Origin of the sequence: Kribbella sp. VKM Ac-2566 (assembly GCF_004366005.1) — a bacterium.
In the GTDB taxonomy this organism is placed as follows: domain Bacteria; phylum Actinomycetota; class Actinomycetes; order Propionibacteriales; family Kribbellaceae; genus Kribbella; species Kribbella pratensis.
Map to the genome: position 1 here is coordinate 57095 of NZ_SODT01000015.1, position 109719 is coordinate 166813.

At 68.3% G+C, this 109719-nt stretch carries 127 protein-coding genes, 2 pseudogenes and 1 riboswitch (2 of these 130 only partly in view); of the genes and pseudogenes, 66 read left to right on the forward strand and 63 right to left on the reverse strand.

Going from position 1 to position 109719, the window contains the following annotated elements; genetic code table 11:
- On the reverse strand, positions 1 to 127 hold the beginning of the coding sequence (locus EV647_RS37275) for an NADPH-dependent FMN reductase (RefSeq protein ID WP_134011608.1). It extends 455 nt beyond the left edge of the window; the window shows 127 of its 582 coding nt (coding positions 1–127); it begins with the start codon at positions 125 to 127; its stop codon lies beyond the left edge, outside the window.
- Between the two features lie 97 nt (positions 128 to 224).
- On the opposite strand from EV647_RS37275, the gene EV647_RS37280 reads away from it, so the two are divergent.
- Positions 225 to 710: a MarR family winged helix-turn-helix transcriptional regulator gene (locus tag EV647_RS37280; RefSeq protein ID WP_134011611.1), complete on the forward strand. Its 486-nt coding sequence runs from the start codon at positions 225 to 227 to the stop codon at positions 708 to 710.
- Here the strand turns inward: EV647_RS37280 and EV647_RS37285 are convergent.
- On the reverse strand, positions 707 to 1339 hold the full coding sequence (locus tag EV647_RS37285; protein WP_134011613.1) for a MerR family transcriptional regulator: 633 nt from the start codon (positions 1337 to 1339) through the stop codon (positions 707 to 709). The two genes, EV647_RS37280 and EV647_RS37285, sit on opposite strands and share 4 nt — an antisense overlap.
- 82 nt (positions 1340 to 1421) lie before the next feature.
- Between EV647_RS37285 and EV647_RS37290 the strand changes: the two genes are divergently transcribed.
- Positions 1422 to 1919 (forward strand): hypothetical protein, encoded by a 498-nt coding sequence (locus EV647_RS37290; RefSeq protein WP_134011615.1) that lies wholly within the window; start codon positions 1422 to 1424, stop codon positions 1917 to 1919.
- Positions 1916 to 2317, forward strand: coding sequence for a hypothetical protein (locus EV647_RS37295; RefSeq protein ID WP_134011616.1), 402 nt, complete (start codon positions 1916 to 1918; stop codon positions 2315 to 2317). The genes EV647_RS37290 and EV647_RS37295 overlap by 4 nt, the downstream gene beginning before the upstream one ends.
- Here EV647_RS37295 and EV647_RS37300 read toward each other — a convergent pair.
- Entirely contained in the window at positions 2314 to 3291 is a 978-nt protein-coding gene (locus EV647_RS37300; protein WP_202876450.1) for a YafY family protein, read from the reverse strand. The genes EV647_RS37295 and EV647_RS37300 overlap by 4 nt on opposite strands.
- A 57-nt stretch (positions 3292 to 3348) precedes the next feature.
- Here EV647_RS37300 and EV647_RS37305 point away from each other — a divergent pair, with 57 nt between their 5' ends.
- Positions 3349 to 4614: an FAD-binding oxidoreductase gene (locus tag EV647_RS37305; protein ID WP_134011618.1), complete on the forward strand. Its 1266-nt coding sequence runs from the start codon at positions 3349 to 3351 to the stop codon at positions 4612 to 4614.
- Here EV647_RS37305 and EV647_RS37310 read toward each other — a convergent pair.
- From EV647_RS37310 to EV647_RS37325, 4 genes are read right to left on the reverse strand one after another with little or no spacing between them, the layout of a single operon-like run.
- A complete protein-coding gene (locus EV647_RS37310; protein WP_134011620.1) occupies positions 4562 to 5104 on the reverse strand; it encodes a GrpB family protein in 543 nt (180 codons plus the stop codon). The two genes, EV647_RS37305 and EV647_RS37310, sit on opposite strands and share 53 nt — an antisense overlap.
- Positions 5101 to 5496: a RidA family protein gene (locus tag EV647_RS37315; protein ID WP_134011622.1), complete on the reverse strand. Its 396-nt coding sequence runs from the start codon at positions 5494 to 5496 to the stop codon at positions 5101 to 5103. The genes EV647_RS37310 and EV647_RS37315 overlap by 4 nt, the downstream gene beginning before the upstream one ends.
- 21 nt (positions 5497 to 5517) lie before the next feature.
- Positions 5518 to 5949, reverse strand: coding sequence for a protein phosphatase (locus tag EV647_RS37320; protein WP_238177588.1), 432 nt, complete (start codon positions 5947 to 5949; stop codon positions 5518 to 5520).
- Positions 5950 to 5987: 38 nt separating this feature from the next.
- The gene (locus EV647_RS37325; RefSeq protein ID WP_134011624.1) at positions 5988 to 7067 is read right to left on the reverse strand and encodes an ABC transporter ATP-binding protein; all 1080 of its coding nucleotides are present in this window, start codon (positions 7065 to 7067) and stop codon (positions 5988 to 5990) included.
- A gap of 192 nt (positions 7068 to 7259) precedes the next feature.
- Here EV647_RS37325 and EV647_RS37330 point away from each other — a divergent pair, with 192 nt between their 5' ends.
- A complete protein-coding gene (locus tag EV647_RS37330) occupies positions 7260 to 7823 on the forward strand; it encodes a transcriptional regulator (RefSeq protein ID WP_134011626.1) in 564 nt (187 codons plus the stop codon).
- Entirely contained in the window at positions 7816 to 8646 is an 831-nt protein-coding gene (locus EV647_RS37335; protein WP_134011628.1) for an SRPBCC family protein, read from the forward strand. Before EV647_RS37330 ends, EV647_RS37335 begins: the two co-directional genes overlap by 8 nt.
- Here the strand turns inward: EV647_RS37335 and EV647_RS37340 are convergent.
- Positions 8643 to 9545, reverse strand: coding sequence for a LysR family transcriptional regulator (locus EV647_RS37340; protein WP_134011630.1), 903 nt, complete (start codon positions 9543 to 9545; stop codon positions 8643 to 8645). The genes EV647_RS37335 and EV647_RS37340 overlap by 4 nt on opposite strands.
- 82 nt (positions 9546 to 9627) lie before the next feature.
- On the opposite strand from EV647_RS37340, the gene EV647_RS37345 reads away from it, so the two are divergent.
- Together EV647_RS37345 and EV647_RS37350 are read left to right on the forward strand one after the other, a co-directional pair.
- Positions 9628 to 10851, forward strand: a complete 1224-nt coding sequence (locus EV647_RS37345) for an MFS transporter (RefSeq protein WP_134011632.1) — start codon at positions 9628 to 9630, stop codon at positions 10849 to 10851.
- 11 nt (positions 10852 to 10862) lie between these two features.
- Positions 10863 to 11675 (forward strand): phosphotransferase enzyme family protein, encoded by an 813-nt coding sequence (locus tag EV647_RS37350; RefSeq protein ID WP_134011634.1) that lies wholly within the window; start codon positions 10863 to 10865, stop codon positions 11673 to 11675.
- 9 nt (positions 11676 to 11684) lie between these two features.
- Here EV647_RS37350 and EV647_RS37355 read toward each other — a convergent pair whose 3' ends face one another.
- The gene (locus EV647_RS37355; RefSeq protein WP_134011636.1) at positions 11685 to 12137 is read right to left on the reverse strand and encodes a helix-turn-helix domain-containing protein; all 453 of its coding nucleotides are present in this window, start codon (positions 12135 to 12137) and stop codon (positions 11685 to 11687) included.
- A gap of 85 nt (positions 12138 to 12222) precedes the next feature.
- Between EV647_RS37355 and EV647_RS37360 the strand changes: the two genes are divergently transcribed.
- The 3 genes from EV647_RS37360 to EV647_RS37370 are packed head-to-tail and all read left to right on the forward strand — an operon-like array spanning position 12223 to position 13939.
- Positions 12223 to 12813 carry a dihydrofolate reductase family protein gene (locus EV647_RS37360; RefSeq protein WP_134011638.1) on the forward strand — a complete coding sequence of 197 codons (591 nt, stop codon included), beginning with the start codon at positions 12223 to 12225 and terminating at the stop codon, positions 12811 to 12813.
- Positions 12814 to 12849: 36 nt separating this feature from the next.
- A complete protein-coding gene (locus EV647_RS37365; protein ID WP_134011640.1) occupies positions 12850 to 13233 on the forward strand; it encodes a TIGR03618 family F420-dependent PPOX class oxidoreductase in 384 nt (127 codons plus the stop codon).
- A 16-nt stretch (positions 13234 to 13249) separates the two neighbouring features.
- On the forward strand, positions 13250 to 13939 hold the full coding sequence (locus EV647_RS37370; RefSeq protein ID WP_134011642.1) for a dienelactone hydrolase family protein: 690 nt from the start codon (positions 13250 to 13252) through the stop codon (positions 13937 to 13939).
- On the opposite strand, the gene EV647_RS37375 is transcribed toward EV647_RS37370, so the two are convergent.
- Positions 13917 to 14510, reverse strand: a complete 594-nt coding sequence (locus tag EV647_RS37375; protein ID WP_134011644.1) for a putative immunity protein — start codon at positions 14508 to 14510, stop codon at positions 13917 to 13919. The two genes, EV647_RS37370 and EV647_RS37375, sit on opposite strands and share 23 nt — an antisense overlap.
- A gap of 39 nt (positions 14511 to 14549) precedes the next feature.
- Positions 14550 to 15482 carry an AraC family transcriptional regulator gene (locus tag EV647_RS37380; RefSeq protein WP_134011647.1) on the reverse strand — a complete coding sequence of 311 codons (933 nt, stop codon included), beginning with the start codon at positions 15480 to 15482 and terminating at the stop codon, positions 14550 to 14552.
- A gap of 91 nt (positions 15483 to 15573) precedes the next feature.
- Here EV647_RS37380 and EV647_RS37385 point away from each other — a divergent pair, with 91 nt between their 5' ends.
- Positions 15574 to 16407 carry an NAD(P)H-binding protein gene (locus tag EV647_RS37385; protein WP_134011650.1) on the forward strand — a complete coding sequence of 278 codons (834 nt, stop codon included), beginning with the start codon at positions 15574 to 15576 and terminating at the stop codon, positions 16405 to 16407.
- 117 nt (positions 16408 to 16524) lie between these two features.
- Here the strand turns inward: EV647_RS37385 and EV647_RS37390 are convergent, their stop codons facing one another.
- The 3 genes from EV647_RS37390 to EV647_RS37400 all read right to left on the reverse strand — a co-directional run bounded on the left by EV647_RS37390 (position 16525) and on the right by EV647_RS37400 (position 19557).
- Positions 16525 to 17682: a hypothetical protein gene (locus tag EV647_RS37390; protein ID WP_134011653.1), complete on the reverse strand. Its 1158-nt coding sequence runs from the start codon at positions 17680 to 17682 to the stop codon at positions 16525 to 16527.
- 94 nt (positions 17683 to 17776) lie between these two features.
- Positions 17777 to 18589, reverse strand: a complete 813-nt coding sequence (locus EV647_RS37395; RefSeq protein ID WP_134011656.1) for an ABC transporter permease — start codon at positions 18587 to 18589, stop codon at positions 17777 to 17779.
- On the reverse strand, positions 18589 to 19557 hold the full coding sequence (locus tag EV647_RS37400) for an ATP-binding cassette domain-containing protein (protein WP_134011659.1): 969 nt from the start codon (positions 19555 to 19557) through the stop codon (positions 18589 to 18591). The genes EV647_RS37395 and EV647_RS37400 overlap by 1 nt, the downstream gene beginning before the upstream one ends.
- A gap of 87 nt (positions 19558 to 19644) precedes the next feature.
- Here EV647_RS37400 and EV647_RS37405 point away from each other — a divergent pair, with 87 nt between their 5' ends.
- Together EV647_RS37405 and EV647_RS37410 are read left to right on the forward strand one after the other, a co-directional pair.
- Positions 19645 to 20610, forward strand: coding sequence for a YafY family protein (locus tag EV647_RS37405; RefSeq protein ID WP_134011663.1), 966 nt, complete (start codon positions 19645 to 19647; stop codon positions 20608 to 20610).
- Positions 20607 to 21191 carry a YdeI family protein gene (locus EV647_RS37410; protein ID WP_134011666.1) on the forward strand — a complete coding sequence of 195 codons (585 nt, stop codon included), beginning with the start codon at positions 20607 to 20609 and terminating at the stop codon, positions 21189 to 21191. The genes EV647_RS37405 and EV647_RS37410 overlap by 4 nt, the downstream gene beginning before the upstream one ends.
- Here the strand turns inward: EV647_RS37410 and EV647_RS37415 are convergent.
- The 6 genes from EV647_RS37415 to EV647_RS37435 form a co-directional block, all read right to left on the reverse strand.
- Complete coding sequence (locus EV647_RS37415) at positions 21188 to 21523, reverse strand: hypothetical protein (RefSeq protein ID WP_134011669.1); 336 nt, start codon at positions 21521 to 21523, stop codon at positions 21188 to 21190. The two genes, EV647_RS37410 and EV647_RS37415, sit on opposite strands and share 4 nt — an antisense overlap.
- Before the next feature lie 66 nt (positions 21524 to 21589).
- The gene (locus EV647_RS37420; protein WP_134011672.1) at positions 21590 to 22399 is read right to left on the reverse strand and encodes a phytanoyl-CoA dioxygenase family protein; all 810 of its coding nucleotides are present in this window, start codon (positions 22397 to 22399) and stop codon (positions 21590 to 21592) included.
- A 351-nt stretch (positions 22400 to 22750) separates the two neighbouring features.
- Positions 22751 to 23239: a hypothetical protein gene (locus tag EV647_RS42310; RefSeq protein WP_238177589.1), complete on the reverse strand. Its 489-nt coding sequence runs from the start codon at positions 23237 to 23239 to the stop codon at positions 22751 to 22753.
- Positions 23240 to 24142, reverse strand: a complete 903-nt coding sequence (locus EV647_RS42315; RefSeq protein WP_238177590.1) for a UbiA prenyltransferase family protein — start codon at positions 24140 to 24142, stop codon at positions 23240 to 23242.
- Positions 24143 to 24199: 57 nt separating this feature from the next.
- Positions 24200 to 25036 carry a virginiamycin B lyase gene (locus EV647_RS37430; protein ID WP_134011675.1) on the reverse strand — a complete coding sequence of 279 codons (837 nt, stop codon included), beginning with the start codon at positions 25034 to 25036 and terminating at the stop codon, positions 24200 to 24202.
- Entirely contained in the window at positions 25023 to 26600 is a 1578-nt protein-coding gene (locus EV647_RS37435; RefSeq protein WP_134011678.1) for an ABC-F family ATP-binding cassette domain-containing protein, read from the reverse strand. Before EV647_RS37435 ends, EV647_RS37430 begins: the two co-directional genes overlap by 14 nt.
- Positions 26601 to 26703: 103 nt before the next feature.
- On the opposite strand from EV647_RS37435, the gene EV647_RS37440 reads away from it, so the two are divergent.
- Positions 26704 to 27282 (forward strand): TetR/AcrR family transcriptional regulator, encoded by a 579-nt coding sequence (locus EV647_RS37440; RefSeq protein WP_134011681.1) that lies wholly within the window; start codon positions 26704 to 26706, stop codon positions 27280 to 27282.
- A 63-nt stretch (positions 27283 to 27345) separates the two neighbouring features.
- Positions 27346 to 28062 (forward strand): VOC family protein, encoded by a 717-nt coding sequence (locus EV647_RS37445; protein ID WP_134011683.1) that lies wholly within the window; start codon positions 27346 to 27348, stop codon positions 28060 to 28062.
- Between the two features lie 19 nt (positions 28063 to 28081).
- Here EV647_RS37445 and EV647_RS37450 read toward each other — a convergent pair whose 3' ends face one another.
- Positions 28082 to 29599, reverse strand: coding sequence for an LCP family protein (locus tag EV647_RS37450; RefSeq protein ID WP_134011685.1), 1518 nt, complete (start codon positions 29597 to 29599; stop codon positions 28082 to 28084).
- 48 nt (positions 29600 to 29647) lie between these two features.
- Between EV647_RS37450 and EV647_RS37455 the strand changes: the two genes are divergently transcribed.
- On the forward strand, positions 29648 to 30133 hold the full coding sequence (locus EV647_RS37455) for a GNAT family N-acetyltransferase (protein ID WP_238177591.1): 486 nt from the start codon (positions 29648 to 29650) through the stop codon (positions 30131 to 30133).
- Here the strand turns inward: EV647_RS37455 and EV647_RS42320 are convergent.
- Positions 30084 to 32116, reverse strand: a pseudogene (locus EV647_RS42320) (protein-arginine deiminase family protein). The gene EV647_RS37455 and the pseudogene EV647_RS42320 sit on opposite strands and share 50 nt — an antisense overlap.
- On the opposite strand from EV647_RS42320, the gene EV647_RS37465 reads away from it, so the two are divergent.
- Complete coding sequence (locus EV647_RS37465; protein WP_134011691.1) at positions 32044 to 32841, forward strand: DUF3152 domain-containing protein; 798 nt, start codon at positions 32044 to 32046, stop codon at positions 32839 to 32841. The pseudogene EV647_RS42320 and the gene EV647_RS37465 overlap by 73 nt on opposite strands.
- On the opposite strand, the gene EV647_RS37470 is transcribed toward EV647_RS37465, so the two are convergent.
- Together EV647_RS37470 and EV647_RS37475 are read right to left on the reverse strand one after the other, a co-directional pair.
- Positions 32832 to 33197 carry a VOC family protein gene (locus EV647_RS37470; RefSeq protein WP_134011693.1) on the reverse strand — a complete coding sequence of 122 codons (366 nt, stop codon included), beginning with the start codon at positions 33195 to 33197 and terminating at the stop codon, positions 32832 to 32834. The genes EV647_RS37465 and EV647_RS37470 overlap by 10 nt on opposite strands.
- 68 nt (positions 33198 to 33265) lie before the next feature.
- Positions 33266 to 33901, reverse strand: coding sequence for a MarR family transcriptional regulator (locus EV647_RS37475; protein ID WP_238177592.1), 636 nt, complete (start codon positions 33899 to 33901; stop codon positions 33266 to 33268).
- Positions 33902 to 33996: 95 nt separating this feature from the next.
- On the opposite strand from EV647_RS37475, the gene EV647_RS37480 reads away from it, so the two are divergent.
- Together EV647_RS37480 and EV647_RS37485 are read left to right on the forward strand one after the other, a co-directional pair.
- The gene (locus EV647_RS37480; protein ID WP_134011695.1) at positions 33997 to 34752 is read left to right on the forward strand and encodes an SDR family NAD(P)-dependent oxidoreductase; all 756 of its coding nucleotides are present in this window, start codon (positions 33997 to 33999) and stop codon (positions 34750 to 34752) included.
- A 203-nt stretch (positions 34753 to 34955) separates the two neighbouring features.
- Positions 34956 to 35186 (forward strand): hypothetical protein, encoded by a 231-nt coding sequence (locus EV647_RS37485; protein WP_133784102.1) that lies wholly within the window; start codon positions 34956 to 34958, stop codon positions 35184 to 35186.
- Between the two features lie 241 nt (positions 35187 to 35427).
- On the opposite strand, the gene EV647_RS37490 is transcribed toward EV647_RS37485, so the two are convergent.
- Positions 35428 to 35784: a VOC family protein gene (locus tag EV647_RS37490; protein ID WP_238175365.1), complete on the reverse strand. Its 357-nt coding sequence runs from the start codon at positions 35782 to 35784 to the stop codon at positions 35428 to 35430.
- Positions 35785 to 35874: 90 nt separating this feature from the next.
- Between EV647_RS37490 and EV647_RS37495 the strand changes: the two genes are divergently transcribed.
- Positions 35875 to 36324, forward strand: a complete 450-nt coding sequence (locus EV647_RS37495; protein ID WP_131336435.1) for a YdeI/OmpD-associated family protein — start codon at positions 35875 to 35877, stop codon at positions 36322 to 36324.
- 175 nt (positions 36325 to 36499) lie between these two features.
- Here the strand turns inward: EV647_RS37495 and EV647_RS43770 are convergent.
- The 4 genes and pseudogenes from EV647_RS43770 to EV647_RS37510 all read right to left on the reverse strand — a co-directional run.
- Positions 36500 to 37207 (reverse strand): annotated as a pseudogene (locus EV647_RS43770) (M23 family metallopeptidase); the annotation flags it as partial.
- Entirely contained in the window at positions 37105 to 37680 is a 576-nt protein-coding gene (locus tag EV647_RS37505; protein WP_134011697.1) for a hypothetical protein, read from the reverse strand. The gene EV647_RS37505 and the pseudogene EV647_RS43770, both read right to left, overlap by 103 nt.
- Positions 37681 to 37867: 187 nt before the next feature.
- Entirely contained in the window at positions 37868 to 38008 is a 141-nt protein-coding gene (locus tag EV647_RS42325) for a hypothetical protein (protein ID WP_166680526.1), read from the reverse strand.
- 39 nt (positions 38009 to 38047) lie between these two features.
- A complete protein-coding gene (locus EV647_RS37510) occupies positions 38048 to 40294 on the reverse strand; it encodes an AAA family ATPase (protein ID WP_134011700.1) in 2247 nt (748 codons plus the stop codon).
- A gap of 115 nt (positions 40295 to 40409) precedes the next feature.
- Here EV647_RS37510 and EV647_RS37515 point away from each other — a divergent pair, with 115 nt between their 5' ends.
- The 4 genes from EV647_RS37515 to EV647_RS37530 are packed head-to-tail and all read left to right on the forward strand — an operon-like array spanning position 40410 to position 43558.
- On the forward strand, positions 40410 to 41555 hold the full coding sequence (locus tag EV647_RS37515; protein ID WP_134011702.1) for a M4 family metallopeptidase: 1146 nt from the start codon (positions 40410 to 40412) through the stop codon (positions 41553 to 41555).
- On the forward strand, positions 41552 to 41938 hold the full coding sequence (locus EV647_RS37520) for a hypothetical protein (protein WP_134011704.1): 387 nt from the start codon (positions 41552 to 41554) through the stop codon (positions 41936 to 41938). Before EV647_RS37515 ends, EV647_RS37520 begins: the two co-directional genes overlap by 4 nt.
- Before the next feature lie 45 nt (positions 41939 to 41983).
- Complete coding sequence (locus tag EV647_RS37525; RefSeq protein WP_134011706.1) at positions 41984 to 42508, forward strand: NADPH-dependent FMN reductase; 525 nt, start codon at positions 41984 to 41986, stop codon at positions 42506 to 42508.
- Between the two features lie 30 nt (positions 42509 to 42538).
- A complete protein-coding gene (locus EV647_RS37530; protein ID WP_238177593.1) occupies positions 42539 to 43558 on the forward strand; it encodes an LLM class flavin-dependent oxidoreductase in 1020 nt (339 codons plus the stop codon).
- A 61-nt stretch (positions 43559 to 43619) separates the two neighbouring features.
- Here the strand turns inward: EV647_RS37530 and EV647_RS37535 are convergent, their stop codons facing one another.
- Complete coding sequence (locus EV647_RS37535) at positions 43620 to 44090, reverse strand: Lrp/AsnC family transcriptional regulator (protein WP_238177594.1); 471 nt, start codon at positions 44088 to 44090, stop codon at positions 43620 to 43622.
- 227 nt (positions 44091 to 44317) lie between these two features.
- Here EV647_RS37535 and EV647_RS37540 point away from each other — a divergent pair, with 227 nt between their 5' ends.
- The 4 genes from EV647_RS37540 to EV647_RS37555 all read left to right on the forward strand — a co-directional run bounded on the left by EV647_RS37540 (position 44318) and on the right by EV647_RS37555 (position 47195).
- Positions 44318 to 45469: a PLP-dependent aspartate aminotransferase family protein gene (locus tag EV647_RS37540; RefSeq protein ID WP_134012488.1), complete on the forward strand. Its 1152-nt coding sequence runs from the start codon at positions 44318 to 44320 to the stop codon at positions 45467 to 45469.
- Positions 45470 to 45653: 184 nt separating this feature from the next.
- Positions 45654 to 46010 (forward strand): helix-turn-helix domain-containing protein, encoded by a 357-nt coding sequence (locus EV647_RS37545; RefSeq protein ID WP_134011711.1) that lies wholly within the window; start codon positions 45654 to 45656, stop codon positions 46008 to 46010.
- Positions 46011 to 46053: 43 nt separating this feature from the next.
- Entirely contained in the window at positions 46054 to 46806 is a 753-nt protein-coding gene (locus EV647_RS37550; protein ID WP_134011713.1) for a phosphotransferase, read from the forward strand.
- The gene (locus EV647_RS37555; RefSeq protein ID WP_134011715.1) at positions 46803 to 47195 is read left to right on the forward strand and encodes a GNAT family N-acetyltransferase; all 393 of its coding nucleotides are present in this window, start codon (positions 46803 to 46805) and stop codon (positions 47193 to 47195) included. The genes EV647_RS37550 and EV647_RS37555 overlap by 4 nt, the downstream gene beginning before the upstream one ends.
- On the opposite strand, the gene EV647_RS37560 is transcribed toward EV647_RS37555, so the two are convergent.
- Positions 47182 to 48057 (reverse strand): hypothetical protein, encoded by an 876-nt coding sequence (locus EV647_RS37560; protein ID WP_134011717.1) that lies wholly within the window; start codon positions 48055 to 48057, stop codon positions 47182 to 47184. The two genes, EV647_RS37555 and EV647_RS37560, sit on opposite strands and share 14 nt — an antisense overlap.
- Before the next feature lie 100 nt (positions 48058 to 48157).
- Between EV647_RS37560 and EV647_RS37565 the strand changes: the two genes are divergently transcribed.
- Together EV647_RS37565 and EV647_RS37570 are read left to right on the forward strand one after the other, a co-directional pair.
- A complete protein-coding gene (locus tag EV647_RS37565) occupies positions 48158 to 49363 on the forward strand; it encodes an MFS transporter (RefSeq protein ID WP_238177595.1) in 1206 nt (401 codons plus the stop codon).
- 35 nt (positions 49364 to 49398) lie between these two features.
- Positions 49399 to 50328 carry a DMT family transporter gene (locus tag EV647_RS37570; RefSeq protein WP_134011720.1) on the forward strand — a complete coding sequence of 310 codons (930 nt, stop codon included), beginning with the start codon at positions 49399 to 49401 and terminating at the stop codon, positions 50326 to 50328.
- On the opposite strand, the gene EV647_RS37575 is transcribed toward EV647_RS37570, so the two are convergent.
- Positions 50250 to 50942, reverse strand: a complete 693-nt coding sequence (locus tag EV647_RS37575) for a TetR/AcrR family transcriptional regulator (protein ID WP_134011722.1) — start codon at positions 50940 to 50942, stop codon at positions 50250 to 50252. The genes EV647_RS37570 and EV647_RS37575 overlap by 79 nt on opposite strands.
- Positions 50943 to 50988: 46 nt before the next feature.
- On the opposite strand from EV647_RS37575, the gene EV647_RS37580 reads away from it, so the two are divergent.
- Positions 50989 to 51900 carry an SDR family oxidoreductase gene (locus EV647_RS37580; protein WP_134011724.1) on the forward strand — a complete coding sequence of 304 codons (912 nt, stop codon included), beginning with the start codon at positions 50989 to 50991 and terminating at the stop codon, positions 51898 to 51900.
- On the opposite strand, the gene EV647_RS37585 is transcribed toward EV647_RS37580, so the two are convergent.
- A complete protein-coding gene (locus tag EV647_RS37585) occupies positions 51897 to 52655 on the reverse strand; it encodes an MBL fold metallo-hydrolase (RefSeq protein WP_238177626.1) in 759 nt (252 codons plus the stop codon). The two genes, EV647_RS37580 and EV647_RS37585, sit on opposite strands and share 4 nt — an antisense overlap.
- 168 nt (positions 52656 to 52823) lie before the next feature.
- Positions 52824 to 53420 (reverse strand): LysE/ArgO family amino acid transporter, encoded by a 597-nt coding sequence (locus EV647_RS37590; protein WP_134011728.1) that lies wholly within the window; start codon positions 53418 to 53420, stop codon positions 52824 to 52826.
- A gap of 73 nt (positions 53421 to 53493) precedes the next feature.
- On the opposite strand from EV647_RS37590, the gene EV647_RS37595 reads away from it, so the two are divergent.
- Positions 53494 to 54390 (forward strand): LysR family transcriptional regulator ArgP, encoded by an 897-nt coding sequence (locus EV647_RS37595; protein WP_134011730.1) that lies wholly within the window; start codon positions 53494 to 53496, stop codon positions 54388 to 54390.
- Here the strand turns inward: EV647_RS37595 and EV647_RS37600 are convergent.
- Together EV647_RS37600 and EV647_RS37605 are read right to left on the reverse strand one after the other, a co-directional pair.
- The gene (locus tag EV647_RS37600; RefSeq protein ID WP_134011732.1) at positions 54374 to 55228 is read right to left on the reverse strand and encodes a hypothetical protein; all 855 of its coding nucleotides are present in this window, start codon (positions 55226 to 55228) and stop codon (positions 54374 to 54376) included. The genes EV647_RS37595 and EV647_RS37600 overlap by 17 nt on opposite strands.
- Positions 55225 to 55731, reverse strand: a complete 507-nt coding sequence (locus EV647_RS37605) for a GNAT family N-acetyltransferase (RefSeq protein WP_134011734.1) — start codon at positions 55729 to 55731, stop codon at positions 55225 to 55227. Before EV647_RS37605 ends, EV647_RS37600 begins: the two co-directional genes overlap by 4 nt.
- Before the next feature lie 64 nt (positions 55732 to 55795).
- Here EV647_RS37605 and EV647_RS37610 point away from each other — a divergent pair, with 64 nt between their 5' ends.
- Positions 55796 to 56899 (forward strand): calcium:proton antiporter, encoded by a 1104-nt coding sequence (locus tag EV647_RS37610; protein ID WP_134011736.1) that lies wholly within the window; start codon positions 55796 to 55798, stop codon positions 56897 to 56899.
- Here EV647_RS37610 and EV647_RS37615 read toward each other — a convergent pair.
- From EV647_RS37615 to EV647_RS37625, 3 genes are all read right to left on the reverse strand, one after another.
- On the reverse strand, positions 56865 to 58307 hold the full coding sequence (locus tag EV647_RS37615) for an ankyrin repeat domain-containing protein (protein ID WP_134011738.1): 1443 nt from the start codon (positions 58305 to 58307) through the stop codon (positions 56865 to 56867). The two genes, EV647_RS37610 and EV647_RS37615, sit on opposite strands and share 35 nt — an antisense overlap.
- Positions 58308 to 58452: 145 nt before the next feature.
- On the reverse strand, positions 58453 to 58812 hold the full coding sequence (locus EV647_RS37620; RefSeq protein ID WP_134011741.1) for an SgcJ/EcaC family oxidoreductase: 360 nt from the start codon (positions 58810 to 58812) through the stop codon (positions 58453 to 58455).
- A complete protein-coding gene (locus EV647_RS37625; RefSeq protein WP_134011743.1) occupies positions 58809 to 59846 on the reverse strand; it encodes an amidohydrolase family protein in 1038 nt (345 codons plus the stop codon). The genes EV647_RS37620 and EV647_RS37625 overlap by 4 nt, the downstream gene beginning before the upstream one ends.
- A 126-nt stretch (positions 59847 to 59972) precedes the next feature.
- Here EV647_RS37625 and EV647_RS37630 point away from each other — a divergent pair, with 126 nt between their 5' ends.
- Genes EV647_RS37630 through EV647_RS37640 form a run of 3 tightly spaced genes read left to right on the forward strand, consistent with a single transcriptional unit; the run spans position 59973 to position 61462 of the window.
- A complete protein-coding gene (locus EV647_RS37630; protein ID WP_202876452.1) occupies positions 59973 to 60398 on the forward strand; it encodes a hypothetical protein in 426 nt (141 codons plus the stop codon).
- 13 nt (positions 60399 to 60411) lie between these two features.
- A complete protein-coding gene (locus tag EV647_RS37635) occupies positions 60412 to 60822 on the forward strand; it encodes a thiol-disulfide oxidoreductase DCC family protein (RefSeq protein WP_134011745.1) in 411 nt (136 codons plus the stop codon).
- Complete coding sequence (locus EV647_RS37640; RefSeq protein WP_134011747.1) at positions 60794 to 61462, forward strand: TetR family transcriptional regulator; 669 nt, start codon at positions 60794 to 60796, stop codon at positions 61460 to 61462. The genes EV647_RS37635 and EV647_RS37640 overlap by 29 nt, the downstream gene beginning before the upstream one ends.
- On the opposite strand, the gene EV647_RS37645 is transcribed toward EV647_RS37640, so the two are convergent.
- Positions 61463 to 61972 (reverse strand): DinB family protein, encoded by a 510-nt coding sequence (locus tag EV647_RS37645; RefSeq protein WP_370344705.1) that lies wholly within the window; start codon positions 61970 to 61972, stop codon positions 61463 to 61465.
- A 194-nt stretch (positions 61973 to 62166) separates the two neighbouring features.
- Here EV647_RS37645 and EV647_RS37650 point away from each other — a divergent pair, with 194 nt between their 5' ends.
- Both EV647_RS37650 and EV647_RS37655 read left to right on the forward strand, forming a co-directional pair.
- Positions 62167 to 63846: a DEAD/DEAH box helicase gene (locus EV647_RS37650; protein WP_238177596.1), complete on the forward strand. Its 1680-nt coding sequence runs from the start codon at positions 62167 to 62169 to the stop codon at positions 63844 to 63846.
- A 75-nt stretch (positions 63847 to 63921) separates the two neighbouring features.
- A complete protein-coding gene (locus EV647_RS37655) occupies positions 63922 to 65475 on the forward strand; it encodes an ATP-binding protein (protein WP_134011751.1) in 1554 nt (517 codons plus the stop codon).
- On the opposite strand, the gene EV647_RS37660 is transcribed toward EV647_RS37655, so the two are convergent.
- Entirely contained in the window at positions 65411 to 66895 is a 1485-nt protein-coding gene (locus EV647_RS37660; RefSeq protein ID WP_134011753.1) for a TRAP transporter substrate-binding protein, read from the reverse strand. The genes EV647_RS37655 and EV647_RS37660 overlap by 65 nt on opposite strands.
- A gap of 157 nt (positions 66896 to 67052) precedes the next feature.
- On the opposite strand from EV647_RS37660, the gene EV647_RS37665 reads away from it, so the two are divergent.
- The 5 genes from EV647_RS37665 (at position 67053) to EV647_RS37685 (ending at position 72174) form a co-directional block, all read left to right on the forward strand.
- A complete protein-coding gene (locus EV647_RS37665) occupies positions 67053 to 68771 on the forward strand; it encodes a sensor histidine kinase (RefSeq protein ID WP_166680528.1) in 1719 nt (572 codons plus the stop codon).
- Positions 68759 to 69403 carry a response regulator transcription factor gene (locus tag EV647_RS37670; RefSeq protein ID WP_134011757.1) on the forward strand — a complete coding sequence of 215 codons (645 nt, stop codon included), beginning with the start codon at positions 68759 to 68761 and terminating at the stop codon, positions 69401 to 69403. Before EV647_RS37665 ends, EV647_RS37670 begins: the two co-directional genes overlap by 13 nt.
- A 75-nt stretch (positions 69404 to 69478) precedes the next feature.
- A complete protein-coding gene (locus tag EV647_RS37675; RefSeq protein WP_134011759.1) occupies positions 69479 to 70390 on the forward strand; it encodes a phosphotriesterase in 912 nt (303 codons plus the stop codon).
- A gap of 15 nt (positions 70391 to 70405) precedes the next feature.
- Positions 70406 to 70771 carry a DUF1304 domain-containing protein gene (locus EV647_RS37680; RefSeq protein ID WP_134011761.1) on the forward strand — a complete coding sequence of 122 codons (366 nt, stop codon included), beginning with the start codon at positions 70406 to 70408 and terminating at the stop codon, positions 70769 to 70771.
- A 38-nt stretch (positions 70772 to 70809) separates the two neighbouring features.
- A complete protein-coding gene (locus EV647_RS37685) occupies positions 70810 to 72174 on the forward strand; it encodes an MFS transporter (RefSeq protein ID WP_134011763.1) in 1365 nt (454 codons plus the stop codon).
- 288 nt (positions 72175 to 72462) lie between these two features.
- Here the strand turns inward: EV647_RS37685 and EV647_RS37690 are convergent, their stop codons facing one another.
- Positions 72463 to 73104, reverse strand: a complete 642-nt coding sequence (locus tag EV647_RS37690; protein ID WP_134011765.1) for a LysE family translocator — start codon at positions 73102 to 73104, stop codon at positions 72463 to 72465.
- 415 nt (positions 73105 to 73519) lie between these two features.
- A riboswitch (cobalamin riboswitch) is annotated at positions 73520 to 73651 on the forward strand.
- A gap of 36 nt (positions 73652 to 73687) precedes the next feature.
- Between EV647_RS37690 and EV647_RS37695 the strand changes: the two genes are divergently transcribed.
- The 8 genes from EV647_RS37695 to EV647_RS37730 all read left to right on the forward strand — a co-directional run bounded on the left by EV647_RS37695 (position 73688) and on the right by EV647_RS37730 (position 78843).
- Positions 73688 to 73885: a CbtB domain-containing protein gene (locus EV647_RS37695; protein WP_134011767.1), complete on the forward strand. Its 198-nt coding sequence runs from the start codon at positions 73688 to 73690 to the stop codon at positions 73883 to 73885.
- 4 nt (positions 73886 to 73889) lie between these two features.
- A complete protein-coding gene (locus EV647_RS37700; protein WP_134011769.1) occupies positions 73890 to 74630 on the forward strand; it encodes a CbtA family protein in 741 nt (246 codons plus the stop codon).
- A complete protein-coding gene (locus tag EV647_RS37705; RefSeq protein WP_134011771.1) occupies positions 74627 to 75175 on the forward strand; it encodes a histidine phosphatase family protein in 549 nt (182 codons plus the stop codon). Before EV647_RS37700 ends, EV647_RS37705 begins: the two co-directional genes overlap by 4 nt.
- 63 nt (positions 75176 to 75238) lie before the next feature.
- Positions 75239 to 76348 (forward strand): alpha/beta hydrolase, encoded by a 1110-nt coding sequence (locus EV647_RS37710; RefSeq protein ID WP_134011773.1) that lies wholly within the window; start codon positions 75239 to 75241, stop codon positions 76346 to 76348.
- Positions 76345 to 76716: a hypothetical protein gene (locus tag EV647_RS37715; RefSeq protein WP_134011775.1), complete on the forward strand. Its 372-nt coding sequence runs from the start codon at positions 76345 to 76347 to the stop codon at positions 76714 to 76716. Before EV647_RS37710 ends, EV647_RS37715 begins: the two co-directional genes overlap by 4 nt.
- Before the next feature lie 55 nt (positions 76717 to 76771).
- Positions 76772 to 77158, forward strand: a complete 387-nt coding sequence (locus tag EV647_RS37720; RefSeq protein WP_238175359.1) for a hypothetical protein — start codon at positions 76772 to 76774, stop codon at positions 77156 to 77158.
- Between the two features lie 66 nt (positions 77159 to 77224).
- Positions 77225 to 78466, forward strand: coding sequence for an alpha/beta hydrolase (locus EV647_RS37725; protein WP_134011777.1), 1242 nt, complete (start codon positions 77225 to 77227; stop codon positions 78464 to 78466).
- Complete coding sequence (locus EV647_RS37730; RefSeq protein ID WP_238177597.1) at positions 78463 to 78843, forward strand: hypothetical protein; 381 nt, start codon at positions 78463 to 78465, stop codon at positions 78841 to 78843. The genes EV647_RS37725 and EV647_RS37730 overlap by 4 nt, the downstream gene beginning before the upstream one ends.
- 5 nt (positions 78844 to 78848) lie before the next feature.
- Here EV647_RS37730 and EV647_RS37735 read toward each other — a convergent pair whose 3' ends face one another.
- Genes EV647_RS37735 through EV647_RS37750 form a run of 4 tightly spaced genes read right to left on the reverse strand, consistent with a single transcriptional unit; the run spans position 78849 to position 81434 of the window.
- Positions 78849 to 79226 (reverse strand): VOC family protein, encoded by a 378-nt coding sequence (locus EV647_RS37735; protein WP_134011779.1) that lies wholly within the window; start codon positions 79224 to 79226, stop codon positions 78849 to 78851.
- A gap of 9 nt (positions 79227 to 79235) precedes the next feature.
- Positions 79236 to 79841, reverse strand: a complete 606-nt coding sequence (locus EV647_RS37740; protein WP_166679903.1) for a class I SAM-dependent methyltransferase — start codon at positions 79839 to 79841, stop codon at positions 79236 to 79238.
- Positions 79842 to 79870: 29 nt separating this feature from the next.
- Positions 79871 to 80719 carry a fumarylacetoacetate hydrolase family protein gene (locus tag EV647_RS37745; protein ID WP_134011783.1) on the reverse strand — a complete coding sequence of 283 codons (849 nt, stop codon included), beginning with the start codon at positions 80717 to 80719 and terminating at the stop codon, positions 79871 to 79873.
- 10 nt (positions 80720 to 80729) lie between these two features.
- Positions 80730 to 81434: a GntR family transcriptional regulator gene (locus EV647_RS37750; protein ID WP_134011785.1), complete on the reverse strand. Its 705-nt coding sequence runs from the start codon at positions 81432 to 81434 to the stop codon at positions 80730 to 80732.
- A 134-nt stretch (positions 81435 to 81568) separates the two neighbouring features.
- Between EV647_RS37750 and EV647_RS37755 the strand changes: the two genes are divergently transcribed.
- Genes EV647_RS37755 through EV647_RS37765 form a run of 3 tightly spaced genes read left to right on the forward strand, consistent with a single transcriptional unit; the run spans position 81569 to position 84528 of the window.
- Entirely contained in the window at positions 81569 to 82660 is a 1092-nt protein-coding gene (locus EV647_RS37755) for a mandelate racemase/muconate lactonizing enzyme family protein (RefSeq protein WP_238177598.1), read from the forward strand.
- 19 nt (positions 82661 to 82679) lie between these two features.
- Complete coding sequence (locus tag EV647_RS37760; RefSeq protein ID WP_134011787.1) at positions 82680 to 83519, forward strand: amidohydrolase; 840 nt, start codon at positions 82680 to 82682, stop codon at positions 83517 to 83519.
- 28 nt (positions 83520 to 83547) lie between these two features.
- Positions 83548 to 84528, forward strand: coding sequence for a phosphotransferase family protein (locus EV647_RS37765; RefSeq protein WP_134011789.1), 981 nt, complete (start codon positions 83548 to 83550; stop codon positions 84526 to 84528).
- Positions 84529 to 84537: 9 nt separating this feature from the next.
- Here the strand turns inward: EV647_RS37765 and EV647_RS37770 are convergent, their stop codons facing one another.
- From EV647_RS37770 to EV647_RS37795, 6 genes are all read right to left on the reverse strand, one after another.
- On the reverse strand, positions 84538 to 85743 hold the full coding sequence (locus EV647_RS37770; protein ID WP_202871014.1) for a Fic family protein: 1206 nt from the start codon (positions 85741 to 85743) through the stop codon (positions 84538 to 84540).
- Positions 85744 to 85775: 32 nt separating this feature from the next.
- Positions 85776 to 86867, reverse strand: coding sequence for a DNA polymerase IV (locus tag EV647_RS37775; protein ID WP_134011791.1), 1092 nt, complete (start codon positions 86865 to 86867; stop codon positions 85776 to 85778).
- Between the two features lie 18 nt (positions 86868 to 86885).
- Positions 86886 to 87707, reverse strand: a complete 822-nt coding sequence (locus EV647_RS37780) for an ABC transporter permease (protein WP_134011793.1) — start codon at positions 87705 to 87707, stop codon at positions 86886 to 86888.
- 115 nt (positions 87708 to 87822) lie between these two features.
- Positions 87823 to 88635, reverse strand: a complete 813-nt coding sequence (locus EV647_RS37785; protein ID WP_134011795.1) for an ABC-2 family transporter protein — start codon at positions 88633 to 88635, stop codon at positions 87823 to 87825.
- Positions 88632 to 89654 (reverse strand): ATP-binding cassette domain-containing protein, encoded by a 1023-nt coding sequence (locus EV647_RS37790; RefSeq protein WP_134011797.1) that lies wholly within the window; start codon positions 89652 to 89654, stop codon positions 88632 to 88634. The genes EV647_RS37785 and EV647_RS37790 overlap by 4 nt, the downstream gene beginning before the upstream one ends.
- Before the next feature lie 265 nt (positions 89655 to 89919).
- Positions 89920 to 90384 carry a GNAT family N-acetyltransferase gene (locus EV647_RS37795; protein WP_238175356.1) on the reverse strand — a complete coding sequence of 155 codons (465 nt, stop codon included), beginning with the start codon at positions 90382 to 90384 and terminating at the stop codon, positions 89920 to 89922.
- A 62-nt stretch (positions 90385 to 90446) separates the two neighbouring features.
- Here EV647_RS37795 and EV647_RS37800 point away from each other — a divergent pair, with 62 nt between their 5' ends.
- On the forward strand, positions 90447 to 90857 hold the full coding sequence (locus EV647_RS37800) for a PaaI family thioesterase (protein ID WP_134011801.1): 411 nt from the start codon (positions 90447 to 90449) through the stop codon (positions 90855 to 90857).
- Between the two features lie 12 nt (positions 90858 to 90869).
- Here the strand turns inward: EV647_RS37800 and EV647_RS37805 are convergent, their stop codons facing one another.
- Both EV647_RS37805 and EV647_RS37810 read right to left on the reverse strand, forming a co-directional pair.
- On the reverse strand, positions 90870 to 91190 hold the full coding sequence (locus tag EV647_RS37805) for a zf-TFIIB domain-containing protein (RefSeq protein ID WP_134011803.1): 321 nt from the start codon (positions 91188 to 91190) through the stop codon (positions 90870 to 90872).
- 63 nt (positions 91191 to 91253) lie between these two features.
- Positions 91254 to 93155, reverse strand: a complete 1902-nt coding sequence (locus EV647_RS37810; RefSeq protein ID WP_134011805.1) for a penicillin-binding transpeptidase domain-containing protein — start codon at positions 93153 to 93155, stop codon at positions 91254 to 91256.
- A 231-nt stretch (positions 93156 to 93386) separates the two neighbouring features.
- Between EV647_RS37810 and EV647_RS37815 the strand changes: the two genes are divergently transcribed.
- Positions 93387 to 93716 (forward strand): L-rhamnose mutarotase, encoded by a 330-nt coding sequence (locus EV647_RS37815; RefSeq protein ID WP_134011807.1) that lies wholly within the window; start codon positions 93387 to 93389, stop codon positions 93714 to 93716.
- Here EV647_RS37815 and EV647_RS37820 read toward each other — a convergent pair.
- The 3 genes from EV647_RS37820 to EV647_RS37830 form a co-directional block, all read right to left on the reverse strand.
- Entirely contained in the window at positions 93713 to 94408 is a 696-nt protein-coding gene (locus tag EV647_RS37820; RefSeq protein ID WP_134011809.1) for a pirin family protein, read from the reverse strand. The two genes, EV647_RS37815 and EV647_RS37820, sit on opposite strands and share 4 nt — an antisense overlap.
- Positions 94409 to 94413: 5 nt before the next feature.
- Positions 94414 to 94920: a DinB family protein gene (locus tag EV647_RS37825; protein ID WP_134011811.1), complete on the reverse strand. Its 507-nt coding sequence runs from the start codon at positions 94918 to 94920 to the stop codon at positions 94414 to 94416.
- A gap of 89 nt (positions 94921 to 95009) precedes the next feature.
- Positions 95010 to 96413, reverse strand: coding sequence for a S1C family serine protease (locus tag EV647_RS37830; RefSeq protein WP_134011813.1), 1404 nt, complete (start codon positions 96411 to 96413; stop codon positions 95010 to 95012).
- A gap of 700 nt (positions 96414 to 97113) precedes the next feature.
- Between EV647_RS37830 and EV647_RS37835 the strand changes: the two genes are divergently transcribed.
- On the forward strand, positions 97114 to 97440 hold the full coding sequence (locus EV647_RS37835) for a MerR family transcriptional regulator (protein ID WP_134011815.1): 327 nt from the start codon (positions 97114 to 97116) through the stop codon (positions 97438 to 97440).
- Positions 97441 to 97471: 31 nt separating this feature from the next.
- Here the strand turns inward: EV647_RS37835 and EV647_RS37840 are convergent, their stop codons facing one another.
- Positions 97472 to 99088: a cell wall metabolism sensor histidine kinase WalK gene (locus tag EV647_RS37840; RefSeq protein ID WP_202876453.1), complete on the reverse strand. Its 1617-nt coding sequence runs from the start codon at positions 99086 to 99088 to the stop codon at positions 97472 to 97474.
- Positions 99085 to 99777 carry a response regulator transcription factor gene (locus EV647_RS37845; RefSeq protein WP_133784226.1) on the reverse strand — a complete coding sequence of 231 codons (693 nt, stop codon included), beginning with the start codon at positions 99775 to 99777 and terminating at the stop codon, positions 99085 to 99087. Before EV647_RS37845 ends, EV647_RS37840 begins: the two co-directional genes overlap by 4 nt.
- A gap of 117 nt (positions 99778 to 99894) precedes the next feature.
- Here EV647_RS37845 and EV647_RS37850 point away from each other — a divergent pair, with 117 nt between their 5' ends.
- The gene (locus tag EV647_RS37850) at positions 99895 to 100884 is read left to right on the forward strand and encodes an acetamidase/formamidase family protein (RefSeq protein WP_134011817.1); all 990 of its coding nucleotides are present in this window, start codon (positions 99895 to 99897) and stop codon (positions 100882 to 100884) included.
- Here EV647_RS37850 and EV647_RS37855 read toward each other — a convergent pair.
- Both EV647_RS37855 and EV647_RS37860 read right to left on the reverse strand, forming a co-directional pair.
- Positions 100877 to 101851, reverse strand: a complete 975-nt coding sequence (locus tag EV647_RS37855; RefSeq protein WP_134011819.1) for a TIGR03560 family F420-dependent LLM class oxidoreductase — start codon at positions 101849 to 101851, stop codon at positions 100877 to 100879. The two genes, EV647_RS37850 and EV647_RS37855, sit on opposite strands and share 8 nt — an antisense overlap.
- Positions 101848 to 102747 (reverse strand): DMT family transporter, encoded by a 900-nt coding sequence (locus EV647_RS37860; protein WP_134011821.1) that lies wholly within the window; start codon positions 102745 to 102747, stop codon positions 101848 to 101850. The genes EV647_RS37855 and EV647_RS37860 overlap by 4 nt, the downstream gene beginning before the upstream one ends.
- A gap of 64 nt (positions 102748 to 102811) precedes the next feature.
- On the opposite strand from EV647_RS37860, the gene EV647_RS37865 reads away from it, so the two are divergent.
- Together EV647_RS37865 and EV647_RS37870 are read left to right on the forward strand one after the other, a co-directional pair.
- Positions 102812 to 103279 (forward strand): Lrp/AsnC family transcriptional regulator, encoded by a 468-nt coding sequence (locus tag EV647_RS37865; RefSeq protein WP_202876454.1) that lies wholly within the window; start codon positions 102812 to 102814, stop codon positions 103277 to 103279.
- 78 nt (positions 103280 to 103357) lie between these two features.
- Positions 103358 to 104569, forward strand: coding sequence for a pyrophosphate--fructose-6-phosphate 1-phosphotransferase (locus EV647_RS37870; protein WP_134011823.1), 1212 nt, complete (start codon positions 103358 to 103360; stop codon positions 104567 to 104569).
- On the opposite strand, the gene EV647_RS37875 is transcribed toward EV647_RS37870, so the two are convergent.
- Entirely contained in the window at positions 104566 to 104988 is a 423-nt protein-coding gene (locus EV647_RS37875; RefSeq protein WP_134011825.1) for a low molecular weight protein-tyrosine-phosphatase, read from the reverse strand. The genes EV647_RS37870 and EV647_RS37875 overlap by 4 nt on opposite strands.
- Positions 104988 to 105374: a phage holin family protein gene (locus tag EV647_RS37880; RefSeq protein ID WP_130388180.1), complete on the reverse strand. Its 387-nt coding sequence runs from the start codon at positions 105372 to 105374 to the stop codon at positions 104988 to 104990. Before EV647_RS37880 ends, EV647_RS37875 begins: the two co-directional genes overlap by 1 nt.
- A gap of 136 nt (positions 105375 to 105510) precedes the next feature.
- Here EV647_RS37880 and EV647_RS37885 point away from each other — a divergent pair, with 136 nt between their 5' ends.
- The 5 genes in view from EV647_RS37885 to EV647_RS37905 are tightly spaced (at most 18 nt apart) and all read left to right on the forward strand, a layout consistent with a single transcriptional unit that may run on beyond the window.
- On the forward strand, positions 105511 to 106617 hold the full coding sequence (locus EV647_RS37885; protein WP_134011827.1) for a DUF4185 domain-containing protein: 1107 nt from the start codon (positions 105511 to 105513) through the stop codon (positions 106615 to 106617).
- On the forward strand, positions 106614 to 107321 hold the full coding sequence (locus tag EV647_RS37890) for a FadR/GntR family transcriptional regulator (RefSeq protein WP_202876455.1): 708 nt from the start codon (positions 106614 to 106616) through the stop codon (positions 107319 to 107321). Before EV647_RS37885 ends, EV647_RS37890 begins: the two co-directional genes overlap by 4 nt.
- Before the next feature lie 18 nt (positions 107322 to 107339).
- A complete protein-coding gene (locus EV647_RS37895; protein ID WP_134011829.1) occupies positions 107340 to 108629 on the forward strand; it encodes an ABC transporter substrate-binding protein in 1290 nt (429 codons plus the stop codon).
- Positions 108626 to 109513 (forward strand): carbohydrate ABC transporter permease, encoded by an 888-nt coding sequence (locus tag EV647_RS37900; RefSeq protein WP_134011831.1) that lies wholly within the window; start codon positions 108626 to 108628, stop codon positions 109511 to 109513. The genes EV647_RS37895 and EV647_RS37900 overlap by 4 nt, the downstream gene beginning before the upstream one ends.
- Positions 109500 to 109719 carry the start of a carbohydrate ABC transporter permease gene (locus tag EV647_RS37905; protein ID WP_134011832.1) on the forward strand. Its footprint extends 590 nt past the window's final position, so the window shows 220 of its 810 coding nt (coding positions 1–220); it begins with the start codon at positions 109500 to 109502; its stop codon lies off the right edge, out of view. The genes EV647_RS37900 and EV647_RS37905 overlap by 14 nt, the downstream gene beginning before the upstream one ends.

The following is a 109719-nucleotide window of genomic DNA, read 5'->3' on the forward strand; positions in this document are numbered from 1 at the left end:
GGTCGATCAACTCGTAGGTGGCGCCGGTCCGGGGCTGGGCCTGGGACAGGACCCAGTCGGCCACCGCCTTTCCGTTCCGCCCGGGGCGGGTGCTGCCGAGGATGATCGCGATCTTCAGGTCGCTCATGGCGACGACTCCTTCAGAGGGGTTGACTTGAATATTCATGTCACCGATCACGATACATGAACATTCAAGTCACTACGCCGGTGGCTATGCTGCAGCCATGGGGACCGAAGCGGCGCGGGAGGCGGCCGAGCCTCGCTGGCTGACGCCCGACGAGCTGGAGACCTGGAGGACGCTGCAGTTCGTCATGTCGCTGCTCACGGGTGCGCTCGGCGAGCAGTTGCAGCGCGATTCCAACCTGAGCTTCCTGGAGTACTACGTCCTGGCCGGCCTCTCGGATCAGCCCGATCACACGATGCGGATGAGTCAGCTCGCGATCCTGACCAACTCCGAGCTCTCCCGGCTGTCCCACCTCATTCGCCGTCTGGAAAATCGCGGCCTGGTACGGCGTGAACCCGACCCGGACGACGGCCGCTTCACCAATGCGATCCTCACGTCAGAGGGGCACGCCGAGCTCGTGAAGGCCGCACCAGGACATGTCGAACGAGTTCGCCAACTGGTCTTCGACCCGCTGACCGAGACCGACCGCCGTGCTCTGCACAAGGTGATGACGAAGCTCCTCCCGGGACTCCTCGGCGACTACTAGCGGTTCTTCCAGCGGTCCGCGGAGATGGACTCCTGGGCGAGCAGCCGAAGCGAGGCGATCAGGGTTTCGCCGAGGATGGTGCCGATGACCACCGATTCGGCGAGCTGGTCGCGGGTCGGGTTCGCGGTGACGGCATCGATCTCGAACTGGGTGAAGCGTTCGACCGCGTCGGCGTAGGTGTCGAGGTGGGCGACGAGGTTGTCCTGGCCGAGGGTGCGGAGTGCGGCGACGGTGTCGATAAGTGTGGCGAGCGCGGGCGCCTCGGGGTCGATGGACCAGCCGCGGTCGGCGATGAGGTCGGTGACCTGAGTGGTCGCGGCGGCGCGGGCGTCGTCGGTCGCGGACAGGCGGCGGGTCGGCGTGAGTGCGCGGTGGGCGCGGCCGATCTGTTCGTGCAGGGGCTCGGCGTCGGCGTCGAGCGACTCGAGGATCTCCTTCACCGTGGCGACCGGAGCCTGGGCGAGTTCGATCAGTGCGCGGATCAGGCGGAGCCGGCGGACGTGGGTGTCGCCGTACGACGCCTGATTCGGGCTACTGAGTTCGCCGGCAGGTAGCAGGCCTTCGCGCAGGTAGTACTTGATGGTCGGCACCGGGACGTCGGTGGCCTTGCTGAGTTCCCCGATTCGCATCGCTTGCCTTCCTGTTGTCTGTGATGGATAGTATCAGTATCCATAAGCGGATACCTGAACTATCCATAAGGAGGCGAGTCGGATGATCCCGCTCGTACTGATCCTGGGCACCGTCGGCTTCCGGGCGCTGGGTGCCCTCGGCGTCCGGCGGTTCACGACCTGGCCGGTCGCCGCCGCATACGCGATGGCGGTCATGCTGGTGCTGACCGCGAGCGCACACTTCGTCCCGGCGAGCGTGACGGTGATGCCCAACCACGCCGACATGGTGCGGATGGTCCCGCCGTTCCTGCCGTACGCCGACGCGCTCGTCTACCTCACCGGCGTACTCGAACTGCTCGGTGCCGCCGGCCTGGTGATCTCCGCGACCCGGATGCTCGCCGGCTACGCGTTGGCCGCACTCTTCGTCGGACTGCTGCCGGCCAACATCCACGCGGCGGTCGCACACATCCCGTTCGCGGGCGGCGAGGCGACCCCGCTCTGGCAGCGCATCCCCGAACAGATCCTGTACCTCGCCGTTGCCCTCTGGGTAGCGCGCACGTCCCGCGCAACCGCGCCTGTCAAAGAAGAGGTCTACGCATGACCGACGCATCCCGCGTCATCGCCGGCGTCATCCTGCTCACCGTCGTGACGATCGAGTTCGGCGGGTACTTCATGACCAAGATCGTCCGCGGCCAGGTCCCGATGACCGGGTTCCAGAAATCGTTCGCACGGGCCGGTCACGCGCATGCCGGCGTACTCGTGATCTTCAGTCTGGTCGGACTGCTGTACGTCGACCAGACCGGTCTGACCGGCTTCTGGTTGTGGGTCGGCCGGCTCGGGATCCCGGTCGCCGCGATTCTGATGTCCGGCGGCTTCTTCGCCTCGTCCGCCGGCAAGGACCGCACCGCGCCGAACCAGTTCCTGTGGATCCTCTGGCTCGGCGCGATGTCCCTCGCGATCGGCGTACTGACCCTCGGCATCGGCCTGATTGTTGCCTAACGCAACCCGGCGAACGCTTGTGTGAGGCGTTCGCCGGCCTCGGTGATGAGTGCGGCGGTTTCCGGGGTCGCCTGGTCGACGGTGAAGGAACCTAGGTGAGCGATCGCGGCTACCTGTGTCAGCAGCATCGCGGGGGAGTCCGCGCTGAAGCGGACCTTGCACGACGAAGGGCTGAGCGGTTCGACGATGCCGCGGACGACGCCTTCGAAGGTCGAGGTCACGTCGACCGACGACGCCTCGACCGTCAAGACGACCGTGTGCTCGTACTGCGCCGACACGAACGACTCCAGCAGGTAGGAGGGCCCGTCCAGCACCCGTGGCGTGAAGCGGTGCAACGCAGGACTCACGGAAGTGATCCGGTCGACGCGGAAGATCCGCCAGTCGTCGCGTCCGGGGTCGAACGCGAGCAGGTACCACCGCCACGACAACGTCAGCAGCTGATGCGGCTCCACCCGGCGTCGCGTCGTACCGCGCTGCCGGCCGTGGTAGTCGAAGGCAACGATCTCGTGGTTGCGGCAGCAGCGTGCGAGTACGGCGAGAGCGTCCGGATCGACCTGCGGTACGCCGGGTCGCGGGATCGCCTCCGCTGCCGAGCCCACTGCCGCGAGCTGGGGACGGAGACGCGCGGGCAGCACCTGCTCCAGCTTGGCCAGGGCGCTCATGGAGCTCTCCGCCATCCCGCTCACTCCGCCACCGGCCGCGCCGACCAGTCCGAGCGCGACGGCGATCGCCTCGTCGTCGTCCAGCTGTAGCGGTGGCAGATGCGTACCGGAGCCGAGCCGGTACCCGCCCGCGGTGCCGGTCGTGCCGGTCACCGGGTAGTCGAGGGACCGGAGCCGTTCGACGTCCCGCCGTACCGTGCGCTCGGTGACGCCGAGCCGGTCGGCGAGCTCGTGGCCGGACCACTCGCGCCGGCTCTGCAGCAGCGACAGCAGCCGCAGCATCCGACCGGGCATCTCCTTGCGAGCACTCACGCAGAAATCATGCCTTGAGGACAAGATGTGTCCGCAAGACCATCTAGCGTGATCTACATGATGTTGACGACGACTAGTAAGGGGTACGACGAGGCGCGGCTCGGGTTCCAGCGGCGAGACCCGCACCGGCCCGCGACCATCTTTCCGGTGACGAGCACGGCCCAGATCGAGGAGGCGGTGCGGTACGCGATCGACCACGACCTGCGCATCGCCGTCCAGGCGGCCGGGCACGGTCTGACGCAGGGGATCGACGGTGGCGTGCTGATCGCGACCAGTGCGTTCAACGGCGTGACGGTCGACGCGGAGCGCAAGACGGCGTGGGTCCAGGCAGGCGCGACCTGGCGGGACGTGCTCGACGCAACCGCGCCGTACGGTCTCGCGCCGCTTTCCGGCAGTGCACCCGGCGTCGGCGCGATCTCGTACACGCTGGGCGGTGGGCTCGGGCTGATGGCGCGACGGTTCGGGTACGCCGCGGACCATGTTCGCCGGATCGAGGTCGTGACCGCGGACGGCGTACGGCGCAACGCCGAGGAGGACCCGGATCTGTTCTGGGCGCTGCGGGGCGGTGGCGGGAACTTCGGTGTCGTGACGGGGATCGAGATCGACCTCTTCGACGTACCGACGCTGTTCGGCGGCAGCCTGTACTTCGATCTCGCCGAGCACCCGACGGTGCCCGAGGTGTGGCGGGAGTGGACCAGGTCCGTGCCGGATGAGGTCACATCGGCGATCGCGATCCTGCCGATGCCGAACATCCCGCAGGTGCCGGCGCCGTTGCGCGGCAAGTATGTCGGGCAGGTGCAGCTCGCGATCCTCGGCGACCGTGGCGAGGAGCTGATCGAACCGCTCCGGGCGATCGGCAAGCCGGTCCTCGACACCGTGGGGGAGCTGCCCTACGTCGACTCGGGGCAGATCTTCGCGGAGCCGGAGCGCCCCGACAGCTACACCTCCCTCAACGTGCTGCTGAAGGACCTCGATGCGCTCGAGACACTGCCAGAGCTCGCCGGTCCGGGTGCATCGCGGATGTATGTGATCGCCATCCGGCACCTCGGCGGCGCGCTCGCCCGGCAGCCGGAGATCCCGAACGCGGTCGGTCACCGCGATGCGGCGTACTCGCTGACCGTCCTCACCCCGGGCAAGGGTGACGCGGGCCGGGACGTGCTCGATCCGTGGGCCTCATCAACCGTTGGCCGGGCCCTCAACTTCACCTTCGCGAAGCTCAGCGACGAAGAGGTGGCCGAGGCGTACGACGACTACGAGCGGCTCGTCGCGCTCAGGCGCCGCTACGACCCGACCCGTCGTCTGCAGCCGAACCACCAGCTCTAGCGATCAGCTCCTCGACCAACGCGCCTTTGCCGTCGACATACGCGGTGCGGTCGGTGGTGAGCAGGTGCGCCAGCTCGCGTTTGCGGGCCGCGTACCGCTCGCGATCGGCCGCGTCCGCGCGCAGATGATCACGCAGCACGACGTGGTCCCGATGAGCTTTGTTGCCCTCAACAACGACGTACAGATGGTGGTAATGGACCGCGTCCGCCGGCAGCGCGAACGCCTCCCGGCCGGGGATCCCTTGGTCGCCCTCGTGGCGGTAGCCGGCTGCCTTCAAGCCTGAGATCGCCGCCGGTACGAACGAGGGAGAAGGGACGACGATGTCGACGTCGATGATCGGCTTCGCCGCCAGACCGGGTACGGCGGTGCTGCCGACGTGCTCGCAGACGTGGGGGAGCTCGGCGAGGTACGGCGTCAGGCGCGCGCTGATCTCCGCGAACCAGAGCGGCCACCGCGGGTCGTAGTCGACAACCTCGGCGGGAACGATCACAGGGCCGCCGTCACGTCGATCTCGACGAGTTGGCCGGTGAAGCCGAGTTGGGCGACGCCGAGCAGCGTGCTCGCGGTCGTGAAGGCCGGGGCGAGGGGCGACTCGTTGAGCTGGGCCCACACCGCGCCCAATTCGTCGCGGTCCGAGCTGGCCACGTAGATCACCGTGCGTACGACGTTTTCCGGCGTGGCGCCCGCCGACTTCAGTGCGGTGAGGATGTTCGCGATCACCTGCGCGGTCTGCCCTTCGAGACCGCCCGCGGCCAACTCCCCGGAGGCCTGCAACGGGCACTGCCCGGCCAGGTAGACCAAGGTGTCCGCCTGCACCCGCGTCACGTGGTGATACCCAGGCGTCGCATGCAGTCCGTCGGGATTGCTCCGCTCGATCGTCACAGCTCGACCCAACGCGATCCCTCAACTCCGGGTCAACAGATTTAGCACGTACCGCTTCTGCCACGGCGTCTCCACCGCGCGCTTGTCGTAACCCCGACGTACGTAGTCGACGGCCTGATCCGCAGGCAGCCCGTCCAGTACGGCGAGACACGCGAGCGCCGTCCCGGTCCGCCCACCGCCGCACGCGAACTCGACCCGTCCGGTCCCGGTCCGCTCCAACGCCTCGCGAAAGGTCGCCAACGCCTGCGGGCGATCCACGGGCAGCCGGAAGTCCGGCCACTTGATCCAGTGCGTCTCCCACGGCACGTCCGGCGGCGGTTCCTTGCCGAGCAGATACACGCCGTACGTCGGAAACGGGTCTGCCGCCGGGCCGTGCCGCAGACCGCGTCCGCGCACGAGCCGACCCGACGGCAGCTCCATCACACCTGGTGCGTCCTTCTCCCAATGACCCACAAGGTCAAAACTACAAGCCGGAAGCAGGAGGGAGGGGATCAAACGACGAGGCGCTCCTCTGTCGAGGTGGAGAACAGGTGCAACTTGTCGGCGTCCGGGGCCAGATGGACGAGGGTGCCCTTGTCGTTGTGCAGCCGGGTGCCGATCCGGGCGATGATCTGCTGCTTCTCGTCGGTGTGTTCCGCGGTGCCGTACAGGAACGCGTCCGATCCGAGCTCCTCGATCACCGCGACCTTCACCGGCAGCCCTTCGTCGGCGAGGTGGAACGCCTCGGGCCGGATACCCAGCGTCAGCGTCTTGTCGTCACCGGCCTTGGCCAGCACATCACGTGCGATCGGTACGACGTAGTCGCCGATCTTCGCGCCGCCCTCGACGATCTCGGCCTCGATCAGGTTCATGGCCGGCGAGCCGATGAAGCCCGCGACGAACTTGTTCCGCGGCCTGTCGTACAGGTTCAACGGCGTGTCGACCTGCTGCAACACGCCATCGCGCAGGACGGCCACCCGGTCGCCCATCGTCATGGCCTCGACCTGGTCGTGGGTGACGTACACGGTCGTGACACCGAGCCGATGCTGCAGCTCAGCGATCTGGGTGCGGGTCTGGACGCGCAGCTTGGCGTCGAGGTTCGACAGCGGTTCGTCCATCAGGAACACCTGCGGGTTCCGGACGATCGCGCGGCCCATCGCGACGCGCTGGCGCTGACCGCCGGACAGGGCCTTCGGCTTGCGGTCGAGGTACTCCTCCAGACCGAGCAACTTCGCGGCCTCCTGCACGCGCTGGGCGCGCTCGTCCTTGTGGATGCCCTGCATCTTCAGGGCGAAGCCCATGTTGTCGGCCACCGACATGTGCGGGTACAGCGCGTAGTTCTGGAACACCATCGCGATGTCGCGTTCCTTCGGCGGGGCGTTGGTCACGTCCCGGTCGCCGATGAAGATCGCTCCCTCGTTCACCTCTTCGAGCCCGGCCAGCATCCGCAGCGCCGTCGACTTCCCGGACCCGGACGGCCCGACGAGCACCATGAACTCGCCGTCCTCGATGTCCAGGTCGAGCTTGTCGACCGCGGCGATGTCGGTGCCCGGGTAGACCCGGGTGGCTCCCTTGAACGAGACAGTTGCCATGTCGCGCTTCCTTTCCTTCGCCGGCAGGAACGTGCCGGACGATCCGTAGCAAAGGCTCCCAGGTCTTGGGTGTCTGCTCGGTGACGCATCACCAAGCACTTCTGACAACGAACGCCGGCCCATTTACATTCCCGAGTGATGTAAATCTCGTGATTGACAAAGAACTTTTTTACGTACAAAATTCTTTGTGTGATGAGAGACGTGATGCACCTGGAACAGCTCGAGCAGGCCGAGGCCCTGTTCAAGCCGCAACGGATCGAGGTGCTGCGCCGGCTGGCCGAGCCGGCGACCTGCGGCGAGGTGGCCGAGCAGCTCGGCCAGACTCCGCAGCGCGTCTACTACCACGTGAAGCGCCTCGTCGAGGCGGGACTGGTGACCCAGGTGGACGAGCGCAAGGTGCGCGGGATCCGCGAGGGCATCTACCAGGCGACAGCCCGTTCGTACTGGCTGTCCCCGACGCTCGTCGGCCGGATCGGCGGACTCCGCCGGACCCGCGACGAGCTGAGCCTCGGCTACGTGCTGGACCTGATGGAAGAGGTCCAGACCGACATCGCCGCGTTGGACAGGTCGGCTCCGGAGCTGCCGTCCATCGGGGTGTCCGGTGAGATCCGGGTCCCACCGGACCGGCGGCGGGAGTTCTTCGAGGACCTGCGCGGCACGCTGCAGGACCTCTTCGAGCGCTACGGCGGCAGTGAGGGCGACGCCTTCAAGCTCGCGGTGGCCTGCTACCCCAAGGGAGACCGAAGCAATGACTGAACCACTTGTCCTGCAAGCGCGCGCCAAGGCCGGCATCGACGAAGTCCGGCAGGCGCTGACCGATCCGAAGGCCCTGAATCTCTGGCTCGGCGAGCACTCGACCGTCGACCTGCCCGGCACGTTCGAGTTCTGGGGCCGCTACATCCCCGAGGGTGACGCGCCGCACCAGCGGGTCCTCGGGTACGACGGGAGCACGCTGACGCTGGCGTGGACACTCGGCGGCGAGGAGACCACCACCGAGATCACGCTGGCGCCCGACGGTGACGAGGCGACGGTGGTCAAGCTGTCGCAGACCGGGTTCGACTTCGCGGACGCGATCAGCGGCGCGAACATCCGCGGCGTACTGCAGACCTTCTGGTCGCTGGCGCTCGCGAACCTCGTCGACCATCTCGAGGGTCGCGAGCTCACCACCAGGCCGGACTTCACCTCACCGATCTTCGAGGGCGAGGCGCTGATCGACGCACCGGTCGCCGAGGTGTACTCGTCGCTGACCGATTCCGACAAGGCGTCGGCCTGGTTCGGGTACCCGGTCGAGATCGACCTCCGGAAGGGCGGCCGGTTCGCGATGGGCGGGTTCGACGCCGGCCCGGGCGTGGAGATCGTCGACCTGGTCGAGGGCCGGACGATGTCGATGGACTGGGGTCCGGCCGGAATCAGCACCTGGGAGCTCGCCGAGTCCGACGGGAAGACCCGGCTCACCTTCGTGATGAGCGGGTTCGACGAGTCAAACCCGCCGTACGCCGCCTGGCTCGGCTGGCTCAGCGGGGTCGCCGCCCTCCGCCGCTTCAACGAACTGTCCGACTGGAAGATCTGGGCCGCCTAGAAGTACGGACCTTCCAGCCGGGTCGATTCGCCGATCAGATCGAGCAGGGCGCTCACCGCCCTGCTCGGTCGCCGTCCGGCGATCGTCACCACGGACAACGTCCAGGTGAGCTCCGCGCCGGTGATCGCCAGCTTGGCGACGCCAGGCTCCTCGGCCAGTTCGAGATCCGGTACGACGCCGACGCCGAGACCGGCCCGAACGTAGTCCGGGATCGTGGTCAGTTCCGGTACCTCGACCTGGATCCGCCGGGGCGTCCCGATCGTGTCGAAGGCCCGGTCGACCATCTTCCGGTTCCCGAATCCCGCCGGCATGTCCACGAACCGCTCGGCGGCCAGCTCGTCGAGTCCGATGCCGGTGCGCTCGGCGAGCGGATGCGACGACGGGACCAGCGCCACGAACGGAACCGTGGCGATGTCGCGGACCTCGAGGCCGGACAACTCCGGACGCGGCAGCCCGAGCAACGCGATGTCCAGACGACCGTGCCGTACGTCGTCCGCGAGGCCGGTGGATCCGGTCGGCGAGGTTGCGACCTGCACCTCGACCAACGGGTACTTGCGGTGGAACGCCCCGAGCAGCTCGGCCATGTTCACCAGGCTGAGCCGCGCCAGCGTTCCGATCCGGATGCTGCCGCGCAACCCCGACGACGCCTCCTCGACCGCTGCCCGCGCGCGGTCCAACGCCTCCAGTGCGGCCTTCGCCTCGGGCAGCAACGCCTGACCGGCCGCCGACAGCACGACGCGCCGGGTCGAGCGATCGAACAGGGTCGTCTTCAGATCGGTCTCGAGGGCGCGTACGGCGGCCGAGACCGTGGACTGCACCGTGAACAGCCGGTGCGCTGCGCGGGTGAAACTCAGTTCTTCGGCGACGGCGACGAAGTACTCCAGCTGGCGACTGTCCACAGACTCAATTATCGGTTCTGGCGATAAGAGCGTGCAAGAACTTTCGTTGGACTCGATAGATGGAGCGCGGCACGCTGGAAACATGTCCACCATGACGTCTTCGCGGGCCGGCGTACGGATCCGGTTCGCTCATGCCCCTGGATTCTGGGTGATCGCGGCGACCTTCCTCACCACGATGGCCTTCTCGACGATCCCGACTCCGCTCTATGCGATCTACCAGCAGCGCGACGGCTTCCCGACGTACGTGATCACGGTGATCTTCGCCAGTTACGCGGTCGGGGTGATGGCGTCGCTGTACCTGGCGGGGCATGTCAGCGACTGGCTCGGGCGGCGGCGGGTCGCGTTGCTCGCCGTACTCGCGGAGGCGTTGTCGGCGGCGATCTTCCTGATCTGGCCGGAGGTTCCCGGGCTGCTTGTGGCTCGGTTCATCTGTGGGGTGGGCGTCGGCGTACTGACGGCGACCGCGACCGCCCATCTGTCCGAGCTGCGGCAGGTCGCGCGTCCCGGTGAGGACCCGAGCCGGTCCGCGCTGATCTCGAGCATGGTCAACCTCGGCGGGCTGGCGTTCGGTCCGCTCGTGGGTGGACTGCTGGCGCAGTACGTGTCGTCGCCGCTGGAGCGCCCGTACGAGATCTTCCTGGTGCTGCTGCTGATCAGCGCGGTGGGGATCGCGCTGGTGCCCGAGACCGTGGAGCGGTTGGAGGAGCGTCCGGCGTACCGGCCGCAGCGGGTGGCGCTGCCCTCGTCCGCCCGTCCGCTCTTCTTCGCGTCCGCGATCGGCGCCTTCGCAGCTTTCGCGATCTTCGGTCTGTTCACGTCGCTGGCGCCGACGTTCCTGGCCGGCGTCCTGCACCACACATCTCGCCTGCTCGCCGGGGTCGTCACCTTCGCCGTCTTCATCGCGGGTGCCGCGAGCCAGGCCGTCTTCGTCCGCCTCTCCCGCCCGGCTCAGCTCCGCCTCGGGTTGGTCGCGATGTCCGTCGGGCTGGTGGGCGTGGCGGTCGGCGGTCTCCTCCCGAACCTGTACCTGTTCGTCATCGGCGGCATCGTCGCCGGCGCCGGCGTAGGCCTCGTCTTCCGCGGCGCAGTCGCAACGGCCGCTTCGCTCGCGGACCCGTCCTCACGCGGCGAGGTCCTGGCCGCCCTCTTCCTGATCGCGTACGCCGGACTTGCGATCCCGGTGCTCGCGATCGGCCTGGGCATCGCGCTCCTCCCGGCCCAGGTCGCGCTGCTGCTCTTCTCGGCGCTGATCCTGGTCCTGGTGAACGCTGCCGTAATCCGGATGCTGGCCGCGCAGCGCAGATGATGTGATGGCGTGTGGACCTTGAACGCGACTACGGACTGACTGTCTCCTCGTTGGAGCCGCACGCGGGTGGGTTCGCCACCGATGGCTGGGTGGCGGACGGCCGGTGGTTCGTGAAGGTGTGGAAGGAAGGCGAAGAGCCGTCGGGGTTGTCGCAGTTGGCGGAGTTGCACGCTCTCGGGCTGCCGGTCGTCGAGCCGTTGCGGACGCTGCAGGGTGAGCTGTCCGCGAACAACGTCGCAGTTTTCCCTTATGTCGAAGGGCGTACGGCGACCTGGAACGACCGGCGTGCGGTGGCCCGGGCGTTGCGGCAGATCCATGAGGCTCCGCTGCAGGTGACATTGCCGCCCGCGGACGTCAGCGAACCCCACATCAGGACCTTGGGGCAGCACCTGCAGCACCCGTGGATCGCGGACCGGGCGGACGTGGTGGCTGCGGCGATCGCGCGGCTGGACGACGTACGAACACGACTCAAGCCGGTGCGCGACGTCCTGTGTCACACGGACCTTCACGGGTTGAACGTCTTGATCGACGACCACGGTGAGGTGGCGGCGATCCTCGACTGGGAGAACGCCGTGATCGGGCCCCGTGAGTACGACGTGTGGGTCGGAGCCGACGGTGACCGGCTGGCGGAGTTCCTCGACGAGTACGGCGCTGACGACCTGGACGTCGACCATCTCGAGTTCGCGCTCCTTGCCCGAGGTCTGCGGGACATGTCCGCACGGGTGATGTCAGAGGTCGATCGACCCGGCGTGGAGACCTGGGGCTTCGACCGGATCGCCCGTGTGGACAGCGATCTCGAGGTGTTCCGCCCGTACTGTAGCTAGGAACGGCCGCTAGGCCGCTGCGCCCGGGCCGGGGAGGATGTCGATGTCGTCGGCGTGCATCGGTTTGCCACAGTGGGCGCAGGCGAGGTCGACGTGGCTGATCTCCCCGCAGGCGTGGTGCCGGTAGAGGACCGGCGGCCCGGCCTGGCCTGCCAGCCATTTGTCGCCCCAGGCAACCATCACCATCAGGACGTCGAGCAGCTCGCGGCCGCGGTCGGTCAGAACGTACTCGTACCGCGGCCGATTGTCGTACGGCCGGCGCTCCAGCACGCCCCGGTCGACCAGGTGGTTCAGCCGCTCGGTGAGCACCTTGCGGGAGATCCCGAGGTCCGCCTGGAGCTGCTCGAACCGGGAGAACCCGACCCAGATGTCGCGGAGGATCAACGGCGACCACGGCTCGCCGATCACGTCCAACGTGCGCGCGATCGAGCACGCCATCTCACTGAAGTTCGTTCGCTGCATGACACCAGTCTAGCGTTTGGGGTTCCCTCAAGGAACTCTATCGTGTTAGCGTTCCTTCAAGGAACCCCAAGGGAAGGTGAACACGATGAGCAAGGTGGTCTGCGCCCTCGCCGTCTCGGTCGACGGATACATCACCGGACGCGGCTCCGGTCCGGATCACGGCCTCGGCGACGCGCCGATGCTGTTCGACTGGTACTTCGACGGCGACACCCCGAGCCAGGTGTTCGACGGCTTCAAGCTCAGCGCACCGAGCGCACGGATCTTCGACGCGCTCGCCGGCCGGGTCGGGGCCATGGTCGCCGGGCACAAGACGTACGACGACTCGGGCCACTTCGGCGGCGGCAGCCCGCACCCGAAGGCTCCTTTGGTGGTCGTCAGTCACGGTCCGGTGCCGGAGATCAGCGAACGGCAGACTCTCGCCGGCACCATCGAGGACGCGATCGCCGCGGCGCGTGAGCTCGCCGGTGGGAAGGATGTGGGTCTGATGGGTGGCGGGGTCGTGACCGCGGCACTCCAGGCGGGCCTCGTCGACGAGCTCGTGCTGCATCAGGTGCCGGTCCTGCTCGGCGGCGGCCGGCCGTTCTTCCAGGAGCTTCCGGAGCACGTCCGCCTGAACCTGATCGAGGCCGTACCCGCGCCCGGCGTCACCCACCTGCACTACGAAATCGTCCGCTGAAACCTCACCCGCATCGTTTGCTGAAGGAGCAGAGTCATGTTGAAGCCCGCCGTACGCAACGCCGTCGAGAGCACCTCCATCGCCCACCTGGCCACCGTCCTGCCGGACGGGTCGCCGCACTCCATCCCGCTGTGGGTGAGCTCGCTCGACGACAAGATCATCTTCCTGACCGGCCCGACCTCGCAGAAGGCGCGCAACCTCCAGCGCGACCCGCGCGTCGCGGTATCCCTCGCGCCGGTCGACAACCCGTACGAGCCGGTCGTCGTCCGCGGTCGCGTCGTCGAGTGGATCGACGGTGACGCGGGCTGGGAGCTCGTCGACCAGATCGCCCAGAAGTACATCGGCCGGCCCTACGGCCGCGACGTGGAACGCGTCATCGGCGTCATCGAGGTGGACCACCAGACGGTCGGCGTCAGCTGACCATAAGATCTCCCGCATGGGTGTGACTGTGACGGTTGGGGAGCAGGACGCTTATCTCGCGCGGGTCGGGCGGGCCGGGATGTTGCTGCTCCCGATGATCACCGGGATCGGTGAGCAGATCCGGGAGTGGGCCGACGAGCTGGCCGGGGAAGGGATCACCGCGCTGGCGTGGGACCCGTTCAAGGGGCGCAGCACCGACAACGCCACCCGGGAAGAGCTCAGCGGGATGCTGCGGGAGATGGACGACGACGCCGCGCTCGCCGAGCAGGGCGCGTTGCTGGACTACCTGTTCGACGATCTCGGGTGCAGCAAGGTCGGCGTCATCGGATGGTGCCTCGGCGGACGGTTCGCCTTCCTGCTCGGGGCCCGCGACCAGCGGGTGGCGAACGTCGTCGCCTTCCACCCGACCGTGCCGTCGAACCGGCCACCGCATCACACGTACGACGCGATTGCGGAGGCCGCCGGGGTCACGGCGCCGGTGCTGGTGAGCTACCCGAGCGCGGACGCCGCCGTACCCAATGCGGACTTCGAGACGTTGCAGACCGTGTTGCAGGCCCGGACCGCCGGCGCGACGTTCGCGCAGTACTTCCCCGGTGCGGACCACGGGTTCTCGGACAAGTCGCGGCACGACAAGGACGTCAACGCGGACGCGTTCCGGCTCGCGTGGCCGCAGGCGCTCGCGTTCATGAAGTCGACGGTCGCCTGAGCTCAGCCTCGATTCGGCGGTGCAGTTCGCCGAGCCGGGTGCGGCCGGGTGCGCCGTCGGGGTAGCGCGCGAGAACCTCGCGGACCGTGGGTGGGACGCGTTCGACCGCCCACCGGACGACCGCATCGGCCGCCCCCGGATCGCCGGTCGCCAGCTCCCGCGCGTACGCCGCATACTGCGCCGCCGCGACGATGTGCTTCACCTGAGTGGCCGCCGCGAACGGATGCAGGTACGCCGAACCAGCGGCGCCGACCGCCGCCCGCGCAGCTGCCTCCGCCGCCCGCGCCTCCACTGCCTGCGCCTCCGCTGCGGGATCGTCTGCCGTCCGCCGGCGACCGGCTGCGTTCAACTCACCGGCTGCCTTGAGTGCTGCCCAGGCGGCGGTCCGGATCGCCTTCGTTCGCTTGCCTCCGGCACCGAACTCGCGGACCGCCTCGATCGCGTCCCGCGCCCGCCGATCGCCCGGTGCCGCCGCTTCGAACAGCGGCAACGCCTGCTCCGCGCAGTCGGCCGTCCACAGGCTCAGCTGTCGCAGCTCGTCAAGGCTCAGCGGGATTTCTTCATGACCCATGAGCCTCAATCGTATCGTTGAACCCGTCGGTTGAAGCTTTCACGCCGCCCGGCGATGCGCGGTAGGCGTCACACCACGCACCCGCTTGAACGCAACGCTCAACGCGAAGGCGTTCGCGTACCCGACCCGCCGGGCGATCGTCTCGACGGTGTCCCGGGTCGACCGCAGCTGATCCGCGGCGAGCGTGATCCGCCAGCCGGTCAGGTAGCTCATCGGCGCCTCACCGACGACCGCGCTGAATCGCCGGGCCAACGACGCGCGCGAGATCCCGACCCGATCCGCGAGCTCGGTGACGTTCCACGGGTACGCCGGATCCTCGTGCAGCAGGCGCAACGCCGTACCCGCGACCGGATCGGTCTGCGCCTGGTACCACCCCGGTGCGTGCGAGTCCGGCCGGGCGAACCACGCCCGCAGCGTGGTGATCAGCGCCAGGTCTAGCCACCGGTCCAGCACGCTCTGCTGACCGGGCGCGTTGCGCTGGATCTCGCTGGTGATCATGTCCATCACCGACCCCGCCACCTCGGCCGCCGGTACGACCAGCACCGGCGGGAGTGCTGTCACGAGCCTCCGGTTGACATCGCCCGCTACCTGGTAGGTGCCGCTGGCAACCATCACTTCACCCGACTTGCGAGCGCCGTACGTTCGCACGCCGAGCCGGGCGGAGTAGTCGGCCGGTGCCCCGGGCAACGGTTCGCAGATGCCGCCGGGGTGGATCCGCAACTGTGGCGCGGTGGTCAGGCTGTCGCTGACGACGTACGGCTCCGGGCCGGTGACGATCGCGACGTCGCCCTGCTCCATCCGCTGCGGCTCGAGGCCCTCGCGGGTTATCCAGCCGGATCCGCGGATCAGGATCGCGAGCGCCAGCGGCGCCTCGTCGCGGATCTCCAGCGCCCAGGGCAGATCCAGGATCGTCAGGTTGAACACCCCGTCCTGCGCGCGGGTCCCGGCCAGCAGTTCGTCGAGCACGTCCATGCGCCGAGCCTACGTCAGGTTGAGCGTTCCGAACATGGAATTGCGGCGTACGGCCATGGTTTGTCTCACCGCACTCCGGTGGACTGGAGCCATGAACCCGATTCTCATCCTCAGTGGCAAAGGCAAGACCGGCCGTCGCGTCGCGGCGCAGCTCGACGCGCGGGGCGTCCCGTACCGGCTCGCGTCCCGCTCCAGCGAGCGACGGTTCGACTGGTACGACGAGAGCACCTGGGCGGACGCGATCCGCGGCACCCACACGGCGTACCTCGCGCCGCCGGTCGGGCCGACCGGACTCGCGCAGGCCGGCAAGTTCGTCGAGCAGGCCGACGGGCTGCGGCGAGTGGTCCTGCTGTCGGGTCGTGGCGTGGGTAGCCCGGGGCGCGACTTCGCCGTGTACGACGGGCAGCTCGACCTCGAGAACGTGGTGCGCGCCAGCGGCCTGGACTGGACGATCGTGCAGCCGGCCTGGTTCGCGCAGGGTTTCAGCGAAGACTTCCTGCGCTACCACGTGCTGGCCGGGGAGATCCGGCTGTCCGCCGGCGATGGCGGCGAGGCGTGGATCGACACCGACGACGTCGGCGACGTGATGACCACCGCCCTGCTCGACGAGTCGTACGTCGGCCAGACGCTCGCGATCTCCGGCCCACGCACCCTCACAATGACTGAGATCGCCGACGAGCTCACCACCGCAACCGGCCGCCCGATCAAGTACGTCGACCTCGACCCCGAGGCCCACGTCGCGGAACTGACCGAGCAAGGCCTCACACCCGAAGATGCCACCGCCGTCCGCGACCTGTTCACCGTCATCCGCAACCACCGCTCCGAGTACGTCTCCGACGGCGTCGAGCAGGTACTCGGCCGCGCACCCCGCGACTTCACCGACTGGGCCCGCGAGACCGCGGCGACCGGGGTCTGGGCTGGGTAGGTGCGGACGCCCAGCACTACACAACTGCGAAATCACAGGCGGCCACACGCTCAGCCGCCCGCGCAGACCTCAATTGATGAGTGCTGGCCGTCCGCCTCCCACACCACCGGCGGGCGGTCAGCGGTTTTGCATCTCGGTCCACTCGTTGTGGGTGAGTTCCTGGAGTTCCGTGGCGGGGGTCTTGGACTGGAGTTGGGTGCCTCCGCCGACCGCGCCGCCGCCGAAGACGAGGTTGGCCCAGTTGTTCTGGGCGATCAGGATCGACGTGGTCTTGTCGCCGTTGATGTCGGCGGCGGTCGTGGTGTCGGTGGTGTCGCCGTCGCAGTTCCAGTCGATCGGCTGGTTCGCGGCGCCGGCCGTCGTCCGGGTCGAGCCGTTCGGGCACTTCCAGCTCGTCCGGTACCCGGCGCCCAGGCTGCCGAGGCCGACCCTCTCGTCCGGCCGGGCCTCGTTGATCGAGGTCGGCTGGACGCTCGAGTAGCCCCAATACTTCGTGCCGTCGGCCTTGAGCACGCCGCCGAGCTGGAACGAGTAGTTCATCACGCTCAGGTAATTCGGCTTGTAGTTCAGGTTGTCGGTGCCGCCGTGCTTCAGGCCGATGTTGTGGCCGAGCTCGTGGATGAACGTGCCCACGTTGATGTCGTCGGTCGCGTTCCACTTGCACTTCGGGCCGACCGTCACGATGAACGTGTCGTTCGGGATGTTGAACGCCTGGCCGCTGCTGCAGCCGCCGTCGTAGCTGTCGCCCCAGATCATGTAATGGAAGACGGCCTTGCGCGCCGACGCGAAGTTGGCCGCCTTGATCGCGTTCGTCTGGGTCGCCGACGGGTTCAGGTCGGCGTCGTACGCGACCTCGTTGCCACCGCCGAGGTTGTACGCCGTACCGCGGGCCGAGCCGGCGTCGAGATGGATCTTGACCCCCGTGCTGCCATCCGGGTTGCTGACCGGGGCGGACGCGAACACCTGGACGATCCGGTCGAGGCCCGCCGTGGTGGTGAGTCGGCCGGCCATGTAGTCCATCTCGACGAACAGGTCCTTCTTCTTCGGGTTCGCGCCCATCCCGGGCAGGTCCACGTCGACGACGCCGTCGCCGTTCGCGTCGTACCCGTTCGTCTCCCAGGTGTCGGGCAACGAGTCGCCGTCAGTATCGGTCGCAGCCACCACACGCTTCTCGGTGTCGGTTTGCGGAAACGGCGCCGCCACCGCGCTCGAGGCGGCGAGCGCGGCGGCGGCCAGAGAAGTCAGTACGGCGAACAAGGCGGGGCGGGGCCTCATCAGATCTCCTTTGGGGGCGGTGGGTGATCTGAGCGCTACCGTAGGTGAATTCCATCGTGGGGGACGGCCCAGCGGGGACAGTGACGCATTTGGGTCAATCGGCCGAGCGCAGCATCGCGCGGATGCCGACGGTCAGCCCGAACGCCGCGGTCACGATCGCCGCGGCCCATCCCCAGAGCACCGCACTGGACACTACGTCGCCCGAGAACAGAGTCCGCTCCGCGTCGACGACGTACGACAACGGGTTGAACTTCGAGGCGGCGCGCATCCAGCCGGGACCGGTCTCGAGCGGCAGCAGCATCCCGGACAGGATCATCAACGGGAACAGGAACGTCTGCTGCACCACCCAGAACATCCAGTCCTGCTTGCGTACCGCGATCGCCAGCGCGTAGCTGAACGAGCCAAGCCCGACTCCGAACACCGCTAGCAGTGCAAGCCCGATCAGCGCGCCGCCGAGGTGCAGGTCGAACGCGAACGGCGTCATCACCGCGATCACGACCACCGCTTGCCCGAACAGCGGCACCATCTCCTTCAGCGCCCGGCCGATCAGGAGTGAGGAGCGGGACAACGGCGTGACCAGCATCCGCTCGTGCGCACCGGTCTGGAACTCGGACAGCAGGTTCGCCCCGGTGGTCGACGTACCGAACAGCGTGGTCATCACCAGGATCGACGGGACGAACCACTGCCACACGCCGTCGCCGAACGCGGCGCCCATCGAGCCGGACAGCAGCGGCCCGAACAGGGCGAGGAACACCAGCGGCTGGATCATCCCGAACAGCAGGCTGAACGGGTCGCGCAGTACCGGCTTGAGTTCTCGCGCCATCACGATCCGGATGTCGCGGAGCAGGTTCCGCGAGGGCTGGGCTGCGGTCGTGGTGGAGGTTGCGGACAGGGTCAGGGTGGTCATCAGGCTGCCTTTCCGTTCGAGTCTTCACGCAGGCTGCGCCCGGTGAGGTTGAGGAACACGTCGTCGAGGGTCGGGCGGTGCACCTGCGCCGCCGCGATCGGTACGCCGTCGCGCTGGGCAGCCGCGACCAGTTCGGGAAGAGCCGCCGGGCCGTCCGCGACCCGAACGCTCACCTCGTCGCCGACGGCAATCACTTCGCGGGCTCCGGGCAACTTCTCGGCCAGCTCACTCAACCGCGCGATGCTGCCAGGAGCAACGGTCACCGCGAGCCGGTCACCGGCCAGCTTGGCCTTCAGGCCGTCGGCCGTGTCGTCGGCGATCACCTCGCCGTGATCCACCACGACCACGCGCTCGGCCATCGAGTCGGCCTCGTCCAGGTAGTGCGTGGTGAGCATGATCGTCATCGCGTACTGCTCGCGCATCCGCAGGATGTGGTCCCACAGGTTCGCCCGGTTCTGCGGGTCGAGGCCGGTCGACGGTTCGTCCAGGAACAGCAGCGACGGCGCGTGCACCAGACCCATCGCGACGTCGAGCCGCCGGCGCTGCCCGCCCGACAGCTCCGACACCTTGCGCCGCGCCAGGTCCTTCAGTTCCAGGGCTTCGAGCAGTTCGCCGGCCCGCAGCTTGGCGGTACGGCGGTCGAGTCCGTAGATCACGCCCTGCCCGACGAGTTCGTCGCCGACCCGTTGCGAGTGACCGGCGCCGTTGCCCTGCCCGACGTACCCGATCCGGCGCCGGACCTGGCTGGGTTGTGTGGTCACGTCGTACCCGGCGACCGTCGCGGTGCCTGAGGTCGGCGTGATCAAGGTGGTGAGCATGCGCAGTGTGGTCGTCTTGCCGGCGCCGTTCGGGCCGAGGACGGCGACCAGTTCACCGGGTTCGACGTCCAGGCTGATGCCGCGGACCGCGTGCACGGTCTCGGTACGGCTCACCACGAAGTCCCGGGTGAGCGCTCGGGTGCTGATCACGATCTCTCCTTCGGTCAGGGTCTCTACGGCAGACATTTCCAGGGAAAGAGGACAGGTTCTGGCCGCTACTCATGGCAATCTGAAGTCATGTCCGAGACCTCAGCCCGACTGCTCGCGCTGCTCTCCTTGCTTCAGGCCCGCCGCGACTGGCCCGGGCAGCTGCTGGCCGAACGCCTGGAAGTCAGCCCGCGAACCGTCCGCCGGGACGTGGACCGGCTGCGCGACCTCGGGTATCCCGTGCGCGCGACCAAGGGACCCGACGGCGGTTACCGCCTGGATGCGGGGGCGGATCTGCCACCGCTGCTGTTCGACGACGATCAGGCGATCGCGGTCGCGGTCGCACTGCAGACCGCGACGACCACGGTCACCGGGATCGAAGAGGGCGCGCTGCGGGCGCTGGCCACGGTTCGTCAGGTGATGCCGGCGCGGTTGCGGCAACGGGTCGACGCCCTGCAGGTGACCACGGTCGACCGCTACGCGAGCCGCCGTACGACGGTCGACTCGGAACAGTTGATCGCGATCGGGACCGCGGTGCGCGCGAACGAAGTACTGCGGTTCGACTACGCCTCACCCGGTGCCGGCACCGAGGAATGGGTGCCGCCGCGGAAGGTGGAGCCGCATCACCTGGTGACGTGGGGCGGGCGGTGGTACCTCGTCGGCTGGGACCTGGATCGCAACGACTGGCGGACGTTCCGGGTGGATCGGATGACGCCGAAGACGCCGACCGGGCCGCGGTTCGCGCCGCGTGAACTGCCGGCGCCCGACGTGGCGACGTACATCTCCAGCAAGTTCCGCGGACAGGACCGCAACCCCTGCCGTGGAGAGGCGATCCTGCAGGCGAAGGCGTCGGACATCGCGCAATGGGCCGGCCACGGTGCCGTCGTCGAGGAGCTCACGCCGACGAGTTGCCGGCTCGCGCTCAGCGGATGGTCGTGGACGGGTCTGGCCGCGACGTTCGGGATGTTCGACTGCGATCTGGAGTTTGTTGGTCCTCAAGAGTTGAAGGATGCGGCGACGCAGTTGGCCGCGCGCTATCGGGAGGCTGCCTCATGACCGCAGAACTGATCGTCGTGGATGCTGCCGCCTGGCGGAGTTGGCTGCACGAGCATCACCAGGATTCGGACGGCGTCTGGCTCGTGCTCGCGAAGAAGAACGTGACGACGCCGACGAGCCTGACGTACGACGAAGCGCTCGAGGAAGCCCTGTGTCACGGGTGGATCGACGGGCAACGGCGGGGGCGCAACGAGCAGACGTTCGTGCAGCGGTACACGCCGCGTCGCGCGCGGAGCATGTGGTCGAAACGGAACGTCGGCCTGATCGCGCGGCTCGAACAGGAAGGGCGGATGCGCGCGGCCGGACGCGCCGAGGTCGAACGCGCGAAGGCCGACGGCCGTTGGGACGACGCCTACGGCGGGTCCGGCGCGCTCGAGATCCCGGACGATCTCGCGGCCGCACTGGCCGCGGAACCGACGGCGCAGGCCATGTTCGAGATCCTGACCAAAGCCAATCGGTTCGCTGTCGTCTTCCGGGTGAACGACGCAAAACGCCCCGAAACCCGAGCCAAGCGGATCGCGCTGTACGTCGAGCAGCTGGCCCGTGGCGAAACGATCTATCCGCAGAAACGGACTCTCTAGACCAGGTCGAGTGTCGCGTCCTGGCCGGCCGTCAGTGGGAAGTAGGCGAGGAAGGTGACGCCCTCTTCCTCGGTGTCGAAGCGTGCGATTCGTTCGACGGCGGGCTCGTAGAACACGTCGCCGGGGTGGAGGACCTGCGGCTCGGTGTCCTCGGACTGCTGGTAGATCGCCGACCCCGACACGATGTTGCCGAACACGGGGCCGTTGTGGACGTGGGCGCCGAGCGCGGTGTGCGGGTCGATCGTGATCCGGCGGACCTCGACGCGCTGCACCGGGAGCGCCTCCGGCAGGTGCTGATCCAGGACGACTACCCGGCTGATCGATGAGTTCATGGCAGCATCGTACATACCAATAGGTACAGAACGCGCGCTCTGTCGCCGGCGACGGAGCGGGATCGCTCAGTAGAGGATCGGGTTGAGCGGCGAGGAGATGGTGTCGCCGGGTTGATTGCCGGGCATCCAGCTGGCCAGATCGACCACCTGGTTCGCGTTCGACGGCTGCGAGATCGTCATCGCTGCGTCGACGTAGATCACCGTCATTACCCGGCGCGGGATGTCGGTGGTGTTCGGCGGCGCGTGATGGAAGGTCCAGCCGAGGTGGTAGCTGACCTCGCCGAGCTCGTACGGCTCGGAGATCTCCGGGAAGTTCTGCTCGGCCAGCGCTTCCTGCAGCACGCGCTCCGACTCGTCGCTGATCGGCAGGTCCCGCCCGTGCTCGAACGTGTGACTGCCGGCCGCGAACGACAGCGGCCCCATCTCCATCGGGGTCTCCTGCAGCGGGACCCAGATCGTCACGCACCGATCGGTCGCGAACGGCCAGTAGTACTGGTCCGCGTGCCACGGGGTGACTCCGCCGCCGGACTCCTTGTAGAGCGCCTGGTCGTGGTACAGCCGCACCGACTGCACGCCGAGCAGCTGCGCCGCGATCCGCGCGAGCCGCGGCGACGAGACGAACTCCAGTACCCGCTCGCTGTCCTGCCAGAGGTTCGTGACCTGCAGGAACGCCTTGCCGTAGGTGTCGCGCTCGTCCAGCGGCTGTTCCTGCGTGTTGAGCTCGATCACCTTGTCGGTGATCTCCGGCTCGTACTCCGCGATCGTCTCCGCACTGAGCACGTTCTTCAGCTTCACGAACCCGTGCTGCCTGAAGTGTGCGATGTCGGACCGGCTGAGGGCGTAATCGGTCTCGAGCTCCGGGCGGGTCAGAGTCATGGGACCCAAGAGTTCATGAACGTTTCATCGCTGTAAAGATCAGTGATCAAATCTTTGCCCACCGTGCACGTGCACGTGCATGCCCGTCCGATCCGGTCAGCTCCGTAATGCGAAGTGGTCCAGTGCGGCGAGGATCAGCTCCGTGGTGCGCCGGCCGCCGGCTCCGTGACTCTTGCTCTACGAGGTGCAGCTCCGCGCCTGGCCAGGTTTGAGCCATCCGCCAGGCGATGTCAGGCGGGCCGCTGATGTCGAGCCTGCCGTGGATCAGCACCCCCGGGATCCCGGCCAGCTTCCCCGCTTCCCGCACGAGAACGTCCTCTTCCAGCCAGGCCGCGTGCGCCCAGTAGTGCGTCACGAGTCGCGCGAACCGCAGCCGAAAGACGGGATCGTCGTACGCGGCGTCCGGTCGCCAGCCCGGATGTGTGCGGACGTGAGTGTCCTCCCAGTCGCACCAGTAACGTGCGGCCTGCTCGCGGACGGCCGGGTCGGGGTCGTGCAGAAGACAGCTGTACGCGAGCGCCAGATCCCCGTCCCGTTGGCCTTCCGGTACGCCGTCCCGGAATCTGCGATCAGGTGCGCGGTGGTGTTGGTGCTCAGGTCCACGGTCGGCTCGGCGGCGTCCGGCGTACTGCGGCCGCAGTTCCGCTGGTCGACGAGAACCACCTTGTACCTGGTGGGATCGAAGTACCTGCGCCACGAGGCGCCGGCGCCGGAACCCGGCCCGCCGTGGACGACGAGCGCGGGCTTGCCCGCGGGGTCGCCGCAGGTCTCCCAGTAGATGTGGTGTCCGTCGCCGACGTCGAGCAGGCCGTGGTCGTAGGGCTCGATGTCCGGATACATCTACAGGACTCCGGTGTAGGTGAGGGCGAACGTTCCACAGGGGAAGAGGAACAGGGAGGCGAGAACGATGATGCCCTTGAAGGACTGACCCGGGCCAATGAGTTTGCGGTAGGCGGCGATGAGGACGGGGACCATCACCAGCTCGAGGGACAGCATGGCGCGGGGAATGATGGTGTTGGTGGCGGCGAGGATTACCGACAGGGCGGCGGCTGCGATCCAGGCGGCGTACCCGATCAGGTACGTCGTGCGGGGGCCGAAGCGGACTGCGATGGTCTGGTAGCCGGCGGCGCGGTCTGCCTCGAGGTCGGCGAGCGTGGTGGGAAGGTAGAGGCCGATCGCGGCGAGGGTTCCCTGCAGGCCCATCAGCCAAGGGAAGTCGCTCAGGTCCGGGTTGATCGCGGCCCAGCCGGCCAGCGGGCCGAAGGCGCCGAGGGCAAGGGCGTTCACCGCGACGTCGAAGCCGGCGCGGGTCTTCAACCGCACCGGTGGGACGGAGTACGCGTAGCCCAGGAGTACGGCGAGCAGGACGCCCAGCGCGAACACGATCCCGACATGCAGGCTCAGTCCGATCGCCGCCACGGCCGCCGCGAACGCCAGCCGCTTCGCCGCTCGCAGCGTGATCCGCCCGTCGAGCAGCGGCGACTTGGCCTTCCGCGGGTTGAGCCGATCGCTCGGCAGGTCGTACGCGTCGTTGACCGCCAGCACTGCCAGCCAAACCAGCGGCCCCATCACGACCGCCCCGACGATCAGCCGCGGCCACTCCCCGAACGGCGGGATCAGCCGATGCGTCGCAAGCAGAATCCCCGTGTAGTAAGGCACGATCGACACGACCCAGAACGCCGGGCGGCCCACCGCGATCACATCACGAACCCGCGGCCCCCGTACCTGCACGTCCGTGCTCACATCACCACTGTGCTCCCGGACGGGCCCTCGCGTCCTCCCTCCACCGAGTGAACCTCCTCACCCGCGCGGTTGGATGTGAGCCACGGAACCCTTCTCCAGCGCGACCCACACCGAGGTGTCGGCGTACAGACCGTGCGGTTCGGCGCCTTCAGTGAACGCGACCTGTTCAGTGATGTTGCCCTTGGCATCGATGTGGACCAGTGCGGCCGCCGCCCACAGAGTGAGCCAGCAACCACCATCAGGTGTCGCCGCCGCGGCATGCGGCTTCGAATCGATCGGAAGCGCGAATTCCGAGACGGACCCGTCGACGCTGATCCGGCCCGCCTGGCTCGCGAGCAGTTCGGTGAACCAGACGCCGTCCGGCCCCGCGCTGATACCGACCGGACCCGCGGCGGGCGTCGGCAGGGGATAGGTGGTGACCTCGCCGCCGGTGGTCATCCGGCCGATCGCGTTGGTCTGGTTGAGCGTGAACCACAGATCGCCCGCGTACGTCGTGATCATCCCCGGGAACGCGCCCGCCGTGCCGATCGGGTACGTCGACACCTCGCCGTCCACCGTGATCCGCCCGATCGCGTCGATGCTCATCAACGTGCACCACAAGGCGCCGTCGGGGCCGACGCACAGTCCGTACGGCGCGCCCGTGAGCTCGATCGCCGACACCGCCCCGTCGTACCCGATCCGGCCGATCCGGTCGTCGCCGTTGCGGGTGAACCAGACGGCGTCGTCGGGACCGTCGACGATCACGCTCGGGCGGGACCCGGGTGCGTCGAGGTCGAACACGCGCCCCGAGACGGTCGCGACGCGGCCGGTGTGGACGAGCGTCGTCCACACCTCACCGCCCGCCGCGACCACGCCGTACGGCGCGCCGTCGACCGTGAACTCATCGACTGACATAGGTGTTCTCCTCGAGATCAACGATGGTGCCGCGCCAGCGGGAGATGAAGCGGCGGTCGTGGCTGACAACGACGAGTGCGCCGGCGTACCGGTCGAGCGCCGCCTCCAGTTCCTCCACCAGCACGAGGGACAGGTGGTTCGTCGGCTCGTCGAGCAGCAGTACGTCGTACGGCGTGGTCAGCACTCGTGCCAACGCGAGCCGTCGGCGTTGCCCGGTCGACAACGCACCGACCCGGGTCTGCAACTGCTCCTGACGGAACAGCCCCAGAGCCGCCGCGCCGGGATGTCGTGCGAGTGCCTCGCGCAACGTTTCGTCCGGGCGCGCCTCGACCACGTCCTGCTGCAGGTAGCCGATCCGTCCGTGGCGATCGACGTACCCCGAGTCCGGCTGGAGTGCACCGGCGAGAACGTCGAGGAGGGTCGACTTGCCGGCGCCGTTCGGTCCGGTGATCAGTACGCGACCACCAGCGGGTACGTCGAGGGACGTCGCCAGGAGCCGATCCGTGACTGCGACGCCCACCGCATCCACCCCGGCCGGAGCGCCGGTCGTGCGGATCGACGCCTTGAACCGGAGCGGCTTCGCCGGCACCGGCGGCGGGTCTTCCTCCAGGCGGCGCAGGCGCTCCTTGGCGTTGCGGATCTTGCTCCGCTCAGCCTCGTTGACGCGACCGGTCGCCCGGTCGTACGCCACCTTGTTGTTGTCCTTCATCGGTCGCCCGTACGCGACCCGGTCGGCGGTGGTCCGGACGAGCACGCGCATCTCCGCGACCTCGTCCTCCCACTGCTGCCGGGCCTGCTCGAGTCGCGCTCGCTCGGCTGCCTTCTCGTGCAGGTAGCCCTGGAAGCCGTTGCCGTACCGCGTGACCCGGTGCGTGTCGCCGTCGACCTCGAACAGTGTCGAAGCGACCCGCTCGAGGAAGGCGCGGTCGTGCGAGACGACAACCGTCGTACCGCGCCGGGATCGCAGGTGGTCCTCCAACCAGGTGGCGGCCGACACGTCCAGGTGGTTCGTCGGCTCGTCGAGCAGCAGGACCTCCGGGGACGACGCCAGTACGGCGGCCAGGTGCAGCCGCGCCAACTCGCCGCCGGACAGCTCGGACAACCGGCGATCGCCCGGCAGCGTGGACAGCCCGAGCCCGTACGTCGCACGGGCGAACCGTGCGTCGGCGTCGTACCCGTCGCGGATCTCGAACACCGTCTGGAGCTCGCCGTACTCATCCAGAACGTCGGTGTGTCCCTCGGCAAGCAATCCTTCCAGCGAACGCATCCGCGCCTCGATCCGGCGCAGGTCGGCGAGCGCATGATCGGCCAGCGCCTGTACGTCGAGGTCGAGCGGCAACGGGTTGTCCTGCGCCAGGAAGCCGATGCTCCCGGTAGCGTTCACCGTGCCGTCCGTGGCCGGTTCGAGACCGGCCAGGATCCGCAGCAGCGTCGACTTGCCGGAGCCGTTCTCGCCGATCAGGCCGCTGACCTGCCCGGGCGGGAAGGCGCAGGTGACCTGGTCGAGCACCAGGCGGTGGTCATAGGACTTGGTGACGTCGTGCAGGGACAGCTGAGTAGACATGAGGATCCTCCTGACCTCTCGCGGGTTCGTGGTTGGCGAACGGCGGGTCAGAGGATCACTGGCTACTCCCTAAATGCGACGGACGTTGCGTTAGGATGATGTCATGATCGCTGAGGTTCGCGCAAGTAGGCCAGGAGGACGGACGGCCCGCGTGCGCTCGGACGTGCTCGCGGCGGTGGAGACCGAGCTGGCCGAGCACGGGTACGACGGGCTCACGATCGACGCGGTCGCCGCGCGTTCCGGCGTACACCGGACGACCCTGTACCGGCGCTGGAAGACGGTCCCCGGCCTCCTGGTCGATCTGCTCGAGGCAGGTGCCGACGACTCGTGGGAGCCGGCCGACACGGGTTCGCTCGAAGGAGATCTGGTTGCCGTCAACCGCGAGATCCACGCTGCACTCACCGCCCGGCCGTCCATCACCCAGGCGGTGATCGCGGCCTCCTTCCGTACGACGGATGCCGCCGACGCACTCACCCGCTTCTGGGAGGACCGCTACGAGCGCACCGCGCTGGTCGTCAGCCGAGCTGTCGCACGCGGCGAGATCTCGAGCGGCACCGATCCCCATCAGCTCCTGCTCACCGCGACCGCGCCGCTCTATCACCAGGTGGTCCTCCTGAGGCAGCCGATGTCCCGGGACCAGGCCGATCAGCACGCGCGGATCGCCGCGGCGTCGGTCCGCTAAATGCTTTGCGGCACCGATCGGCACCGCCCTACGGTGACAATCCCCGGCCGATTGGGAGATTCGATGAGTATCAACCTCTATGCGCTGTCGATCGACGCGAAGGATCCCGCTGGGCTGGCGCGGTTCTGGGCGGGCCTGCTCGGGTGGGAGCAGGCCGACGGGAACGAGTTGCTGCCCGACGCCGACACCAGTTTCCGGCTGCGGTTCTTGCACAGTGACGTCGAGAAGGATCGCCCGAATCAGATCCACCTCCACCTGACCAGCCAAACGCCTGAGCAGCAGCAGGAGACGGTGGCGCGGGCGCTCGAGCTCGGCGGCCGGCACCTCGACGTCGGGCAGAAGCCGGAGGAAGAACATATCGTCCTCGCTGATCCGGAAGGCAACGAGTTCTGTGTGATCGAGGCGGGGAACAAGTTCCTCGCGGACACCGCGTTCCTCGGTGAGCTGGCCTCGGACGGCACCCGGGCGGTCGGGTACTTCTGGAGCAAGGCGGTCGACTGGCCGCTGGTCTGGGACCAGGACGAGGAGACCGCGATCCAGGCGCCGTCAGGCGGACCGAAGGTCGCGTGGGGCGGCGGGCCGGTCAGCCCGAAGGCACCGAAGAACCGGCTGCACTGGGACCTCACCGTCCCGGCCGACGGGGACGTCGACGCCGAGGTCGAGCGGCTGATCGGGCTCGGCGCGACCCGGCTGGACATCGGCCAGGAGGGCGCGGACGCGATCCCGATGGCTGACCTGGACGGCAACGAGTTCTGCATCCTGACCGGAACCCGAGAGTAGAACTCGACGTCCGCTGCGCCTAACGGGGCATGCCTGGGTTGTAGGCGCAGGCGGACGTCAGGTCGTCCGCGGCGGGCTTCGGGGTGGCCTTCGGCTGGGCCGCGGTGGACGGCGGCGCCGTGGTGGTCTTGCGCGGCACGGTCGTCGTACGACGGACCGGGTTGAGGGCTTGCGCCACGATCTCGCGCATCCCGGCGTAGTTCGGGTTGCGGCCGGTCGGGAAGTTCTTCTTCTTGTCGAGGTCGACGTTGGTGATCTTCGCCGTCTTCACCCGCGCTCCCAGCGTGGCGAACGCGCCCAGCTGGTTCCGCGGGATGTCGGTGCGGATCAGCTGCTCGCCGGCCTTCGCGATCGCGTCGTAGTTCGTCAGCACGTTCTGCGGGGTGGCGCGCTCGACGATCGCCTTGATCGTGCAGCGCTGCCGGGCCTGACGCGCGAGGTCCGCGGTCGGGACCTTGTACCGGCCGCGCGCGAACCACAGCGCGTCGGTGCCGTTCAGCTTCCGGTTCGGACCCGGCGCGAGGTACCGGCTCGGCGGGATCTTCTTGTCGTCGTTGCCGCCGACCGGGACCGGGTAGTTGATGTTCACCGTGATCCCCCCGAGCGCCTCGACCAGCTGCGCGAACCCGGCCAGGTTGATCTGCACGTAGTAGTGGATCCGCAGCCCCAGGGCCTCGCCGACGGACACCTTGAGGATGTCCGCGCCCTCGTTGTCCGAGGGGCCGAGGATGCCGGGATGTAGCCTCGGGATGTTGCGGTACATGGCGTCCAGGTAGAACTCTGACTGCTCCTGCGGGCCGTTCGGGTCCCAGAACCCGGTCGGATAGATCTTGTGCAGCGGGGAATCCTCCGGGAACGGCATCCGCATGAAGTTCCGGGTCAGCGAGATCAGCGAGGTGTTCCCGGTCTTGGTGTCGATGCTCGCGACCATGACCGTGTCGGTCCGCGTCCCGCCGCGACCCTCGCCGTCGTCCGCGCCGAGCAGCAGGATGTTCAGCCGCGGCAGCTGCTGCCAGATGTCCTTCTTCGGGGTGATCGTCGGCCGCGTCTGGCTCTTCGACTCATCGCCCCCGAAGACCTTCGTCACCAGGTTCCGCTGTGCCATCAACGTCTGCGCGCCGGTCGCCGTGCTCACCGTCATCGCGAAGCAGATCACGCCGATCACCAGCGCCCCGAGCAGCCGGGATCCCGGTCCGACGGTCAGCGGCCGGAGCATCTTGTACGACGTGACCAGGACGACGATCCACACGAGTGCGATCGCGGCCAGGCCGACGATCATCCAGTTCAGGAACGCCGGATTCAGCGCCCACGAGATCACCGCGTCCCGTTTCCGCAGCCCGACGTACGCCGCGCCGCCGTACAGCGCGAGGCTCAGCACGATCAGCGTCGAACCGAGTTTGGTCCGGCGAGCGACGACGTACGCCGTACCGGGGAGCAGTACGCCGAGGACGGCGATCGTCAGTGCGGCGAAGGCGGATCGTCGGCGTGGACTCGGCCGACGCGCGCGGTTCGCGCGCGTCGCTCTGCTCGGGGCCATGCCCTCTTCGATTCACCGAGTCGGCAAAAAGTTGGCATGATCGGCCAAGTGACCGACATTCAGGTACGCCGAGCCAAACCGGATGATGCGGAGTCGCTGGTCCACTTACGCGGATTGATGCTCGCAGCGATGGGCAACGACATCGGCGGACCGGACGCCCCGTGGCGGACGACCGCGCTCGAGTGGTTCGCCGGACAGTTGGCGTCGCCGGACACGTTCGCGGCGTACGTCGTCGACGACCCGAGCGCCGGCGTGGTGGCGGGAGCGGCCGGCAACGTGTACGTGCACGCGCCGGGCCCGAACGACCTGACCACTCTTCGCGGCCATCTGTTCAACGTCAGCACCGAACCGGACTTCCGGCGGCGCGGTCTCGCGCGGGCGTGCGTGGTCGCGGTGATGGACTGGTTCCGGGACGAGACCGGCGTCGGCCAGGTCGAGTTGCACGCGACCGACTACGGCATCGACCTCTACCGTGGGCTCGGCTTCACCGAGTCGAAGTACCCGACGCTGCGTTTCCGGACCACCAGGGCGTAGCGCCGCCGGTGTCGCGGAGCGCGTTGGTTGCGCAGTGCAACTCACCGCCGCCGAGGTGCGCCCAGAAGAAGTCCTCGACCCAGTGCACGCGTACGCCGTTACGCGCGAGGGCCCGCTCGGTCGCCTGCCGGAAAACGTCCCGGCCGTGCAGCCGCGGCCCATGCGGATCGGGTGCCGCGAACTGGTGATCGGTGATCGAGAGCCCGTTCACCAAGCCCGGAGTCATTGCCTTGAGCAACCCGTAGCCGGGCACATTGGTGAAGAACACCGGCAGCCGGACCAGTTCGTCTTCGCGGAGACCGGTCGCCTTCAACAGGATCTCGAGCTGGTGTCGATGCGCTTGGCTGCCGCCTCGTTGTCTTGCAGTTTGGTGCCGAGCACTTCGTCGACCGTCGGCTTGTGTCTGGAGTTGGTGTCCGCGAACAGTCGCTGACCGCCGCCACCTTGGCGTTGCACGTCGCGCAACAGGTGTGCGGCGAGTCGAGGGTCGGCGACTGCGAGCGTCCAGCCGCGGGCGTTGTTAGCGCGGACCACGTGCGTGGTCTCGTCCGCGTGCCCGACCATCAGCCAGGACGTGTCGATCACGACCGGCGGCTGGTACCCCTGGCTCGTCACCATCGTGATGAACCCGGGATCGGGGTGCCGCTCGCCCGACCCGTAAACGATCCGCCCGTGCGGAAATCCGGCGTACGGCGGGAGGGACTCGAGGTTGCCGCCCATGTTCAGCAGGTCGTCGAGACCGGGGGAGGCCTTGTCGGCGAGCTCCTGGACGACGCCGATGTCGGGTCCGCGCAGGTCGCGGTAGAGGAGCCGTCCGGCTGGACGTGGTGTGTCGGCGCCGGGGACCTCCCAGACGTTGCCGGAGCGGATCAGGATGCGCATCGTGTGCGGGCCGCCGACGGTCGGCATGCTCACGGTCGCCGGCTCGAACGTATCCTGCAACCACATGTCCTTCCAGCCTTTCGGCGTACCTTTCACGAACTGAACTTTGGTTGCCTGACGCAATGTCTTGGCGAACTGCTGCCAGTCGCCGGGTACGCCGTCCTGGTACGGCGGGGTGCCGCCCCACCAACCCTGGCCTTTGGCGGGCCGGCCGGCCAGGACGGTTTGTGCGCGCGAGAGATCGTTCTGCAGCATGAGCGGGGCGACGCGCATCCGGACCACGTCGGTGCCGGTGCGGCCGCGGTCGGTGACGGACACGGTCACGGTGATCTGCCCGTCCCATCGCTTGGGGTTGCGGACGATGTCGCGGCCTTCGAGCTGCAGCCGGACGCCGCGTTGCAGGTCCGTCGCGGTGAGCGTGCTGACCGGGCGGCCGTTGGCGAAGACGCGGCCCTTGTCCGCCGGGGAGATCGTGACGGTGCCGGTTGCGTGGTCCGAAAGATTGCGTTGGGCATCGATTGTGAGCGGTGCCAGATCCGCGGCGTCGCGGTGGCCGTTGAGGCGGTCGTCGGCGGCATCGTTGCAGGCGGCGAGCTTGTCGTCGATCGCACGGCCGGGTGCGTCGAGGTCCGCCGGGGCAACCGTGCAACGGTGCTCGTCGTCGTCCAGGTTGGGCAGGAAGATCGCGCCGCGGGCATCGGTCCAGGCCGACTTTGCCAGGTCGTCGGCGGGGGTCAGCAGTCCGTCGCGGTTCACGTCGGCGGTCAGCCGCGGTGCCGGCGCCGTGGTCCACGCCGTCAACGGAGTGATGACGGTCAGCAGGGTCGCGATGCCTGCGGTCCAGCGTCTCATCGAAGGCTCCTTATTTGATACAGGTGTGCTTCTTCGATCGAAACTACGCAGGTGTATCAGAAAGCGGCAGATGGAAATCCGGTCTCCACCCGTGGACGGAGAAGGATTTCGGGGCACAGTTGGCAGGAAGGAGTCGGAACACGCCCGCCCCGAGGGTGCTGGGAGGAGCTCACCGGATGCGCCGCTGGACCGTTGTCGTCGCGATCGCCGTCGTGGTCGCCGCCTGGGTGCTGTTTCCTGCCGGCCCATCCGGCCGGCACGGGTACCCGGGCCGTAGCGTCGTACCGGTGTCGGTCCAGTCGGACCAGCCTGTCCAGCCCGCCAAGTCGGAGCCCGTGCAGCCGCAGGCGCGGTCTGTGGTTTCGCAGCGACCTCCGGAGGCGATCTCGTACCCGCTGGCAGGGACACGGTCGTACGCCGTACTGCCCGGGGATCCTGCGGTGATCGGGCGGGCGGGGAAGCTGATGCGGTTCCAGATCGCGATCGAGGGCGGGATCACCGGTATCGACCGCGCCGGTTTCGCGCGGTTCGTGCGGGCGACGTACGGCGGGGCTCAGGGGTGGGCGTCGCACGGGCTGTGGCGGTTCCAGCAGGTCGGACCGGGCACGGTCCCCGATTTCACCTTGCTGCTGGTCACGCCCCAGACGCGGGATCTCCTCTGCGGGCCGAGGGATCGATACACGAGTTGCCGGATCGGGAACCGGGTCGTGCTGAACGTGGCGCGGTGGGCGCACGGCGTACGGAATTACGCCGCCGCGCTGACGACGTACCGGCAGTACATGGTCAACCACGAGACCGGTCACCGGCTCGGGCGCGGCCACGAGCTGTGCCCGGGCCCCCGTCAACCGGCACCGGTCATGCAACAGCAGACCCTCGGCCTGCACGGCTGCACCGCGTACGCCTGGCCGTACCTGAACGGCGCCGGCTACCAAGGCCGCCTAGGGCAGTACGACGACCCGATCCCTCACTCCTGAATGATCGACAGCACGTTCCCCGCCGGATCCTTGAACCAGGCGATCAATGGCCCCGGACCGCGATTGATCCCGAGCTCGTCCTGCTCGTCGACGTACCTCTCGAACACGATCCCCCGCGCGGTCATCTCCCGCACCGTCGCCTCGATATCGTCGACGGGGAAGTTGAGCACGGTGTACTCCGCCGGCACGTGATTGTCCTTCGGATAGACGAGAACCGTGTTCCCACCACCGGTCCGCAGGTGCAACAACCCGTTCTCCTCGGCGACCTCGATCCCCAGCGTCTCGCCGTAGAACTCCTTCGCCCGCGACAGGTCATCCACCGAAAACCCACTGAACGCCTTGCTGTCCTTCAACATCTGATGCCTCCCAATTCACTTGACACCAGCTACGTCGAGACCGTCAACCCGTTCTCGACACCGTCGGGTCAGTTGTGGAGGGCCTGGGGGAGGGTTGGGTTTACGGCAGCGGCTACCGAGGCGGACTCGAGGCCGTCGGCGACCGTGTGCAGGAGGCGGACCAGGTGGGCGGCGTCGGTCGGTCCGAGGATGCCGGTGATGACGTCGAGGACCCGGACGGTGAGGCCGTCGAGCTGGGAGAGGCGGGCCTGACCCATCGACGTGACGACCAACTCGGGCGCGGTCCGGACCATGCCGAGCGCTTCCAGGTCGGCGATCGCCAGCTCCGCCTCGCCGGGCGTGATGCCGACCTGCTGCGCGACCTCGTCCGCCGACGTGCGGCCGTTCGCGATCGCGCTCAGCACCAGCGCGGCAGGCATCTTGAGGCCGATCGCTTCCTGCAGACCCAGGATCAGCGGGTGCGCGTGACCACGCACGCGTTCCACCGCGTCGAGCAGCCGGAGCGCGTCGCCGACGTCACTGATCAGGTGCTCGGTCTGGACGGCCGCGATCCCCGTCGGACCAGGCCGCACGGGTGACGGTACGACGCCGCCGATGATCCGTTCGGGTACCACGAGGCCGTTCGCCACGACCGGCTGATCCTCGGATCCACTGTCCGTGGATCCGTTGGTGAGCGGCCTGATACCAGCGTCTTCGATGGTCACGTGTCCCAGCGTACGGAGCCGTTCCGACAGCTTCGGCGTGTCTTTCCTGAGGAATCCCTGTGAATCTCACGACCTCCCTGATCTACGCTCCCGCCATGCGGAAACGAGTGCTGGTGATCGGTGGCGGCGGGGGCGGGATCGGGCGGGCGACTACTGAAGCCTTCGGCAACGAAGGGGCCGCGGTGATGGTCGCGGACCTCGATCCGCAACGTGCCGCGGAAGCCGCCGACGCCGTGCGGGCAGCCGGCGGTACGGCGTACCCGATCTCCGGTGACGTCCGCTCGGCGACCGATGTCGAGGCGATGGTCGCGGGCGCGGTCGAGAAGCTCGGCGGACTCGACGTACTCGTCACCGTCGTCGGCGGGCAGGTCGCGTTCGTGCCCGCGGTGAAGTTGCACGAGATGGCCGACGAGGACTGGGACACGATCTACGAGGTCAACCTCCGGTACGTCGCCCGCGCGGTCCGGGCCGCGCTCCGCGTCTTCCTCGACCAGGGCACCGGCGGCGCGATCGTGAGCGTCGGATCCGTCACCGGGTTCATGGCCGCGCCCGAGCAGGCGGCGTACGGCGTGATGAAGGCCGGCCTGCTCAGCCTGGCCCGCACGGTCGCGGCCGAGTATGCGCGGGACGGGATCCGGATGAACGTCGCCGCTGCCGGAGCGATCGCGACAGCTGTGGCAAAGGGGAATGTCGCCGCCGAGGTCGTCGAGGAGATCCCGGCCGGCCGGTTCGGGCGTTCCGAAGAGGTGGCCGGGGCAGTGGTCTACCTGGCTTCCGACGCGGCGTCGTACATCACCGGACAGCAGCTCGTGCTGGACGGCGGCGTCTCCGTGCGCGGCCCGTTCGAGTAATCGAACAAAGTGGCGAAAGAATGGAGTCCTGGCGGGTCCGAAAAGTTTTGGCGGGCGGCCAGAAAATCTGAATCCGGGCGTGACCTCGGCTCTGCGTCCTCCGTTGGAAGTGACGTGACGGTGAACACAACACGGCGCACCGGCACCGCGCTCGCCCGCGTTTTCCAGGCCGTCCACCCTCGAAGTATCAGCCAGGAGGACCAGTGACAACCGCCACCGCCACTCAGACCATTTCGCGTCGTCGCGTGCGTGTCTGGTTCGGTGAGCACGTGATCGCCGACTACAACGCCGAGCCGGCGTTGGCCGAGCGGTACGCAGACGCCATGAGCCGCCGATTCGCCGGTCTCCGGGTCACGAACGACCCGATGCCGGACGTCGACAAGCTCCCCGACCCCCTGCCCGGCGAGCGCATGTGGGACGTAGCTCCCCGCTGAGAAAACGTCCGGTACCTTTCGCGTTCCGTACCTCACCAGACAACCCACGCGGAACGTCGCCAGGTCGAGTCGCCTCACCTCGACCAACCAAAGGAACCGGTGCAGTGCTCTTCCAAGGGCACGCGGCGGCAAGCGAGTGCGGGCGTTCTGCCCCTCGCTTGCCGCCAATTTCTCCCCTGTAATGCGCCTGACGAAAAAACCCCGTTCGCACCGGATCCCCCAGCTCCGGTGCGAACGTTTTTCACTTTTGCGCGTAGTACTCCGGTTTCATCTGGATGAGCTGCACGTAATTGCCGTCCGGGTCGATCACCGTCGCGAACCAGCCGATCCCGCGGTCCTCCGGGTGCACCAGCCAGTCGACGTCGAGCGTCCGCAGGTGCGCGGCCGCCGCCTCGATGTCGTCCACGGCGAAGTTCACGATGTGCCGCCCCGGTTCGGAGTTCTTGGCCGCGACGTCGTCGCGCTGCTCGATCACCAGACCGAACCCGCCGAGGTCCAGGTTGCCGTACCCGTCGACCTCCGCCCGGAACCCGTCCCGGTACCACGCCTTCAACCGCTCCGCGTCGGCACTACCGAGCAACATGCTGTTGAGAATCACGATCTTTCCTCTCCGCCTGACACTGACGCCGGTACGTCGGAACAGCCGGCCGACTCTCGACATGACCTGCGCGGCCCGCATGATGAACAGATGAAGTTCACTGCCGAACTGCTGTCCACAGGCAAGAACACCGCCGGCTTCGAGGTGCCCGACACGGTCGTGGAGTCGCTCGGTGGTGGCGGTCGGCCGAAGGTGAGCGTGACGGTCAACGGGTACACCTTCCGTACGTCGATCGCGCGGATGGGCGGGCGGTACCTGCTCGGATTCAGCGCGGACCGCCGTACCGAGGCCGGCGTCACGCCTGGCGACGTACTCGAGGTCGACGTCGAACTCGACACCGCTCCACGCGAACTCGAGATCCCCGAACCGCTGGCAACGGCCCTCGCCGCCGACCCGGAGGCCAAAGCGTTCTGGGACACGCTCAGCTACAGCAACCGCCAGTGGCACACCCTCCAGGTGACCTCCGCCAAAACCGAGGCCACCCGCACCCGCCGGATCGAGAAGTCGATCGCCGCCCTCCGCGAGGGCCGCGCGCGCTGAGTCAGCAGTACGAGCGGCAGCCGTGGTCTGCGCCGTACGCCCGGTGGCTTGCCGCGACCAACGCCGCGGGGGACAACTGACCGCCGTCATGCCAGCTGTTCAGGAACCGCTGCGGTGCCACCGCTCCACGCCGGACCCACCACATGTTGGGCGCCGTCGGCCAGCTGATGCCGAAATGCAGGTGTGGTGGTGTCCCTTGGGCGCTCCCCGTCTTCCCTGTCCGTCCAAGAGGTTGCCCTGCCCGCACCTGCACACCTGGCGCGATTCCGGGCTGGATCGCCGAAAGGTGTGAGCCGTAGTACCGAACGCCATCCGCCCCCACCACCGAAACCGACAGCCCACCCCGGTCAGCACCCCGATTGGTCTTCGCATCCCACGAGTCGATCCGCGTCACCTCGTCGACCCGTCCGTCAACCGGCGCGACAAACAGACACCCGACGTGCGCAAAGATGTCCGACGCCGGGTAGTCATGATGGCTCTGCGAAGCATCCGCCCGACACCCACCAACAGGAAACACATACCGCCGTACGGCGGAAGCGCGCGGTGGAGCGGTCGTAACGGCCGGTGCCCTCGACTGCACCGGCTTGCTGGACTGAGGCCGCACACTCGGCTGTGACACACCTGTGGTCGGTGGGGTCGTTTGTGGTGGTGTAGCTCGAGGCGTGCTCGATACGGCGGTGGGTTGCGCCCGGTCGAAGACGCCGGCCGCCGACAATCCGAACCACCCGCCGCCGCCGACGATCACCACTGCCAGCAGGAAAGCAACCCAAGCCCGTCGCGTCACAGGAACCAGAATGCGTTGACGGTCGCCGCGGAGTACACCGTTTCGCACGGTATGCCGTTCCTGTCCGCATCCATTCGGTCCGGCATCCCGTAGTACCACCAGTACCGAACGGCCTCGGAGTACGACGCACCTCGCGCAACGAGGTCCCGGCAGTACAACCCCGCCGACCAGAACACGACACCACTGATCTCGCGCCCGTTCCAGTACGCCGCGACGTCGCTGCGCGGATATACGGTCTCGCACGGAATTCCGTTGCGGTCGGCATCCATCTGATTCGGCTGCCCGTGCAGCCGCCAGTAGTCCACCGCCGCGACGTAGCCGTATCCCTTGGCCTTCAGATCGCGACAGAACAACCCGGACGGCAACGACCGCACATCTCCACCTGCCGGCGCCGGGTTCGACGTCCCCTTCACCGTGGGCTTCGGCACGACGGTCTTCGTGATCACCGACACCGGCGCCGAGGTCGCGACCTCTGTCGGCGGCGAGGTGTCTGCCGCCCGTGGCGCCGGATCGTCCTTCGTCATCAGCACCACGAGCCAGGTCAGCAGCACCAGGATGACGCCGACCGCCACCCCTCCCAGCGCTGCCAGCGTCGCGTTACCGCGCTCGTTCCGCGGGTGACAATGCGTGCGTGTAGATGGTTCTCCATTCATGATTCCCCCCGCCAGCCATTCAAGCCCGGTCACTCTCCGTTGTCTATGGCCCGGGCTCCTCGTCCCCCTTCGAACTCCAGCACCGACAGAAGTGCTGCGCTGACCGCTAGGTCCCGCTGAAATCGTTCAGCGTGAGCTTGTCGCGGGTCGTCCCGCAGCCGAGACAGCGCTGGTAGCGCTGACCTTCCTCGTTGTGCTCGGTCTTCCACAGGTGCAAGTGGAGCCGACATCTCAGCGGCTTCTTCATCTCTCGACGGTAGGCCCGCGAGACGGTGCCGAACAGCCGTCAGCGGCGAACTTCCCAGGCGGACGAATCCTCGAGTACGTCGGGTAGCTCGCCGACCACTCCCAGGCGTTGGGTGCAGCGGGTCAGGGAGACGTAGAGGTCGCGGAGACCGCGGGGGGACTCGATGACGATGCCGTCCGGATCGACGACCAGGACGGAGTCGAACTCGAGGCCCTTGGCTTCGCGGGCGGTGAGGACCGTGACGCCGGTCAGGCCGTCGACGGCCTCCTGGATCAGCTCGAGCCGGCTGCGGGATGTGATCACGCCGACCTCGCCGTACGCCGTCTCCTCCGCCGCCATCTTGTAGACGTACAAGGCCTGTTCGGCCGCCGGTACGTCGACGTGCCACGGTTTCACGCCCGTGGAGCGGACCGATTGCGGCGCCCGCGCCGACGGGTCGACCTCGCGCAGTACTGCGTGCGCCAGCTCCATCACCTCGGCCGGCGTGCGGTAGTTCAACGTCAGCTCCGCCAGCCGCCAGCGATCGCCGAACGTCTCACCGAGTGCGGACGCCCACGACGTACCGCCGCCGATCGAGCTCGTCTGCGCCACGTCGCCGACCACCGTCATCGACCGCAGCGGGCATCGCCGAGCGATCGCCCGCCACGCCATCGGCGACAGCTCCTGCGCCTCGTCGACGATCACATGACCGTACGTCCACCGCCGATCCGCGGCGGCGCGATCGGCGAGCGTCCGATCGTCCTCCGCCTCGAACCGCTCGGCGAACGCCTCGGCGTCGAGAATGTCCTTGGCGGTAAGGATTTCCGCCTCGTCGTCCTCGTCGAAGTCGGTCGACCCCGAACCGGCGAGCACGTCCAGAGCACCTTGTGCATAAGCGATCGCGCGCGCCCGCGCGGCCCGCTCCCGCGCCGCCTCGGACCCGTCGTCACCGAGCAACTCCGCCGCCTCGTCCAGCAGCGGTACGTCGGACTGACTCCAGTCGTCGCCGTACCGCAACAGGTGTTCGCGATCCAGCGCGGACAACTGCGGCGCCGCGGACGCGAGCCGATCCTCGTCGCCGTACAGATCCTCCAAGAGCCGCTGTGGACTGAGCAACGGCCAGAGCTGCTCGAGCAGCGCCTGTACAGCGGGCTCGGCGAGCACCTCGCTGCGCAGTTCGGCGAGGTCGTACTCGTCGAGCAACTGCTCCCCGTCGAGCGGATCGGTGCCGATCAGCTCGGCGTACTGATGGGTGAGGTGGTCCGTGATCTCGTTGAGGACAAAGGGGCGCGCCTGGTTGTGGGTGAGGTTGCGGTTGCGGACCCGTGCGTGGACTGTCGCGCACACGGAAGGGTCGAGTGTGAGCTCGGTGCGTTCGACGGTCACGTGGACCGGGCGCTCCGGGAGCCATTGCCGATCGGCGACCGCCTTCGCGATCACGTCGGCCATCACCGTCCGGCCCTTCACCTCGGCACTCTCCGGTGACTCGGGGCGGGTCGCGTTCACGCCGGGGAACAGTTCGGCGATCGTGACGAGCCGGACGCCCTCCTCACCGAGTGACGGGAGCACCTGGCCGATGAATCGCAGGAACGCCGCATTCGGTCCGACAACGAGAATTCCGCGCTTTTCCAGTTGCTCACGATGCGTGTACAACAGAAATGCCGCCCGGTGCAGTGCGATTGCCGTCTTACCGGTGCCGGGACCGCCTTGGACGACCAGGATTCCGGGCAGTTCGGAGCGGATGATCCGGTCCTGATCGGCCTGGATCGTCTGCACGATCGACTCCATCTGACCGGTCCGGCGAGCCTCCAGCGCCTTCATCAGCACGGCCTCGCCGATCACGCCGGTGCCGGGCTTGGACGCGTCCGCCGCGTCCCGCCCGAGGTCGAGCTGCTCGTCCTGGACGTCGACCACGCGCCGTAGCCGGGTCTGGATGTGCCGGCGGCGGACGACGTCGTGATTGGCCACCGCGGTCGCGATGTAGAAGGGCCGAGCTGCTGGAGCACGCCAGTCCACCAGCAGGGGTTCATAGTCCGCGTCGTGCAGACCGATGCGGCCGAGGTGCAGGATCTCGCCGTCGGCGGTGTCCAGGCGGCCGAAGTACAGGCCTTCCTCGGCGGCGTTGAGCCGGGCCTGCCGGAGCTTGAGGTCACGGATCCGGCCGTCGCGCTGGTGCAGCGCCTGGGCGTTGCGGGTCTGGACCAGCTGCTCCTCGTCGGCGCGTGCGTCGGTGCGCTCTCGCTCCGCGTCCAGCGCAGCGTAGAACGTGATCAGGTTGGCCTGTTCGGTGTCGACTGGATTCGGCAATTCCTGTCCCTTGTGTTAAAATCCGTGCCGTTGGTTTCAAGCCGCATTTGTGGAATTCTCCCGGCGGCAGCCACAAATCCTTGAGTTTATCCGGTGCCCGGGTTTTCCTGTAGTGGTGTTCCACGCCATCGTCCCGCCGTACCTCCTCGAGCAACTCGAGCGATCCGCGGGTGACCCCAGCGTTCGTGCCCGGATCAGGCAGTCGCTGCAGCACGACGCCGTACTGCGAACGCGGCCCGCAGCCGGTCGGGAGCGCATGGCCGCGGCGGAGGGCGGCGGCCGGCAGCGCAAGGTGTACGACGCCGAGAACGGGACCGATCTGCCGGGCACGCTGATTCGGTCCGAGGGCGACGTCCCCGTCCAGGATCAAGCGACGAACCAGGCGTACGACGGCACCGGCGCCACCTGGACGTTGTTCAAGGAGTGCTTCGGGCGCGACTCGATCGACGGCGCCGGCCTGGTGCTCACGTCGACGGTGCACTACGACCGTGGGTACGCGAACGCGTTCTGGGACGGCGCGCAGATGGTGTTCGGCGACGGGGACGGCGAGATCTTCGGGAACTTCACGTCGGCGATCGATGTCACCGGCCACGAGTTGACCCACGGCGTCACGCAGTTCACGGCGAACCTCGCCTACGACGGCCAGTCGGGCGCGCTGAACGAGAGCACCTCGGACGTCTTCGGGTCGCTCGCGAAGCAGTACGCGCTCGGTCAGAGTGCCGCGGACGCCGACTGGCTGATCGGGGCGGGACTGTTCCTGCCCGGTGTGCAGGGCGTCGCGCTGCGGTCGATGAAGGCGCCCGGGATGGCGTACGACGATCCGCGGCTGGGAAAGGATCCGCAGCCGGCCGACATGTCCGGGTACGTCGACACTGCCGACGACAACGGCGGCGTACACATCAACTCGGGCATCCCGAACCGGGCGTTCTATCTGGTCGCGACCGAGCTCGGGGGGAACGCGTACGACGACGCCGGCAAGATCTGGTACTCGACACTGACGTCGGGGAAGCTCGCAGCGTCGGCCGGCTTCAAGGACTTCGCGGCCGCGACCGAGGCCGCGGCGCGGGACCTGTTCGGCGACGAGTCGCCGCAACTCGCCGCGGTGACCACGGCCTGGCAGACCGTCGGCGTCCTGGGGGACCAGACTTCACTCATGAACGCCGCCCAGACCAACCTCGAAACCAGCACCCCACCCGCCGCACCACCCGACCCGCAGTTGCCCGACCAGCAGCCGGTCGACGAGCGGGCGCGTGTCGAGTGAAGACGAAGCCTTGGCTCTGGCCTGCTAACGGGGTCGGGATGCTGGTGATCGCCGTCGCGGCGATCCTGCAGCCCGTGACGATGCTGTCGATACCCTGCGACGCCCCGACGTGTGATCCGCACGGCTACGTGGCGATCTTCAGCGTCTTCCCGACGGCGTTCGTGGTGATCGTCGCGCTGATCGCGCTGGGTTTGCTGAACGGTCGCAGGCGGTCCGGGTTCGGCGTGGCGATCTTTGCGGCCGCGGCCTGCGCCGGAATGCTCATGATGTTCGGCGCGTTCCTGATCGCGCCGGTGCGATGGCCGCTCGGGGCGGTGACGTTGGTGGTTGCGGGACTGGCGATCGAGGGGTTACGGTCCGCACCGGTACCGGCCTCCAGATGAGACGGTTTGACCTCAAGTCTTGTTGAGGTATTAGCGTCGCTGGTTGTGACAGTTCATCCGCTCCGGCTCGTCGTGCTGACGCGCAATCTCGACGCCGGGCGGTTCGGGACGGCGGTCACGCGGTGGTTCGCGCGGGAGGTCGAGCGCGCGGACGAGTTCAAGCTCGACCTGATCGACCTGAGCACGGTGCCGCTCACCGAGTTGCCGGGGCGGATCGAGGACGCGGACGCGGTGATGATCGTCACGGCGGAGTACAACCACGCCTACCCGGGGGACGTGAAGACCGCGATCGACGCCGTACGCCGGCCTTGGTACGCGAAGCCGGTGGGGTTCGTGGTGTACGGCGGACGGTCGGGTGGACTGCGTGCGGCCGAGCAGCTCCGGCTCGTCTTCGGCGAACTGCACGCGGTGACGATCCGCGACAGCCTCGGCTTCCGCGAAGAGGACTTCATCGACGGAGAGCCGGCCGACCCCACGACCACCGCGGCCGCGACCGCCCTCCTCCACCAACTCGCCTGGTGGGCCCGCTCCCTTCGCGACGCCCGCGCGGACACGCCGTACCCGGAATAGGTTGTCGCAGGTGGTGGTTGGCACTTCAACGTGACCGCCGAACCGATGCCCCTGTCCGTGCTCGATCTCTCGCCGGTGCCGACGGGTACGCGGCCGTCGGAGGCGCTGCACGAGACGCTGGAACTGGCCCGCACCGCCGAGGCCGCCGGGTATCACCGGTTCTGGCTCGCGGAGCACCACAACATCCCGAGCGTCGTCAGCACCAGCCCCGAGGTGATGATCGCCGCGGTGGCCGCCGCGACCTCGACGATCCGGGTCGGATCTGGCGGCATCATGCTGCCGAACCACTCCCCGCTCAAGGTCGCCGAGACGTTCCGGGTCCTCGGCGGGCTGTACCCGGACCGCATCGACCTCGGCCTCGGTCGCGCACCGGGCACCGACCAGCGCACGGCGCTCGCGTTGCGCCGTAGCCGCGAGGCGCTCGGGGCCGACGACTTCACCGAGCAGTACGCCGAGCTCCGTGCATACGCCGAAGGGTTCCCGGCGGGGCATCCGTTCGAGCCGATCAGCGCGCAACCGGACGACGTACCGCTGCCGCCGGTATGGATCCTCGGATCCAGCACGTACGGCGGTCAGGCGGCCGCCGCGCTCGGGACCGGATTCGCGTACGCCGGCCACTTCGGGACACTCGATCCGGCCGGCGTCATCTCGGCGTACAAGACGAACTTCCAGCGCCTCGAGCATGACGGCGGGCCGCACGCGATCCTCGCACTCGCCGCGATCGTCGCCGAGACCGAAGAACGTGCGCAGCAGCTCGCTCGCGCCAACGCGCTCTCCATGCTCCGCCTCCGCTCCGGCCGCCCGGGACCGCTGCCGTCGCCCGAGGAGGCAGAGGCCTACCCGTGGTCCGACGCGGAGGTTGCAGCCGTGGAGGAGTGGGCGGGCCTCGTCTCCGTCGGCACCCCTGACCAGGTAGCCGCCGACCTACGTCACCGCGCCGAATCCGCCGGCGCCGACGAACTGATCATCACCACGAATATTCACAACCCGGCGGAACGCCGCCGCTCGTTCCAGCTGCTCGCCGAAGCCTGGGGCCTCAAGTCGCGCTGACCGCGGACCTGTAGCACTCCCCAACCCGCGCGAACGACCGATTCCCCCGGTCGCTCGAGCGTCAGCTTGCCGGCGTCCGCGACTTTGGTGAGTGGTGCGCGTCCGGTGTCCCGCGGACGTGTTCGAAGATGAGGCTCGTTTCCGCGTGGCTGACCGCTGGATCGGCGGTCAGGTGGTCGAGCACGAACTCCCGGAGCGCGTCCGGTGTCGCCGCGGAGACGTGCAGCAGGTAGTCGTTCGCGCCGCTGACGTGGAACAGCGACAGCACCCCGGGGAGCCGGGGGACGTTCGTGCGGAAGCGGTCGATCTCGTCGCGGGAGTGCGCACCGATCCGGATCGCGATCAGCGCCTGCAGCGGCTGACCCAGCGCGGCCAGGTCCACGTCGGCGTGGAAGCCGCGGATCACCCCGCGCTCGCGGAGTGACCGCACCCGGGTCAGGCACGTCGACGGCGCGATGCCGGCTGCCTCGGCGAGCGCGTTGTTCGGCATCCGGCCGTCCGCCGTCAGCAGGTTGACCAGCGTCCGGTCCACTTCGTCGAGCCCTTCAGGCCCAGTCCCAGGCCCAGTCCCAGGCGCAGCCCGCGGAGCCGGTCCCGGGCTCCGACGATCCTTCGGCATACCCCCACTGTAGAGCTCATCCACAGAATCCACAGCGTGTGGATGACCCTGTGGACGAATTTTCTTCGGAACTATTGCGTCAACCTCGCAGAAGATTCCACAGTCTCCTCACTTGTCCACAGGTGGAGGAGGCAGTGACGATGCAGCTGGACACCCGGTCCGTACACGCCGGCCGCGACGACCTGGCCGCCCTCGGCGTCCACGTCCCGCCGATCGACCTGTCCACCACCTATCCGCTCCCCGACGTCCACACCGGCGGAGCGTCGTACGACGAACTCGCGCAGGGTCGCGGGCCTGACGGCGGGAGCCTGGTCTACCAGCGCCTGTGGAACCCGACGGTCGCGCGCTTCGAAGACGCGCTCGCGGAGCTCGAACACTGTGACGGCGCGGTCGCCTTCGGGTCCGGCATGGCCGCGCTCACCGCGTGCCTGCTCGCCACCGTCGCAGCAGGCCGTCCACACGTGGTCGCCGTACGACCCCTGTACGGCGGCACCGACCACCTGTTGTCCACAGGCCTCCTGGGGACAACTGTCACGTACGCCGAGCCGAGTGAGGTCGCCGGAGCGATCCGCCCGGACACCGGCCTGGTGATCGTCGAGACCCCGGCGAACCCGACCGTCGACCTCGTCGACATCGCGTACGTCGCCACCGCGGCCGGTGACGTACCGGTCCTGGTCGACAACACCTTCGCGACGCCGGTCCTGCAGCAACCGGCTCGGCACGGGGCGAGCCTGGTGTTGCACTCGGCAACCAAGTACCTCGGCGGTCATGGCGACGTGATGGGTGGCGTCGTCGCGGCCGGCGTGGAGTGGGTCGGCCGGCTTCGGCAGATCCGCGCTGTGACAGGTGGCCTGCTGCACCCGTTGGCGGCGTACGAACTGCACCGGGGACTGCAGACGCTGCCTGTTCGAGTACGGGCGCAGCAGGCGACCGCCATCAAGGTCGCGGACTGGCTGTCCGCGCAGCCGACCGTCGAGCGGGTCCACTACCCGGGCCTGACCGATCCGGCCGGGCTGATCGGCCGGCAGCAGGCGGGGCCGGGCGCGGTGCTCGCGTTCACGCTCAGCGGCGGCTACGAAGCGGCGTCCCGGGTGGCGAGCGGCCTCAAGCTCATCACCCACGCCGTCTCACTGGGCGGAGTCGACACCCTCATCCAGCACCCCGCCGCCCTGACCCACCGCCTGGTCGCGTCGGAGGCCAAACCGACCGACGCCCTGCTCCGCCTGAGCCTCGGCCTGGAAGACCCCGAAGACCTCACCGCCGACCTCGCCCAAGCCCTCACCCACGCCTGACTCCCCGGACTTTGAGAAGCCACCAACCATGGTTCGGCCGCGAAAGTGGTTGGTGGCTTCTCAAAGTTGGATTCTGCGCAGGGCAGAACGGTGTGGGGAATCTGCTCAGGGCAGATTCGGGGCGGTGGACCTTCGAGGGGTGGCACACTCGGTACAGGAGATCCGGAGGCGAGGAGGGCCAGACGTGTTGCTACGCCAGGTGATCGGAAGCGTTTTCCGCCGGCTGCGGCGCGAGCGGGGCATCACCCTGCGTGAGCTCGCCGAGCTGGCCCAGGTGTCGGTGCCGTACCTGTCCGAGATCGAGCGCGGCCGCAAGGAGCCGTCCTCGGAGATCCTCGCCGCGATCTGCCGGGCGCTCGATCTGGAGCTGTCCGACCTGCTCGCCGAGGTGCAGTTCGATCTGACCACCGCGGTCCGGTCCACGCTGCCGATCCGTCTCCAGACCGCCGCGATCCGCGTCGAGGACCCCGCCTCCCGCCGCATCCCGTCCGGCCCCCGCGCGTACTCCTCCGTCCCCACGGCGTACGCCCTCGTCGCCTAGAAAATCAGTCACGCCAGACGGCCGATGTACCTAGCCTGACCTGGTGCCGAACCACGTGAAGCGCCGCGCGCCCGCCGCGCCGGGCTCGATCCCCGCTGCCCTGCAAATGTTCGAGTCCGAGGTCCGCTTCTACCGCGACATCGCGCCCGTAATAGGCATCCGCGTGCCAGAGTGCTACCAGGCGGAGTCCGGCCCGGACGGGACGCTGCTGGTCCTGGAGGACCTCTCCGACTGGACCCCGGGCGCCGAGCCGGCCGCCGGAGCACGAGCGCTCCGCGCACTCCACGACCGCTGGCGGGGACGCGCGCACAGCGAGTGGGCATGGCTGCGATCGCCCGGTGCCGGCGACGTACTGGTCGCCGAGCTCTACGACCGCACGTGGCCGACCTTGGCGGCGCGGTCCGACCTGTCCGCGCCGGTGCGTGCGTACGGCGAGCACTTGGTCGGGCGAGTGCTGCAGGCCGAGGCGGACGTGGCGCGGGCAGGGGAACTGACGTTGGCCCACGGCGACGCGTCGGCGCAGAACATGCGAACCGGTCCCGACCGGCAAGTGGCGTTGCTCGACTGGGAGGACGTGTCGGCGGCGCCCGGCGTACTGGATCTCGCGTGGTTCCTGGTGTCGTCCGTCGAACCGGCACGGTGGCCGGAAGCGTTGACGGCGTACGGCGACGTCGACGGGCTGGACGTGGTGCTGCCGTCGGTGATGGTGCAGGGGTATCTGAGCATGTCCGATCTGCCCGATGGTGAGGGTGGAGAGTGGAACGCTCGCCTCGAAGCTGCGGCGGTGATGCTGTGAGGTACGTCGTGCGTTTTGCGGTGGATGATCCGGAGTTGTCGGCGTTGCACGCTGCTGCGTTCGAGGGGGAGCTGGAGGTGCAGCCGTGGGCGGAGCGGTTGGAGCGGTGGGCGCTGACCTGGGTGGGGGCCTTTAGCAACGATCGACTGGTTGGCTTTGTGCAGGTGTGTTGGGACGGCGGTGCCCACGCGTTTGTACTGGACACCGCCGTACATCCGGACCACGGGCGGCAGGGGATCGGCAAACAACTCGTGCTGACCGCGGCCGAGGAGGCCCGCAAGGCCGGGTGCGAGTGGCTGCACGTCGATTACGAGCCGCACCTCAAAGCCTTCTACGAGGATGCGTGCGGTTTCCGCCCGACGGACGCGGGCCTGCTCAAGCTCCGATGACGGTCAGTCGCTCGGTCGAGATGCAGGACGTCAGACAGCGTTCCTTGGCGTCGCCGAGCAGGTCCGCGGTCCACGTGGTGAAGCCGCCGTCGCCCAGCCCTTCGCCGCCGCGGTCGATGCCGAGACCGGTGCCGGCGTAGTAGCCCGCGCTCTTGGTCCGCTCGGTGTCCTCGGTGAACGCGACACCGAGCGCAGGGCGGACCGTGTCCTCGATCCGGTCGCGCAGCGCCGACTCGGTGAACGCGGTGAACGTGAGTTCGGCCTTGTCGCCGAGTACGGCGTGCCAGAAGTTCAGGTGGTCGATCAGCAACTCTGCCTCCGTCCGGCACGACCCGGTGTCCCGCGCGCTCGAGACGAGCACGAACAGCTCGAAGTGCGCGGACATCCCCGGACCGTCGAACGGCTGCGCGCGCACCACCCGCTGACAGGCCGCCAGGTGTACGCGCTCCTGCCCGGCGCGACGTCGTACGGCGGCCTCGATCGCCAGCTCGTTGGTCGGATCGCTGGCGACCTCGGTACCGCGGATCGTGCTGACCACCTGGTGCTGATTGATCGTCGCGATCGCCGAACACGTACCCAGCGGCGTGACCGGAGACAGCTGCACGCCGTCGAACTTCTCCGGGAGCAGCGCCCACAAGCGTTGCTGCGTCTGCACCAGCTCCCGCGGATCGATGGTCGACGGCTGGACGAACCGGTCCTGCTGCCAGCGCTGCAGGAGCCGCGCCGGCGTCACCTTGGCCGCGCGCCGCCGCGTCACGTCCAGCAGGACGGACTGCAACTCCGACTGGCTCAACCCATCCACGAGGGCGTCGCGGGTACCGTCCGGCAGCTTCGCCCAGAATCGTTCGCTGACCTCTCCCATCGCTCTACTCTGTCCGATAATTCCCCTGATCCGCGCCTGATTTATGCCGTATCGTCGTCACATGACACTTCCGCGCCCGCACCCCTGACCCTCTGACCGAGTGCTGTCGGTCCGCATCGTCGCCTTCGAGGCGTTGCAGGACTTCATCCCGCTCTACCCGCTGTACCAGTTGCTGTTCGCCGATCACGGGCTGTCTCCTGCCCAGATCTCGACGCTGTTCGTCATCTGGTCGGCTACCGGGTTCGTTCTCGAGGTGCCGTCCGGCGCCTGGGCGGACGCGTACTCACGGCGCAAGCTGCTGATCCTCGGCGCGCTGCTCAGCGGCGTCGGGTACGCCGCGTGGATCATGCTCCCGTCGTTCGCCGGATTCGCGCTGGGCTTCGTCCTGTGGGGTACGTCGTCGGCGCTGATCTCCGGGACCTACGAGGCGTTCGTGTACGACGAACTCGCCGCGCGGGATCGCACCGAGCACTACCCGACGCTCCTCGGTCGCGCGCGATCCGCGTCGTTCGTGATGAACCTGGCCGCGACCGCGCTCGCGACTCCGCTGTTCAACCTCGGCGGATACGCGTTGGCCGGCGTGGTCAGCGTGCTGAGCTGTGTCGTGCAGGCGGGCGTCGCGTGGTCGTTGCCTGAGGCGCGACCGGTCGAGGAGGCCCGGGAGTCGGACGAGCCGGGTGCACGCGCGGCGTTCGGCAACTATCTCCACATGCTGAGGTCAGGCGTGGCGGAGGTGCTGACGAGTCGGTTGGTCCGGCGGTCCGTTGCGTTGGTCGCGTTGCTCGGCGGCTTTCTCGCGTTCGACGAGTACTTCCCGTTGCTCGCCCGGGAGACCGGCGCGGCGACGAGCGTGATCCCGTTGCTGATCGCAGGAACAGTTGCGGCGCAGGCGCTCGGCAGTGCGCTCGCGGGACCGGCGTACAAGTGGCCTGCAGCAGTCTTCGCGGCGGCGCTCGGGGCGACCGCGGTACTGATCGCGACCGGATCGCTGAGCCGGTCGGCCTGGGGATTCCTGCCGATCGCGCTCGGGTACGGACTCATGCAACTGGTGATCGTGGTGTCCGAGTCGCGCCTGCAGGACGCGATCACCGGACCGGCGCGGGCGACCGTGACATCGGTGTCCGGGCTGTTCGCCGAGGTGTCCGCGATCGCGGTGTACGGCGGGTTCGCGCTCGGATCGGTGTGGTTCACGATGTCGGTCCTCGTGGCGGCGTTGACGATCCCGGTGCTGCTGACGGCGTTCGTCGTACCGTTCGCGCTGCCGTCACCGCGTAGTTCGGTGAGCGCCGAAGCGTCCGATACCTAGCCTCACATCATGACCAATGAGGGCGTTCTAAAGGTATGAGGAAACAGGGTGTGCTCGCCGGCGGAGCGGCCGCGGTGACGGTTGTGTTGTGGGCTTCGGCGTTCGTCGCGATCCGCCATGTCGGTCAGGACATCTCGGCGGGTGCGCTGACGCTCGGCCGGCTCCTGGTCGGCAGTGTGCTGCTGGGGTTCTTCGTGTTCACCCGGCCGCGGCGCTGGCCGGCGCGGGCGGACTGGAAGCTTCTGCTGGCGTGCGGACTGCTGTGGTTCGGGGTGTACAACGTGGCGCTGAACGAGGCCGAGCGACACCTCGACGCCGGGACAACGGCGATGCTCGTCAACATCGGACCGTTGCTGATCGCCTTGCTGGCCGGGATCTTGCTGGGCGAAGGGTTCCCGCGCCAGTTGGTGATCGGCAGCGTCGTCGCGTTCGCCGGGGTGGTGGTGATCGCTCTGTCCTCGTCGCACGGCGGCGCGGATACCTGGGGCGTGGCGCTGTGCCTGGTGGCCGCGGCGGCGTACGCGATCGGTGTCGTGTCGCAGAAGCCGTTGCTGGCTCGCCTGCCCGCGCTGGAGGTGACCTGGTTGTCGTGCCTGATCGGTGCCGTCGCCTGCTTGCCGTTCGGGCCGACGCTGCTACGTGAGGCGGCCGATGCGCGTCCGGTCACGGTCTGGTGGGTAGTGTTCCTCGGCGCGTTTCCGACCGCGATCGCGTTCACTACATGGGCTTACGCGTTGGCTCGGACGACGGCGGGCCGGATGGGCGCGATGACGTACCTCGTCCCGCCGATCACGATCTTCCTCGGGTGGCTGCTGCTTGGTGAGAGCCCGGTGCCGCTCGCTTACGCCGGCGGCGTGCTGTGTGTCGGTGGGGTCGCGATCTCGCGCTACCGCCGGCGAGCCGTCGCCGAGATGCCGGTGGTCAGCGTGGACAGCCCGGACTCGAAGCCGCTGTCGAAGTCGTAGGCGAGGCCGTCCGCGCCGAGGTCGTTGACGATCCGGGTCAGGGTCGGGGCCTTGTGTGCGGGGAGTGCGCGGACCCGGGTGAGCAGGTCGGGGGCGAGCTCGAAGGTTTCCGCGCGCACCGACGCCTCGCCGAGGCTGAAGCCGTGGATGAAGTCGATCAGGGTGTTCGCGGCCTCGAAGATCTGGCGCGGTCCGAGGCCGGCCCGGTCGAGGGCCCGGTAGAACGGCTCCATCGTGACTACGACGACGTCCGACACCGCGGACGTGTCCGACAGCACCTGCAGCGCGAGGTTCGGGTGCTGGCGGAGGCCGTCGCGGTAGGCGCGGGCCGCCTGCTTGAGCTGCTCGTCCCACGGAACGGAGTCGCCCGGGTCGGGGAGTTCCAGGCCGGCGAACACAAGCTCCGCGAGACCGGCGAGGACGGCGGCCTTGTTCGGCAGGTGGTGGTACAGCGACATCGGGTTGACCTTCAGCGTGGCCGCCAGCCGTCGCATGGTCAGCGCGTCGATGCCCTCGTCGTCGACGATCCCGAGCGCGGCGGTCAGGATCGCGTCCCGGCTCAGCCGCTCCTCCCCGGCACGGGGTCGCCCGGAGCGCTTGCCGACATTAACCATACGACGTATGGTACATAATCATACAACGTATGGATAAGGAGGCGGCATGCAGCCGTTGGCGGGGAAGGTGGCGCTGGTCGCCGGTGCGACCCGGGCAGCAGGACGCGGAATCGCGGTCGAGCTCGGCGCGGCGGGCGCGACCGTGTACGTGACCGGGCGCAGCACGCGGGACCGGCGGTCCGAGATGAATCGGCCCGAGACGATCGAGGAGACAGCGGAGCTGGTCGACAAGGCCGGCGGCCACGGCATCGCCGTACCCGTTGATCATCTGGATCCGGAACAGGTCCGTGCGCTGGTCGAGCGGATCGAGCGCGAGCAGGGGGCGCTGCACATCCTGGTGAACGACATCTGGGGTCAGCACGGTGAGCCCGAGTGGGACAAGACGGTGTGGGAGAGCGATCTCGAGGGCGGTCTGCGGCTGCTGCAGTTGGGCGTGAACACGCACGTGATCACGAGCCACTACGCGTTGCCGTTGCTGATCAAGTCACCCGGTGGGCTGGTGATCGAGATGACCGACGGCACGAACGAGTTCAACGCCGACAACTACCGCGTCTCGTTCTTCTACGACGTCGCGAAGGGCGCGGTCGGGCGGATCGCGTTCGCGTTGGCGCACGAGTTGGACAAGTACGACGCGACCGCCGTACTGCTCACGCCCGGGTGGTTGCGGTCCGAGGCGATGCTCGAAGGGTTCGGTGTCCGCGAGGACAACTGGCGGGACGCGACCGAACGGATCCCGCACTTCGCGATCTCCGAAAGCCCGTCGTACGTCGGCCGCGCGGTGGCGGCGCTCGCGGCGGACCCCGACGTACGACGCTGGAACGGCAAGTCCACGTCGAGCGGCGAACTGGCCAAGGTCTACGACTTCACCGACCTCGACGGCTCCCGCCCCGACGCCTGGCGCTACATCGTCGAGGTCGAACACGCCGGCAAACCCGCCGACACCACCGGCTACCGCTAAAGCCGGTACGGCGCGCACACCTCGTCGCCGTCCGACCCCACCACGACGGCACCCACCGATACCGCGCCCCGGGCGGCGTCCATGGGCAGCCCGGTCTCTGGCGACGGGGCTTGCGCGGTCTCGACCGACAGTGGGGCGTGTGGGTGCGCTGCTGCGATAGGGACTCCGGTTGCGGCTGCCAGCGCAAGGAGGTCGCGGCGTGAGGTGACGGCGACGGCGGGGTCGCGCTCGTACACGTACGTCAGCTCCGGCCAGCGTGCCTGCGCCGGGTGCACCAGCACATCGCCACCGAGGATCGCCCGCTCAGTCACCACCGACTGATGCCCAGGTGTGTGCCCCGGCGTCGGCACCAACCGCATCCCGCGCAGCACGACCTCCCCGTCGACCACCCGCAACTGCCCCGCGTCCTCGATCGGCCGAATCCGCTTCGAGTACGTCGACCCACCGCGCACATGCTCCAGCTCATCCCGCTGTACGACGTACTCCGCCCGAGGAAACCCCGGCCGCGCCCCGTCGGACGCCCACCCCACATGATCCAGATGCACGTGCGTCAAGACGACCGCATCCACATCCGCTGCCTCCACCCCCACCTGCCCCATCAACTGAGGCAACCGCCCCGCAACCCCCAACCACTCAGCCGCCTCCCCACCAGTCGGCCCAACCCCCGCATCCACCAACACCACACCCGACTCAGACACCGCCAAATAGCTATGAAAATGCAGCAACCACCCATCCCCACGAACATTCCCCGCCATCACCCGCCGAGTCCACGCCGCCTCCTCCAAACCCCACCCAGGCAACGCGCCGGCAACCCCCTCCGGAAACAAAGCCACCGCATCGCACAACACCGTCACGTCCACGGGTCAACACCCTCCCATTCGGAAGGCGTGCGGGGTAGCGCCCATAGCCGCGGTCTGTGGATATCAGGTGAGGAGCATCCAGGTGGCGAGGGTGGTCATGAGGAGGGCTATGGATGAGTCGAGGAATTGCCAGGCTCGCGGGCGGGCGAAGAGGGTGGCTAGTTTGCGGGAGAAGAAGCCCAGGGAGAAGAACCAGGTGAAGCTGGCGGTGACGGCTCCCAGGCCGTAGAGCCAGCGGCCGTCGGTGCCTCGTTGGTTTGCCAGCGAGCCCAGGAGTACGACGGTGTCGAGGTAGACGTGGGGGTTGAGGTAGGTGAAGCCCAGGCAGGCGAGTACGACGCTGCGCAGGGCGGCCGGGGCGTGGTCGGCGGCTGTCATCGAGCCGGGGTTGAAGGCGCGTTTCGCGGCGAGGAACGCGTACGCGTAGAGGAAGGCGGCGCCGCCGAACTTGGCGATGTCGAGGGCCAGTTGGCTGCGGGTCAGGAGTGCGCCGAGGCCGAGGATGCCGCTGGAGATCAGGAGCGCGTCGGACAGCGCGCAGGTCAGGACCACGGGGAGGACGTGCTCGCGCCGCAGGCCTTGGCGGAGGACGAACACGTTCTGGGCGCCGATCGCCACGATCAGCGACAGTGCGGTGGCGAAACCGGCGAGGAGGGGCATGTCTTCGACGGTATGCAGCCGACCCGCTTCAAACCAGCTAAAGATTCTCACGCACCATTAGGATTGCTTCATCATGCAGTTCGACTCCGTGCAGCTCGAGACGTTCGTGGCGGTCCTCGACGAAGGCAGCTTCGACGCCGCTGCCCGGCGGCTGCGCGTCACGCCGTCCGCGGTCAGTCAACGGATCAAGGCGTTGGAGAGCCGACTCGGTCAGGTCGTGGTGATGCGCGGCAAGCCCGCTCGCGCGACCGCGGCCGGTGCTGCCCTGCTCCGGCTCGCTCGCCAGGTCTCGCTGCTCGAACTGGAGGCGATCGCCGCCGTCCGCGGCACGGTCGACGCACAGCGGATCCCGATCGCGGTGAACGCGGACTCGCTCAACAACTGGTTCCTGCCCGCGATGCTCGATCTGTCCCGGACCCATCACGCCCGGTTCCTGGTCCATCAGGAGGACGAGGAACACTCGGCGGAGTACCTCCGCAACGGCACGGTCCTGGCGGCGGTGACCGCGGACCCGCGACCGGTCCAGGGCTGCCGCGTCGTACGCCTCGGGAAGATGCGGTACCTGCCGCTGGCCACCCCGGAGTACGCCGAACGCTGGCTGGCCGGGAAGCCGCTGCCGGAGGCGCTCGCCGAGGCCCCGATGGTGGTGTTCAACGAGAAGGACGTGCTGCAGCACCGGCTGGTCCGCAAGGTGACCCGGCGGAAGCTGGATCCGCCGTCGCACGCGATCCCGGCGTCGGCGCCGTTCCACGAAGCGGTCCGGATCGGGCTCGGTTGGGGGATGATCGAGGATCAGGTCGCCGGACCCGAGCTCGCCGCGGGCCGTCTGGTGGAAGTTGCCCCGGGCAAGTACATCGACGTACCGCTGTACTGGCAGCACTGGAAGCTCGAGTCCGACGTCCTCGACGCACTCACGGCCGCGGTGCGACGTGCAGCCGAGGCCGGCCTTCGGGTCAGTCCCAGCGCATAGCCATCGGATTGTCGGCCGGGATCAGGCCGTCGGACATCAGTACGGCGCTCAGCGGACGAACGAGATCGTGCAACTCGGCGGTCAGCTCGTCGCCGAGTGCTCGCCACCCCTGATCAGCCAACGAGTCCGTGGTGTCCTCCACCTGCTGCCGCACCGCGCGCCCGCGCTCGGTGAGCCTTCCGTCGGCGTCCAGCAGGCCACGACTTCGCAGGTCGTCTGCGGCGGCCGACCATTCCTCATCGCTCCACCGACGGTTGAGCTGGAAGATCTCCTTCGATGGTCCACCCGCCGCGGACAGTGTCACCAGCGCCTGGCACGGGGTGAGGTCGGCAGCGACAAGCGCCGCGACATGCCCGTCACCCCGCGACTCCCGCAGAATCGTGGTCGCCTGCCAGAGCACCAGGTGCGGCTCGTCCGGCCACTCCAACGCCGCGTTGGCCGCCGCGATCGGTCGCCCCGCAACCGGTGCGAGCTCCGCCGCACGCCGACCCAGCTCGGCCGCCCGCCCGAAAGCTGCCTGCCCGAAATCAGATTCCGGGAACAGCCGACGTACGGCGTTGTCCACGGCCGTCAGGCGAGCCTCGAGGAGCTGAGCCGGGGTGGCGTAGGTCCACGCATCCGGGAGTGATCGCGCGACCATCGCCGGGTGGAAGTTGTAGAACACCGCGGCCACGATCTCCGGACCGACCGGGCCGAGAGGCGCGGCGCGGCAGCCGAAGTAGCTCATCCAGCCGCCCTTCAGTCCGAGCGCGTCGGTCGCCTTCCGTGTCTCGGGCGAGAAGTACGTGATCGCGTGGTACGGCTCCAGGGCCTTCCACATCCGGCGGGCCCGACTCATGGCAGCGGGCGGTACATCACGTGCAGGCCGACGTACCCGAGCGTCGGGTGGTCGAAGGCTCCAGGGACGGTGCCGGCGATGCGGAATCCGAGGGACTGCCACAGACGTACGGCGGGTTCGTTGGTCTCGACGACCGCGTTGAACTGGATCGAGCGGAACCCGGAGCGGCCGGCCCACGCGATCATGTCCTCGCAGAGCAGGCGGCCGACGCCCCGGCCGCGGGCCTTCCGGTCGACCATGAAGCTCGCGCTGGCCACGTGCGAGCCGGGACCGGGACGGTTCGGGTACATGTTCGCGCTGCCGAGAACGGTGCCGTCGGCATCGACCGCGACGGTGGTCCGCGCGAGCGGCGAGCTGGACGGCGACATCCAGAGTTCGCGGGCCTGCTCCTCGGTGAGGTCCGGGTCGTACGTGTACGTCTCGCGGGCGGTGACGATCTCGTGGAAGAACGGCCAGATAGCCGGCCAGTCGTCAGCGGTCGCTTCCCTGATTTCAACAGTCATCGTGGGAGAAGCATCACTCGTGACCCGCCGGATGCCAAGGGGATTCCCGATAGGCTGTCTGAGGATGACAAACTCCGTGATCCAAGGGCTGCCGCGCTGGACGCTGGCCGTCCCGCCGCTCGCCTTCGTCGTCCTGCTCGGGACCTGGCACCGCGACCTGGGCGCGGTCCTGCTGATCCTGGTCTGTCTGGGGCTAGGTGCCGCGGTGATCGCCGCCGTGCACCATGCGGAGGTCGTCGCGCACCGCGTCGGTGAACCGTTCGGCACGCTGATTCTGGCGCTCGCCGTGACGATCATCGAGGTCGCGTTGATCGTCACGCTGATGGCGTCGGGTGGCGACAAGGCCGCGTCGCTGGCCCGCGACACCGTGTTCGCCGCGGTGATGATCACCTGCAACGGGATCCTCGGGCTGGCGCTCGTCGTCGGCTCGCTGCGGCACCGCGTGCAGGAGTTCCGGGTGCAGGCGTCGTACTCCGCACTCTCGGTGACGACCGCGCTGGTCACGCTGAGTTTGGTGCTGCCGACGTTCACCACGAGCGCGGAGGGGCCGCGGTTCAGCTCGGCGCAGCTGGCGTTCGCGGGGGTGACGTCGCTGGTGATGTACGGCGTGTTCGTGTTCATCCAGACGATCCGGCACCGGGACTACTTCCTGCCGGTCGCCCCGGACGGTGACGTCGACGAGGACGAGGACCATCACGCGGCCGCGCCGAGCGGGAAGACCGCGCTGCTGAGCCTCGGGCTGCTGTTCGCGTGCCTGATCTCGGTGGTCGGGCTCGCGAAGACCGTGTCACCGAAGCTCGAGTCCGCGGTGGAGTCGGCCGGTGCGCCGCTGGCCGTCGTCGGTGTCGTGATCGCGCTGCTCGTTTTGCTGCCGGAGACGGTTGCCGCAGTGCGCGCGGCACTGCGGAACCGTCTCCAGACCAGCGTCAACCTGGCGCTCGGCTCAGCGCTCGCCAGCATCGGGCTGACCATCCCCGCGATCGCGGTCGCCTCCATCTGGCTCGATGGACCGCTCATTCTCGGGCTGGGCGGCAAGGAGTTGGTGCTGTTCGCGCTGACGGTCGTGACCGGCATGTTCACGCTCTCTACGGGCCGGGCGACCTTGCTGCAGGGCGCCGTTCACCTCGCGGTGTTCAGTGCGTTCCTGTTCCTTGCGGTGAGCCCTTGAGGTAGTCGATCACCGTTTGCTGGTGATTGTGCTCGGCCCAGCCCAGTGCGTTCGCGTTGTAGTTGGGGTCGCGTACGTCCGGGTCGGCGCCGAGTTCGATCAGTTTCTTGACTGTCTCCAGATGACCGTTGAGTGCGGCGCGGTGGATCGGCGCCGCACCGCCCGAGATCCGGCTCAGGTCGTACCCGAGTCGTTGCAAAGGTTCCATCGCCACCGCCCGCCCGACCTCGGCGGCGCGAACAGGCAGGTGCGGGGTGCGGGCGACCGCCCGCGCGGCCAGGTCGGCGTCGACGTCGGGCGTCTCACCGCGCATCGCCGCGGCGTACACCTCATGGATCTCGTCCAGCGGCGCGGCACCTCGGGCGCGGAGCAGTTCGGCGATCTCGGTGTGCCCTTGTACGGCGGCCAGCTCGTACGGGCGATGGCCGCCGAACACCGGGTGTCTGGTCCCGACGCCCTCCGGATCGGTGCCTTGGGCAAGTACCAGCTCGGCCCTGTGCAGCAGGCCCGCCCAGGACGCGAAGACCAGCTCGTCCTCGAGCAGTTGCTGCGGGGTCGGGTGCGCGGTCGTCATCCGTTCGTGCCAGGGGCCGCCGTCGCCGCGGCCCAATCCGTACTCCAGCAGGAGTTCCAGATGCACGTCGTCGTACGGCGGGGGACAGCCGGGACCGCAGTTGTACATCGTCTGGCTGTCGTTCGGGTCGGCGCCGGCGTCGAGGAGGAGTCGTGCGAGCTCGACGCGATGCGCATGCGGTGGCTGATCGCCTTCGCCGCGGCCGAAGACGCCGGTGAGCGCGGTGAACGGTGACGGCATGCCCTGCCAGAGGTAGCCGGCGTTCGGATCGGCGCCGTTCTCGAGCAGGAGGCGGGCGATCTCGAGCTGGTTCGGTGCGTCCAGGCGGTTGTACGTGAGGTAGAGGAGCGGTTCCCAGCGGTACGGTCCGCCTTCGGTGCTCGCCTGCGCGAGGTTCGCCCGTACGCCGTTCAGATCTCCGGCCACCACCTGGGTGTAGATGTTGCTCTGGGCAATCTCCGGGTAACGCTCCAGGAGCTTGCGCGCGGACTGTTGACGAGCTGGATCGTCCTGTCCGTAGTGCAAGGTCGCGAGGCGGAGGAACTCGTCGGCCCGTTGTTCGGGTGTATCGAGCGGACCGCCGACGGACTGCCGGTGGGGTGAGCGGCTGTAGCGGTCGACGAGCTCGAGGTGCCGCACGATCCGCGGCCAGCTGGGGAATCCGTAGCTGCGCGCGATCACCAGCTGTGCGTCCGCCAGTGTCTTCACCGGATGGAACTCCGCGGCCAGTGCGAGCGCTGCGCTCTCACCGGCGCGGACGCCTTTGAGCAGGGTCTTGGCCTGACCGCGCAGGTGATCGAGGTGCGGGTCGTTCGGAAGATTTCGGGTCGGCATCGCCGACCTCCTCTCTACGAGCCTGCCGTCCGCATCGTCAGGCGAGAAAGGAGGTGAACTGGTGCCACACCACAGCGATCGTCCAGGTGGGCTGAGCCCTTCCCGCGGACCGGTGGCACCCTGAAGCGCCTACCGGCAGACTAGCTCAGCGCGGCTTTTCCATCCACCATTCGGTGAACTCGTAGGCGCGATCCTTCTCCAGCCGGATCACCCAGAGGTTGCTGAACTCGCCCGGCGGATTGGTCAGGTACGTCGTCCAGCCGCGGACGAACGCGACACCGTCGCCGAACCCGAGCACCTCGTACTCGAACGTCGTCTCGCCGGGCGCGTCGGCAAACTCGAGCCAAGCCGCCACGATCGCGTCCCGGCCGGCCACCGGCGGCTCGTCCGGCCGCCGGTACCAGGCGGCATCCTCGGTCCAGAGCGCCGCGATGTCCTTGGGATCGTTGCTCTCCCACGCCTTCCGGTACCTGTCGACCCAGCGGTCGAGATCCTTCTCCTTCACGAGACCCGCCGATGGTTGAGGACGACCGCCGCCGGAGTCGCCAGTACGTCGGGATGCTCGCGCGGATCCGCGTCGTACGTGACGAGGTTGCCGGCGCCGCTCAGCCCGAGGAAGTCCTGCGCTCCGGTCGAGGCCGCGGTGATCGCCTGCTCCACGGTCAGCCCGTGCCGGACGAGCTGGTCGATCTCGGCGGCGACGGTGCCGACCACGTCGGATCCGGTGAGCACATGGACGCCGCACCGCTCGGCGAGCGGGAGGATCGAGGCGAGGTACGCCGACCGTTCTTCACGCCTGGCCTTGCGCTCCGGGGTCTCGTCCGGGCTCGGGCTGACGGAGGCACAGAGCGTCGGTGTCCACGCACCGCCCCTCGCGCCGAGCGCCTGCAGGTCGTTCTCGGTGAGCGCCGTACCGTGCTCGACCGAGTCGATACCGACCCCGATCAGCTCGCCGACGTAGTCGGTATTGACGTGTGCCGCGACGCGGACGTTGCGCGCGTGGGCCAGCTCGACCATCGCCTCGACCACCTCGATGTCGTACGACGGGCTGACCTTGCTGCCGCGGATCGGTCCGTCCGGGCCGACCTCGGGGAAGTCGCCGACCAGTTTCAGCCAGGTGGCGCCGTCGGCGATCTCGGCCTCGACCGCGGTGAGCAGGTCCTCCGGGGCGACCGGCTCGTACGCGTCCGGGAAGTACCGGCCGTTCGGGGCGAGGAACCGTCCGGCCGCGAGGACGAGCGGACGGTCGGGGTCCGCGGTCCGGGCGAGTTCGAGGGTGATCTCGCGGTTGCCGCCGACGTCACGGACAGCGCTCACTCCGGCTTCGGCGAGTTCCGCGAGGCGCTCGGCGGCGAGGTCCGCGCCACGCAGGACCGGCCCGTTCGGACCGGTCGCCAGCGTCAGGTGGCAGTGCGAGTCGACCAGGCCCGGTACGGCGTACTGCCCGGGAAGCCGCTCGCTCGACGAGTCCTGGCCGAAGGACAGGCGGGCGGTGTCGCCGGAGGGAAGGACGGTTCCTTCGAAGACCCAGGTCGTCATGGTCGCCATTGTGGCCCAGGGGAGATCCAGATCACGTGCCGATCGACTTGAACATGTTCAAAAGAGCGGCGTACGGTCAGGACCGGAAGAGTTGAACGTGTTCAAGAAGTGGGGACGATGATGGACATGACAGTCACGACGTACCTGGTCTACCTGCTGATCGCCGTGCCGCTGACGATCTGGGTGGCGCGGACGCTGAGCCGGAACGGGCGGATCTTCCTGGTCGACGTGTTCCACGGGAACGCCGAGTTCGCCGACGCGGTGAACCGGTTGCTGGTGGTCGGGTTCTACCTGATCAACCTCGGGTTCGTGACGCTGTTCCTGCGCAGCGGGAGCAAGGTGGTGGACGCAAGCGGGGTGTTCGAGCAGCTCAGCGTGAAGCTCGGGATCGTGATGCTGGTGCTCGGGGTCGTGCACCTGACGAACGTGTGGATCTTCAACAAGATCCGGACCCGCAGCCGGCTCGACAGCGTGACCCGGCCGCCGGTGCCGCCGAACGACAACATCCAGCCGATCACGATGACCGAGCAGGCCGCGCGGTACGGCTATTGAAGGCCGCCCGGTCGTGCGTGAGGTGACGGTTCTGTACGACGCCCACTGCGGAATGTGCCGCCGCTTCAAGGACTGGCTGGCGGCACAGCACCCGGCGCCGGACGGGTACGGCGGGGTGGTGCGTCTGCGGTTCGTCGCGGCGGGGTCGACGGATGCGCGGACGCTCTACCCCGCGCTGGATCATGACGCGACGCTGCGGGACGTGACCGTGGTCGCGGACGACGGGTCCGTGTACGTCGGCGATCGCGCCTGGATCGTGTGTCTGTGGGCCACGGGGGAGCACAGGCACACCGCCGTACGGCTGGCGAGCCCGGCGATGCGGCCGGTGGCGCGGGCGATCGTTCAGGCCGCGGCGGGGCTGCGGCGGTTGAGTGGAGGTGATTACGCTGACGGGTGTGACGGACAGTGCGACCGCGAAGGGTGAGCAGACGCGTGAGCTGATCCTGTCGACGGCGTTGCGGTTGTTCCGGGAGCAGGGGTACGGGAAGACCACGATGCGCGCGATCGCCAACGAGGCGGGCGTGTCGGTGGGGAACGCGTACTACTACTACGGTTCCAAGGATCACCTCATGCAGGCGTACTACGACCTGCTGCAGGATCAGCACCGCGAGGCGGTCGAGCCGATTCTCGCGACCGAGAAGGCGTTCGTGCCGCGGTTGGCCGGCGTACTGCGGACCTGGCTGGACGTGTCCGCGCCGTACCACGAGTTCGCCGGCACGTTGTTCAAGACGGCGGCCGATCCGCGGAGCCCGTTGTCGCCGTTCAGTGAGGAATCCCGTCCGGCGCGGGACGCGAGTGTCGAGGTCTTCCGGCGGGTCGTCGACGGTTCCGACCTGAAGCTGGCCGCCGACCTCAAGGCCGAGCTGCCCGAACTGCTCTGGCTCCTCCAGATGGGCGTGGTCCTGTTCTGGGTCCACGACCAGTCCGAGGACGTCCGCCGAAGCCGTGCCCTGATCGACCGGGCCGTCCCGCTGGTGGACCGCCTGCTCCGCCTCACTCGCATCCCGGGCGTCCGAGGCGTCACCAACGACATCGTCGGCCTGATCAACTCGATCAAGCCGTAGTTATTCGCCGGTCGCGCCGTCGATGCGTTCGCGGAGCAGGTCGGCGTGGCCGTTGTGGCGGGCGTACTCCTCGATCATGTGGAGGTAGAGGTAGCGGAGCGAGTACGGCGGTTCGTAGCCGGGGCGGAGGAACGTGTCGTCCAGCGCGTACTTCGCGGCCAGGGCGTCCGAGGTCTTGACGATCTCGCGGAACTCGGCGAGATCCTGCTCGGCCGCGGCGGGATCGGCGAGGTCGAAGTCACCGTCCGGGTACTCGGCGGACCAGTGCTTCGGCGGCGAGTCGTGGCCGGCCAGCGCGCGATGGAACCAGTACTTCTCGACCTCGCTCAGGTGCCGGACGAGCCCGATCAACGACATGCTGGACGGCTCCACGGCGCGCTCGACGAGCTGCTCGCCCGTGAGTCCGGAGAGTTTCCACAGCAGCGTTCCGCGGTGGTAGTCGAGGAATCCCTGCAGCAGTACCCGCTCGTCGGCGACCGTCGGAGGGTCGACCCGAAACTGTTCCGTCACGTGCAGAACCTACCCGTGTGACGAGCGTCCCGTGAGGAACGGCCCTGTCGTGCCGTAGACTGATGCCGACGGCCCGCCCAGTTCTGCCTCGGGCCGGTGAGCGCAACTACCGTGCGCCAGCAGTCGACCACCACGCGCCGCGGCCCGACGGCCGCGCCGGGCAGGACGACCCCCCGAATTTTTGGAGTACCACTATGGCGGCTGGCCGCCTCACGTCTACAACCACGTCCAACCAATCCGCCTCCCGGTCCGGCAAGCCCGCCGGGCAGTCACGGCCGCGGCGCCGGCGCCGTTCCGGTGCCGGACGCAACCAGCAGTCCCCTGCCACCGAGCCGCAGCTCGAAGTTGCCGTCAGCAACGATGACGAGGTGACCGAAACGGTTGCCCCCGACAACCGCAGCTTCGCGGAGCTCGGCGTACCCGATCGGCTGGTGGCCACGCTGGCCGCCGCCGGCGTGTCGAACCCGTTCCCGATCCAGGCGGCCACGTTGCCGGATTCGCTGGCCGGCAAGGATGTCCTCGGCCGCGGACGGACCGGGTCGGGCAAGACCTACGCGTTCGTGCTGCCGGTTCTCGCGCGGCTCGCGGCCGGCGGCACCAAGCGCCGTCCCAACCATCCGCGCGCGCTGATCCTCGCTCCGACCCGCGAGCTCGCGACGCAGATCCAGGCCTCGATCACGCCGCTCGCCGACGCACTCGGCCTGCGCTCGATGACGATCTTCGGCGGTGTCGGTCACGGCCCGCAGATCACCGGCCTGCGCAAGGGCACCGACATCGTCGTCGCCTGCCCCGGCCGGCTCGAGGACCACGTCCAGGCCGGTCACGCGAAGCTCGGCGCCGTCGAGATCACCGTGCTCGACGAGGCAGACCACATGGCCGACCTCGGGTTCCTGCCCGCCGTACGCCGGATTCTCGAAGCAACGCCCGCCACGGCGCAGCGGCTGCTGTTCTCCGCCACGCTGGACGCCGGCGTGGACGTTCTCGTACGGCGCTTCATGACCGACCCGGTCACGCACAGCGTCGACTCGGCCCGTTCGCCGGTCTCCCAGATGACGCACCACGTCCTGCACGTCCAGCCCGACACCCGGCTCCCGGTCCTCGTCGACCTGACCGCCGCGCCGGGTCGCTCGCTCGTGTTCACCAGGACGAAGTACGGCGCCAAGTCGCTCACCAAGAAGCTGATCGCCCAGGGCGTCCCAGCGGTCGAGCTGCACGGCAACCTGTCCCAGGGCGCCCGCACGCGCAACCTGGAAGCCTTCTCCGACGGTACGGCGAAGACGCTGGTCGCCACCGACATCGCGGCCCGTGGCATCCACGTCGACAACGTGACGCTGGTGATCCACGCTGATCCGCCGATCGAGCACAAGGCGTACCTGCACCGCTCGGGCCGCACCGCCCGCGCCGGCGCCGAGGGCACCGTTGTCACCCTGATGACCGACGACCAGGTTCGCGACGTCCGCGACCTGACCCGCAAGGCCGGCATCGCTGCCACGGTCACCAAGCTCAACGCCGACCACCCGCTGCTCGCCGAGTTGGCTCCGGGCGAACGATCCTTCGTCGAGCCGACCTCCAGGCCGGTCCAGCAGGACCGCGTCGCAAGCTCGGGCGGTAGCGGATCGGGTCGAGGCAATCGCCGCCGGCGCGCTTCGGGCCCCGCTCAGCAGGCGACTGGCAAGCGGTCAAGCCAGACGGGTTCCGGCCAGGCGACTCGTGCGGCCGGTGGCTCGCGGAGCTCCGGTCGCTCCAAGTCCCGCGCCGGCTCGGGCGGCCCGAAGAGCTACAGCACGAGCACTCCGGGATCGGCGGCTCGTCCCGCCGGAGCCGCTGCGTTCTCCGCAGGCTCGCGCGCCGGCACCTCCCGCCGAGGCCGCTGACCCACTGCAAGGCCCAGTCACCCCGACTGGGCCTTGCTCTTGCTGTTGGAAGCCGGCCGGGCGACAGTCGGAGGCATGGTCAGGCTCGCGGCCTGGGTGGTCGCAACTGGTGGGCTGGTGATGCTGGCCGTGCGGGCAGACCTGGCATCGCAGGCCGACGGGTGGCGGACGGCGGTGGACGTCGCTGTCGGTGTCGCCTTCATCATTGGCGGGGCCTTGCCCACCGGGCCGGCTCGTCAGCGAGTCATGGTTGCCGCCGTAGGTGGTGCTTGGCTGCTCGGATCTGTGTTCGTGCAGGCCCTTCCGCTGCATCAGGCGGTGCTTGCGGTGGCGTTGGTGATGTTTCCAACCGGCGTGATCCGCGGCCGATTCGCCTGGCTGGCGACCGCATTCGCGGGAGTGGTTGCTCTCGGCCTCGTCCCGCAACCAGTGGCTCTGCTCTTCGTTCTGGTCGCCGTCGGCGCCGCGATGCGCCTGCCGAGCGCTCGGTGGTATCCCGTGACGGCAGCCGGCGCGGTGGCAGCGACACTTGGCGTCAGTTGGTCGATCGCCCGGAGCCGGGAATCGTTCGATCCGGCGCTCGCTCTTCTTGACTACCAAGTCGTCCTCGGACTCGTCGCTGTGACCTTCCCCGTCGCGTACTGGTCGGCGCTACGTGTACGGCGACGGCTCGCCGACGCGGTCCTGGTCAGTCGACCGTTGGCCGGACTTGACGGTTTCGCCTCCGTACTCGGCGAGGCGCTCGGCGATCTGAGCCTCCGAGTGCACCGCTGGCAAGACTTCGCCGGTGGGCAGGCAGACCGGCAGCTGCTCATGGTGAGCGAGGCGGACGTACCGGTGGCTGTCGTCGCGCATCGGTCGACGGCGCTCGAGGATCCGCTGACTGCCCGGGCGGTCGAGACGGCCGTGCGGCTGGCGGTGACCAACATCCGGCTGCAGGACGAACAGCTCTCGCGACTGAGCGAGCTGGAGGCGGCGCGTGCGCGCGTCGTCGCAGCCGCGGACCGCCAACGGGAGGACGTGGCGGAAGAGCTGGGGCAGAACGTGGCAGCCCTCTTGAGGGACGCCCAGGCTGAACTCGCCGACGTACGCGTCGGGACAGCAACTGCCCTGGACATTGTGGCAGCGGAACTCGCAACCGCGATCGCGGAGATCGGCGACCTGGTGGCAGGCATTCCACCGGCGACGCTGGGGGAGGGAAGGCTGCGCGATGCCCTCGAGATCCTCGTGGCACGAGCTCCGGCCGAGGTGGTGATCAGCTACAGCGGCGACTCCGCCGGTGACGCCGACACCGAGACCGCGTTGTTCTACGTCTGTTCAGAGGCATTGGCCAACGCGGCCAAGCACGCCGACGCCGGCCGGATCAAGATCGACGTACGCCGGTACGGCGATCTGCTGGAGGCCGCCGTCACAGACGACGGGCGCGGTGGTGCCGACGCTTCGGGGTCGGGACTGACCGGACTGTCCGACCGACTGGCCGTACTCGACGGCCGGCTCCGGGTGGAGAGTCCACCCGGAGTCGGTACGACGGTGACTGCCACCGTCCCGTGTCCGCGCCGGCCGGCTAACCGATCTTCTGCCACGGCTCGAGGATCATCTCCGCCCCCTTTGAGGCGGACGACTCGCTGAAAACGAGAGTGTTGCCGTCGACTGCCCAGGTGAACCGGACCGGGTGGTCCTTTCCCTTGGGCACGAGCCAGACCTGGTGACCGGTGCCGCGGAGATCTCCTGCGCCGAGCACACCGTCGGTGATGGTGCCACCGCAGTCATCGCTTGGGTCGCCGATGGGCCGGCAGCGGCTCTCGAACGTCCCGTTCCGCACCGTCAGAGTCCACGTCCCCGAAGTTCCGTCCGAGTTGTCCAGACCTGCTGCGTGCACGTCCTCGAGGGTGATTTCCACCCGGTAGACACCGTTCGGCAGCGCGGAGACCTCTTGAGGGATCTTGGTGGCAGGAGCTTCCTTACCCGTCTGCCGACAGGCTTCTGGCACGTGCGGGACATCAGCCAGGGGATTGGCCGTCGCGATGGCCTGGATGTCCTTCAGCATCGGCCCGCTCTTCGGGTCGGCCGCAAGCCCGTCGAGTACAGGCTGCAGTTTCCTGCGGAGGCCGGCGACCTCACCTGGTGTGGCGGTGATGAAACGGATGCCGTCGCTACACATCTCGCCGGCGCTGGTCGACTCCTCGTAGGTGGCCTCGACAGACGCCTTCGTCGCTCGTTCCGCCGCATCCCGGATCCAGCTTCGCTGCTGCTCGGTCAGGGCCTCGAACCGTTGCCGGCTGAAGCTCAGGACGAAGACCTTCGGCCAGAGCACGACATTGGCGGTGACCTGGAGGGCGAGAACGGTGTCGTACCTGGCGTACTGCGGAACGTCGAACTCGGCGCCGTGAAGACGACCGGCCTTGACCTCGCCGCCCCACTCCAACCCGAAGTTCACCGGCGTACCGCCCAGCGCCCGGATGGCATCTTCCTGCACGGGCGAGTTGTAGGTCCGGAACCGCGTGCCTGTCCAGTCAGCCGGTCCGAGCAGCGGTTTCTTCGCGGCGAACGGCCGGCGAAGTGGCCCGACGGCCAGTCCGAGGCCGACCACACCGGTGCTGTCAAGACTGGCGAGCAGAGACTTGGCGACCGGCGCAGTCACCAACTGCTTCTCCGCGGCGTAGTTGGTGATGGTCATCGGCGCCTCGACGGCCTTCAGGCTGTTGATCCCGGCTCCCGCGAAGGCTCGCGTCGACGGCCAGCCACCGTCGATCTCGCCGGCCGCGATCGCCTTCACGATGGCGGATTCAGCCTTTGCGTCGCCTTCGCCGTAGTTCTTCCTGATCTCGACCTTCAGCTTGCCGCCGGACACCGTGCGGAGGTTGTCGACGAAGGCCTGCGGGCCGAACGACTGACCGTTGTCGTTCACGTCGTCGATGGTGGCGAGCGTCAGTACGGCGCTGTCCCCACCGGCCTTGTCGACTGCCTTCGTACCACTACAGCCGAGCGGTGCCATCAGCATGATGCCGACGAGGCCGTAGCTGAGACCGCGTCTGCGCAGTACGTTCATGGTTTCTCCCCCTACGTCCAGAAGATTGGACGGTGAGTAACGTCCAGTACTCCGGACGCTACGAGTGGCGCTGTCTTCTGCCGACCGTGTTGGCACGCGGATCGAGTGTGGCTACCACTGCACCCAACTGTGACTTCACAAGCGCACAATGGGAAGCGTGACCGTGGTGGTGGGGGCAGGTCCGGTGGTAGCGGTGCGCAGTGCAGGTATGGCCGTGTCCGTGACGGTGCTGTCGGCCGCGGTCGTGGTGCTCTGCGTGCTGCCGTTCGCGTTCGCGAACCCGAACGCAGCCACGGTTCAGCGGCTGCCGGCCTGGTACGTGCTGGTCGTCGCCGTGGCCGCCGCGGTATCCGTCGCAGGGGCCTGGGCCGCACGGTCGCACAGCAGCCGCGCCTCAGCAGCGCTCGCGCTGGCCGGAGTTGCGGCGGTCCTGCCGCTGTGGGCTTCTCAGGAGTGGCTGCCGGACTCCTTGCGCGGCGCTACTCTCGCAACGAGACCGCTGGCCGTGGCCGCGATCGCCGCGACGGCACTACTCTGGCCGGCCCGAGGAGAGCCACGAGCGGACCGGCTCGTGATCGTCATCGCCGGGATCGCTGTCATTGCTGCCGGCGTACACGTGCTGGCTTATGACCCATTTGCCGATCCGGGCTGCGCCCAGACCTGTGCCAACCTCTCGCCACTCCTCGGCGAGCTGGTCGGGACCCGCGCCACGATGGCGATCACCACGGCGGCAATCGTCAGCATTGCTGTGATCGGTGGAGTCGCGGTCGCCGCGACTCTCAGGTCCCGTTCGTATTGGTTGGTGAGCGGCGCAGTGCTGGCTGCACTGATGGCGCTCGGAGGGCTGGCCGTCGTACGGTGGCTGACCTTCGAGACCATCACGCCGTCAGCCGTCAGACTCCCGCTGGAGCCGTTGGCCGTCGCCGCTGTCGGAGCAGCGGTGTGCCTGCTGCACCTTCGTGTTCTGCGGACCCGCGCGGCCGTCGACAGGGTGGTGGCCGGCCTGTCGGCAGTGTCCGTACGGCGTGGAGCCGTCGTCGATGTCCAGTTCGCTGTGCCCGGTGAGGAGCGGTGGCTCGACCCGGCCGGTGCTGCCGTCGTGGATCCGCCTGAACCGGACCGAACGGTCGTTCTGACCGACGGTGACGAGCCGACCGTTCGGCTCGTCGTCGCCCGTACCGTGGACCCGGCGGAGATCCTCGCGGGTCTGTCCCCGGTCACCCGGTTGGCGCTTCACAACGCACAGTTGTCAACGGTCGCTCGAGCGCGGCTGGCAGAGGTACGCGCGTCACAGCGCCGGGTCGTCGCCGCATCGGACGGCGAACGCCGGCGGATCGAGCGCGACCTGCACGACGGCGCGCAGCAACGGCTGGTCGGCGTAGGTCTCCAGTTGCGCATTGCCCGCGCCGACGCCGACCAGGACACGCGCAGCAGGATCGAGAGGGTGGAGAACAAGGTCGGTGACGCTCTCAGCCAGTTGCGTCGGCTGGCGCACGGTGTGTTTCCGAGCGTGCTCGCCGACGAGGGTCTCGAGCAGGCTCTGGTCGAGCTCGTGGCGGAGTCCGACGTACCGGCGGAGCTCACGATGCAGGTCACTGACGCGCTGACGACGGAGGTGGCGATGGCTGCTTATGCGACCGTCGCTGCCGCGGTAGGTAGCGTCGTACAACCTTCTGTCGCCACCCGTTGCCGGATCGCGGTCCGCCAGGTCGCGGAGTCGCTGATCGTCAGGGTGGAGACGGAGTCCGCGACCATCCGGACACCGGATCTCACGACGGTCGGCGATCGGGTCGGTGCGGTCGGGGGAGAGGTCACCTGGTCTGATCCCGAGGCCGGCGGCTACGTCGTGACGGCGGTGATCCCGTGCGAGTCGTGATCGCGGACGATGTCATGCTGATCCGTTCGGGCCTCGCGCGGCTGCTCGGTGACGCCGGCATCGACGTCATCGGCGAGGCCGCTGATGCCGACGAACTGCTCCGCCTGGTCGCACTCGGCACACCGGATGCGGCGATCGTGGACATCCGGATGCCGCCGACGCACACCGACGAAGGGTTGGTGGCTGCTCGCCGGATCCGAGAGCGCTACCCGGACACGGCGGTGGTCGTGCTGAGCCAGTACGTCGAGAGCCGGTACGCATCCCGGCTTCTCGCCGATCAACCCGGCGGTGTCGGCTATCTGCTCAAGGAGCGGGTGTCCGACATCGCCGTACTCGTGGATGCACTCCGCCGGGTCGCCGACGGCGAATGCGTCCTCGACCCGACGATCGTGTCGCGGCTGATGCGGCGAAGGCGCCCGGACTCGCCCCTGACCCAGCTCACGAGTCGGGAGCGAGACATCCTGGCGCTGATGGCGGAGGGACGGTCCAACTCGGCCATCGCCGGCGAGCTCCACATCAGCGAGCGCACCGTCGAGGCAACCTGCGCACACCTGTTCCGCAAGCTCCAACTGGAACCCTCGGCCGACGTGAACCGCCGGGTTCTCGCCGTACTGACTGCCCTCCGCGGTTGACCCGACGGCATCTTCGAGCCACTTGCCGGGTTACGGTTTCCATTGCTGGTGCCGTGGCCTGACAGAGAGGTTCTGATGCGGATCCGTACGGTCCTGAACGATCTCGTGCCGGAAGCGCTCGGCGTGACCGACTCGCACGACCATCTGTTCTTCCGTTCGGCTGTGTTGCCTGGACAGGAGCTGGACGACGAGGCAGCAGCGGTTGCCGAGGTACGGGCGTTTGCGGATGCGGGCGGTCAGGCGATCGTGCAATGGACTCCGCACGGACTGAACCGGCAAGCTGGTCTTCTGCCCGGAATCTCAACCAGCACAGGCGTTTCGATCGTCGCCGCGACCGGCCTGCACCGGCGCGAACACTACCCGGACGGGTACGTCGACAAGGTGCAGGACCAGCTGGCCGAGATCTTCGTCCGCGAGCTGACGACAGGCATCGGCGACACTTCGGTCCGCGCCGGGCTGATCAAGGTGGCCGGCGGGTTCCACGTCCTCGACGGACATGCCGAGCTGGTGATGCGGGCAGCGGCTGAGGCCCATCACGCGACCAACGCGCCGATCGCCGTCCACCACGAGCTCGGTTCCGCCGCAGACGCCGTACTCGATCTGCTCGTCGACCAACTCGACGTACACCCGGCCGCTGTGATCCTCGGGCATCTCAACCGGTTTCCCGACCATCGGGTACATCTCGAGCTGGCGCAGCGAGGTGCGTGGCTGGCGTTCGACGGACCGTCGCGGGCCAACAACGCGACCGATCCACGGCTGACCGATTGCCTCGCGGCGCTGATCGACGCGGGGTACGCGGACCGCCTGCTGCTCGGCGGCGACACCACGACGGCCCGCGCCCGGGCCGCGACCGGCGAGGGTCCGGGGATGCCGTACCTGCTGACGCACCTCAGGCCGCGGATCACGCGGTACTTCGGTGCGGACATCGCCGACGCCGTGTTCCGGAACAACCCGGCGCGCGCCTTCGCCACGGATTGGCGGGCGTAGCGGTACCTTCCGGGCATGAGCGTGATCGCGCAGATCTTCGTGGGTGTCGCGGGTGTGTTCCATGTGGTCGTGTTCGCCATGGAGAGCGTGCTGTTCCGCAAGCCGAGCACCTACCGGCGGTTCCTGGTGAAGGACACCGAGGTCGAGACCGCTCGGCCGTGGGCGTTCAACCAGGGCTTCTACAACCTGTTCCTGGCGATCGGTGCGCTCGGCGGGCTGATCTGGGGCGGCGACAAGGGCCACGCGATCGCGCTCTTCGCGTGCGCGTGCATGGCCGGCGCGGGCGTCGTGCTCCTCGCCTCCGACCGTCGCATGCTCCGTGCCGCCGCCACCCAGGCAGTGCCGCCGATCGCCGCACTCGTTCTCGCCGCGATTCTCTAGTTGACTTGAAGTGCACTTGAGGCCTGAGGCTTCTCGGCATGACCATCGCTGCTGAGCCAACTGTTGAGACAGGCGGCGTCCTTTCACCGCAGTACCGCGCACTGACCATCGGGATGGTCGCGCTGATCACCCTGGTCGCGTTCGAGTCCCTGGCCGTCGCGACCGCGATGCCGACCGTTGCGCAGGCACTTGACGGCCTGAACCTGTACGCGCTCGCGTTCGGCGGCCCGCTCGCCTCCGGTGTGGTCGCGATGGTTGTCTCCGGCACCTGGAGCGACCTGAAGGGCCCGACCCGTCCGCTCTGGCACGGTACGGCGTGGTTCCTGGCCGGGCTGTTGATCGCGGGCCTGGCGCCGTCGATGGAGATCCTCGTAGCGGGCCGCATCATCCAAGGCTTCGGCTCCGGCCTGCTCACGGTCGCGCTGTACGTCGTCGTGGGTCAGCTGTACCCGGCCCGTCTGAGGCCCCGGATCTTCGCCGCGTTCGCGACCGGCTGGGTCGTGCCGTCCCTCGTCGGTCCCGCGATCGCCGGCCTGATCGTCGAACACTCCAGCTGGCGGCTCGTGTTCCTCGCCGTACCGGCGATCGCGATCCCGGCCGCCCTGGTGATGCGTCCCGGCCTGGCTCGCGGGAGCGCGTACGACGTACGTCCGGGGAAGCTGTGGGACAAGCGGGCGCTGTGGGCAGTCGCGGCCGCGGTTGGTGTCGGGCTGCTGCACTACGGCGGGCAGCAGCGTGGCGTCGTACAGATCGTGCTGCTCGTGATCGGTCTGGCCGGGGTGATCGCGTTCGGCCCGCGGCTGTTGCCGTCAGGGACGTTCGCGTTCGGGCGTGGGCTGCCGTCGGTGATCGCGCTGCGCGGGCTGGTGGCGGCGTCCGGGTTCGGCGCCGAGGTGTTCCTGCCGTTGATGCTCACCCGGGAACGCGGCCTGTCGCCGGCGCTCGCCGGTCTCGTACTGACGGTCAGCGCACTGAGCTGGTCCGCCGCGTCGTGGTACCGCGGCCGCCCGAACCAGCCGTTCTCGCACGCGGTCTTTCTGCAGTTCGGCATGCTCGCGATCCTGGTCGGCATCGTCACCGCGGCACTGACGCTCAACCCGGACGTGCCGGTGCTGGTGGGCATCCTCGGTTGGAGCCTGACCGGTCTGGGCATGGGGACCGTGTTCCCGACCCTGTCCGTGCTGGTCCTGGAGTACTCCGAACGCGACGAACAAGGCGCCAACAGCTCCGCCTTGCAGCTCAGCGACTCGTTGTCGACCGCAACGATCCTCGCGATCGGCGGATCACTGTTCGCCGCGATGGAACCGCACTCCGCCGTACTGGCGTACCTAGTCGCCTTCGGTCTGCCGGCCTTCCTCGCACTCCTCGGCGTACCAGCAGGCCGCCGTACCGCTACCGCCTAAGTACTTGCAGCGCGTGTTGGAACTGGATTTTGTGCAGGTCGACAGTACGTATACGTCCACTGCCCGGGAATCCGGCCCGCCGCCCGGTGTGCGGTGGCGGGTAGTAGACGTATACGTACTGTCGAGATGCAGTTTCGGAGGAATGCGTCCGCACGTGCCCGCGGTCGGTCGGGTGTTGGAGGAAGAGACATCCTGTGGGCGCTGCGGACAAGGAATACCCGGTGCGAGCCCACCAGAACCTGTCTCACGGCCGCAGTTCGCCATACATGGGGCACACAGGAGACGCACTTACTCCTTAGAGCCGGTGACCGCGATGCTGGCGCCGAGGCCGATGATCATCAGGCCGCCGGTGCCGCCGACGAGCTCGAGCCGGCGCGGTGAGCGAGCGAACCACTCGCGCGCTGTGCCGGCAACGAACGCCCACACGCTGTCCGAGCAGAGCGCGATCAAGATGAAGATCAGCCCGAGCACCAAGATCTGCGCCCACGCCGGCGCGCCGGCCCCCTTGTCGACGAACTGCGGCAGCACAGCAGCGAAGAACACCGCCGTCTTCGCATTCGTCACCCCCACCAGGAATCCCTGGCGGATGGTCCGCCGGGTAGTACTCGGCTTCGCCGTACCGCGCATCGCCTCGACCAGCGACTTCCGCGAGCGAAACGCCTGCACCCCGAGAAAGATCAGGTACGCCGCGCCCGCGAGCTTCACCACGGTCAACGCGATCGCACTCGCCGCGATCAACGTCCCGAGCCCGAGCGACACCGCCCCCAGCAGAATCGCGGCCCCGAGCGTGTTCCCCACCATCGTCAGCACAGCTTCCCTCCGCCCAACCGCCAGCGCCCGCCCGACAATGAACAGCACACTGGGCCCTGGCACAACGATGATGATGAACGCAGTAATCGCAAACGCAAGCAAGTGATGAGCGGACGGCATGTCGTCCAGGGTAAGCGCGACGGGCGGATGTGGTCAGCCCAATTGCGCGACGCGCAGGAGCTTGCTTCGTCGCGAGGCTCCTCAGCGCAACGCCCCTGCGCGCTACCCACCCCCGCTTGGCGCGGTGCGCCGCCGAGTCGTGGAAATCGGCGGCGAAACGGGCGAAAAAACGACCACGATCCACGACTCGGCGCAGGGGTCGGGAGCCAAACGACACGACTCGGTGGTCGGAGCAGGTGCGGGGCCGGGAAGAGGGTCCACATCCCACCTCCCGTCCACATCCCACCTGCTGCCCACGGCCTCCCTGGCCATTACCCCCTCTGCCCACACCACCGCCCCGTCCACACCACCTCCGCGCCGGCGAGGTGTGGGTGGGATAGGTCACCGGCGCGCCGTGGTGCGTTGACCGGGGGGTGGGGTGGCCCCTACGGTTCGAGGGTCAACCTGCGGTGCCATGAGGGAAGCCGGTGAGAAGCCGGCGCGGCCGCGCCACTGTGATCGAGTTTCGGCTCGTAAGTCAGGACGCTCGGGCACTCGCAGCCTTTCTAAGGGGACGCGCACTTCCCCAGGAGGTTCAGTTCAGATGGCAGTTCCTGCCCAGTCGGTCGCCGTACCGGCGCTCTCTTCCAAGCTTCTCGCCGCCGCGCTGCTCAGCGTCGGCGTGATGCTCCTGCTCGCGTATCTGGTCGGGTTCGACCGGGGTGCGGTGTCCCGGTCCGGGATGTACCTGCACGAGCTGATGCACGACGGTCGCCACCTTCTCGGCGTTCCCTGTCACTAACGACATGCGCACCTTCGGATCGCTCCTGGTGCGCGGACTGATCGTCGGACTCTTCGCCGGCCTGCTGGCCGGAACGTTCGCCTATGCGGTGGGCGAGTCGCGTGTCGACGCGGCGATCGCTATCGAAGAGTCCGGCGGTCACGCGCACACTCACGCTCATGAAGAAGACCACCACGAGGACCCGCTCGTCAGCCGGGACGGCCAGCGGGCCGGCCTGTTCCTTGCCACCAGCCTGTACGGCGTTGCGCTCGGCGGGCTGTTCGCGGTCGCATTCACGCTGCTCCGCCGCAAGCTCCGGACGGGGAACGACGCGTACGCCGCGCTCGGACTCGCCGCGGCGGGGTTCGTCGGCATCGTGCTGGTCCCGTTCCTCAAGTACCCGCCGAACCCGCCCGCGGTCGGTGATCCGGACACGATCACCCGCCGTACGGTCACCTATCTCCTGACGCTGGTGATCGGCCTGCTCGCCGTCTGGGCCGGTGTCGCGCTGTCCCGGTGGGCCGCGCGGTACGGCGAGGTCGCCCGGCTCGCGGGCGGTGTCGTCGGGCTGGTCGTCACCGTGGTGACGGCGTACCTGATTCTGCCGCGGATCAACGAGGTTCCGGAGACGTTCCCCGCTACGCTGCTGTGGCAGTTCCGGTTCGCCTCGCTCGGTACGCAGGCGACGCTGTGGCTCCTGCTCGGATTCGGGTATGCGGTCGCGGTGGACCGCCGGCCGATCCGATCGAAGGTGGCTGCCGCTTGACGGCTCTCACAGTGCTTGCGCACGCCCTGACACCCACGTTGCGCGGACTCGTACTCGGTGGGGACGCCGAGCCGGATCCGGCGAGTCTCGAGGCGGCGCGCGAGCTGAAATTGTCTGCCGATGCCGTGTACGCCGGGCCGGAGCAGGCCGCCGTACGCACGGCCGCCGTACTCGGGCACGACCCGGTGGTGGAGCCGGCGCTGCGGGATCGTGAGTACGGCGAGTGGACCGGGCGCGAGCTGGAAGAGCTACTCGCGTCCGAGCCATCGCGCACCCCGGCATGGCTCGAGCGGCCGCACACCGCCACGCCCGGTGGCGAGACCGAGAACGACGTGCTCGCCCGGGTTGCCGATTGGTTGGGCGATCTCGCCGCGCGGGAGCACGGTTCCGCGCTGGCGGTCGTTCATCCGGCGATCGTCCGCGCGATCGTCCTGTACGTCGTCGACGCGCCCGCGGAGTCGCTGCGGCACGTCGACGTACGCCCATTGGCCACGGTCAACCTCTCGTACCACTCCGGCAACTGGTCACTGGCCTTCACCCCTTAGGCCTGACAAACTGCGGTTGGCCCGGTTGCACGCCCAGGTGACCGGCTGTCACGGGGAGTCACGATGACCGAGTCCGACCAGCTTGCCGAACGGTTCCGTGCCAACCATGCCGTGCTCGTCGCGGCTCGGGACCGGCTGCAGGCCGCCGTCGACGCCGGTACGGCGAGTGACGATCAGCAGAAGCGGCTGGACACCGTCAAGGAGCTGCTCACCCCGGTCACCGTCACCGACGTGGATGCCGACGGCAACGTCGTCGAGGTCCAACGGCTGCGACAGTTCCTCGAGGTCGATCCCGAGGGGCAGGGCCGTGCGGTCGAGGTCCTCGGTGATCTCCAGGCGGCGAAGAACATCGCGGTGCTGGTGCCCGGGATGGGGAACAGCCTGGACACGTTCCGCGGGCAGTCGGACCGCGGTGACCTGATCAAGCAGGAGGCCGGACCGGGTACGGCCGTTGTCGTGTGGCTCGACTACGACTCACCGCAGAGCCTGGTGCAGGCCGCGAGCAAGGACGCGGCGGTCGCGGCCGGCCCGCGGCTCGCGGAGTTCATGAACGAGGTCGACGAACTGAAGGCCGAGGATGCCGATGTCACTCTGGTCGCGCATTCGTACGGAACCGACGTGGCCGCGCAAGCGGTGATGGCGGGCGCCCGGCCGAAGCGGCTGGTGATGACGGGCTCGCCGGGAATCGCGAAGTACGTCGACGAGGCCGCCGACTTCGTCCAGCCGCCGACCAGGCTGTACACCGAGCGCGCCCCGGGAGACTACGTCTCGTACACCGAGTGGCACGGACCGGATCCGGCGACCTTCTCGGACGCGATCCGGATGGCGACCACCGATCCGCGGGCCGGCGACGACCCGGTGTCGGTGCACTGGCACAACGAGTACTACCGGCCGAACAGTGAGTCGCTGCGCAACATCGGGCGGGTGGTCCGGGGCGACCTGACGTCCATCACGACCACGAACACCAGCCGGTCCGCCGAGACCAAGCTCTTCCTCGGTACGTCGTGGGGTGGCGCGCTGAACGCCGCCGCCGGGGCGGCGTCCAAGGTGTACGACGGTGTTGTGGCCCTCACCAAACCGTCGAAGGAGTCGGCCGGAGCCGCCGCCGGGCAGGCTGCGGCGGGGCGGACGACGAACGGTGCGGGACGGGGCTGGGAAGGGCGGCAGCGATGACGGGCGATCGGGAGTTCCTGCGGAGCGAGTTGCTGGCGGTGGCGGAAGCCGTCGTACCTGATCAGCGGCCGGTTGTGACGCACGACCCGGGGCCGGTGAATCCCGGCGTACTGTTCGACGGGCGCGGGACGGCCACCGTCTGCAGGGTGACCGTCGAGACCGGCGACCCGCGGTCCCCGGACCCGGCGGCTGCGGTCGACGCTGCGGCCGCGGCGTTCCGCGCCCGCGGCTGGACTGCTGACGTCGTACCTCCGGAGAGCGGTCATTATCGGGTCGCAGCGACCCGCGACGGGTTCGAGGTCGCCGTCCACGCGTGGTCGGCGGACTGGCGGATAACGTTCGCCGGGGAGACTCCCGTCGTTTCTTGACACCGAAACGCGGCGTGTCCTCGCGAGGCTTGGCTGCACGGTGTATCACGGAAGCGTGACCTTGACCGAAGCCCGCAACCACCTCCGCTCGGAACTCCTCGCGGTGGCGGCGACCGTCGTGCCCGACCAGACACCGACGGTGACCCAGGACGTCGGCCCTGTCGACCAGGGCGCCCTGTCCGACGAGAGCGGTCCGGAGTCGGTCTGCACGATCACCGTCGAGACCGGCGACCCCACCACGACGCCCGACCCGGAGGCCCAGATCGGCTTCGCCGCCGAGACCCTCGAGTCCCGCGGCTGGAAGGTCACCATCTCCGAGCCCAGCGAGGGCCGCCACGAACTGACCGCCCGCCGCCAGGGCTACGACCTCACCGTCACCGCCCGAACCACCGACTGGCGCCTGACCCTCACCGGCCAGACTCCGTACGTCGACGATCTCTAGGAGGACCTTCACCGTCGCCTACGATGCACCGGCAAGCGTTTGTCCCAGTGTCTCGTGAGGTGAGGGATGTCCGAGGACCTCGATGCGCTGATCCTGCGGGTGCGGGACCTGCCGCACGACCGGGCGGTCGCGGAGGTGGACGCGTTCTTCGGGTCGCTGCCCGCCGAGACGGCGAGGGCGCTGGCGGAGAGTCGGCCTGAGCAGGTCGGACCGCTGGAAGGTGCGCCGCCCGAGCTCCGGTACCGCGCGAACCACCTGATCCTGGTGGCCGCGCACCAGCGACTGCACGCGCTGGTCGAGAGCCGGGACGCGACGCTTGCGCAGCGCCGGCGGCTGGCGACGCTCACCGCGATGCTGCAGCCGGCCGGCAAACGCCTCGACGTCGACGCGGACGGGAACCGTGTCGCGGTCGACGTACCCCGGCAGTTCCTGCTCGTCGACCCGGAGGGGCAGGGGCGGATGATCGAGGTCCAGGGCGATCTCAGGACGGCCCGCAACATCGCCGTACTGGTGCCGGGGATGAACAACGACCTGGAACGCGTGCGTTCTCAGTCGGTGCGGGCGAAGGAGATCGGTGAGGAAGCTGGTCCGGGTACGGCGATGGTGGTGTGGCTCGGGTATCACGCGCCTCTCGGGTTGACCGAGGGAAGGTCCACCGAGAGTTCCCGTGCGGCTGCGCCGTTGCTGTGCCGGTTCCAGGAAGGGCTCGCGGTGGTCAGAGCGCCGGACGCCAAGGTCACGCTGATCGGGAACAGTTACGGTGCCCAGGTCGTCGCGCGGGCGATGCTCGAGGGGGCTCGCGCTCACCGGTACCTGTTGACCGGCAGTCCCGGTGTCGACCCGAGCATCACCTCTGCGGCGCAGATGACACCGCCCGGCGCCGAGCTCTTCGCGGTGGCGCGGTCGCGCGGGGACTACGTGTCGTACGCCGAACAGCACGGGCCGGATCCCGCCTCGTTTCCCGACGTCGTACGGATCGAGACCGACAACGCGCAGGTCCAGATCACCGGGCACGTGAGCTACTTCGACAAGAACAGTGAGTCGATGATCAACGTCGGCCGGATCGTCCGTGGTGATCTGGACGCGGTGACGCTGGCCGCCCGGACCACACCCGAGGAGGAGACCCGCCTGCTCGGCGCGTCCTGGGCCGGGCCGTTGCGTACGCTCGGCCAGTCGAAGGCGGCGGTACCGATCTCCAAGGCGTACGACGGACTCGCGGCGCTGCGTACGGTCGCCTCGACGCCGTCGAGGAAGACCGTCCTCGACGGCGGCCGGCGCGCACGCACACAGGAAGGACCCGAACGATGACGTTGACCGAGGCCCGCGACCTCCTCCGCGCGGAGCTGCTCGCGGTCGCGGCAGCCGCCGTACCCGGCTACGAAGGCGTGGTCACCCACGACGTGGGCCCGGTGAACCCCGCCGTACTGTCCGACGGCAGCGGTCCGGACACGATCTGCTCGATCACCGTCGAGAACGGCGACCCGTCCGTCACCGACCCGGCCGGCGAACTCGCCGCCGCCGTCGCGGCCCTGACCAGCCGCGGCTGGCGAACCACCGTCGCGCCCGTCGAGAACGGCCACCACCGGGCCGGCGCCGAACGCGACGGCTTCCAGGTCACCGTCCACGCCTGGGACAACGAATGGCGCCTCACCCTCTCCGGCGAAACCCCCGCGATCCCGGAGTAGCCCGGTCAGCTGGTCGCGGCTCGTTCGGATGCGCTGCGGAGGACACAGAATTCGTTGCCTTCGGGGTCCTGCATCGTGACCCAGCCGGTGCCGTCCGGGTTGCGGTGGTCGTGGGCGATGGTCGCGCCGAGGGTGAGGAGCCAGGCGACTTCCTCGTCGCGGGGGCCGTCGGGTTCGAGGTCCAGGTGGCCGCGGTTCTTCACGACCTTCTCGTCGTTGTTCTGTTCGAAGAGCACGGTGAGGCCGTCGGCCGGGACCGAGGCGTACGGGTCGCCGGGGTGGTCGTCGTCGGGACGCTCGGCCTTCAGGACCTGCAGCCAGAAGCCGGCGATCTCGTAGGGGTCGTGGGCATCGAACGTCACGGTACGCACGCGAGAAGTCATGGGCAGAGGCTACTTCCGGAAGAACAGCCGGTCCTCGGGAATTTCCGGGCGGTCCAGGTACGGCGTGAAGCCTGCGGCGACTGCGATCTCGGTGAGGGCGGACGCGGTCCAGCGGTGGACGTAGATGTTCATCGGATGGCCGCCGTACCCGGATGTCTTGTGGGTCGATTCCTCGCCGACGTGGAAGCCCATCAGCAGGACGCCACCTGGCGTGAGGACGCGGTGGAACTCGGCGAACGCCTGCGGAACGACGTCGCGGGGAAGGTGGATGATCGACCACCACGACACGACGCCGGCGACCGAGTCGTCCGGTAGGTCGAGCGCCGTCATCGAGCCGACGCGGAAGTCGAGCTCCGGGTGGTCGCGACGGGCCACCTCGATCATCCCGGGCGACAGGTCGATCCCGACGACCTGCAGCTCGCGCGCCGCCAGCAGACCGGTGGTCCGCCCCGGCCCGCATCCGACATCCAGCACGGCCCTGGAGTCGCCGGGCAGGAGCTCGGTGAGCAGGTCGAAGGCGTTGTCTTCCCAGTCGGCGCCGGTCACGACGAGTTCGGCGTACGACGGCGCGACGGTGTCGTACGAGGTGCTGATGTCGGCGAGATAGTCGGTCACCCGGCCGACCCTAGAGTCGGCCGGGGACTTCAGGCTTTGCCGAGGGTCTGCTTCTGGCGGCCGAGGCCCTCGATCTCGAGTTCCATCGTGTCGCCGGGTGACAGGTACGGGAACCGGCCGGACAGCGCGACGCCCTCCGGCGTGCCGGTGTTCACGATGTCGCCGGGGCTCAGCACCATGTACTGCGAGAGGTCGCGGATCAGCGCCGCCACCGAGAAGATCATGTCCTGCGTGTTCGAGTCCTGCCGCGGCTCGCCGTTCACCCACGAGCGCAGGTTCAGGTTTGTCGGGTCGACCTCGTCCGCCGGAACCAGCGAAGGCCCGAGCGGGTTGAACGTCTCGCAGCACTTCCCCTTCGACCACTGGCCGCCGGAGACCTCGATCTGGAACGCGCGCTCGGACACGTCGTTCGAGACGGCGTACCCGGCGATGCAGGCGAGCGCGTCCTCGTCGGTTTCGACGTACCGTGCCTGCTTGCCGATGACGACCGCGAGCTCGACCTCCCAGTCGGTCTTCGCGGAGCCGCGCGGCACCAGTACCTCGTCGTACGCGCCGACGACGGTGTTCGGGTGCTTGAAGAAGACGATCGGCTGCTTCGGCGGCTCGGCGCCCGACTCGGCGGCGTGCGCCGCATAGTTCTGGCCGATGCAGACCACGGCGCCCGGCCGGGCGATCGGCGCGCCGACCCGCAGGCCCTCGATGTCGGCGACCGGCAGCTCGCCGGCCTCGAGCGCCGCGCGGGTCCGGGCGATGCCGTCGGCGGCGAGGAACGCCCCGTCGATGTCTGCGGTGAGCGGGCTCAGGTCGTGAACGGTGCCGTCGGCCGCGCGCACGTACGGGCGCTCCTCGCCGACCGCGCCGAGGCGCAGCAGTTCCACAAATGTCTCCCTAGGACGGATCAGTCTTGTCGAACATGGGCCGCAGCCGGGCGCGGGAGGCCTCGATGTGCGACCGCATCGCCGCGGCCGCCTCCTCCGGATTGCCCTTCCGGACGGCGGTCACCACTGCCTTGTGCTCTCGCAACGCCTTCGTCGCGATGCCGCCACCGTAGTACAGCCGGAACAGGTGCAGGTGGCAGTGTGTCCGCTGGAAGGACAGCCGCGCGGTCTCGTTGCCGGCCAGCTCCAGCACCAGGTCGTGGAACCGCTGGTCGTGCGCGGCCATCGCCCGATAGCTCTCGTACGACGGACGATCCGGTACGTCGGTGTAGCTGAGCATCTCCGCCTTGAGCCGGGCCAGGTCGTCGGCGCCCGCCCGCTCGGCAGCGCGCCCGGCCGCCCACGGCTCGATGTGCAGGCGGTACTCGAAGAGGTCGTCGAACTCCTCACGGGTCAGCCGGGACGACACGCGGTACCCGCGCAACGGCTCCTTGATCACCAGGCCGTCGGACTCCAGCCGGGCCAGCGACTCCCGGATCGGAGTCTGCGAAATGCCCAGCTCACGGGTCAGCGCGTCGATGTTCAACCGGGTGCCCGGCTCCACCACGCTGTCCATGATCAGGCCCTTGACCGTCTCGTAGACGTCGTCACTCAGCACCTGTCGCTGCGGCAGGCGGGCGAGTTGCCCCGCCAGGCCTACGTGCGCATCCGTCACTGTCGCCCGCTCCTCCCGCACTGTGCTCCGCCCGAAGAGGCTCATTCTGCCCGACTCGCAGTCCGTCTTGACGGGTCCAGTGTGAAGCGGGAGCATCAGGTACGCAATATCCTATAGGATCTTGGAGGAAATCGGTGAGCTCTGCGATCGTCCGGGCCGAGGCGTACCTGGTCGACCTGGAGGTCGAGACGGTCCGCACCGACGCCGTCCAGGCCTTCCTGAAGCAGGAGACGATCTTCGTCTCCTTGTCGACATCCGACGGGCTGACCGGGCTCGGGTACTCGTACACGATCGGCACCGGTGGCACAGCCGTGCTCGCATTGCTGCGGGACCACCTGCTGCCGCGACTCGTCGGTGCGGACGCCCGCAACGTGGAGGCGATCTGGTCCGACCTGTTCTGGTCCACGCATGCCACGACTGTCGGTGCGATCACTTCCCTCGCTCTGGCTGCGGTAGACACCGCGCTGTGGGACCTGCGGTGTCTGCGTGCCGGGGAGCCGCTGTGGCGACTGGCCGGTGGCTACCGGCAACAGGTGCCGTTGTACGACACCGAGGGCGGCTGGTTGCACCTGTCAACGGACGAGCTGGTCGCCGGTGCGCTGGCGTCACAGAAGGCCGGCTGGCCCGGTGTGAAGCTCAAGGTCGGGAAGCCGCGGGTGCACGAGGACCTGGAGCGACTGCGGGCGGTTCGAGACGCGGTCGGGCCCGGGCTGGACATCATGGTCGACGCCAACCAGTCGATGACGTACCCCGAGGCTCGCCGGCGTGCAGCCGCGTTCGAGGCGGTGGACCTGTCCTGGTTCGAGGAGCCGTTGCCGGCCGACGATCTGACGGGGCACGTGCACCTGGCGGCGTCCACGTCGATCCCGATCGCCGTGGGGGAGTCGCTGTACTCCGTCTCGCAGTTCCGGGAGTACGTCGCCGCAGGCGGGGCCGGGATCGTCCAGGTGGACGTGGCGCGGGTCGGCGGGATCACTCCGTGGCTGAAGGTGGCGCATCTGGCCGAGACGTTCAACCTCGAGGTGTGCCCGCATTTCCTGATGGAACTGCATGTCAGCCTCACGGCCGCCGTACCCAATGGGCGGTACGTCGAGCACATCCCACAGTTGCGGGCGATCACCCGGTCCGAGATGACCGTCGTCGACGGGCGCGCGGTCGCGCCCGACGTACCCGGTCTGGGGATCGACTGGAATGCTGATGCCATCGACGACCGGCGCGTTGCCTGAGTGAAGGGACCACACCAGCATGAGCAGAGTCGACGCCCATCACCACATCTGGGATCTGAGCGTCCGGGAGCAGTCCTGGATGGTCGGCCCGGAGCTGGACCCGATCCGGCGCACCTTCTCGATCGACGACCTCGCGCCGTTGGCCGCGGCCGCCGACGTCACCTCCACGGTCCTGGTGCAGACCGTTGGCGTCGTCGACGAGACCGTCGAGTTCCTGGAGGTTGCTGCTGGCAACGACCTGGTCGCGGGTGTGGTCGGGTGGGTCGACCTCACGGCCGATGACGTCGCGACCGCTCTGGACGGGTTGATCGCGCGCCCGGACGGCTCGTATTTGAAGGGCATCCGGCACCAGGTACACGACGAGCCGGACGTCGACTGGCTCCTGCGCCCCGACGTTCAGCGCGGGCTGTCCGCCGTCGCCGACGCCGGTCTGGTGTACGACCTGCTCACCAAGACACCGCATCTCCCGGCCGCGATCCAGACCGCCCGCAACCTCCCGCAGCTCACCTTCGTCGTCGACCACATCTCGAAGCCGGCCGTCGGCGAGCCTCTCGAGCCGTGGGCGACCCAACTCCGCGAGCTTGCCGCCCTCCCCAACGTCACCTGCAAACTCTCCGGCATGGTCACCGAAGCCCCCTGGACCACTTGGAAACCCGCCGACCTCCAGCCGTACGCCGACGTCGTCCTGAACGCCTTCGGCCCGGACCGAGTCATGTTCGGCTCCGACTGGCCCGTCTGCCTCCTCGCCGCGTCCTACGCCGAAGTAGTAGAAACCGCCGAAACCCTCACCACCAACCTGTCACCCACCGAACACGAGGCAATCTTCACCACCACCGCCACCCGCACGTACAACCTGTAGCTCCCGCTCACTACTCGGAAGGCGGGAGATGGAGCTCCAAGGCGTTGCGCGGGAAGCGGGGGCGTTTCAGCGTGGGCTGACGGCGGGGGAGATCGAGGCGATCTGCCGGCGGGCGTTCGGTTCTCGCGCGGTGAGGGCTGTTGAGCTGGGGTACGGCGGCTACAACAGCGTCTACCGGGTGGACGTGGCCGGGAGGAACGACCCGGTGATCCTACGGGCGGCACCGCAAGAGGCAGTGCAGTTCGGGTCCGAGCTGCACCTGATGCGGAACGAATACGCGACCGTTCCTTGGCTCGCGGCGATGGCGCCTTTGATGCCACAGGTCCTGGCGGTCGACTGGTCTCACGACATCGTGGACCGGGACTGGATGATCCAGACCTGCCTGGCAGGTATTCCAGCACCGGAGCAACTCGGCCGCTATCCACGATCCGGCCGTACGACGTTCTTCCGCCAACTCGGCGCGATCGCCCGAACCGTGCACGACGTACGCGGACCGCACTTCGGCCGCGTGGCCGGCCCGTCGTACGCGTCCTGGAGTGAGGCAGTGACCGCATCCTTCACGCAGATCGCCGACGACCTGGAGCAAGCGGGTCTCGACGGCACCGACGTACGAAAGGCTGCCGAGCTGGCTGCACAGGAGCGCGCGACGCTGGACGAAGTACGCGAGCCGCGGCTGCTGACGGGCGACCTGTGGACGGTGAACTGCCTCCTCGACGCGACCGCATCCGAACCGCTGATCTCCGGCGTACTCGACTTCGACCGAACCGAGTTCGGCGACCCCGCCGCGGACTGGACCATCCGCATGGCCCAGGCGAAGCACGACGAACGGGAATCCTTCTGGGACTCGTACGGCGCCTTGAACCGAACCCCGGCCGCCCTCTGGCGAGCAAGCCTCTACGAGGCCCGCCACCTAGCCGCACTCCGCCTCGAACGCCACCGCCTCAACAACCCCAAAGCCGTCCGCGAAAGCTACGCCACGATGGCCGAGATCCTCACCCAACTCAGCTGAGCGGCGAGATCAGCCGCGGCGCCCGGAGCGCGCTGCGAAGTCGTCCAGCACGGTGATCACCTCGCGTGCGATCCATGCCCGGTCGCGCTTCCCCGTCGAGATCTGCTTCAGAATCTCTGCTTCCACAAGCTGATCGACGGCGCGCTGCGCGGCCGGCTGTGACACGTCCAGATGCTGCTGGACGTGCGCGATTGTGACGGCCGGTTGGCTGAGGAGGTGCGGCAGGAGGCGACGGGCAGCCGAGCCCTTCCGTGACGGGAGGACTTGCTGCCAGTCGGCGTAGATTTCGGTGAGGTCGCTGACCAGCCGGCGGCCGTTGCCGACGGCAGCGAACGACGCTCGGCCGAACTGCGTGATGATCGGGACGGGGTCGCCGTCTCGGTACGAGCCGAGCGCCGCGAAGTACGCATCGGTGTCGGTGAGCAGGCCGGCTGAGACTGGGACGGTCAGCCGCCTGGTCACGCCGGACCGGCGCAGCATCGCGTGGACGAGAGTCCGGCCGGTGCGGCCGTTCCCGTCGTTGAACGGATGGATCGTCTCGAACTGGGCATGTGCGATCGAGACCTGGGTGAGGACCGGGAGGTCGGTCCGCCGGCAGAACGCGACCAGGTCGTCCATCAACGCCGGCACCCGCTCGTGCCGGGGCGGGACGAACGTCGCAGTGTGTGGGGTCGGCCCGCCCCCGATCCAGACCTGACCGTCTCGGAGCCGCCCGGGATGGGCATAGGCCTGGTCGTGCATCAGTACCCGGTGAGCGGCGAGGATCGAGTCGGTGCTGAGGTCATCGGCCAGATCGATCGCCTTCTGCATGGCCTCGACGTTGGCAGCGACCATCCGGGCGTTCTGACCCGAGGACTCGTTCAGGGTGGCGATGGCCAGCGCTTTCGCTCCCGCGGTGACACCTTCGATCTGCGAGGAGGACGCCGACTCGGTGCGCAGCAGGACGACGGCGAGCGGCGCGAGCTCGCCATCGGCTCGCGGGAGCGACGCGGCGAGCTCGGCGTCGAAGCGGGAGATCTCTACCAGCGCGTCCTCCGCTCCGGCGGCAACCTCCGAAGGGATGTCGAAATCCAGGTCCGAGATCCCAGGCGGGACGGACGCCAGATAGGACCCCGTCGACTCCGCCCGCTCACGACGAGACATCGGGATGTCGCCCGCGTCCCATTCGGACGGCTCCCACCCGACCGCGAGCTGAAGATCTCCGGGTTGGTTCACACTGGCCACTATATAACTTTACTAGAATAAAGTTATATAGCGGCTCGTTCAGGCGTCGGCGGGACGAACTCGACGCGGACGCCGAGGAGGCGGATGGGGCGGTTGAGGGTGAACTTTTCGAGGATGGCGAGGGCTGTGGTGGCTATGACCTCGGGGTCTTGGGTGGGGGTCTTGAGTTTGCGGCTCTTGATGGGGGTGTAGAAGTTGATGAAGCGGACCTTGACCGAGACGCGTTGGATGGTGCGGCCTTCGGCTACGACCTCGCGGGTGACCTCGAGGGCGATGCGGCGGAGTTCGCGTTCCACGGCCGGGCGGTCGGCGAGGTCTTCGGGGAAGGTTTCCTCGTGGCTGCGGGAGACCGGTTCGCGGGGTACGTCGGTGACCTCGGTGTCGCCGAGGCCGCGGCCCAGGGCGGCGTACCAGGTGCCCATCTTGGGACCGAAGCGTTTCTTCAGGACGTCCAGGTCGGCCGCGGCGAGCTCGGCGACCGTCTGCACCCCCAGCTCGCTGAGGTTGCGTTCCATCCGGGGGCCGATGCCCCAGAGGTCGCGGACGGGGCGGTGGTCCATCACCTCGCGCCAGTTGGCCGCGGTGAGGCGGTAGATCCCGGTGGCCGGGCCGGCGCCCTCGAAGGGTTCGGCGTGCGAGCGTTTCTCCTTGGCGAATCCGGTCGCGAGTTTGGCGCGCGTCTTGTTGTCGCCGATGCCGACCGCGCAGGTCAACCCGGTCCGATCGGCAACCGCGGCTCGCAGCTCAAGAGCCAGCGCTTCCGGGTCGTCGGTCTCCGCGCCGACGAAGCACTCGTCCCAGCCCCAGACCTCGACGACGACCGGGAAGGACCGCAGCGTGTCCATCACCTCGGCCGACGCCGCGTCGTACGCCGCCGGGTCCGACGGAAGGAAAACGGCGTCCGGGCATTTCTTGTACGCCGCCCGCACCGGCATCCCGGAATGCACGCCGTACTCCCGTGCCTCGTACGACGCGGTGGCGACCACCTGCCGTGGTTGGGTCGGGTCGCCGGACCCGCCCACCACGACAGGCAGCCCACGGAGCTCAGGCCGCCGCCGGATCTCGACGGCCGCGATGAACTGATCCATGTCCACGTGCAGGAGCCACCAGCTCATAGCTGACAGGTAACCACATCAGCTGGACGCGCTGGAGTACGTCAGCAGCCCGCGCCGCCACAGCAACCGCACCAGCAGCATCGCCACCACCGCGAACCCGACGCCGACTGCCACCGTTCCCCAGCCGAGATCGCCCGCCAGCGCGCGCACCGGGAACGTCGTCGCGAACGCGACCGGGAACGCGAACGTCAGGAACGTCCGCACCGCGACCGGGAAGAACACCAGCGGGTACCGCCCCGCCTCCATCAGGTTCAGGAACACGAACCCGATCGGGTTCACCGACTGCAGCCAGAACGCCAGGAACGACATCGCCGACCACACCGCGGTGAGCAGCACCAACCCGGAGCCGACGAGTACGACGGCCTGCACGATCTGACCCGCTCCAGGGCCGAGGTCGGCCTGCACCAGCCCGATCACCAGGACGGCGATGCCGCTGGCGACGTTCGTGAGCTCCGCGACGTTGATCCACCGCAGTGTCAGGTAGAACTGGCTCGACACCGGCCGCAGCAGGACGCCGTCCAGCTCACCCTCGGTCAGGTACGTCGTCATCCGGTTCAGGTTCGGCGCCACGAACGTCGCCATCAGCCCGGTGACGATCTGGAACACACCGACCAGCGCGATCACCTCCGCCCGCGACCATCCGCCCACCTCGGACGTGAACCCGAACAGCAGCAACGTCGGCACGATCCCCAGCCCGAGCTGCACGAGCCCGACGAGCAGCGTGGTCAGGAAATGCGCACGGAAATGAGTTTCCCGAACCACTGCCTGCGCGAAGAACCGCCGCCACAACCGCAGATGCCGCCACTGCTTGTGCCACCAGGTCCGATCGAGCGGGCTCATGGGGCCTCCCGGTCTGGACTGAGGAGCGGCGGGAGCGAAGCGACCATAGCGACGAGGGAAGACCGGGAGTCACAGCCCCATGACCCGCGCGCCGGAGGCGCGCATTCAATACAGCTCATGCGCCCACCGCCGAGTACGCGCGGATCCCCGCGGACCACACGAGTCGGGCGATCGCCGCGAACACCACGACGTACCCGAGCTGGAATCCCAGCCCTGCAAGGAGTTCGCGGCCGGTCAGCTCACCCGCGACGATCTCGACCGGGAACGACACCGTGTAGCGGAACGGCTGGTGGTCGACGAACCCCCGCGACCACTCCGGCATCAGCGCCAGCGGTACGACGGCACCGGACAGCACGCTCGCGATGATCACGCGGGCCTGGACGAGTGCGCTCACGTCGTCCATCCAGAACGCGAGCGACGCGATCAGGATGTCGATGATGAACACCAGCATCGCCCCGAGCAGGATGCTGATCGCGAACAGCGCCCAGCGGCCCGGGCCGGCCGGGATGTTCATCGAGTCGCGGAAGATCCACCACACGATGCCGATCATCGGCACCAGCGCGAACAGCTTCAGGAACTTCTCCGACAGGTTGTTCGCGACGAACCCGGTCAGCAACGACGCCGGCCGGATCATCCAGCTGGACAGCTTTCCCATCCGGATGTCCTGGGCGAGGAACCCGGCCATCCAGGACGACGTCGCCATCGTGACGACTCCGAGCAGCACGAAGTACGTCGTGATGTACCGCTCGTCGACCGGCAACTGGGCCCCGCTCGCGAGCGCCGTCCGCCAGATCAGCAACGAGATGATCGGCATGCAGATGTTCGCCAGCATGAAGATGATCCACGCGCCGCGGTACACCGACTGCTGCGCGATGTCGGCCGCCGTCATCCGCCGTACGACGCGGAGGTTGCGGACGAGTGTGTTCACGACCCCTCCCCGAGTGTGCTGCGGCGCAGGAACAGGTCGCGCATGATGTCCTCGATATCGGCGTCCGCCACGTCGAGGTCGACCAGCGGACCCAGCCGCGTCAGCTGCTCCATCACGGATCCGGCGCGCTCCCGATCCGCCTCGAGCTTCACCGTCGGCCCGGACACCTCGACCGCGCTCACGCCCTTCAGCCCGGTCAGCCGGTCGGTCTCGACCGGACTCGCGTACGTCGCGCGCACGAGCTTGCGTGGTTGCGCCGTACGGACGAGGTCGTCCAGACCGCCGTCGAACTGCAGCCGGCCGTGGTCGATGATCATCACCCGCGAGCAGAGCGCCTCGATGTCGTCCATGTCGTGGCTGGTGATCAGGATCGTCGTACCGCGGAGCCGGTTGACGTCGGCGAGGAACGACCGGACCCGGGCCTTCGCGACGACGTCGAGACCGATCGTCGGCTCGTCCAGGAACAGGATCTCCGGGCCGTGGACGAGGGCCGCCATCAGTTCGAGCTTCATGCGTTCCCCGAGCGAGGTCTTGCGGACCTGCACGTTCAGCAGGTGCTCGACCTCGAGCAGCTCGGCGAGTTCGGCGACGTTCCGATCGAACTCCGCGGTGGACAGGCCGTACATGTCCTTGTGCAGCAGGAGACTCTCCATCGCCGGAACGTCCCACCACAGCATGGTTTTCTGGCCCATGACGAGTGCGATCCGGCGCAGGTAGTCGTGCTTGCGGTCCGACGGCGTGTGGCCGAGCACCTGCAGGTCGCCGGACGTGGTGTAGAGCAGGCCGGACAGCATCTTCAGCGTGGTCGTCTTGCCGGCGCCGTTCGGGCCGAGCAGTCCGACGACCTCGCCACGGCCGATGGAGAAGGTGACCCGATCGACGGCGAGCCGGGTCTCGTACTTGCGTTTCACCAGGCTCTTCAGTGCGCCGCCGAGTCCGGCGCGCTGCTGGTGGAAGGTGTAGGTCTTGGTCAGGTCTTGTGCCGCGATGACCGGCGGCAGGTCGTGAACAGGCGTCACGTGAAAGCACCGCTTTCGAGAGAGTGTCAGGACCGGGCAGCGTCCACGCGCAAACGCGCAGAGCGCAGGCCGCTCACGCCAAGTGAGATCGGCCAGGCGGACCCTGTGGTCCGTCCCGGCTACGCGGTCCGGTCCGACCGCGGGGGTTGAACGGATATCAACCCTTATCTCGACGGCGTGTCGACATCGCTCCCTGTGGGTCCTTCCGACGTGCGGCTGCCACCGACCACGGTATGACGCGACGGAAAGCGCCGTCCACCCTGTTTCAGAGGTCCTTGCGCATCTGCTGCGAGATGACGGTGTAGCCGAGCGAGTCGTACAGGGCGATCGCGGTGGTGTTGTCGCCGAAGACGTTCAGGTCCAGCTGGGTGTGGCCGAGCCGCCGGCACTCCTCCTCGCCGGCCAGCATGATCGCCCGGCCGTAGCCTTTGCCGCGGTGCGCGTGGTCCACCTCGATGCCGTAGATGAACGGCACCTTCGACTTGGTGCTGATCCAGAGGCTGCCGACCGGCTCGTCGTCCACGACCGCGATCCAGATCAGTTGCCGGTCGGTGGCCGGTCCCTCCGGCAGCAGCTGCTCGGTCTGCTCGTAGGCGAGCGCGAGCGCTTCGTCCGGGGTCAGCCCGCGGGCAGGCCCGACTCCGGCCGCGAACGAGGCGGCGGCGCGCTCCATCCAGCTCGGGTACTCGCTGTCGGTTATCGGGCGGAGGATCACCGGTGGCGTCGTCACGACCACGACCATAAACCCGCCCGCACCCGGTGTCCGGCATCAACTGGCATATCGTGCGGCGGGTGGTGGACTTGACGTTAGAGGTGGCTCAGAAGTTGTTGGCGGCCCAGCCGTTCAGTGTGCTGGTCGGGGCCCGGGTGACCGCGTTCGGGGACGGTGGCGCGACGCTCGAGCTCGACATCCGGCCGGATCTCCTGCAGCAGAACGGTTTCCTGCACGGCGGCGTACTCAGCTACGCGGCCGACAACGCCCTCACGTTCGCCGGCGGTACAGCGCTCGGCCCCGAGGTGCTGACCGGTGGCTTCACGATCAGCTACCTCCGCCCGGCCCGGGGCGTGCTGCTCCGGGCCGTGGCGAAGGTCGCGTATTCGAGCAGGCGGCAGGCGACGTGCACCTGCGAACTCACCACGCTCGACGACGCCGGTACGTCGGCCCTGTGCGCGATCGCCCAGGGCACGATCGTCGCCCGCTAGTCGAAGAGCCCGCTAGTCGAAGAGCTCCTCCAGGAACGACTTCTTTTTCTTCTTGTGCGGGTACTGGTTCCCGTACCGCGGGTCGTACCGCCGGTCGTTGTCGCGCCGGTCGTTGTCGTAGCGCCGGTCGTCGTCGTACCGCTTCTTCTCCTCGTACCGAGGCTGCTGCGACTGCTGCGGTGTGTTGAACCGCGCCTCGGCGTCGACGAGCCGCTCCAGCTCACCCCGGTCGAGGAAGATCCCGCGGCAGTCACCGCACTGGTCGACGGTGATCCCGCTGCGCTCGTACGTCCGCATCGCGCCGCGGCACTTAGGGCAAACCAAGCTCTCCATCCGGCAACCCTAAGTGACGATTTTCCCGTGACGGCGCGCTCTCAGCGAACTCTCAGGAAGTCCTCATCTGAAGCTGCCGAGGAAGGTCTTCAGGATCGGGCCGGCGGTGTGCGAGCCGGACTCGCCGCCTTCCACGATGACCGCGAACGCCACGTCACCGCGGTAGCCGGCCATCCACGCGTTGGTGGTCACCTTGCCGTTCGCGACGACCTCGGCGGTACCTGTCTTGGCAGCGACCGCTCCGTTGCCGGCCAGCACCTTCGCCGTACCGCCGGTGACCGTGGTGCGCATGAACGTCCGCAGCGCCGCGACAGTTGCCGCGGGCAACGGGGAGGCAGCCGCACCGGCGGCGTCCTTGCCCGGTACGAGCACCGGCTTCATCGCCGTACCGTGGTCGACCGTCGCGGCGACCAGTGCGATCGCCAGCGGGCTCGCGGTGACCGTGCCCTGGCCGATCATCGACGCGGCCTCCTCGACGTCGTCCTTGGGCGCCGGCACCTGGCCGCCGTACGCCGAGATCGACAGGTTGAGGTCCCGCCCGATGCCGAACATCGCCGCGGCCTTCGTCATCCCGTCCTTCGGCAGCCGCGCGTGCTGGGAGATGAACGCGGTGTTGCAGGACTGATTGAACGCCTGCTGCATCGTGCCGTTGCCGTACGCCTTCAGCGCGTCGTAGTTCTTGAACGTCTTGCCGAACACGTTGATCGTGTTCGTGCACGGCAGCGGTGTCGCGGCGGTCAGCCCACTGCCCAGGAGCGCCGCCGAGGTGACGATCTTGAACGTCGAGCCCGGTGCGTACCGGCCCTGGAAGGCGCGGTTGTAGCTGGCCACCTGCGGCCCGTTCGCCGCGGCGAGGATCTGTCCAGTCGACGCCTGGACGGCGACCAGTGAGGCCGGCAGCTTGCTGGTCGCCAGCGCGGCCTCGGCGGCCTTCTGCATGTTCGTGTCGAGGGTGGTCTTCACCGGCTTGCCGGCGGTGCCCTTCTGGCTGAAGACGGTCTTGATCGTCAGCTTGGTCTTGCCGTCCCGCAGCGCGACCGTGCCGCCCGGCGTACCGGCGAGCTGCTGCTGGAACGCGTACTGCAGGCCGGTCGTGCCGACCTGGTCCTGTGCCGACGCGGTCGGGCCCGCGTTCTTCAGGGTCTCGTCGGTCGCGGTCTTCATGGTGCCGAGCAGTGACCGGGCGAACGTCGAGGTCGGCGGCAGCGACTGTGTGCCGCCCATGGTCAGCACCCCGGGCAGCTTGCTCATCGTCGGCCGGAGCGCCTCCCACTCCTCGGCCCGGATCGTGATCGCGTCCACGAACTGCCCGGCCGGCGCGGCCTTCGCCCGTGCGGCGAGCTTCGCGCCGTCGACGTCGAGGTATTTCGTGAACGCGGCGTACGTCGCTGCCGTCGCCTTGGTGCCCGCGGCAACGCCGACGATCACGACCGGCCGGTTCGCGGTCAGGGCGACACCGTTGCGGTCCAGGATCGAGGCCCGGGCCGGCAGCGTGCGGACCCGCTTCAGGTAGTTGCTGTCGCCGAGACCGGGGTAGATCGTGTCGCCCGACGCTTTCACTTTCCACGCGTCGCCGGTCTTCACCGCGGTCGCCGTACTGGTCCACTTCATCGCGCCGATACCGCGCAACTGCGCCTCGACGGCCAGTTCCTGGGTGCAGTTGCCGTCGGTGCACTTCGGATCGCCCTGCGGGGTGACGGTCACGGTGCTCGCGACCAGCGCGGTGTCGACGTCGTCGAGCCGCTTCGCGAACACCGTCGGGTTGTCGGTCAGCGCCCCGGCCGCGTCCGGCTTCCCGTTCGGCGCCCACGCCTTCACCCAGGCGTCGGCGAACTGCTTGATGACGGCGCCGGACGCCTGCTGCTCGTCGCTCCCGGACTTCCCACCGCCGCCGGACTTGCTGTCCGAACAACCAGCGGTGATCAGCAGAGTACTCAGGCAGACGATCGCAGTGGTTCGCTTCACAATCCCAACTCTCGCACGACGACGGATGGACACCGGGGCACAGTCTTCGGCGTGTGGTTACCCGACCACGAGGGCGAAACTACTCAACCCACCCAAGTACGACGCGCGCACCCGCTCGGGAGTTGGCGTCAGAGGGTGGGTGAATCGGGAGCGAGACGCTGCGCGAATCGGCGGACCCGGATTCTGGAACCGCGTTCCAGCGGCGCGCCGCCAGGCGTATTCTGCTCCTTTGTGACCCGCCTTGCTCTGCACAGCCGCCTGATTCCCGGTACCGAAGAGGCCTACGAGCTCGAGCACGCTCGCGTCTGGCCCGAGCTGATCACCGCGATGCACACCGCCGGGATCAGCGACTGGTCGATCTGGCGCAGCGGCCGCGACCTCTTCCACCTGGTGGTGACCGACGACTTCGAGGCCGCGGTCGCGTACCTGCGCAACGACCCGACCGACCAGCGCTGGCAGCAGCACATGAGCCAGTTCGTCGAGGGCTTCGCCGAGAACCCGGAGGGCGTGGCCGGCCAGTCCCTGCGCCACGTCTGGACGATGAGCGAGCAGACCGACTAGTACATCTCCCAGACCAGCAACTCGGCACCGTCCGGGCCGGCGGTGAGACGCCCGCCTGAGTCCGTCAGCCGCACGGCGTCCCCGGTCCTCAGCTCACCGGCGCCCTCGAGCTCGGCCGTACCCGTCGCCACGAACAGATGCAGGTACGGCGCTGCCGGCAGCTCGACCGTCTGCGCCGGCGTGAGCCGGGCGACCGACATCCCGGCCTGGGGCTGGTTGAGACGGATCGCCGTACTCGAAGCATGTTTGGCCAGTCCCGATGCGACCGGGATCAGCTCACCGGTCGTCAGATCCAACTCCGCCTGCTCGTACGACGGCGGCAGATCCAACGCCTCGGGCCGGACCCACATCTGCACGTAGTGCACCGGTTCGCCGCCGTCGTTCCACTCCGAGTGCTGGATCCCGGACCCCGCACTCATCCGCTGCGCCAGCCCCGGATACACCACCCCGCTGTTCCCCTGCGAATCCTGGTGCGCCAGCGCGCCGCGCAGTACCCAGGTCACAATCTCCAGATCCTGATGCGGATGCTGCTCAAACCCGGTGCCGGGGGCAACCGTCTCGTCGTTGTGGGCGAGCAGGAAGCCGAACCCGACATTCGCCGGGTCGTAATGCGGTCCGAACGAGAACGAGTGCCGCGAGTCCAGCCACTCGCTGGCCGTCCGGAACCGCTCGTCCGCCCGATGGATCTCCACAGGTTCTAGTAATACCCGGTCTCGCCGTCGAGCAGTTCGCGCATCGCGTCCAGGTGCCCGACATGCCGCGCGGTCTCCTCGACCATGTGGATGAGGATCCAGCGCAAAGACGGCTGGTAGTCCGGGTCCTTCCCGACCTCGTCGAGCGAGTGGGCCGCGGTGATCTCGTTCGACTGCGCGTACTGCGCATCGAACTCGTCCAGCAGCTGCGCCAGTGGTACGCCGTCCACCCGCATGTCTGCGCTTTCCGGTTCCTTCCGGAACTGTGGGTTGGTCCCCTCCGGCTCGCCCAGGAAGATCACGTTGAACCAGCAGTGCTCGGTCCACCGCATGTGCGACACGAGCCCGGCAGGCGTCATCAACGGCGACTTCGGGAGCACCGCGCGATGTTCGTCCTCAGGCCGCAGTTTTTCGAGCTTCCGCCGTACCAGCATCCGCTGCAGGTCCAGCCACCCGACCAACTGGGTTCGCTCGTCGGCCACGATCGGCGGTCGTTTGTCGCGCAGATTCATACCCGGAACCTTAGGTCCTGTCCGGGTGACGAAAACGGACTGCGCCGCTCGGTGGGCGGCGCAGTCCGGTCTACTGGTGAGACGTCCGGTCAGCCCGTCGGGTTCCCGTTGTCGGAGCCGAGGGTGGCTTTGATCGACTGGGGCTTGCCGTTGCGGGTGACGGTGAGGGTCACCTGATCGCCCGGGCGGTGCGAACGGACCGCGGCGACCAACGCGTCCCCTGACGCGATCGCCTTACCGTCCACAGCGGTGACCACGTCACCTGACTGCAGACCGGCCTTGTCCGCCGCACCGCCGGGCGTAACCTCGCCGAGGCGTGCTCCGTTCGTGAGCCCGTCGGAGGACTGCGCGTCGCCGACCGTCACACCGAGCCGCGCATGAGTGGCCTTGCCCTTGGCCACCAGCTCGTCGATGATCGGCTTGGCCTGGTCGATCGGGATCGCGAACCCCAGGCCGATGTTCCCGCCTTCGGATTGTCCCGATCCGCCGGCGGTCTTGATCGCGCTGTTGATACCGACCACCTGGCCGGCGAGGTCGATGAGGGCGCCGCCGGAGTTCCCCGGATTGATCGCGGCGTCCGTCTGAACTGCTGGGAAGACCGTCGTACTGTCCTGCTGCTCGTCGCCCGAGGTCACCGGGCGGTTCAGCGCCGAGACGATGCCGCTGGTCACGGTCGCCTCCAGGCCGAACGGCGAGCCGATCGCCACCACGCCCTGCCCGACCGCGAGCTTTCCGCTCTGGCCGAGGGTCGCCGGGGTCAGGTCGGTCGCGTCGGCGTGGATCACCGCGAGGTCCGTGAGCGGGTCGGTGCCCTTGATCGTGGCGCTGACAGTGCGGCCGTCGTTCAGGATCACACTGAGCTTCGCGCCCTGACCGGCCCCGGAGACCACGTGGTTGTTGGTGACGATCAGGCCGTCCTTGCTGATCACGATGCCGGACCCGGTCGCCTCGCCTTGCGAGGTCGCGACCGCGATCTTCACCACGCTCGGCAGCACCTTCGCGGCGGCGCTCTGCACCGAGCCGTCCGGCGCCGACACGGGAGCCGCCTGGCTGCCGTTCAGAGGGGAGGTCACCGACGGGGTGTTCGTGGTGTGGTCATTGGTTGCCGAGTAGACGGCTGCGCCGCCGACGCCGCTCGCGGCGCCGACCAGCAGCGCGGTCAGCGCCACTGCGGCCAGTCCGCCCCGGCGCTTCGGCTTCACCGCGGTGGCGGTGGCCGGCTGCGGTCCGATGGGCCAGTTCGGGCCCGGAGACGTCCCCTGATGCGTCCCCGGCGCCCCGAACTGCGGATAAGTACTCCCACCTGAGGGGTACTGTCCCGGCCGCTGCCCTTGCGGCCCCGAGTCCAGCCGCGGCTGCCCACCTTGCGGTGCGTGCTGCTGCTGCTGATGCTGCCCGTACATCGGCAACTGCTGCGTCCGCTCCGGCCCCTGCGGTCCCTGTGCGTTCTGGCCGGGCTGGTTCTGCGGCTGCTGCGGCTGGTTCTCGGTCATGGCACGTACTTTGTCGGCCGGACCTGAGAGGGCCCTGAAGATCCCCTCGGAGTGACCGAAGAACTCCATGAAGATCCTCTGAAGAGGGAAGCGCTGCCGGAACGACTCTTAACTCGCCGCTGACAAAATACTGTGCTGGCCAGGGTAGACATTCGCCGATCGACTGGCTAAAGTCTCTTCTGTTGCCACGAGAGAACAAGAGAAGCTGACGCGGGCGGCCAACGACCGCCCAGCAGTACGAGCAGTATCAGCAGGACCCGGCCGACGAGTTCGTAGTGCAGTACCTGTAGTTCAGTACCTGTAATTCAGTGCAGTACCTGTAGTTCGCAGTCAAGTAGTGCAGTAACCGCAGTACGCAGTCGCAGTACCAGCAAGAGTGAAGTGGTAAGTCGCAGTACTCGGCCGGTGCAACAAGAAGTCGGAACACTGAAGAAGAGGAGTGGATCTACATCATCAGGATCGCCCGCCGTGGCTGTGTTTCGCCGGGCGGGTACCGCAGTCCCATCGTGATTGGAAGGTGGTTCTCGGTTACGCATTGTGCGATCCCAGCGACGTCCGGCCTGCACGGCGGACCGCGGAAGTAGAGGCTGACTCGAGAGTCAGTAGATGGTGAAAATCCAAACCCAGGGCCCCGGTGCTTCGGCACCGGGGCCCTCGACACGGAGGTGCGATGACCCCAGGCCAGCCAGCGGAGCAAACGATGTCAGAAAACCCTGAAACACCAACGGCCAACCTCGACGACGAGGACTTCCCCGCCTACACGATGGGACGGGCCGCCGAGCTGCTCGGTGCCACGCCTGGATTCCTGCGCAGCCTGGACGAGGCGAAGCTGATCACCCCCCAGCGTTCCGAGGGCGGACATCGCCGCTACTCCCGCTACCAGCTCCGGCTGGCCGCCCGCGCTCGCGAGCTGGTCGACAACGGGACCTCGCTGGACGCCGCCTGCCGGATCATCATCTTGGAGGACCAACTGGCCGAGGCGATGCGGATCAACGCCGAGCTCAGCGCATCGGACGAGGAAAGCTGACTCGAGCCCCCGTCCGCGGGCTTGCCGGGTCCTAACGGGTCTGTGTCGCCGCGTGCGGCAGCCACAGGGTGAACTGCGCGCCGGCTCCGGGCACGTTGCGAGCGTAGATCATGCCGCCGTGCTGCTCCGCGGCGTGCTTCACGATCGCCAGGCCCAGGCCCGATCCAGGACGGCTACGGGCCTCGCTGGAGCGGTAGAACCGGTCGAACACGTGCGGCAGATCCGCCTCGGCGATCCCGGGTCCGGAGTCGGTCACCGTCAGTACGCCGTCCAGCAGCCGGACCGTCACGTGGCCGACGGGCTGTCCGTCGCTGCGCTGCTCCGTACCTTCAGGAACGCTGTACTTCGCCGCGTTGTCGAGCAGGTTCGTGACCGCGCGCCCGAGCAGCCGCTCGTCACCCCAGACCGGGAAGGGCGTGAGCTGGACGTGCCACTCCAGTCCGGGCGCGCGTCGCCGTACCTTGATGACGGCGTCCTCGACCAGGTTGGACAGCTCGATCAGCTCCGCGTTCCGCACCTGCGGGGTGTCGCGGGCCAGCTCGGTCAGGTCGCCGATCAGCTGCGTCAGCTCGTCCATCTGCGCCCGTACGTCGTCCAGTAGTTGCTGCCTGTCCTCTGGCCGGAGGCCGCCGCGCTTGTCCGCCTGGGCGAGCAGATCCAGGTTCGTGCGGACGCTGGTCAGCGGCGTACGCAGCTCGTGGCCCGCGTCGCCGACGAGCCGGCGCTGCCGGTCGCGGGACTGCGCGAGCGCGCCGAGCATCGCGTTGAACGCCATCGCCAGCCGGGAGATCTCGTCGGTCCCGGTCACCGGGATCGGCTTCAGGTCCTCGGTCCGCGCGACGTGCTCCGCCGCTCCGGTCAGCCGCGCCAACGGCCGCAGACCGGACCGCGCTACCGCGTTACCCGCGAGCGCTGCCCCGATCACGCCGATCAGCCCGAACGCCCACAGCACGATGCCGAGGTTGTGCAGCGTCTGATCGATCGGCCCCAACGACTGCCCGACGACCAGAGCCCCGGGCTGGAGGTAGTTCTCCGGTTCCGCCCGACAGGCCTGGCTCAGGCCCTGCGGGCAGTAGCTCGCGCTGACGGCGACCACGCGGAAATGCGAGCCGACGTTGCGTACGCCGACGGTCCGCAGGCTGACCTCGTTCCCCTGGGCGCGCGCTACCTGGAGTTCGTCCTGGCCCATCGGCGGCAGCAGGCTGTTCGGCGGCCCGAACTGCTGCCCTTCGGCGCTGATCACGCCGACACGGATGTCACTCAGGCCGAGAGCGTCCGACGGCACACCCTGCAGGATCGTGAGATCGGTCAGGACGCCTTTCTTCGCGGCCTGGGCAGCACGCTGGGTGAGGCTGTTGTCGAGGTTCTGGTACATCTGCTGGCGCACGGTGACGTACGCCGCGATGCTGACGATCGCCACCGCGAGGCCGACCGCGACCGCCGCGAGCAACGTCACGCGGGCATGCAGCGTGAGCTTGTGGAGCGTCTCGTTCCACCACGTCTGGGTCCGGGCAGCGGTCGCCGCGACACGATTGCCGTTGCTACTGGCAACGGGCGGCCGGGACTGCGTCGGCGGTTGCGGCTGTTGTTGCGGTTGCTGCGGACGGTCGGCGTACGACGGGAACTGCTCGGGGCGTTGCTCACTCACGGCGGGGTGTCCCTCAGCACGTACCCGATACCGCGGACGGTGTGGATCAGGCGAGGCAGGCCGTTCACCTCGGTCTTGCGGCGCAGGTAGCCGACGTAGACCTCGAGCGAGTTGGCGGTGGTGGGGAAGTCGTAGCCCCAGACCGCGTCCAGGATGACCGCGCGCTCCAGCACGCGGCGGGGGTTGCGGATCAGCAGCTCGAGCAGGGAGAACTCGGTCCGGGTGAGCTGGATCGCCACGTCCCCGCGATGCACCTCGTGCGCGTCGACGTCGACCACGAGGTCGGCGTACTGCAGCACCTCGCCGCGCTGGCCGCCGTCGCCCGGGGTGCTGCTGCGGCGCAGCAGCGCGCGCAGCCGGGCCAGCAGCTCCTCGAGCGCGAAGGGCTTGGTCAGGTAGTCGTCGCCGCCGGCGTCCAGGCCGTCGACCCGGTCCGCGACCGCGTCCCGCGCGGTGAGCACCAGGATCGGCACATTGTTGCCCGCGGCCCGCAAGGCCTTGGTGGTCTCCAGTCCGTCCAGCCGCGGCATCATCACGTCCATCACCACGACGTCCGGCTCGACGTTGCCGATCACCGCGAGCGCCTCGGCACCGTCGGACGCGGTCACGACCTCGAAGTCGTTGAACTCCAGCGAACGGCGCAACGAGTCCCGGACCGCCCGGTCGTCGTCCACCACCAGTACCCGCATCGTCTGCCCCGCTTCGCTCGAAGTTCCGTCACCGAGACTAGGTCGCTTCTGTGAGAATCGCCTGAGAACCCGCTGATCCCTCGCACAAGCCCTACCGGACACCTTAAGTTGCCTGACGTGGACGTCCTCGAATTCACCCCAGAACCCGACGACTATGCCTGGACCTTCGGCGGCGTGCCGCCCGTCCGCCGGATCAAGCCCGGGACCATGCTCCGGTTGTGGACCGAGGACGCGTACTGCGGCCGCCTGCGCAGTACGACGGACCTCGCCGGCGCCTCGCTGCAGATGCCGTTCGTGAATCCGCAGACGGGGCCTTTCTACGTCGAAGGCGCCGAGCCGGGAGACACGTTGGTGCTGCACCTCGTCGAGCTCACGCCCGCCCGGAGCTGGGGCGTCTCCGCCACGATCCCGTACTTCGGCGGCCTGACCAGCACCGATCGGACGGCGACGCTGCAGGACCCGCTGCCGGAGCGGACCTGGATCTACGAGGTCGACTCGGACAAGCAGACCGTCGGTTTCCAGGCGCAGGCCAGTGAGCTGGAGATCGCGCTGCCGCTGGAGCCGATGCTCGGAACGGTCGGCGTCGCGCCGGCCGCGGGCGAGGCGCGCTCGGCGCTTGTGCCGGAGATGTTCGGCGGCAACATGGACACGCCCGAGATGCGCGCGGGTGCGACCTGTTACCTCAAGGTCAACGTCGACGGCGCGCTGTTCTCGGTCGGCGACGGTCACTACCGCCAGGGCGAGGGCGAGTCGTGCGGGACCGCCGTCGAGGGCGCGATGAACGTCGTGATGATCGTCGAGCTGCTGAAGACGGCCGGCCCGGTCTGGCCCCGGATCGAGAACGACGAGTACCTGGCCGTGGTCGGGTCGGGCCGGCCGCTCGAAGACGCGTGGCGGGCCGGGCAGGTGGACATGGTCCACTGGCTCGGTGATCTCTACGGACTCGACAAGCTGGACGCGTACCAGTTGCTGAGTCAGGTCAGCGAGGTCCCACTGGCCAACGTCGTGGACGTCAACTACAGCGTTGTCACCAAGATCCCGAAGCGCCTCCTGCCGGGAGCGACCGTGTACGGCGGGATCCACCAGCACCTGCGGTCACTCAGCTGAACTGCGGTACGACGTCCTCCGCGAACCGCTGCAGCGGCTCGTGGTCGTAAGCAACGCCGGGGATGTAGGAGATCACGTAGTCGATCCCCGCCGCCGCCAGCCGCTCGACATGTTCCGTCAGTTGTTTCGTCGTCACCATCTCCGCCAGGACGTGGGAGGTGCCGCCGGAGCCGATCTCCAGGAACTCCTGCAGGCTGTACCGACCACGTGCCCTGGCCGTCGCAGTCACGGGATCGGCACCCGCTTCGATCGGGAAGACGTTCAGACTGGTCGACTTGATGATCTCGTCGTAGTCGCGGCCGACCTCCTCGCAGTGCTTCCGGAGGATCGCCAGCTTCTGCTCGATCACCTCGACCCGGCCGGTGCCGAAGTTGCAGGCGTCGCCGTACTTTGCAACTAGTCGCAATGTGACGCGTTCGCCCCCGCCGCCGATCCAGAGCTTGGGTTTGCGCCGCGGGACGACGTACGGCTTGTCGACCGAGTGGTACTGCCCCTGGAACACCACGTCGTCCTCGGTCCACAACCGATGCACCAGCTCGACAGACTCGACGAACGAGCCCATCCGCTCCTTCTGGCTCGTCCACGGGTAGCCGTACGCCTTCCACTCGTGTTCCGACCAGCCTGCACCGATTCCGGCGTACATGCGGCCATGGCTGGCGACGTCGACGGTGGCGGCCATCTTGGCGAACAGGGCCGGGTTGCGGTACCCGTTGCAGCCGACCAGTTGGCCCAGGTTCACCCGCGACGTGTCACGCGCCAGGGCGGCCGTGGTCGTCCACATCTCGAAGACAGTCTCGCGGGCGGGCTCGGGGACGGTGTGGAAGTGGTCGAAGAGCCAGATCGAGTCCCACGGACCTGCGTCGGCTGCCTTGGCTACAGCGGTCATGGCCTCCCACTGCTCGACCGGGTCGTCCAGCTCGACCAGATCCATCCGCCAGCCCTGTGGAACGAACACACCGAACTTCATGAAGTCCTTCTCCGCGAGATAGCGACCCCGGCCAGGCACAGCGCGCCACCGGCCAACGCCAGCACCGTCGGAGTCTCACCGAGCAGCAGCCAACCCAGCACGATCGCGACCACCGGCACCGCATACACGGTGACTCCCATCCGTCCAGCACTCGTACGCCGGAGCGCGAAGGCCCACGTGGTGAACCCGAGCGCAGTCGGGAATGCTGCCAGGTAGACGATCCACCAGATGGTCGCCGCGTCGGCGGAGCGGACCTCTTCGACCAGTGTGGGCGCGAACGGCAGGCAGACGACCGCTCCGATCGTGCAGGCGAGCCAGGTGACCTCTGCAGCAGGCAGACGGCTCAGGAGCGGTTTCTGGGTGACCACGCCGACGGCGTACGAGATCGCGGCGACGACGCAGAGCACGACGCCCCACGTCTCGGCGCGGCCGCTGGAGGTCGACGTACCGATCACGACGATGCCGGCGAACGCGACCAAGCCGCCTATCACCAGCTGCCGCGGGAAGCCCTCACCGAGACCGACTCCGGCGAGTACGGCGATCAGCAGCGGGGCGATGTGCACGAGCATGGCAGCCGTACCTGCGTCGAGCCGCCGCTCGGCCTCGTTGAGCGCCAGGTTGTAGACGCCGAACCAGAGCACGCCGCACGCGATCAGCGGCAGCCAGTCGCGCTTCGTCGGCCAACGACGTACGGAAGGCCGTGGCCGCTTCAGCAGGAGGGCGCCGAGGAAGATGCTGCCGAGCCCGAGCCGGGCCAGCGACAGGGCACCGGCGGAGATCTCGGTGCCGACGTGGCGGATGGCGACGAACGACGACGCCCACAGCACGACCGTGACGGCGGCGGCGCCCGCGGCGAGACGACCGGCGCGCGGCGGAGCTTCGGTAAGGGTTGTCACCCTCACTAGAGTAGGAACGAGATGTGCGAGGATCCATAACGGATCGGAGCCTAGGAGGGCGGTCTTGCTTACCGAAACGAGAAGTCAGATCCTGGATGAGCTCAACATCCGGATCCTGAACGAGCTCACAGCCGACCCCCGGCTACGGACCACGGAGCTTGCCCGCCGGCTGGGGGTTTCGACGCCGACGGTGCGCGAGCGGGTCGCGCGCCTGGAGGAGTCCGGCGTGATCCGCGGGTACCGCGTCGACATCGATCCGGCCGCGCTCGGCCGTCCGGTCGCCGCCTGGGTGCGGCTGCGGCCCGGGCCGGGGCAGATCCCGAAGATCGTCGCGCTGGCCGAGCGCACCCCGGAGGTCGTCGAGTGTCATCGGATCTCCGGCGAGGACTGTTTCCTGATCCGCGTCCAGGTAGCCGAGATCCCCGCGCTCGAAAGCGTGCTGGACAGGTTCCAGGTGCACGGGCAGACGACCAGTTCGTTCGTGGTCTCCACGCCGGTGCCGCCACGCAGCGTGCCGCTGTCCGCAGACTGAACCCCAACCACCGCTGAGAGTGGTCTGCATCACTAGTCTGGTGGCGATTTCAGCGACGTATCCGGAAGGACCTGGACCATGGCTGCCGACAAGTCTGTCCGCCGAGTTGCCCTGCTCACCGCCGGCGGGCTCGCGCCCTGCCTGTCGTCCGCCGTCGGCGGGCTGATCGAGCGCTACACCGAGGTGGCGCCCGACGTGGAGATCATCGCCTACCTGAACGGGTACCACGGCCTGCTCAGCGGCCGGTTCCGGACCGTGACGCCGGAGGTGCGGGAGAACGCGTCCGTGCTGCACAAGTTCGGCGGCAGCCCGATCGGCAACAGCCGGGTGAAGCTGACCAACACCGCCGACCTGGTCAAGCGCGGCCTGATCCAGGACGGGCAGAACGCCCTCCAGGTCGCGGCCGAGCGGCTCGTCGCGGACGGCGTCGACGTACTGCACACCATCGGCGGTGACGACACCAACACCACGGCCGCCGACCTCGCGGCGTACCTGCACGAGCACGACTACGACCTGACCGTGGTCGGTCTGCCGAAGACCATCGACAACGACGTGATCCCGATCCGGCAGAGCCTGGGTGCGTGGACCGCCGCCGAGCAGGGCGCGCTGTTCGCCCGCAACATCATTGCCGAGCACACCTCGAACCCGCGGATGCTGATCGTCCACGAGGTGATGGGGAGGAACTGCGGCTGGTTGACCGCGGCAACGGCGCAGGCGTACCAGCAGTGGGTCGACGAGCAGGAGTGGAATCCTGGGATCGGCCTGGAGAAGGCCGGTTGGTCGGTGCACGCCGTGTACGTGCCGGAGGCAACGATCGACCTGGATGCCGAGGCGGAGCGGCTGCGGAAGGTGATGGACGAGGAGGACTGCGTCAACATCTTCCTGTCCGAGGGTGCCGGCGTACCGTCGATCGTGGCGGAGATGGAGGCCCGTGGCGAAGAGGTCGGCCGGGACCCGTTCGGGCACGTCAAGCTGGACACCATCAACCCGGGCGCCTGGTTCGCGAAGCAGTTCGCCGAGCGGATCGGTGCGGAGAAGACGATGGTGCAGAAGAGCGGGTACTTCAGCCGCTCTGCCGCGGCCAACGACCGCGACCTCGCGCTGATCAAGGAGTGCACCGACTACGCGGTCGACGCGGCGCTGCGCGGTGAGTCCGGCGTCGTCGGCCACGACGAGGAGCGCGGCGACGAACTGCGCGCGATCGAGTTCCCGCGGATCGCCGGCGGCAAGGAGTTCGACCCGACCGCCGACTGGTTCGTCACCCTGAAGTCGGAGATCGGTCAGGCTTAGGACTTGTTGCGGAGGCGGTCGACCCACTGGTCGGCCGCCTTCTCGATCTGGGCGAGGACGTCGTCGAAGCCGTTGTCCTCGCCGTAGTACGGATCGGGTACGTCGTCGCGGGCGAACAACTGCGCCGCGGCGCCGTACCGGGTGAGCGTGTCGAGGTGGCTCGAGTCCATCGCGAGGATCAGATCCGGGTCCCCGGCGCGCTCGAACTGGCGGGCCCGATGCGCGCTGCCGTCGTACCCGCGGCGCCGGAGGGCGGCCGCCGCGCGCGGGTCCATCCGGTCGCCGACGTGCCAGCCGCCGGTGCCCGAGCTGGTCACCTCGACGTCGTCGAGACCGGCATCGGCGAGCTTGGCGCGCAGCACCACCTCGCCCATCGGCGACCGGCAGATGTTCCCGGTGCAAACGATCTCGACGCGCACTAGTGCACTTCGGCCTTCTCCGGCAGGACGGCGTTGAGGATCATGCCGACGACGCTGATGATCAGGGCGCCGAAGAGCGCGGACCAGAAGCCGTCGACGTGGAACTGGACGTCGAGCTTGCCGGTGATCCAGGACGTCAGCAGCAGCATCGCCGCGTTGATCACGAAGGTCAGCAGACCCAGGGTGAGGATCAGCAGCGGGAAGGACAGCACCTTCACCACGGGCTTCACGATCGCGTTCACGACACCGAAGATCGCGGCCACGATCAGCAGCGTCAGCACGCGCTTGCCGGTGGTCGCGCCCTGCAGGGTGATTCCGGAGACGATCCAGCTCGCCGCCGCCAACGCGACCGCGTTGACCAGCAACCTGATGATCAAGTTCTTCATGCCGTCGATCCTCCCATCCGACGGGTGACACCACGCTCGGTACACACCCTGATCGGACCCTGATCCCCTCTGCCTTCGAAAGAAGAACTGGTGGAGGTGTTGACAGCGAAAATGACCAAGTGATCTGATCATTTTCATGCCCCGTCCATTGCTTGCTCTCGTCGCACTGTCACTCACGGCCGCAGGCCTGGCTGTCCCGGCCGCTGCGAGTCCGTCGTCCACCTGCGGTGCTGTCCAGACGAACTGGACCGCGCAGGCGACTCCACATGCCGCCCCTGAGGGGTTGCTCAACGCCTACAGCAACACCGGGAAAGGCTGGACAGGTGCGGACAGCACCTACTCCGTCCCGCTCCCCGGTGGACGTACGGCGTGGGTCTTCTCCGACACGTTCCTCGGCCCGGTGAACCCGGACGGCTCCCGTCCGACCACTGCTCCGTTCATCAACAACTCGTTCGTGATCCAGCAGGGCACGAAGCTGACGACGGTCACGGGCGGTACGGCGACCAACCCGACGGCACTCGTGCCGCCGCCGTCCAACGGCTGGTACTGGTTCGGGGCAGCGCAGACCAGCCATGCCGGCCGTGACCTCGACGTGGTCGCGCTGCGCTTCGAGAAGACAGGGACAGGTCAGTGGGACTGGCGCTGGGCCAGCAACTACCTGGCGCGGTTCGACAGCACCACGTTCAAGCTGAAGAGCCTCACTCCGATTCCGTCGGGTGCGAACGTGCAGTGGTCCGGCTGGCTGCTGCGCGACCACGGGTACACGTACGTCTACGGCGTCGAGGACCTGGGCGCAGCGAAGTACCAGCACGTCGCCCGGGTGCGTGGTGACGACCTGACCGCGAAGCCTTGGGAGTACTGGACCGGCTCGGGCTGGTCCAGTGACGAGACCGCCTCCGCCCGGGTGCTCCAGGGGGTCGCCAACGAGCACAGTGTGACCCGCTGGAGCGACGGCTACCTGCTGGTCACGCACGACACCAACGAGCTGTTCAGCAAGCGCGTCCTCGGGTACTTCTCCTGCTCGCCGACCGGTCCGTGGGTGAAGCCGGTCGAGCTGTACCAGACCCCCGAGACGGGCGGGAACATCATCACCTACAACTCCCACGACCACCCGGACCTGCGGCGCGGCACATCGCTCCTGGTGAGCTACAACGTCAACAGCCTGGTCAGCGACGAGCTGTACGGCGACGTGGGCATCTACCGACCGCGGTTCGTCTCGGTCACGCTGGCAGCGGCCAAGTGAGCACCACGGGAGGCGTCGTACGGCGGAGTCTGCTGGACGACCTGGCGACGTCCATGCTCGCCCTGATCGCGGAGCGCAAGTTGGCGCCGGGTGATCAGTTCGAGGCCGTGCGGTCGCTGGCGGAGCGGTTCAAGGTCGCCGTACCGACTGTGCGGGAGGCCCTGCGCCGACTGGAGGCAACCGGAGCTGTCGAGCTCCGGCACGGCTCTGGTGTGTACGTCGGTCCGAACGTCGGCCGGCTGGTCCTGGCCAACCCCCTGGCGCTGGCACCCAGTCCGGACCGGTTGGTGGAGCTCCTGCAGGCACGTGCCCTCATCGAGCCACCTGTTGCCGCACTGGCGGCCCAGACGCGTGCGGAGGCTGCGCTGGAGCAGATGGCCAAGGACCTCGATGCGGCGGCCGAGCTGATCGCTTCCGGCGACCATGCGCAACTGGCCGAAGTGAACATGGACTTCCACCGCTCACTGGCACAGGCCTCCGGGAACGCGACGCTGGCCGAGGTGGTCGAGTCGGTCACGGTCGTGAACGCCCGCGAGCAGCTGGAGATCCTGCACATCCACGGCGACCGGCAGGCCGACCTGGACGAGCATCGCGCGATCTACGACGCCGTACGGTCCGGCGACGCAGACCTGGCCGAACTGCTCACCCGAGAGCACCTGGACGGCGTCCTGGCCGTCATCAACGAACGACTTCAGCATCCCTGAGCTGGAAGGACGCATCACATGCAACGCAACACCAACCGCAAGGCGCTGGCTGCCCTGGTGATCGCCGGCGCGCTCGCACTCTCTGCCTGTGGAGGCGGCGGTGGCGGGACCGCAGGGCCGGCCAAGGGTGAGGACAAGCCGGTCGACTCGCTGAAGTTCTACAACGACAAGGGCGGCTGGAAGGACGCGTTCACCCAGGTCGGGGCGGCCAGCAAGAAGGACATCGGCGTCGGCATGGAGCCGGTCGGGTACTCCGACTCGAACACGTACACCGCGTTCATCCGCTCCTCGTTCCGGACCAAGGAGAAGGCCGACCTGTTCACCTGGCACACCGGCAAGGAACTTCAGGACCTGGTGGACCAGAAGCTCGTTGCCGAGACCACCGACCAGTGGACCAAGGCAGTTGCTGATGGCAACATCCCCGAGCAGCTCAAGCAGTACTTCACGTACGGCGACAAGCAGTACTGCGTCCCGCTGAACGCCGGCTACTGGGTGATGTACTACAACAAGGCCGTCTTCAAGAAGGCCGGCATCACCCAGACCCCGACGACCTGGGCCGAGCTGACCCAGGTGGCGGACAAGGTGAAGGCGGCCGGCGTGAAGCCGTTCTACCAGACCAACATCCTGTTCTCGTTCGTCTGGTTCGAGACGCTGCTGGCCGGCAAGGACCCGGACCTGTACGACGCGCTCGCCGCCGGTAAGGCGAAGTACACCGATCCGGGTGTGGTCGAGGTGATGAACGAGTGGAAGAAGATGATCGACGCCGGCTACTTCAGCGACCCGGGCGCGAAGACCGAGCCGCAGGCGCAGCTGAAGAACGGCGACGTCGCGATGATCAACTTCGGTACCTGGTTCAGCGGCAACCTGAACACGCTGAAGATGAAGGCCGGCACCGACTACGACTTCTTCGTGATCCCGAACGTGAACCCGGACCTGCCCAAGACCTCGATGATCTTCGAGACCGGCCCGGTCTGCTCGGCGGCGGCCGGCGAGCACGCGTCGACGGTGAAGAAGTGGACCGACTGGTGGGTCACGCCGCAGGCGCAGACCGCCTGGGCGAACTCCCGCGGCGACCTGTCGTTCAACCCGAAGGCCGAGGTCAAGGACCCGGCGCTGTCGAAGCTGAACAAGGACGTCGGCGGCGACGGGTACCGGCTGATCAACCGGTGGTTCGAGGCGACGCCCGTGCCGGTTGCGAACAAGGCGCTGGAGGTGTTCGGCGCGTTCGTGACCAAGCCGGGTGACCCGATGCCGGGTCTGCAGAAGATCCAGGCCGAGGCGGACGCGTACTGGGCCAAGCAGAAGTGAGCAATCAGGCCCTTGACCGGACGGGGGCGCGTAAGGCGCCCCTGTTCGGCCTACCAGCTGTAGCGGTCGTAGCACTCCTGTTGTACCTGCCGTTCCTGTGGACGACGTACGTCAGCTTCACCGACTACGACGGGCTGGCGTCACCGGTGTGGTCCGGGCTGGCCAACTACAAGGCGATGTTCAGTGACCCCGATCTGATCGGGGCGTTGGTCAACACGCTGCTGTGGGTGGTCGGCATGGTGACACTGCCCGTGGCGCTCGGCCTACTGATCGCCGTACTGACCTACGGGCACAAGTGGGGCACGTGGTTGCGGCTGCCGTTCCTGCTGCCGTACGCGATCTCCGGTGTGGCCGTTGGAGTCATCTGGGGCTTCGTACTGCAGCCGGACGGCGCACTTGGTCAGGCACTCGGGTTCTTCGGGTTCCCGGGTGCCCACACCGGCTGGCTGCAGGCAGGTCCTGGCAACACGCTGATGATGATCGTCGCGGTCACCTGGCAGGCAGCGGGTGTGAACGCGCTGCTGTTCGTGGTCGGACTGCAGTCGATCCCGGCTGAGCCGCTGGAGGCTGCGAGGCTGGACGGCGCGGAGGGCTTCAGCCTGTTCCGCCACCACCTGTGGCCGCAGCTCCGCCCGATCACCACCGTGGTCATCGGACTCTCGATCGTCGGCAGCCTGAAGACGTTCGACGTGGTGTGGGTGATGACGCAAGGCGGCCCGGGTACGTCGTCCGAGACGCTGGCACTGTCCATGTACAAGGAGACGTTCGTGCTGAACGACTACGGACAGGGTGCGGCGATCGCGCTTTTCCTGAGCCTGGTCACCTTCGCCGCCTCGATTCTCTACCTCCGTTACCAGTTGGGGGACGCGCGTGAGCAGGGTTAAGACCGCAATCCTCGTCGTACTCGGGCTGATCTGGCTCGCGCCGATCTATCTCCTGGTCGTGAACGCGTCCAAGTCCGTCGACGGGTACGACGCGAAGACGGTGTGGAAGCCGGCGGGGTTCTCGTTGTTCGCGAACTTCGGTGACGCGTGGAGCAAGGCGGCGCTCGGGGACACGTTGGTGGCGACCACGATGTACAGCGTGATCG

Bases quoted from the DNA above. Each gene is read 5' to 3' on its own strand.
- EV647_RS37855 (WP_134011819.1), bottom strand. From the start codon at position 101,851: ATGAAGTTCGGTGTGTTCGTTCCACAGGGCTGGCGGATGGATCTGGTC.
- EV647_RS37540 (WP_134012488.1), top strand. From the start codon at position 44,318: ATGCAGCTGGACACCCGGTCCGTACACGCCGGCCGCGACGACCTGGCC.
- EV647_RS37375 (WP_134011644.1), bottom strand. From the start codon at position 14,510: ATGGGTCATGAAGAAATCCCGCTGAGCCTTGACGAGCTGCGACAGCTG.
- EV647_RS37390 (WP_134011653.1), bottom strand. From the start codon at position 17,682: ATGAGGCCCCGCCCCGCCTTGTTCGCCGTACTGACTTCTCTGGCCGCC.
- EV647_RS37895 (WP_134011829.1), top strand. From the start codon at position 107,340: ATGCAACGCAACACCAACCGCAAGGCGCTGGCTGCCCTGGTGATCGCC.
- EV647_RS37695 (WP_134011767.1), top strand. From the start codon at position 73,688: ATGGCAGTTCCTGCCCAGTCGGTCGCCGTACCGGCGCTCTCTTCCAAG.
- EV647_RS37470 (WP_134011693.1), bottom strand. From the start codon at position 33,197: ATGTTGAAGGACAGCAAGGCGTTCAGTGGGTTTTCGGTGGATGACCTG.
- EV647_RS37330 (WP_134011626.1), top strand. From the start codon at position 7,260: ATGAGAGACGTGATGCACCTGGAACAGCTCGAGCAGGCCGAGGCCCTG.
- EV647_RS37730 (WP_238177597.1), top strand. From the start codon at position 78,463: ATGACGTTGACCGAGGCCCGCGACCTCCTCCGCGCGGAGCTGCTCGCG.
- EV647_RS37700 (WP_134011769.1), top strand. From the start codon at position 73,890: ATGCGCACCTTCGGATCGCTCCTGGTGCGCGGACTGATCGTCGGACTC.
- EV647_RS37625 (WP_134011743.1), bottom strand. From the start codon at position 59,846: ATGACGACCTGGGTCTTCGAAGGAACCGTCCTTCCCTCCGGCGACACC.
- EV647_RS37325 (WP_134011624.1), bottom strand. From the start codon at position 7,067: ATGGCAACTGTCTCGTTCAAGGGAGCCACCCGGGTCTACCCGGGCACC.
- EV647_RS37585 (WP_238177626.1), bottom strand. From the start codon at position 52,655: ATGGCGGGGAATGTTCGTGGGGATGGGTGGTTGCTGCATTTTCATAGC.
- EV647_RS37725 (WP_134011777.1), top strand. From the start codon at position 77,225: ATGTCCGAGGACCTCGATGCGCTGATCCTGCGGGTGCGGGACCTGCCG.
- EV647_RS37495 (WP_131336435.1), top strand. From the start codon at position 35,875: ATGAAGTTCACTGCCGAACTGCTGTCCACAGGCAAGAACACCGCCGGC.
- EV647_RS37780 (WP_134011793.1), bottom strand. From the start codon at position 87,707: ATGAGCCCGCTCGATCGGACCTGGTGGCACAAGCAGTGGCGGCATCTG.
- EV647_RS37345 (WP_134011632.1), top strand. From the start codon at position 9,628: ATGTCCACCATGACGTCTTCGCGGGCCGGCGTACGGATCCGGTTCGCT.
- EV647_RS37360 (WP_134011638.1), top strand. From the start codon at position 12,223: ATGAGCAAGGTGGTCTGCGCCCTCGCCGTCTCGGTCGACGGATACATC.
- EV647_RS37370 (WP_134011642.1), top strand. From the start codon at position 13,250: ATGGGTGTGACTGTGACGGTTGGGGAGCAGGACGCTTATCTCGCGCGG.
- EV647_RS37420 (WP_134011672.1), bottom strand. From the start codon at position 22,399: ATGACTCTGACCCGCCCGGAGCTCGAGACCGATTACGCCCTCAGCCGG.
- EV647_RS37410 (WP_134011666.1), top strand. From the start codon at position 20,607: ATGACCGCAGAACTGATCGTCGTGGATGCTGCCGCCTGGCGGAGTTGG.
- EV647_RS37835 (WP_134011815.1), top strand. From the start codon at position 97,114: ATGTCAGAAAACCCTGAAACACCAACGGCCAACCTCGACGACGAGGAC.
- EV647_RS37685 (WP_134011763.1), top strand. From the start codon at position 70,810: ATGACCATCGCTGCTGAGCCAACTGTTGAGACAGGCGGCGTCCTTTCA.
- EV647_RS37430 (WP_134011675.1), bottom strand. From the start codon at position 25,036: ATGTCAGTCGATGAGTTCACGGTCGACGGCGCGCCGTACGGCGTGGTC.
- EV647_RS37570 (WP_134011720.1), top strand. From the start codon at position 49,399: ATGAGGAAACAGGGTGTGCTCGCCGGCGGAGCGGCCGCGGTGACGGTT.
- EV647_RS37575 (WP_134011722.1), bottom strand. From the start codon at position 50,942: ATGGTTAATGTCGGCAAGCGCTCCGGGCGACCCCGTGCCGGGGAGGAG.
- EV647_RS37870 (WP_134011823.1), top strand. From the start codon at position 103,358: ATGGCTGCCGACAAGTCTGTCCGCCGAGTTGCCCTGCTCACCGCCGGC.
- EV647_RS37590 (WP_134011728.1), bottom strand. From the start codon at position 53,420: ATGCCCCTCCTCGCCGGTTTCGCCACCGCACTGTCGCTGATCGTGGCG.
- EV647_RS37630 (WP_202876452.1), top strand. From the start codon at position 59,973: ATGACAGTCACGACGTACCTGGTCTACCTGCTGATCGCCGTGCCGCTG.
- EV647_RS37385 (WP_134011650.1), top strand. From the start codon at position 15,574: ATGAACCCGATTCTCATCCTCAGTGGCAAAGGCAAGACCGGCCGTCGC.
- EV647_RS37765 (WP_134011789.1), top strand. From the start codon at position 83,548: ATGGAGCTCCAAGGCGTTGCGCGGGAAGCGGGGGCGTTTCAGCGTGGG.
- EV647_RS37480 (WP_134011695.1), top strand. From the start codon at position 33,997: ATGCGGAAACGAGTGCTGGTGATCGGTGGCGGCGGGGGCGGGATCGGG.
- EV647_RS37690 (WP_134011765.1), bottom strand. From the start codon at position 73,104: ATGCCGTCCGCTCATCACTTGCTTGCGTTTGCGATTACTGCGTTCATC.
- EV647_RS37435 (WP_134011678.1), bottom strand. From the start codon at position 26,600: ATGTCTACTCAGCTGTCCCTGCACGACGTCACCAAGTCCTATGACCAC.
- EV647_RS42310 (WP_238177589.1), bottom strand. From the start codon at position 23,239: ATGTATCCGGACATCGAGCCCTACGACCACGGCCTGCTCGACGTCGGC.
- EV647_RS37365 (WP_134011640.1), top strand. From the start codon at position 12,850: ATGTTGAAGCCCGCCGTACGCAACGCCGTCGAGAGCACCTCCATCGCC.
- EV647_RS37380 (WP_134011647.1), bottom strand. From the start codon at position 15,482: ATGGACGTGCTCGACGAACTGCTGGCCGGGACCCGCGCGCAGGACGGG.
- EV647_RS37675 (WP_134011759.1), top strand. From the start codon at position 69,479: ATGCGGATCCGTACGGTCCTGAACGATCTCGTGCCGGAAGCGCTCGGC.
- EV647_RS37440 (WP_134011681.1), top strand. From the start codon at position 26,704: ATGATCGCTGAGGTTCGCGCAAGTAGGCCAGGAGGACGGACGGCCCGC.
- EV647_RS37295 (WP_134011616.1), top strand. From the start codon at position 1,916: ATGACCGACGCATCCCGCGTCATCGCCGGCGTCATCCTGCTCACCGTC.
- EV647_RS37615 (WP_134011738.1), bottom strand. From the start codon at position 58,307: ATGCCGACCCGAAATCTTCCGAACGACCCGCACCTCGATCACCTGCGC.
- EV647_RS37660 (WP_134011753.1), bottom strand. From the start codon at position 66,895: ATGAACGTACTGCGCAGACGCGGTCTCAGCTACGGCCTCGTCGGCATC.
- EV647_RS37760 (WP_134011787.1), top strand. From the start codon at position 82,680: ATGAGCAGAGTCGACGCCCATCACCACATCTGGGATCTGAGCGTCCGG.
- EV647_RS37655 (WP_134011751.1), top strand. From the start codon at position 63,922: ATGGTCAGGCTCGCGGCCTGGGTGGTCGCAACTGGTGGGCTGGTGATG.
- EV647_RS37445 (WP_134011683.1), top strand. From the start codon at position 27,346: ATGAGTATCAACCTCTATGCGCTGTCGATCGACGCGAAGGATCCCGCT.
- EV647_RS37560 (WP_134011717.1), bottom strand. From the start codon at position 48,057: ATGGGAGAGGTCAGCGAACGATTCTGGGCGAAGCTGCCGGACGGTACC.
- EV647_RS37285 (WP_134011613.1), bottom strand. From the start codon at position 1,339: ATGCGAATCGGGGAACTCAGCAAGGCCACCGACGTCCCGGTGCCGACC.
- EV647_RS37355 (WP_134011636.1), bottom strand. From the start codon at position 12,137: ATGCAGCGAACGAACTTCAGTGAGATGGCGTGCTCGATCGCGCGCACG.
- EV647_RS37825 (WP_134011811.1), bottom strand. From the start codon at position 94,920: ATGAATCTGCGCGACAAACGACCGCCGATCGTGGCCGACGAGCGAACC.
- EV647_RS37715 (WP_134011775.1), top strand. From the start codon at position 76,345: ATGACGGGCGATCGGGAGTTCCTGCGGAGCGAGTTGCTGGCGGTGGCG.
- EV647_RS37880 (WP_130388180.1), bottom strand. From the start codon at position 105,374: ATGAAGAACTTGATCATCAGGTTGCTGGTCAACGCGGTCGCGTTGGCG.
- EV647_RS37610 (WP_134011736.1), top strand. From the start codon at position 55,796: ATGACAAACTCCGTGATCCAAGGGCTGCCGCGCTGGACGCTGGCCGTC.
- EV647_RS37650 (WP_238177596.1), top strand. From the start codon at position 62,167: ATGGCGGCTGGCCGCCTCACGTCTACAACCACGTCCAACCAATCCGCC.
- EV647_RS42325 (WP_166680526.1), bottom strand. From the start codon at position 38,008: ATGAAGAAGCCGCTGAGATGTCGGCTCCACTTGCACCTGTGGAAGACC.
- EV647_RS37845 (WP_133784226.1), bottom strand. From the start codon at position 99,777: ATGCGGGTACTGGTGGTGGACGACGACCGGGCGGTCCGGGACTCGTTG.
- EV647_RS37580 (WP_134011724.1), top strand. From the start codon at position 50,989: ATGCAGCCGTTGGCGGGGAAGGTGGCGCTGGTCGCCGGTGCGACCCGG.
- EV647_RS37885 (WP_134011827.1), top strand. From the start codon at position 105,511: ATGCCCCGTCCATTGCTTGCTCTCGTCGCACTGTCACTCACGGCCGCA.
- EV647_RS37450 (WP_134011685.1), bottom strand. From the start codon at position 29,599: ATGGCCCCGAGCAGAGCGACGCGCGCGAACCGCGCGCGTCGGCCGAGT.
- EV647_RS37415 (WP_134011669.1), bottom strand. From the start codon at position 21,523: ATGAACTCATCGATCAGCCGGGTAGTCGTCCTGGATCAGCACCTGCCG.
- EV647_RS37830 (WP_134011813.1), bottom strand. From the start codon at position 96,413: ATGACCGAGAACCAGCCGCAGCAGCCGCAGAACCAGCCCGGCCAGAAC.
- EV647_RS37305 (WP_134011618.1), top strand. From the start codon at position 3,349: ATGATGTTGACGACGACTAGTAAGGGGTACGACGAGGCGCGGCTCGGG.
- EV647_RS37605 (WP_134011734.1), bottom strand. From the start codon at position 55,731: ATGACTGTTGAAATCAGGGAAGCGACCGCTGACGACTGGCCGGCTATC.
- EV647_RS37405 (WP_134011663.1), top strand. From the start codon at position 19,645: ATGTCCGAGACCTCAGCCCGACTGCTCGCGCTGCTCTCCTTGCTTCAG.
- EV647_RS37680 (WP_134011761.1), top strand. From the start codon at position 70,406: ATGAGCGTGATCGCGCAGATCTTCGTGGGTGTCGCGGGTGTGTTCCAT.
- EV647_RS37290 (WP_134011615.1), top strand. From the start codon at position 1,422: ATGATCCCGCTCGTACTGATCCTGGGCACCGTCGGCTTCCGGGCGCTG.
- EV647_RS37280 (WP_134011611.1), top strand. From the start codon at position 225: ATGGGGACCGAAGCGGCGCGGGAGGCGGCCGAGCCTCGCTGGCTGACG.
- EV647_RS37600 (WP_134011732.1), bottom strand. From the start codon at position 55,228: ATGAGTCGGGCCCGCCGGATGTGGAAGGCCCTGGAGCCGTACCACGCG.
- EV647_RS37735 (WP_134011779.1), bottom strand. From the start codon at position 79,226: ATGACTTCTCGCGTGCGTACCGTGACGTTCGATGCCCACGACCCCTAC.
- EV647_RS37465 (WP_134011691.1), top strand. From the start codon at position 32,044: ATGCGCCGCTGGACCGTTGTCGTCGCGATCGCCGTCGTGGTCGCCGCC.
- EV647_RS37805 (WP_134011803.1), bottom strand. From the start codon at position 91,190: ATGGAGAGCTTGGTTTGCCCTAAGTGCCGCGGCGCGATGCGGACGTAC.
- EV647_RS37395 (WP_134011656.1), bottom strand. From the start codon at position 18,589: ATGACCACCCTGACCCTGTCCGCAACCTCCACCACGACCGCAGCCCAG.
- EV647_RS37335 (WP_134011628.1), top strand. From the start codon at position 7,816: ATGACTGAACCACTTGTCCTGCAAGCGCGCGCCAAGGCCGGCATCGAC.
- EV647_RS37710 (WP_134011773.1), top strand. From the start codon at position 75,239: ATGACCGAGTCCGACCAGCTTGCCGAACGGTTCCGTGCCAACCATGCC.
- EV647_RS37775 (WP_134011791.1), bottom strand. From the start codon at position 86,867: ATGAGCTGGTGGCTCCTGCACGTGGACATGGATCAGTTCATCGCGGCC.
- EV647_RS37595 (WP_134011730.1), top strand. From the start codon at position 53,494: ATGCAGTTCGACTCCGTGCAGCTCGAGACGTTCGTGGCGGTCCTCGAC.